At 68.5% G+C, this 96,029-nt stretch carries 95 protein-coding genes and 1 pseudogene (1 of these 96 only partly in view); 28 read left to right on the top strand and 68 right to left on the bottom strand.

Going from position 1 to position 96,029, the window contains the following annotated elements:
• Positions 1-118: the 5' portion of an MFS transporter gene (locus tag FPZ12_RS09585; protein WP_166462662.1), read on the bottom strand. The gene continues 1,220 nt to the left of window position 1, outside the view; 118 of the gene's 1,338 nt are visible here — the first part of the coding sequence; it begins with the start codon at positions 116-118; the stop codon falls past the left edge of the window.
• Positions 119-495: 377 nt separating this feature from the next.
• Between FPZ12_RS09585 and FPZ12_RS09590 the strand changes: the two genes are divergently transcribed.
• Both FPZ12_RS09590 and FPZ12_RS09595 read left to right on the top strand, forming a co-directional pair.
• Complete coding sequence (locus FPZ12_RS09590; protein ID WP_144750805.1) at positions 496-1,407, top strand: LLM class flavin-dependent oxidoreductase; 912 nt, start codon at positions 496-498, stop codon at positions 1,405-1,407.
• Between the two features lie 25 nt (positions 1,408-1,432).
• Positions 1,433-2,209, top strand: a complete 777-nt coding sequence (locus tag FPZ12_RS09595; protein ID WP_243769764.1) for an SDR family oxidoreductase — start codon at positions 1,433-1,435, stop codon at positions 2,207-2,209.
• Positions 2,210-2,519: 310 nt separating this feature from the next.
• Here the strand turns inward: FPZ12_RS09595 and FPZ12_RS09600 are convergent, their stop codons facing one another.
• From FPZ12_RS09600 to FPZ12_RS09625, 6 genes are read right to left on the bottom strand one after another with little or no spacing between them, the layout of a single operon-like run.
• Complete coding sequence (locus tag FPZ12_RS09600; protein WP_144750801.1) at positions 2,520-3,335, bottom strand: SDR family NAD(P)-dependent oxidoreductase; 816 nt, start codon at positions 3,333-3,335, stop codon at positions 2,520-2,522.
• Positions 3,332-4,720 carry an acetate--CoA ligase family protein gene (locus tag FPZ12_RS09605; protein WP_144750799.1) on the bottom strand — a complete coding sequence of 463 codons (1,389 nt, stop codon included), beginning with the start codon at positions 4,718-4,720 and terminating at the stop codon, positions 3,332-3,334. Before FPZ12_RS09605 ends, FPZ12_RS09600 begins: the two co-directional genes overlap by 4 nt.
• Positions 4,717-5,523, bottom strand: a complete 807-nt coding sequence (locus tag FPZ12_RS09610) for an enoyl-CoA hydratase/isomerase family protein (protein WP_144750797.1) — start codon at positions 5,521-5,523, stop codon at positions 4,717-4,719. Before FPZ12_RS09610 ends, FPZ12_RS09605 begins: the two co-directional genes overlap by 4 nt.
• Before the next feature lie 26 nt (positions 5,524-5,549).
• Positions 5,550-6,284: a 3-oxoacyl-ACP reductase FabG gene (gene fabG / locus FPZ12_RS09615; RefSeq protein WP_208025811.1), complete on the bottom strand. Its 735-nt coding sequence runs from the start codon at positions 6,282-6,284 to the stop codon at positions 5,550-5,552.
• Positions 6,285-6,308: 24 nt separating this feature from the next.
• A complete protein-coding gene (locus FPZ12_RS09620) occupies positions 6,309-8,246 on the bottom strand; it encodes an AMP-binding protein (RefSeq protein ID WP_144750792.1) in 1,938 nt (645 codons plus the stop codon).
• Positions 8,247-8,272: 26 nt separating this feature from the next.
• Positions 8,273-9,178 (bottom strand): HpcH/HpaI aldolase/citrate lyase family protein, encoded by a 906-nt coding sequence (locus FPZ12_RS09625; protein WP_144750790.1) that lies wholly within the window; start codon positions 9,176-9,178, stop codon positions 8,273-8,275.
• 211 nt (positions 9,179-9,389) lie between these two features.
• Between FPZ12_RS09625 and FPZ12_RS09630 the strand changes: the two genes are divergently transcribed.
• The 4 genes from FPZ12_RS09630 (at position 9,390) to FPZ12_RS09645 (ending at position 13,695) form a co-directional block, all read left to right on the top strand.
• Entirely contained in the window at positions 9,390-10,604 is a 1,215-nt protein-coding gene (locus FPZ12_RS09630; RefSeq protein WP_144750788.1) for a CaiB/BaiF CoA transferase family protein, read from the top strand.
• Positions 10,597-12,036: an MmgE/PrpD family protein gene (locus FPZ12_RS09635; RefSeq protein WP_144750786.1), complete on the top strand. Its 1,440-nt coding sequence runs from the start codon at positions 10,597-10,599 to the stop codon at positions 12,034-12,036. The genes FPZ12_RS09630 and FPZ12_RS09635 overlap by 8 nt, the downstream gene beginning before the upstream one ends.
• 5 nt (positions 12,037-12,041) lie before the next feature.
• A complete protein-coding gene (locus FPZ12_RS09640) occupies positions 12,042-12,791 on the top strand; it encodes a GntR family transcriptional regulator (RefSeq protein WP_208025812.1) in 750 nt (249 codons plus the stop codon).
• Between the two features lie 202 nt (positions 12,792-12,993).
• Complete coding sequence (locus FPZ12_RS09645) at positions 12,994-13,695, top strand: GntR family transcriptional regulator (RefSeq protein WP_144750784.1); 702 nt, start codon at positions 12,994-12,996, stop codon at positions 13,693-13,695.
• A 4-nt stretch (positions 13,696-13,699) separates the two neighbouring features.
• On the opposite strand, the gene FPZ12_RS09650 is transcribed toward FPZ12_RS09645, so the two are convergent.
• Positions 13,700-14,488 (bottom strand): GntR family transcriptional regulator, encoded by a 789-nt coding sequence (locus FPZ12_RS09650; RefSeq protein ID WP_208025813.1) that lies wholly within the window; start codon positions 14,486-14,488, stop codon positions 13,700-13,702.
• Positions 14,489-14,553: 65 nt separating this feature from the next.
• Here FPZ12_RS09650 and FPZ12_RS09655 point away from each other — a divergent pair, with 65 nt between their 5' ends.
• Positions 14,554-15,750 carry a CoA transferase gene (locus FPZ12_RS09655; RefSeq protein ID WP_208025814.1) on the top strand — a complete coding sequence of 399 codons (1,197 nt, stop codon included), beginning with the start codon at positions 14,554-14,556 and terminating at the stop codon, positions 15,748-15,750.
• 10 nt (positions 15,751-15,760) lie between these two features.
• On the opposite strand, the gene FPZ12_RS09660 is transcribed toward FPZ12_RS09655, so the two are convergent.
• Positions 15,761-16,888 (bottom strand): NDMA-dependent alcohol dehydrogenase, encoded by a 1,128-nt coding sequence (locus FPZ12_RS09660; protein WP_144750782.1) that lies wholly within the window; start codon positions 16,886-16,888, stop codon positions 15,761-15,763.
• A 44-nt stretch (positions 16,889-16,932) separates the two neighbouring features.
• On the bottom strand, positions 16,933-18,417 hold the full coding sequence (locus tag FPZ12_RS09665) for an aldehyde dehydrogenase family protein (protein WP_144750780.1): 1,485 nt from the start codon (positions 18,415-18,417) through the stop codon (positions 16,933-16,935).
• A 63-nt stretch (positions 18,418-18,480) separates the two neighbouring features.
• Here FPZ12_RS09665 and FPZ12_RS09670 point away from each other — a divergent pair, with 63 nt between their 5' ends.
• A complete protein-coding gene (locus tag FPZ12_RS09670) occupies positions 18,481-19,272 on the top strand; it encodes an SDR family oxidoreductase (protein WP_144750778.1) in 792 nt (263 codons plus the stop codon).
• A 16-nt stretch (positions 19,273-19,288) separates the two neighbouring features.
• Here FPZ12_RS09670 and FPZ12_RS09675 read toward each other — a convergent pair whose 3' ends face one another.
• Positions 19,289-20,116 (bottom strand): thioesterase family protein, encoded by an 828-nt coding sequence (locus FPZ12_RS09675; RefSeq protein WP_166462663.1) that lies wholly within the window; start codon positions 20,114-20,116, stop codon positions 19,289-19,291.
• A 165-nt stretch (positions 20,117-20,281) separates the two neighbouring features.
• Between FPZ12_RS09675 and FPZ12_RS09680 the strand changes: the two genes are divergently transcribed.
• The 3 genes from FPZ12_RS09680 to FPZ12_RS09690 are packed head-to-tail and all read left to right on the top strand — an operon-like array spanning position 20,282 to position 23,582.
• Positions 20,282-21,658, top strand: a complete 1,377-nt coding sequence (locus tag FPZ12_RS09680; RefSeq protein ID WP_144750775.1) for an MFS transporter — start codon at positions 20,282-20,284, stop codon at positions 21,656-21,658.
• Complete coding sequence (locus FPZ12_RS09685; protein ID WP_144750773.1) at positions 21,655-23,145, top strand: aldehyde dehydrogenase; 1,491 nt, start codon at positions 21,655-21,657, stop codon at positions 23,143-23,145. The genes FPZ12_RS09680 and FPZ12_RS09685 overlap by 4 nt, the downstream gene beginning before the upstream one ends.
• Complete coding sequence (locus FPZ12_RS09690) at positions 23,121-23,582, top strand: nuclear transport factor 2 family protein (protein WP_144750771.1); 462 nt, start codon at positions 23,121-23,123, stop codon at positions 23,580-23,582. Before FPZ12_RS09685 ends, FPZ12_RS09690 begins: the two co-directional genes overlap by 25 nt.
• On the opposite strand, the gene FPZ12_RS09695 is transcribed toward FPZ12_RS09690, so the two are convergent.
• The 7 genes from FPZ12_RS09695 to FPZ12_RS09720 all read right to left on the bottom strand — a co-directional run bounded on the left by FPZ12_RS09695 (position 23,579) and on the right by FPZ12_RS09720 (position 29,833).
• A complete protein-coding gene (locus FPZ12_RS09695; RefSeq protein WP_144750769.1) occupies positions 23,579-24,796 on the bottom strand; it encodes an acetyl-CoA hydrolase/transferase family protein in 1,218 nt (405 codons plus the stop codon). The two genes, FPZ12_RS09690 and FPZ12_RS09695, sit on opposite strands and share 4 nt — an antisense overlap.
• Before the next feature lie 6 nt (positions 24,797-24,802).
• Entirely contained in the window at positions 24,803-25,606 is an 804-nt protein-coding gene (locus FPZ12_RS09700) for an SDR family NAD(P)-dependent oxidoreductase (RefSeq protein ID WP_144750767.1), read from the bottom strand.
• Between the two features lie 106 nt (positions 25,607-25,712).
• Positions 25,713-26,600: a helix-turn-helix transcriptional regulator gene (locus tag FPZ12_RS09705; protein ID WP_144750765.1), complete on the bottom strand. Its 888-nt coding sequence runs from the start codon at positions 26,598-26,600 to the stop codon at positions 25,713-25,715.
• A 62-nt stretch (positions 26,601-26,662) separates the two neighbouring features.
• Positions 26,663-27,685 carry a zinc-dependent alcohol dehydrogenase family protein gene (locus FPZ12_RS09710; RefSeq protein WP_144750763.1) on the bottom strand — a complete coding sequence of 341 codons (1,023 nt, stop codon included), beginning with the start codon at positions 27,683-27,685 and terminating at the stop codon, positions 26,663-26,665.
• A 57-nt stretch (positions 27,686-27,742) separates the two neighbouring features.
• Entirely contained in the window at positions 27,743-28,096 is a 354-nt protein-coding gene (locus tag FPZ12_RS46350) for an MFS transporter (protein ID WP_243769765.1), read from the bottom strand.
• Positions 28,093-28,881 carry an MFS transporter gene (locus tag FPZ12_RS46355; protein ID WP_243769766.1) on the bottom strand — a complete coding sequence of 263 codons (789 nt, stop codon included), beginning with the start codon at positions 28,879-28,881 and terminating at the stop codon, positions 28,093-28,095. Before FPZ12_RS46355 ends, FPZ12_RS46350 begins: the two co-directional genes overlap by 4 nt.
• Positions 28,882-28,933: 52 nt before the next feature.
• Complete coding sequence (locus tag FPZ12_RS09720) at positions 28,934-29,833, bottom strand: helix-turn-helix transcriptional regulator (RefSeq protein ID WP_144750761.1); 900 nt, start codon at positions 29,831-29,833, stop codon at positions 28,934-28,936.
• A gap of 335 nt (positions 29,834-30,168) precedes the next feature.
• Between FPZ12_RS09720 and FPZ12_RS09725 the strand changes: the two genes are divergently transcribed.
• Both FPZ12_RS09725 and FPZ12_RS09730 read left to right on the top strand, forming a co-directional pair.
• Positions 30,169-30,489 carry a carboxymuconolactone decarboxylase family protein gene (locus FPZ12_RS09725; RefSeq protein ID WP_144750759.1) on the top strand — a complete coding sequence of 107 codons (321 nt, stop codon included), beginning with the start codon at positions 30,169-30,171 and terminating at the stop codon, positions 30,487-30,489.
• Between the two features lie 25 nt (positions 30,490-30,514).
• On the top strand, positions 30,515-30,922 hold the full coding sequence (locus tag FPZ12_RS09730; RefSeq protein WP_144750757.1) for a (R)-mandelonitrile lyase: 408 nt from the start codon (positions 30,515-30,517) through the stop codon (positions 30,920-30,922).
• Positions 30,923-30,928: 6 nt separating this feature from the next.
• Here the strand turns inward: FPZ12_RS09730 and FPZ12_RS45995 are convergent.
• Positions 30,929-31,243, bottom strand: a pseudogene (locus FPZ12_RS45995) (SDR family oxidoreductase); the annotation flags it as partial.
• A 267-nt stretch (positions 31,244-31,510) separates the two neighbouring features.
• On the opposite strand from FPZ12_RS45995, the gene FPZ12_RS09740 reads away from it, so the two are divergent.
• Together FPZ12_RS09740 and FPZ12_RS09745 are read left to right on the top strand one after the other, a co-directional pair.
• Positions 31,511-32,626, top strand: a complete 1,116-nt coding sequence (locus FPZ12_RS09740; protein ID WP_150980255.1) for an NDMA-dependent alcohol dehydrogenase — start codon at positions 31,511-31,513, stop codon at positions 32,624-32,626.
• Between the two features lie 47 nt (positions 32,627-32,673).
• Positions 32,674-33,471 (top strand): IclR family transcriptional regulator, encoded by a 798-nt coding sequence (locus FPZ12_RS09745; RefSeq protein ID WP_144756228.1) that lies wholly within the window; start codon positions 32,674-32,676, stop codon positions 33,469-33,471.
• A gap of 11 nt (positions 33,472-33,482) precedes the next feature.
• Here FPZ12_RS09745 and FPZ12_RS09750 read toward each other — a convergent pair whose 3' ends face one another.
• A complete protein-coding gene (locus tag FPZ12_RS09750; protein WP_166462665.1) occupies positions 33,483-34,823 on the bottom strand; it encodes an MFS transporter in 1,341 nt (446 codons plus the stop codon).
• 202 nt (positions 34,824-35,025) lie between these two features.
• Between FPZ12_RS09750 and FPZ12_RS09755 the strand changes: the two genes are divergently transcribed.
• Genes FPZ12_RS09755 through FPZ12_RS09765 form a run of 3 tightly spaced genes read left to right on the top strand, consistent with a single transcriptional unit; the run spans position 35,026 to position 36,909 of the window.
• Positions 35,026-35,559 (top strand): cupin domain-containing protein, encoded by a 534-nt coding sequence (locus FPZ12_RS09755; protein WP_144756235.1) that lies wholly within the window; start codon positions 35,026-35,028, stop codon positions 35,557-35,559.
• A gap of 8 nt (positions 35,560-35,567) precedes the next feature.
• The gene (locus FPZ12_RS09760; RefSeq protein ID WP_144756238.1) at positions 35,568-35,945 is read left to right on the top strand and encodes a carboxymuconolactone decarboxylase family protein; all 378 of its coding nucleotides are present in this window, start codon (positions 35,568-35,570) and stop codon (positions 35,943-35,945) included.
• A gap of 37 nt (positions 35,946-35,982) precedes the next feature.
• Positions 35,983-36,909: an NAD(P)-dependent oxidoreductase gene (locus tag FPZ12_RS09765; protein WP_166462655.1), complete on the top strand. Its 927-nt coding sequence runs from the start codon at positions 35,983-35,985 to the stop codon at positions 36,907-36,909.
• A gap of 156 nt (positions 36,910-37,065) precedes the next feature.
• Here the strand turns inward: FPZ12_RS09765 and FPZ12_RS09775 are convergent, their stop codons facing one another.
• From FPZ12_RS09775 to FPZ12_RS09810, 9 genes are all read right to left on the bottom strand, one after another.
• Entirely contained in the window at positions 37,066-37,731 is a 666-nt protein-coding gene (locus FPZ12_RS09775; protein WP_144756244.1) for an SDR family NAD(P)-dependent oxidoreductase, read from the bottom strand.
• Between the two features lie 126 nt (positions 37,732-37,857).
• Positions 37,858-38,901 (bottom strand): NAD(P)-dependent alcohol dehydrogenase, encoded by a 1,044-nt coding sequence (locus FPZ12_RS09780; RefSeq protein ID WP_166462671.1) that lies wholly within the window; start codon positions 38,899-38,901, stop codon positions 37,858-37,860.
• Positions 38,902-39,329: 428 nt separating this feature from the next.
• On the bottom strand, positions 39,330-39,452 hold the full coding sequence (locus tag FPZ12_RS46840; RefSeq protein WP_279537780.1) for a hypothetical protein: 123 nt from the start codon (positions 39,450-39,452) through the stop codon (positions 39,330-39,332).
• Positions 39,418-39,849 carry an aldo/keto reductase gene (locus tag FPZ12_RS09785; protein ID WP_243769767.1) on the bottom strand — a complete coding sequence of 144 codons (432 nt, stop codon included), beginning with the start codon at positions 39,847-39,849 and terminating at the stop codon, positions 39,418-39,420. The genes FPZ12_RS46840 and FPZ12_RS09785 overlap by 35 nt, the downstream gene beginning before the upstream one ends.
• Positions 39,850-40,078: 229 nt before the next feature.
• Positions 40,079-40,975, bottom strand: a complete 897-nt coding sequence (locus tag FPZ12_RS09790; RefSeq protein WP_144756302.1) for an aldo/keto reductase — start codon at positions 40,973-40,975, stop codon at positions 40,079-40,081.
• A 317-nt stretch (positions 40,976-41,292) separates the two neighbouring features.
• On the bottom strand, positions 41,293-42,315 hold the full coding sequence (locus FPZ12_RS09795; RefSeq protein WP_144756247.1) for a zinc-dependent alcohol dehydrogenase family protein: 1,023 nt from the start codon (positions 42,313-42,315) through the stop codon (positions 41,293-41,295).
• A 14-nt stretch (positions 42,316-42,329) separates the two neighbouring features.
• Positions 42,330-42,653, bottom strand: coding sequence for a carboxymuconolactone decarboxylase family protein (locus FPZ12_RS09800; protein WP_144756250.1), 324 nt, complete (start codon positions 42,651-42,653; stop codon positions 42,330-42,332).
• A gap of 11 nt (positions 42,654-42,664) precedes the next feature.
• Positions 42,665-43,039, bottom strand: a complete 375-nt coding sequence (locus FPZ12_RS09805; protein ID WP_144756253.1) for a DUF2255 family protein — start codon at positions 43,037-43,039, stop codon at positions 42,665-42,667.
• Positions 43,036-44,361, bottom strand: a complete 1,326-nt coding sequence (locus tag FPZ12_RS09810; protein ID WP_243769768.1) for a DHA2 family efflux MFS transporter permease subunit — start codon at positions 44,359-44,361, stop codon at positions 43,036-43,038. The genes FPZ12_RS09805 and FPZ12_RS09810 overlap by 4 nt, the downstream gene beginning before the upstream one ends.
• A 229-nt stretch (positions 44,362-44,590) precedes the next feature.
• Here FPZ12_RS09810 and FPZ12_RS09815 point away from each other — a divergent pair, with 229 nt between their 5' ends.
• Positions 44,591-45,460 carry a helix-turn-helix transcriptional regulator gene (locus FPZ12_RS09815; RefSeq protein WP_144756258.1) on the top strand — a complete coding sequence of 290 codons (870 nt, stop codon included), beginning with the start codon at positions 44,591-44,593 and terminating at the stop codon, positions 45,458-45,460.
• 22 nt (positions 45,461-45,482) lie between these two features.
• Positions 45,483-45,899: a (R)-mandelonitrile lyase gene (locus tag FPZ12_RS09820; RefSeq protein ID WP_144756261.1), complete on the top strand. Its 417-nt coding sequence runs from the start codon at positions 45,483-45,485 to the stop codon at positions 45,897-45,899.
• Here FPZ12_RS09820 and fgd read toward each other — a convergent pair.
• Positions 45,884-46,891 carry a glucose-6-phosphate dehydrogenase (coenzyme-F420) gene (gene fgd / locus FPZ12_RS09825; protein ID WP_144756264.1) on the bottom strand — a complete coding sequence of 336 codons (1,008 nt, stop codon included), beginning with the start codon at positions 46,889-46,891 and terminating at the stop codon, positions 45,884-45,886. The two genes, FPZ12_RS09820 and fgd, sit on opposite strands and share 16 nt — an antisense overlap.
• Positions 46,892-47,034: 143 nt before the next feature.
• On the opposite strand from fgd, the gene FPZ12_RS09830 reads away from it, so the two are divergent.
• The gene (locus FPZ12_RS09830) at positions 47,035-47,913 is read left to right on the top strand and encodes a helix-turn-helix domain-containing protein (protein ID WP_144756268.1); all 879 of its coding nucleotides are present in this window, start codon (positions 47,035-47,037) and stop codon (positions 47,911-47,913) included.
• Here FPZ12_RS09830 and FPZ12_RS09835 read toward each other — a convergent pair.
• From FPZ12_RS09835 to FPZ12_RS09855, 5 genes are all read right to left on the bottom strand, one after another.
• Positions 47,896-48,738, bottom strand: a complete 843-nt coding sequence (locus FPZ12_RS09835) for an MmyB family transcriptional regulator (RefSeq protein ID WP_208025815.1) — start codon at positions 48,736-48,738, stop codon at positions 47,896-47,898. The genes FPZ12_RS09830 and FPZ12_RS09835 overlap by 18 nt on opposite strands.
• The gene (locus FPZ12_RS09840; protein ID WP_144756271.1) at positions 48,735-49,244 is read right to left on the bottom strand and encodes a PPOX class F420-dependent oxidoreductase; all 510 of its coding nucleotides are present in this window, start codon (positions 49,242-49,244) and stop codon (positions 48,735-48,737) included. Before FPZ12_RS09840 ends, FPZ12_RS09835 begins: the two co-directional genes overlap by 4 nt.
• Positions 49,245-49,324: 80 nt before the next feature.
• Complete coding sequence (locus FPZ12_RS09845) at positions 49,325-50,311, bottom strand: SMP-30/gluconolactonase/LRE family protein (protein WP_144756274.1); 987 nt, start codon at positions 50,309-50,311, stop codon at positions 49,325-49,327.
• On the bottom strand, positions 50,308-51,543 hold the full coding sequence (locus FPZ12_RS09850; protein ID WP_208025816.1) for an acyl-CoA dehydrogenase family protein: 1,236 nt from the start codon (positions 51,541-51,543) through the stop codon (positions 50,308-50,310). The genes FPZ12_RS09845 and FPZ12_RS09850 overlap by 4 nt, the downstream gene beginning before the upstream one ends.
• An 89-nt stretch (positions 51,544-51,632) precedes the next feature.
• Positions 51,633-52,676: an SMP-30/gluconolactonase/LRE family protein gene (locus FPZ12_RS09855; RefSeq protein ID WP_144756277.1), complete on the bottom strand. Its 1,044-nt coding sequence runs from the start codon at positions 52,674-52,676 to the stop codon at positions 51,633-51,635.
• Positions 52,677-52,982: 306 nt separating this feature from the next.
• Here FPZ12_RS09855 and FPZ12_RS09860 point away from each other — a divergent pair, with 306 nt between their 5' ends.
• Together FPZ12_RS09860 and FPZ12_RS09865 are read left to right on the top strand one after the other, a co-directional pair.
• Positions 52,983-54,305, top strand: coding sequence for an MFS transporter (locus tag FPZ12_RS09860; protein ID WP_144756281.1), 1,323 nt, complete (start codon positions 52,983-52,985; stop codon positions 54,303-54,305).
• A gap of 26 nt (positions 54,306-54,331) precedes the next feature.
• On the top strand, positions 54,332-55,375 hold the full coding sequence (locus FPZ12_RS09865) for an NAD(P)-dependent alcohol dehydrogenase (protein ID WP_144756284.1): 1,044 nt from the start codon (positions 54,332-54,334) through the stop codon (positions 55,373-55,375).
• Positions 55,376-55,440: 65 nt separating this feature from the next.
• Here the strand turns inward: FPZ12_RS09865 and FPZ12_RS09870 are convergent, their stop codons facing one another.
• The 12 genes from FPZ12_RS09870 to FPZ12_RS09925 form a co-directional block, all read right to left on the bottom strand.
• On the bottom strand, positions 55,441-56,208 hold the full coding sequence (locus tag FPZ12_RS09870) for a FadR/GntR family transcriptional regulator (protein WP_144756287.1): 768 nt from the start codon (positions 56,206-56,208) through the stop codon (positions 55,441-55,443).
• Between the two features lie 204 nt (positions 56,209-56,412).
• Positions 56,413-57,780 carry an MmgE/PrpD family protein gene (locus tag FPZ12_RS09875; protein ID WP_166462668.1) on the bottom strand — a complete coding sequence of 456 codons (1,368 nt, stop codon included), beginning with the start codon at positions 57,778-57,780 and terminating at the stop codon, positions 56,413-56,415.
• Between the two features lie 11 nt (positions 57,781-57,791).
• Positions 57,792-59,177, bottom strand: a complete 1,386-nt coding sequence (locus FPZ12_RS09880; RefSeq protein ID WP_144756293.1) for an MmgE/PrpD family protein — start codon at positions 59,175-59,177, stop codon at positions 57,792-57,794.
• A gap of 29 nt (positions 59,178-59,206) precedes the next feature.
• Positions 59,207-60,859, bottom strand: coding sequence for an AMP-binding protein (locus FPZ12_RS09885; RefSeq protein WP_150980258.1), 1,653 nt, complete (start codon positions 60,857-60,859; stop codon positions 59,207-59,209).
• Positions 60,860-60,869: 10 nt separating this feature from the next.
• On the bottom strand, positions 60,870-61,877 hold the full coding sequence (locus FPZ12_RS09890) for an acyl-CoA dehydrogenase family protein (protein ID WP_144760269.1): 1,008 nt from the start codon (positions 61,875-61,877) through the stop codon (positions 60,870-60,872).
• Entirely contained in the window at positions 61,874-62,653 is a 780-nt protein-coding gene (locus FPZ12_RS09895) for an enoyl-CoA hydratase-related protein (protein ID WP_144760266.1), read from the bottom strand. The genes FPZ12_RS09890 and FPZ12_RS09895 overlap by 4 nt, the downstream gene beginning before the upstream one ends.
• Positions 62,650-63,513: a 3-hydroxyacyl-CoA dehydrogenase family protein gene (locus FPZ12_RS09900; protein WP_144760263.1), complete on the bottom strand. Its 864-nt coding sequence runs from the start codon at positions 63,511-63,513 to the stop codon at positions 62,650-62,652. The genes FPZ12_RS09895 and FPZ12_RS09900 overlap by 4 nt, the downstream gene beginning before the upstream one ends.
• Positions 63,514-63,543: 30 nt before the next feature.
• Complete coding sequence (locus FPZ12_RS09905; RefSeq protein WP_144760260.1) at positions 63,544-64,422, bottom strand: 3-hydroxyacyl-CoA dehydrogenase family protein; 879 nt, start codon at positions 64,420-64,422, stop codon at positions 63,544-63,546.
• A 32-nt stretch (positions 64,423-64,454) separates the two neighbouring features.
• A complete protein-coding gene (locus tag FPZ12_RS09910; protein WP_144760257.1) occupies positions 64,455-65,210 on the bottom strand; it encodes an SDR family NAD(P)-dependent oxidoreductase in 756 nt (251 codons plus the stop codon).
• The gene (locus FPZ12_RS09915; RefSeq protein ID WP_144760255.1) at positions 65,207-66,439 is read right to left on the bottom strand and encodes an acyl-CoA dehydrogenase family protein; all 1,233 of its coding nucleotides are present in this window, start codon (positions 66,437-66,439) and stop codon (positions 65,207-65,209) included. The genes FPZ12_RS09910 and FPZ12_RS09915 overlap by 4 nt, the downstream gene beginning before the upstream one ends.
• Complete coding sequence (locus tag FPZ12_RS09920; protein ID WP_144760251.1) at positions 66,436-67,227, bottom strand: enoyl-CoA hydratase/isomerase family protein; 792 nt, start codon at positions 67,225-67,227, stop codon at positions 66,436-66,438. The genes FPZ12_RS09915 and FPZ12_RS09920 overlap by 4 nt, the downstream gene beginning before the upstream one ends.
• 3 nt (positions 67,228-67,230) lie before the next feature.
• Positions 67,231-68,412: a CaiB/BaiF CoA transferase family protein gene (locus FPZ12_RS09925; RefSeq protein ID WP_243769769.1), complete on the bottom strand. Its 1,182-nt coding sequence runs from the start codon at positions 68,410-68,412 to the stop codon at positions 67,231-67,233.
• A gap of 170 nt (positions 68,413-68,582) precedes the next feature.
• On the opposite strand from FPZ12_RS09925, the gene FPZ12_RS09930 reads away from it, so the two are divergent.
• Entirely contained in the window at positions 68,583-69,953 is a 1,371-nt protein-coding gene (locus FPZ12_RS09930) for an MFS transporter (RefSeq protein ID WP_144760245.1), read from the top strand.
• Positions 69,954-69,969: 16 nt separating this feature from the next.
• The gene (locus FPZ12_RS09935; RefSeq protein WP_144760242.1) at positions 69,970-71,436 is read left to right on the top strand and encodes an aldehyde dehydrogenase; all 1,467 of its coding nucleotides are present in this window, start codon (positions 69,970-69,972) and stop codon (positions 71,434-71,436) included.
• Between the two features lie 40 nt (positions 71,437-71,476).
• On the opposite strand, the gene FPZ12_RS09940 is transcribed toward FPZ12_RS09935, so the two are convergent.
• Both FPZ12_RS09940 and FPZ12_RS09945 read right to left on the bottom strand, forming a co-directional pair.
• Complete coding sequence (locus FPZ12_RS09940) at positions 71,477-72,484, bottom strand: LLM class flavin-dependent oxidoreductase (protein WP_243769770.1); 1,008 nt, start codon at positions 72,482-72,484, stop codon at positions 71,477-71,479.
• 4 nt (positions 72,485-72,488) lie between these two features.
• Positions 72,489-73,808, bottom strand: a complete 1,320-nt coding sequence (locus FPZ12_RS09945) for an MFS transporter (protein WP_144757130.1) — start codon at positions 73,806-73,808, stop codon at positions 72,489-72,491.
• A 195-nt stretch (positions 73,809-74,003) separates the two neighbouring features.
• On the opposite strand from FPZ12_RS09945, the gene FPZ12_RS09950 reads away from it, so the two are divergent.
• The 3 genes from FPZ12_RS09950 to FPZ12_RS09960 are packed head-to-tail and all read left to right on the top strand — an operon-like array spanning position 74,004 to position 77,262.
• Entirely contained in the window at positions 74,004-75,488 is a 1,485-nt protein-coding gene (locus FPZ12_RS09950) for an aldehyde dehydrogenase (protein ID WP_144757128.1), read from the top strand.
• Between the two features lie 27 nt (positions 75,489-75,515).
• Positions 75,516-76,703 (top strand): CaiB/BaiF CoA transferase family protein, encoded by a 1,188-nt coding sequence (locus tag FPZ12_RS09955; protein ID WP_144757126.1) that lies wholly within the window; start codon positions 75,516-75,518, stop codon positions 76,701-76,703.
• A gap of 28 nt (positions 76,704-76,731) precedes the next feature.
• Entirely contained in the window at positions 76,732-77,262 is a 531-nt protein-coding gene (locus tag FPZ12_RS09960; protein WP_144757124.1) for a cupin domain-containing protein, read from the top strand.
• On the opposite strand, the gene FPZ12_RS09965 is transcribed toward FPZ12_RS09960, so the two are convergent.
• The 19 genes from FPZ12_RS09965 to FPZ12_RS10055 form a co-directional block, all read right to left on the bottom strand.
• Entirely contained in the window at positions 77,237-78,187 is a 951-nt protein-coding gene (locus FPZ12_RS09965; RefSeq protein WP_144757122.1) for a hotdog domain-containing protein, read from the bottom strand. The two genes, FPZ12_RS09960 and FPZ12_RS09965, sit on opposite strands and share 26 nt — an antisense overlap.
• 79 nt (positions 78,188-78,266) lie before the next feature.
• Positions 78,267-78,725 carry a MaoC/PaaZ C-terminal domain-containing protein gene (locus FPZ12_RS09970; protein WP_144757120.1) on the bottom strand — a complete coding sequence of 153 codons (459 nt, stop codon included), beginning with the start codon at positions 78,723-78,725 and terminating at the stop codon, positions 78,267-78,269.
• A gap of 10 nt (positions 78,726-78,735) precedes the next feature.
• On the bottom strand, positions 78,736-79,203 hold the full coding sequence (locus tag FPZ12_RS09975) for a MaoC family dehydratase (RefSeq protein WP_144757118.1): 468 nt from the start codon (positions 79,201-79,203) through the stop codon (positions 78,736-78,738).
• Between the two features lie 12 nt (positions 79,204-79,215).
• Positions 79,216-80,397 carry an acyl-CoA dehydrogenase family protein gene (locus FPZ12_RS09980; protein ID WP_144757116.1) on the bottom strand — a complete coding sequence of 394 codons (1,182 nt, stop codon included), beginning with the start codon at positions 80,395-80,397 and terminating at the stop codon, positions 79,216-79,218.
• A gap of 20 nt (positions 80,398-80,417) precedes the next feature.
• Positions 80,418-81,683, bottom strand: a complete 1,266-nt coding sequence (locus tag FPZ12_RS09985; protein ID WP_166462669.1) for a CaiB/BaiF CoA transferase family protein — start codon at positions 81,681-81,683, stop codon at positions 80,418-80,420.
• A 1-nt stretch (position 81,684) separates the two neighbouring features.
• Positions 81,685-82,107: a Zn-ribbon domain-containing OB-fold protein gene (locus FPZ12_RS09990; protein WP_144757112.1), complete on the bottom strand. Its 423-nt coding sequence runs from the start codon at positions 82,105-82,107 to the stop codon at positions 81,685-81,687.
• 15 nt (positions 82,108-82,122) lie between these two features.
• The gene (locus tag FPZ12_RS09995; RefSeq protein WP_144757110.1) at positions 82,123-83,292 is read right to left on the bottom strand and encodes a thiolase family protein; all 1,170 of its coding nucleotides are present in this window, start codon (positions 83,290-83,292) and stop codon (positions 82,123-82,125) included.
• Positions 83,293-83,532: 240 nt separating this feature from the next.
• The gene (locus FPZ12_RS10000; protein WP_144757108.1) at positions 83,533-84,300 is read right to left on the bottom strand and encodes an enoyl-CoA hydratase/isomerase family protein; all 768 of its coding nucleotides are present in this window, start codon (positions 84,298-84,300) and stop codon (positions 83,533-83,535) included.
• A 16-nt stretch (positions 84,301-84,316) separates the two neighbouring features.
• Positions 84,317-85,354 (bottom strand): NAD(P)-dependent alcohol dehydrogenase, encoded by a 1,038-nt coding sequence (locus FPZ12_RS10005; protein WP_144757106.1) that lies wholly within the window; start codon positions 85,352-85,354, stop codon positions 84,317-84,319.
• 69 nt (positions 85,355-85,423) lie between these two features.
• Positions 85,424-86,749: an MFS transporter gene (locus FPZ12_RS10010; protein ID WP_144757104.1), complete on the bottom strand. Its 1,326-nt coding sequence runs from the start codon at positions 86,747-86,749 to the stop codon at positions 85,424-85,426.
• A gap of 29 nt (positions 86,750-86,778) precedes the next feature.
• Positions 86,779-87,069, bottom strand: a complete 291-nt coding sequence (locus FPZ12_RS10015) for a GntR family transcriptional regulator (protein WP_144757102.1) — start codon at positions 87,067-87,069, stop codon at positions 86,779-86,781.
• 12 nt (positions 87,070-87,081) lie between these two features.
• On the bottom strand, positions 87,082-88,455 hold the full coding sequence (locus tag FPZ12_RS10020; RefSeq protein ID WP_144757100.1) for an MmgE/PrpD family protein: 1,374 nt from the start codon (positions 88,453-88,455) through the stop codon (positions 87,082-87,084).
• 5 nt (positions 88,456-88,460) lie between these two features.
• The gene (locus tag FPZ12_RS10025) at positions 88,461-89,933 is read right to left on the bottom strand and encodes an aldehyde dehydrogenase (RefSeq protein ID WP_144757098.1); all 1,473 of its coding nucleotides are present in this window, start codon (positions 89,931-89,933) and stop codon (positions 88,461-88,463) included.
• 30 nt (positions 89,934-89,963) lie between these two features.
• Entirely contained in the window at positions 89,964-90,734 is a 771-nt protein-coding gene (locus tag FPZ12_RS10030; protein ID WP_144757096.1) for an SDR family NAD(P)-dependent oxidoreductase, read from the bottom strand.
• Between the two features lie 5 nt (positions 90,735-90,739).
• Positions 90,740-91,636: an SDR family NAD(P)-dependent oxidoreductase gene (locus FPZ12_RS10035; RefSeq protein WP_166462670.1), complete on the bottom strand. Its 897-nt coding sequence runs from the start codon at positions 91,634-91,636 to the stop codon at positions 90,740-90,742.
• A gap of 95 nt (positions 91,637-91,731) precedes the next feature.
• Positions 91,732-92,649 (bottom strand): DUF6282 family protein, encoded by a 918-nt coding sequence (locus FPZ12_RS10040; RefSeq protein WP_144757092.1) that lies wholly within the window; start codon positions 92,647-92,649, stop codon positions 91,732-91,734.
• A complete protein-coding gene (locus tag FPZ12_RS10045) occupies positions 92,649-94,067 on the bottom strand; it encodes an MFS transporter (protein WP_144757090.1) in 1,419 nt (472 codons plus the stop codon). The genes FPZ12_RS10040 and FPZ12_RS10045 overlap by 1 nt, the downstream gene beginning before the upstream one ends.
• Before the next feature lie 12 nt (positions 94,068-94,079).
• The gene (locus tag FPZ12_RS10050; RefSeq protein WP_144757088.1) at positions 94,080-95,201 is read right to left on the bottom strand and encodes an NDMA-dependent alcohol dehydrogenase; all 1,122 of its coding nucleotides are present in this window, start codon (positions 95,199-95,201) and stop codon (positions 94,080-94,082) included.
• The coding region (locus tag FPZ12_RS10055) for an LLM class flavin-dependent oxidoreductase (protein ID WP_150980261.1) at positions 95,198-96,029 on the bottom strand (832 nt) is incomplete at its 5' end. The genes FPZ12_RS10050 and FPZ12_RS10055, both read right to left, overlap by 4 nt.

The raw sequence follows: 96,029 nt of genomic DNA on the forward strand, positions 1-96,029 counted from the left end.
AGATCAGGAAATCGTAGAACTCGATCGACTGGGCCGCGACCGACGCGACCAGGATCCGGCCCCGGCGGGGCGTGGCCGTCGTAGTGGCGGCGGGTGAGATACGTCCTTGTATGCTCATCTGTTCCTCATTCACGGATGGAAGGACGACTTCGCGTCGCGGTCGGCCGCTGGACGGGAAGCCTTGTGGCGCCGGGATCACCGCTGACCGGCGATTCCCGGCACGGGATGAGCCCGTGCGGGCCGTGGCACCTTGGCTGCAGGTCGTACGATCCGCCGGGCGGAGGAGAACGACACCCGAAGAGCCCTGGCGTGGGCCGGTCCATGGCATCGCCTCGCGGCCGCTCGTCCGGCCCGTTCGCAGCTCAATATATAATGCTCGAACCACGGAAGGGAACCTCTCATGTCCCCTTTTTCTGGCATCACCGATCATATATAATGTTCTAACTTCTTTTTCCGGGGCAGCGCGCTGTCCCATCACGACACCGGAGGACCCCCATGCCCAGCTCCTCCCCTATCCCTGTCGGCGTCCGGCTCCCCTTGGCCGGCCCGGAGTTCACCCCGTCCGCACTGCTGGAGCTGAGCCGCCGGGCGCTGGAACTCGGCTACGAGACGCTGTGGGTCGGCGACCACGTGTTGTTGCCTGAGAAGAGTTCTTCGGTCTATCCGCACACTGTGGACGGAGCCCGGCCGTTCCGCGCGGACACACCGTGGCTCGACCCACTGCTGCAGCTGACCTGGCTCGCCGGCGCGCTGCCCACCGCGCGGCTGGGCACCAGCGTCCTCATCCTGACGCTGCGGAACCCGGTCCTGATCGCCAAACAGCTCGCGACGGTCTCCTGGTTGACGGGCCGCCCGGTGTCGCTCGGCGTCGGCACGGGCTGGCTACGCGAGGAGTACGACGCGATCGGTGTTCCGTTCGAACATCGCGCCACCCGGGCGAAGAAGGCCATCGCGGAGATCCGGGAACTGCTCGCCCGCGGCCGGCGCGACTACAGCGTCCGCGGCGCGGACGACGAGCCGCGCACGACGAGTTTCCTGATGGCGCCTACCGCGCCGGCGCCGGTGGAGTTCCTCTGGGGTGGCTTCAGCCCGGTCGCGCTGCGGCTGGTCGCGTCCTCCTGTGACGGCTGGCTTCCCGCCAAGCAGAGCCCCGAAGAGCTGGAGGGACATCTGCGGCGGCTCAAGGACGCCTGCGATGACGCGCACCGCGACTTCGACGAGCTGAAGCTCGTCGTCAAACCCGGGCCCGGCCCGGACCCGCGGGCAGGCGGGATCGACAAGGACTCCCTCGCTGCCTATGCCGAGCTGGGTTTCCGCGAGGCGATCCTCGAAATGCCCTACGACACCGGCGGGCTTGCCGGAGCGGTGGCGACGCTCGAACGCGTCGCGACGCGCAGCTGGCCGTGAAAACCCCGAAGAAAGGACGAGGACAGTGCTCGAGGAATTGTTCGGCGTGGCAGGCAAAGTGGTGCTGGTGACCGGCGGAAGCCGTGGTATCGGCCTGGCCATCGCCGAGGGGTTCGTGAAATGCGGTGCCCGGGTCTACCTCTGCTCACGCAACGCGGAAGCCTGCGCGCTGGCCGAGAAGGAACTCTCCCAGTACGGCGAATGCCGCGCCATTCCCGCGGACCTCGGCACCGCGGAAGGACGACGCGCCCTCACCGCCGAGCTGACAGCTCGTGAGGACCGGCTCGACGTCCTGATCAACAACGCCGGCGCGATCTGGGCCGAAACCCTCGACGACTATCCGGAATCCGGCTGGGACAAGGTGTTCGACCTCAACGTCAAGGGGTCCTTCTTCCTCGTGCAGGCGCTCGTGCCGCTCCTGCGAGAGGCCGCCACGCCGGACGCCCCTGCGCGGGTCATCAACATCGGCTCGATCGACGGCTTCCACATCCCGCACCACGAGACCTACGCCTACTCCTCGTCGAAGGCCGCGGTCCACCAGCTCAGCCGCCACCTCGCCGCCCAGCTGGCGCGCGAGTCGATCACCGTCAACGTGATCGCCCCGGGCATGTTCCCGAGCAAGATGCTCAAGGGCACGGTGGAAAAGCACGGCGAGGCCGCTGTTCTGGCGCCCGTGCCGCTCAAGCGTTTCGTGTCTCCCTCGGACATGGCGGGAGCGGCGATCTACCTCGCGTCCCACGCGGGTTCGTACGTCACCGGCGCGGTACTGCCCGTCGACGGCGGTACCGCCACCACGCTCTGAACCGGGAGGGCCGCTGGCCGCCTGGGAGGCCCTGTGACGCGGGCCGCCCTGATGACCGAGGCGGGGCCGCCGTTCGTGCCGGGAAGGGAGTTCGCCCGGCATCCGCACGGGCAACCGGCGATGGCATCGTCCACAAACCCGGATTGCCAAGCACCTGCCCATGACCGAAACCCACCGGCTCGTCGAGCGCGGTCGGCTTCGCCGGCCACGGTACTGCCCGTCGACGGCGGTACCGCCACCACGCTGTAGCCCGGAAAAGCCACCGCCCGCCCGGCGAAAGTGCCGGGCGGGCGGTGACTTTGTGCCGAGGTCACCCCGTGACGAGGTGCTGTCCGCCGTCCACCACGAGCGCGGCGCCCGTGATGAAGGAAGCCTCTTCCGAGGCCAGGAACAGCGCCGCGTTCGCGACGTCCCACGCGGTGCCCCCGCGACGCCGCAGCGGCACCCGCGCGTTCCGCCCCGCGACGATCTCGTCGCGGGTGGCGCCGCCGCGGCCCACCTTGGCCTCCACCGCCATCGGGGTCTCCATCAGGCCGGGCAGGATGGTGTTGGCCCGGACTCCGTACTCGGCGTTGCGGATGGCCAGGTGTTCGGTCAGGGACACGACGCCGGCCTTGGAGGTGCGGTAGCCGACGGTCGGGTAGTCGGTGATCGCGGCGTTCGACGCGATGTTCGTGATCACCCCTGAGCCCTGCGCGCACATCACCGGCAAGGCGTGTTTACAGGCCAGCACCATGCCTTCGAGGTTGATCGCCATGATCCTGGCGAACGCGGCCGCCTCGATCTCGGTGACCGGCGCGTCCCCGGCGGCCTTCGCCACACCGACGTTGTTGTGCAAAACGTCGACGCGGCCCCACTTTCCGATGCAGGCGCGGACCATCGCGACGAGGTCGTCTTCGCTGGTGACATCGGCGCGGACGGCGATCGCGTCGCCGCCCGCGGCCGTGATCTCCTTGACCGTGTCCTCGGCCGCGGCGAGGTCGCGGTCCGCGGCGACGACCTTCGCGCCTTCTCGCGCATACAGGACCGCCGCGGCGCGGCCATTGCCGATCGTGGCACCGGGCAGCTGACCGGCACCGACGACGATCGCCACCTTCCCGGCCAGCCGCTGCCCCGCTCCGCTCATTTCTTCTCCGCGCTGAGGCTGTAGGTCACGAGCCGGCCGAGCGATCGTACGGCGCGGCGCGGGTCGGTGAAGGTGGGGATTCCGGCCGCCAGTAGTTGCTCGCGCGGCCGTCCGCTGCCGCCTGTCCACGCGACGAAGAAGGGCTTGCCCGTTTCCGGGTACGCGGCCTTCAAGGTCGCCACGATCTCCTCCGCTCCCCGGTCCGCGTTGCCGAGCACGACCAGCACGGCGTCGGTCTCGTCGTTGTCCCGGACCACCCGCAGGGTCTTCTCCAGGATGCCGATGTCGTTGATCATCGAGCCGGTCACGTCGATCGGATTGGCCGTGGAACCGAAGTACGGCAACAACTCCCCTACCCGTTCGCGATCGGCCGGATGCCAGGGCTCGACGACCAGGCCCGCCCGTACCGCGGCGTCGGTGGCCAGGGCGCCCGCACCGCCGCTGAGGGTGACGATCGTGAGCCTGCGCCCGGCGGCGCGGCGCCCACTGGTGAAGGCCAGCGCGGCATCGGCCATCTCCTCCATGCTTTCCACCCGCACCGCGCCGTGCTCGGCGACGGCGTGTGAGAAGGCGTCGTCGTCACCGGCCGTGCTCGCGGTGTGCGCTCCGATCGCCCTGGCCCCGGCCGGGGTGAGCCCGGATTTCAGCAGCACCAGGGGTTTGTGGTGCTCTTGGGCGGCGGACAGCAGCTTCTCCAGCGCGGGAAGATCGTCCCCGTCTTCGAAGTGCCCGAGCAGGACGTCCACATCGGACAGCGCGGCCAGCTCGGTCAGCAGCTCGATGACCGTGACGTCGGGCTGGTTGCCGGTGTTGGCGAAGTAGCGCACGCCGAGCCCGAGCGCGTTCATCGTGCTGTAGGTGAACGTGCCGACGGCGCCGCTCTGCGAGACCAAGGCGACCGGCGACTCCGGGCGTTCCCCCTCGGTGTCGAACGCCGTGGAGAACGTGGCGAAAGCACCGTGCGCGGCGGAAAACGTGCCCAGGCAGTTCGGCCCGACCAGCCGCATCCCGCCGCGGCGTGCCAGGTCCAGCAGACGCTGCTGCGCGGGCTGTCCGGCCTCGCCGATCTCCGAGAACCCCGAAGCGAAGATGATCGCCGCGCCGACCCCGGCCTCGGCACACCGCTGGACGGCCGTTTCCACCGAAGCCGCGGGCACCACGATGATGGCGAGATCGACCGGGCCGGGGACGTCCGCGATGTCGCTGTAGGCGGGTACGCCCTGTACTTCACGGTGCCGCGGGTTGATCGCGTAGATCCTGCCGCGATAGCCGTACTTCTTCAAATAGTCCAGTGGACGGCCGGAAAGCTTGTCCGGATCCGACGAAGCGCCGTACACCAGCACGCTTTCCGGCCGGAACAGCAACTCCGCGACGGGACGGCTCATGAGTGCACTTCACCCTTGAACACCGGCGCGCGGCGTTCCCGGTGCGAGGCGACACCTTCGACCACGTCGGGCCCGCCGAACCCGAGAAACTCCAGGCCCAGCGACGCGTCGAACAACGGACCCGCCTGGCGGTACCACTGGTTGAGCGAGTACTTCGTCCAGCGGATCGCCTCCTGCGCCCCGCTGCTGAGCTTTTCGGCGATCCCCCGCGCGGTGTCGAGCAGTTCGCTCTCGTCGACCGTCAAGGAAACCAATCCCGCCCGCTCGGCCTCCTCACCCGAGATCTTCTCGCACGTCAGCAGGAGGTACTTCGCCTTGGCCATCCCGCACAGCAACGGCCACACCATCGAAGCGTGGTCCCCGGCCGCGACACCGAGCCGGGTGTGCCCGTCGATGATCCGCGCGGTGCGCGCCGCGATCGAGATGTCGGCCATCAGCGCCACGACCAGTCCCGCGCCGACGGCGGGCCCATGAATCGCCGAGATGATCGGCTTGTTGCAGTTCAGGAGGTTGTAGAACAGGTCCCGCGACTCGCGCATCACGCGCATCCGCACGCCGTAGTCGGCGATCTGTGCTTCGATCAGATCGAAGCTGCCGCCCGCCGAAAACGCCTTGCCGGCGCCGCGGACCACGACGGCGCGCACCGCGGGGTCGGCGTCGATCACGGGCCAGATCTTCGCGATCTGGGTGTGCACGGTCTCGTCGACCGCGTTGAGATTGGGGCCGTCGAACACCACCTCGAGCACGCCGGGCTGAGTGTTCTCGAACGTGAGGCCCGAAAACTCCTTGTACTTGCCGAGCATCCGCTCCTGCCTTCCTTCTCGGGTGGTCAAATTCCCCGGCCGCCGGTGACTTCCAGGACGGCACCGTTCACATAGGACGCGAGCGGAGAGGCGAGGAACACCGCGGCGCCCGCGACCTCACTCGGTTCTCCCGCGCGGCCCAGCGGCACTTCCGCCTCCTTGGCGGCGAAGATCTCCGGTTTCATCGCCAGCGTCATGGCGGTGCGCACCAGACCCGGCTGCACCGCGTTCACGCGCACTCCGGAGGGGCCGAGCTCCTTGGCCGCGGCTTTGGTCAGGCCGACCAGGCCGGCTTTCGCCGCGCTGTAGTTGGTCTGGCCCGGGTTGCCGATCTTGCCCGACAACGAGGACATGTTGATCACACAGCCGCTCTTCTGCTTGCGGAACAGCGGCGCGACCGCCCGCGTCCCCAGCCACGCGCCCTTGAGGCTCACCCCGAGCACGAGGTCGAAGTCGGTTCCGGCGAGTTTGGCCAGGTATCCGTCGCGGGTCACGCCCGCGTTGTTGACCAGGACGTCCAGGCGGCCGAACCGGTCCAGGCACGCCTGGACCAGCTCCGCCTGATCCTGTTCGGACATCACGTCACACTGGCGGCCTTCGGCATCGCCGTTCAGCGAACCGGCCGCCGCCTTCGCCTTGTCACCGTCCACGTCGGCGATCAGTACACGCGCGCCTTCCGCGCTGAACGCCTCCGCGATGGCCAGGCCGATGCCCTGCCCGCCACCGGTCACGATGGCGACCTGGTCCTGCAGCAGTCCCACGATGTTCCTTCCGTTCGAAGATCTCTACGCGTTCGCGGCGGGGATGGCGTCCAGCGGGGTGGCCGGGTCGAGCGAGGACAGGTCGCCCACCGGTTCGCCGAGATGGCGCGCGCGGATCGCGCGGCGCATGATCTTCCCGTTCTTGGTCTTGGGCAACGTCTTCACGACGTGCAGTGAGGGGGCGAAAGCCTTACCCACGTTGGCCAGCGCGGTCGCGACGAGGTCGTCATTCCCCGCCTCGCCTCGCGGGACCACGAACGCCACCACGCGTTGACCGCGCTGGGCGTCCGGCACGCCGATCACCGCGGCTTCGGCTATGCGCCGGTCCTTGAGCAGCGCGGCCTCGATCTCGGCCGGGCCGACCCGCCTGCCGGAAACCTTGATCGTGTCGTCGGACCGGCCGTGGATCCGCCAGGTGCCGGACTCGTCGACGCTCGTGAGGTCGCCGTGCAGCCAGACCCCGTCCCATTTGCTCCAGTAGGTTTCGAGGTAACGCTCGCGGTCCTGCCAGAACGCGTGCGTCATCCCGGGCCACGTATTGTGCACGGTCAGTTCGCCGACCTGGCCGGTCACCGGTTTCCCGGCGGCGTCGAGCACCGCCACGTCCATGCCGGGCAGCGGCCCGTTGAACGACGCCGGTTCCGCGGGCAGGAACGGGTAGGCCACGAGGATGCCACCGCCGGTTTCGGTACCCCCGCTGTAGTTCACGATCGGCCGCCGGGAGCCGCCGACCTGATCGAACAGCCAGTGCCAGGTCGGGGAGTCCCAGGCCTCGCCGGTGGAGGCGAACGCCCGCAACCGGCTCAGGTCGCCGAAATCCTGGTCGCCGCGGGCCATCAGGGCGCGGGCGGCGGTGGGCGCGATGCCCTGGAAGGTCACGCCGTTCCGTTCGGCGATCTCCCAGAGACGGCCCGGCCCGGGGTAGTCGGGCACACCTTCGGTGAGCACGATCGTCGCGCCGAGCTGCAGCCCGCCCAGGATCATCAGCGGGCCGAGCATCCAGCCGAGGTCGGCGATCCAGGCGATCACGTCGTCGGCGTGGATGTCGAAACCGTACGCGAAATCGGTCGCCGCCTTCACGGTGAATCCCGCGTGCGAGTGCAGGATGCCCTTCGGCTTCCCGGTCGTCCCGGAGGTGTAGATGATCGTCAGCGGGTCGTTCGATTCGGTGTCGGCGACCGGCACGGGCGGCGGGTCCACCGGGAGCTCGTCCCAGTAGACGTCGCGGCCCGCGGTCATCGGCACCCCGTCCGCAAGGTGCCGCACCACGATCGCGTGCCGCACCGTGGGAGACTCCGCCAGGGCCTGGTCCGCGATGTCCTTCAGCGCGACCCGCTTGCCCCGGCGCGTGGTGCCGTCGGCGGTCACCAGCGCCACCGCGCCGGAGTCGCGAAGGCGTGCCGCCAGCGCATCCGGGCCGTAGCCGGTGAAGGCCGGTACCGAGATCGCGCCGAGCATCGCGCAGCCGAGGAAGGCCACGACCGCCTCGGGCACGACGGGCAGGAACAACACCACCCGGTCACCACGGCCGACCCCGAGCTGGGCGAGGTTCGCGGCGAACCGCCGGACCTGAGCGCTCAGCTCCCCGAAGGTCAGCGTCCGCCGTTGACCGCCGTCTCCTTCGTAGACCACGGCTTCCTTGGCCGCCAGGTCACTCTCGCCGTGCCGGTGTGCGCACAGAGTCGCCGCGTTGATCCGGCCCCCGGGAAACCATTGGGGGAACAGTCTTCCCGCGCTCTCGTCGACGACGCGCTCGAACGGCGTGGTGAACGTGATGTCCAGGTCCTCCACCACCGACCGCCAGAACCATTCCGGATCGGCGACCGACGCCTCGTGCAGTTCCTGGAGCCCGTCGAAACCCCAGCTCTTCATCGCCCGCAGCAACCGGCTGCGGGCACGGACGGTCTCATCCGGTACCCATGCCGGATGGGCGGCTGCCGCGGACGGCCCCGGTCCTCGCATCATCGGCTCCTCGTCACTTCCGGTGGTCACTTCGCCGCGGCGCCGGCCGCGTCGAGCTGACGGGCGTACTGGAGCACCTCGCGTGCTGTCTTGATGTGCGCGTAGTCGATGTGCATGTCCTCATAGCGCACGGCCGCGGCGCCTTCGGCCTCCGCCTTCTCGAAGGCGGCGATCATGCCCTCGTAGAACTCGATCTCGAACCGCGAGGGGCTGAACACCTCGTTCGCCACGGCGATGTGCGAGGGATGGATCAACACCTGGCCGCGGAACCCGAGTTCCCGGTTCTGGCGCGAGAAGTTCCGTGCGCCTTCGGTGTCGGTCAGGTCCTGCCAGACGCCGACGATCGGGAATTCCAATCCCGCCGCACGCGCCGCGAGCAACGCTTTGCTGCGCAGGTACATCGTTTCGGCGCCGGCGGGGGTGAACTGGAACCCGATCGACCGCGACACGTCCGCGTCCCTGGCCGTTCCGGCGAACAGTGTCGCCACCCGGGGCGAAGCGGTGGCGATCCGATCGCAGTTCGCATATGCCTCAGCGGTTTCCAGCGAGCACAGGAACTCCAGCTTCCCCGGCTCGACCCCGTTGCGGCGTTCGAAGTGCGTCACCAGTGCGTCGAAGCCGACGATGTCGTCCGGCCCGTAGGTCTTCGGGAGCACGAACCCGTCCAGGCCGGGGATCGCGACCGCCTCGATGTCGTCCCCGGACATGCCGGTGTCCAGCGAGTTCAGCCGCACATAGAGCGCGACGTCCGAGCCGGCCTTCCGCAGCCGGGTGATCGTGGCGGCCACTTCGGCACGGCCCTGGGCCTTGAGGTCGAGCGGAACCGAGTCCTCCAGATCGAGGATCAGCCCGTCCGCGCCGGCGGCCACCCCCTTCTCGGCCCAGTTCCCCCGGTGGCCCGGCACGAACAACAGTGAACGCAGTGGCCTCACGATACCTCCTCGTCGCGGCAGATGGCTGCAACAGTACACAATATATGATGCTGGAACAAGAACGGCAGGTGCGGAGATCGCTTCTAGCTGCATGTTTGGCGATTCAGCTAAATATATGATGCTTGCCAGAGGGTTCACATCGGCACAGCGACGTGATAGGAACTGAAAGCACGTGCACGACGATGGTGCGCCGAGGCGAAGAGGTGAGCAGGTGCGGCGAAAGCCCCTTCAGAACATCCGTGTCCTCGAGTTCGGGGGCTACATCTCCGCCCCCTACGCGAGCTCACTGCTCGCGGCGCTCGGAGCGGACGTCGTGAAAGTCGAGCGGCCGGGAACCGGTGAGGACTTCCGCCGCGCGCAGGACGACCGCAGCCCGTACTTCCGGCAGTACAACGCCGGGAAGCGCAGTTTCGCCGTCGATCTCAAGGATCCGCGCGGAGTGGAACTGGTCAAGGAGGTCCTGCCGCGGTTCGACGTGCTGCTGGAGAACCTGCGGCCGGGCAAGCTCGCCGCGCTCGGTCTCGGCCCGGACGTCTGCCGGGAACTGCGCCCGGATCTCGTGTACACCTCCGTCACCGGGTTCGGCGACGGAGGGCCGCTGCGCGCCCGCGCCGCCTACGATTCCATCGGCCAGGCCGTCGGCGGCATCTACTCGATCCTCAGCGACGCGGGTTCCGCCCAGATCTCCGGCACCTGCCTCGCCGATCTGGTGACCGGCCTGTCCACGGCCACCGGAATCCTCGCCGCGCTGGTCGGCCGGGCGGACTCCGGTCTCGGGGAACATCTCCAGACCTCGATGATGGAAGCGGTCAGCACCGTCACGATCGACGCCATCACCCAGTTCTTCGACGACGGGCACACCGACCCGGCCCGGCAAAGCCGCCACCCCCAGGCGCAGAACTTCTGCCTCAAGACCGCCTCCGGCGAGGACATCACCCTGCACCTGTCGTCGTCCCAGAAGTTCTGGCTGGCGTTGCTGGAAGCGATGGGCCGCCACGACCTCGCCGATGACCCGCGCTTCGTCACCTACGCGCGGCGCTGGGACAACTACTTCGAACTCGCCGAAATCGTGCAGGCCGAGTTCCTCCGGAAACCCGCCCGTGAATGGGAAAAACTGCTCAGCGAGGCCGATGTCCCGTTCGCCCCCGTACTGGGGATGGGCGGCTACCTGTCGCACCCGCAGACCGAATGGCTCGAAGTCACCGAACCCGAGACCGACGGCCTGGCGCTCGTGCGCCCGCCGTGGCGGTTTTCCGGCGCACGCCCGGAACGCGGCCGCGTCACACCGCGCGTCGGCCAGCACAGCCGGGAAATCGCGGCCGAGGTCTGCGGCGAGTCCCGTGTGGACGCACTCGTCGCCGCCGGCGTCCTGTTCACCGCAGACACCTCCGAAACCTCCGCAGCGGAAAGGGAAACCCATGCCTGACACACTCGCCGAACAGCTCGCCCGGTTCAGCGCCGCGACCGAAACCCCGAATCTCCCGGACGCGGTCGTAGCAGAGAGCAAGCGGCTCGTGCTGGACTCGATCGGCTGCGCGCTCGCCGCCACCGGAGAACCGCGCGGGCGCATCGGCATCGAGTACGGCCTGATGACCGGGGGTACGGGCGGGGACGCCACGATCCTCGGCACCGGTGACCGTACTTCGGTGTTCGGCGCCGCCTTCGCCAACGGTGAACTGATGAACGCGCTCGACTTCGACGCCGTCCTGCCGCCGGGGCACGTCTCGCCCTACGTCCTGCCCGGCGCGCTCGCGTTCGGGGAAAGCCTGGGGATCTCCGGCAGCGAACTGATCGCGGCCGTCGCGCTCTCCCACGAGATGAGCTACCGGTTCGGCAAGGCCATGGATTACCTGCGCGACACCAAGAACGGTGAAGTCGCGCTCTCCCCGGTGCTCGGGTTCAGCAGCACGGTGTTCGGCGCGACCGCCGCGATCGGCAAGGTCAAGGGCTACGACGCCGCCACGCTGGCGAACGCGCTGGCGATCGCGGCCAACATCTCGCCCGTCAACTCCCACCGTTCCTGGCTGGCCCACTCCCCCAGCTCCACGATCAAGTACCTGAACGCGGGCGTGCTCGTGCAGGCGGCATTGACCGCCGCGCATTTCGCCGAACTGGGCCACCGCGGCGACCTGCAGGTCCTGGACGACGCGGAGCACGGCTACCGGCGGTTCATCGGCACCGGCCGCTGGGTGCCCGAAACGCTCACCGACGGACTGGGCACCGAGTGGCGTTTCCCCGCCGAATCGACTCTCAAGCCTTACCCGCACTGCCGGATCCTGCACGCCCCGCTGGACGCTCTCACCGAGATCGTCGAGACCAACGACATCAAACCGGACGAGATCGACGCGATCCGCGCCTGGGGCGAGGCCTGGGTGCTGCACCCGGTGTGGCTCAACCGCGAGATCTCCCACGTGCACGACGCGCAGTTCTCCATCGCACACGGGCTCGCCGTCGGCGCGCACCGTGTCACCCCCAGCAAGGCCTGGCAGGACCCGGATCTGGTGTTCGGCAGCTCGGTGCGCGAGGTGATGGACAAGACCACCTTCCAGCCGCACCCCGACTGGGGCACCGAAATCGAGAAGCACCCGTCCAGCAGGCCCACCCGCATCGAGGTCGACGCGCGTGGCACGACGTTCAGCGCCGAACGCCGGTTCCCGAAGGGCAGCCCGTCCCCGGACCCCTCGACCCTGCTCACCACCGACGAGCTGGTCGCCAAGTTCCGCGTCAATGCCACAGGCGTCCTCACGGAGTCCGAAGTAGACAGTGTGCTCGGCTCACTGCTGGAACTGGAAAAGGTCGACGACATCAGCGGTCTCCTGCGCTCGCTCGGCGGCACGGCGGCCGCCCGGACCGCCTGATCGGCGTGTCCATTTCGGATCGCCGCCCGTCGCGCGGGCAGGCCGTGAACGCGGACCGGCCCGCGCGGTGGACGGGGGCGGGCTGCCTCATCCCGGCGGAAACGCGCACGCACCGGAAGCAGCTCCCCGAGGAGGCCGCCTCCTACGCCCGCGAGCTGATCATCTCGGGAGCGGTCCGCCCCGGTGAATTCCTGCGGCTGGAAAGCATCGCGCAGGCGGTCGGCATCAGCAACACCCCTGTCCGGGAAGGCCTGCTTACCCTGCGCAGCGAGGGTTTCGTCCAGCTCGTCCCGCGGCGCGGTTTCGTGGTCGCGCCCTTCACTCCCCAGGACGTGCGCGACCTGTTCTGGGCACAGGCCCGCCTCGCCGGGGAGCTGGCGGCGCGCGCGGCCCAGAGCATCACGGGAGAACAGCTCGCCAGGCTGGAGGCGAACCTCGAGGAGTACGAACGGGCGAGCGCGGCGGGAGACGGGGGCAGGCTGGCCGCGCTGGGGCACCAGTTCCACCGCGAGGTCAACCTCGCCGCCGGCTCACACCGCCTCACCCTGGTGCTGGGCTCGATCGTCAAACAGCTGCCGAACCGGTTCTATGCCGGGATCGAAGGCCAGGTCGACGCCACGCGCGACGAGCACCCACTCGTACTGGACGCCCTGCGCCGGCGGCAGCCCCGGCTGGCACGCGGGATCATGGAAGAACACATCGCCGAGCGCGCCGAAAGCCTCACCAAGCTCCTGGCCGGCCGCGGCCTGTGGTGACACGCCCGTTCGTTGCCGATCCGGCCACAGCCAAGGCGGAAAAGGGTGCTATGAGCAGGTCCGCCGGCGGTTGGTGTCCGCCTGCTTCCGGTCGGATCGGTAACACGCCGCGCCTGAGTACACCCGGCTCCCGCACGGCAGGTCCCGGTTTCCGTATGATGGGCCGAACATATCCCGTATCACATTAAGTATAGAGAGAACGATGGTCGACGCGAGCACAGTCCGCGGGCGCGGGTCACGACGGCAGCAGCTTCCCGAAGAGGTGGCCTCCTACGTCCGTGAGCTCATCATCTCCGGCGAGGTGCGGCCAGGAGAGTTCCTCCGGATGGAGCCGATCGCCGAAGCCGTCGGCGTGAGCAACACGCCGGTCCGTGAAGGCCTGCTTTCCCTGCGCAGTGAAGGTTTCGTCGAACTGGTGCCCCGCCGCGGGTTCGTCGTCGCGTCCTTCACCCGCCAAGACGTGCGCGACCTGTTCTGGGCACAGGCGCAGCTCGCGGGCGAGCTGGGCGCGCGCGCGGCCAAGACCATCACCTCCGACCAGCTGGCGGTGCTCGAAACCAACGTCGCGGACTACGAGCGGGCCTTCGACGCGGGTGACCAGGCCCAGCTCGCCGAGCTCGGGCACCAGTTCCACCGGCAGATCAACCTCGCGGCGAACTCGCACCGGCTGGCGCTGCTGCTCGGCACTGTCGTCAGCCAGCTGCCCAACCGCTTCTACGCCCAGATCGAAGGGCACGTCGGCGGCACGAGGGAAGCGCACCCGCGGATCCTCGACGCGATCCGCAAGCGGGCGTCCCGCCAGGTGCGCTCGCTTATTTCCGAGCACATTCTCGAAGGCGGCGAACAGCTCGTCGGCATGCTCGAAGAGCGTGGCATGTGGGCGGACTCGCCCAGCACCTCCTGACGGCTCACCGGTTCCAGACGCCGCGCCGCTCCAAGCTCTCGATCAGCTGATCCGCCCCTTCGAGCAGGTGCTCGGTCATCAGCTTCCGCGCCTTCTGGGGCTGCCTGCTCCGCAGCGCCCTCAGCAGCAGCGGGTGTGCCTCCCTGGTGCCCTCGACATGGCCCGTGATGGCTGTGTAGAAGCGGTTGGGCAGTTGCTTCACGATCGAACCTAGGAGCAGTGTCAGCCGGCGTGAATCCGCCGCGAGGTTGACCTCACGATGGAACAGGTGCCCCAGGTGGGAGAGCGCCTCGCCGTCGGCGGACGCATAGGCTTTTTCGTATTGTCCGAGATTGGCCTCGAGCCGGGCGAGCTGCTCCGGAGTGATCCGTTTCGCCGCCCGCGCGGCCAGCTCGCCGGCCAGCTGGGACTGCGCCCAGAACAGGTCCCGCAGGTCTTCCCGGGTGAACGACTCCACGACGAACCCGCGGCGCGGGACGAGGCGCACGAAGCCTTCGCTCTGCAGGATGAACAAGCCCTCGCGAACCGGCGTGTTGCTCACCCCGAGCGCGTCACGGAGCGCGTCCACGCGAAGGTAGTCCCCGGGCCGGACTTCGCCCGAGACAATCATTTCCCGGGCGTGAGCGGCCACCTCCTCAGGAAGCTGTGTCCGCCCGTTCGCCGCCCCTTTGGCGTACGCCGGGTCGTAGCTCATCAGGTGTCCCCCCTGCGCGAACGCCACGGTCACGCCGCGTACCGGTCCGGTCATCGCATCATGTATATCGGGTGCGCGCAGTGGACGGAACAGCGCCACCTCGCCGGGGTCCTCTGTTGCGATCGCCACGCTACGAGCGAGCGATTCCGCGTTATAAATATATAGTGCGTGATCTTGCAGAACCTTACGGACTACCGCTGGCCGGCCTGCGCATCGTGGAAATCTCCGGCTACGTCGCCACGCCCCTGTGCGGGATGACGCTTTCCCAGCTCGGCGCCGACGTCATCCGGGTCGAGCCCGTCGGCGGAGCACCCGACCGCGCCCGGCTTCCCCGCGCCGGCGGCGGGACCAGCCTCTACTGGACGGGACTGAACAAGGGAAAGCGCTCCGTCGAGGTCGATCTCTCCACCACCGCGGGGCGGGACCTCGTCACCGATCTGGTCGCCGGACGCGGCATCGTGCTGACCAACTCGGACCGGATCCTGCCCTTCGATTCCTTGCGCCGGGCCCGCCCGGACGTCGTGCGCGCGGTCCTGACCGGCGGCCGCGACGGCTCACCGGCCGTCGACTACACCGTCAACGCGGCGACCGGATTTCCTTACCTCACCGGCCCCGCCGAGGCCGGGCCGGTCAACCACGTAGTACCGGTCTGGGACCTCACAGCAGGTCTGTACCTCGCCGTCGGGTTGCTGGCTGCCGACCGCCGCAGGCAGCTGACCGGGGAACCACAACAGATCCGCGTCGCGCTGGAGGACATCGCCGTGGCCACGGCGGGCAATCTGGGCTACCTGGCCGACGTCCAGCTCGGCGGGCAGGAACGCACCGCCGACGGCAACCACGTCTACGGCACTTTCGGCCGTGACTTCCAGACCTCCGACGGCAAGCGCGTCATGGTCGTCGCCCTGACGAAGCGGCACTGGCACGATCTCGTCGAGGTGACCGGCACCGGCGCCGTGGTCACCGCCCTCGCCGAAAGCCTCCCCGCGGACTTCGGGGACGAAGCGGATCGCTACCGGCACCGACGCCTGCTCGGCAGCGTCTTCGAAGGCTGGTTCGAAACACGCACCGCCGCCGAGATCGCCACGGCACTGGACAAGACCAGGGTCCTGTGGTCGTCGTACCGGTCCTTCGCGGAGCTGGCCCTGCACGAAAACCCGTTGCTGCACCGGCTCGATCAGCCCGGCGTCGGGGAACACCTGGCGCCGGGCTCGCCGATCGCCGTGGACGGGCATCAGGCGCCGGCACGGCCCGCCCCCGGCGTCGGCCAGCACACCGCGGAAGTCCTCCGTGACGAGCTGGGGATGTCCGAGTCCGAGATGGCGAAACTCGCCGGCGCGGGGGTGATCGGACCACAGGCCTGACGGGCGGCGGTCAGCCCTCGTGGTCGTGTTCGACGAGGGCCCGGATCACCTTTCCGTCGCGCACATCGGCATAAGCCCGGGCGATTCCGTCCACTGTGTACCGTTGGGTGATCAGCTCGTCGAGCTTGAGCCTGCCCTCCTCGTAGAGCCGGGCAAGCCGCGGAATGTCGTAATGCGCGTTGCACCCACCGAGCAGCGCGCCGCGCACGCTGACGTCGAAGAAGGTCACGCGGTTGCCCGGCAATCGCAGGTTGACATCCGACGCCTCGTCGGCGGTCGCGGTGAGCACGAGGCGAGCGCCCTTGCCGGTGGCTTCCAGCGCCCCCAAGGTGATCTCGGGCCGAAGGACCCCGACGGTCACGATGACGACGTCGGCACCCGAACCGCGCGAGAGATGCCTGCCCAGTTCTCCCGCCTCTTCGAGGTTCGCCGCGGTATGCGTGGCGCCGACAGAGCGGGCGAACTCGCGCTTCCACTCGACGGGGTCCACGGCCACGACATGGCTCGCCCCCTTGAAGGCCGCCCCCTGCACGGCGTTGATCCCCACGCCGCCGATCCCCGCGACGATCACCGTGTCGCCCGCCTGCACCTCACCGACGTACTCGGCCGAACCCCATCCCGTGGGCACGCCACAACTGAGCAGCGCCGCGACGTCCATCGGGAACCACTCGGGGATCTTGACGCACGACGCCTGCGAGACGACGACGTGGTCGGCGAAGGTCCCGAGCATGCAGAACCCGCCCAGCGGTTCCCCGTCGAGCGAGGCCCGGAAGGTCCCGTCCGGCATCGCCCCGGTCGGGACGTGCGCCGTGTAGTCGCACATCCGCGACCGGCCCGAGGTGCAATACCGGCACACGCCGCACTGCGGCAGCACGGAAAGGATCACGTGATCGCCCGGGGCGAACCGGGTGACGCCCGGCCCGACGGCCTCGACGACCCCCGAACCCTCGTGCCCGCCGATCAACGGGTACCGGCCTCCGGTCCCCGTTCCGCCATGCCGCCGGTGTTCGTCCGAACGGCACAGCCCCGCGTACCGCACCCGGACGAGCACCTCCTCGGCACGGGGTGCCTCGACCTCCAGGGTCGCGGTCGTCCAGTCGGCCAGTGGCGCCGTGAGCACCGATGCCTGGACCTTCATGTCACCAACCTCTCCGGAAACCCTGAGTCACCACCGGTGGCGGCTCAGGTGTAGGGCAGCGCGCGCTCGGTCGTGAGGTCCCAGACCACGGACTTGTGGCGGGTGAATTCCCGGACCGCCGCGATGCCGAACTCACGGCCGAAGCCGCTGCGTTTCATCCCGCCGGAAGGCACCGTGGGATGCAGGGCGCGGTGGGCGTTCACCCAGACCGTGCCCGCCACCAGATGCCCGGCAAGGTAGTGGATCGTCCGGGCGTCATTGCCCCAGATCTGCGAGCTCAGCCCGAAACTCGTGGCGTTGGCCCGCGCGAGCGCCTCGTCGATGTCCGAGTACGACAGCACGCTTGCCATCGGCCCGAATGCCTCGGTGGTGGCGGCGGGGTTGTCGTCGGTGACATCGGCCAGCACCGTGGGCTGGTAGAAGGAGCCCGCGGCGAGCGGGCCGTCTTCTGCCGGTGCACCGCCGGTCATCACCGTGGCCCCCGCGGCGACAGCCCGCCCGACGAGCCCGTGGACGTGGTCGCGTTGCCGCCTGCTGATCAGCGTGCCCATCTCGGACCGCTTGTCGGCGGGCAGCCCCACCCGTACCGCGGCGGCCCGCTTGGCCAGCTCCTGTGTCACCTCGGCATACCGGGATTCGTGCACCAGGATCCGCGATCCGGCGATGCAACTCTGGCCGCTTTTGACGAAGTTCGAATGCAGCACCGAAGGCAGCGCGAGCTCGAGATCCGCGTCCGGCAGGAGGATTGCGGGACTCTTGCCGCCGAGTTCCAGCACCACCGGCGCGATGGTGGACGCCGACTGCCGGATCACCGCCTGGCCGGCACCGGGACTGCCGGTGAACGACACCATCCCGATGGCCGGATGCTCGCACAGCAGCGGGCCTGCCGTCTCGCCACGACCGGTCACCACGCTCACGACCCCGGGCGGTATTCCCGCCTCGAGGGCGAGTTCGGCCATCCGGAAGGTCGAGCCCGGTGCCTGCTCGGCGGCCTTGTACACGATGCAGTTGCCCGCGACCAGCGCCGGCCCGCCCTTGACCGCCACGAACACGATATTGGCGTTGTAGGCGTTGATTCCCGCGACGACGCCGAACGGCTCGTCCATCCCGTAGGCCACCCGGCCCGGGTACCGCGAGAACGTGGTGCCTTCCAGCTTGTCCGCCAGTCCCGCGTAGTAAGTGAGCACCCGCACGGCGGTGTCGATGTCGCCCAGCACCTCCTTGCGGACGTGCCCGACCTCGGCGAGTTCGAGTGCCGCGAGCTCCTCACGGTGCGCGGTGATCCGATCGGCCCACGACCGCAGCAGCGCGCCACGGACGTCCGGCGCGGTATCCCGCCAGGTTCCAGTGAAAGCCCGCTCCGCCTGCGCGACGACCATGTCCACTTCGGACGAACGGATCTCGTGCGCCTGGCCGATCACCGCACCGGTGGCCGGGTTCTCGACGTCGAAGTCTTGAGCGTCGGCCGGCAGCACGTGGCCGTCCGCGCCGAGGTATCCGGTCCGCGTGCCGATTGTCACGTTTGTCACGCACAATATATTAAACGTGAAACGGCGTAAGGTCCATCCCCGGACCGGAGAAAGGGGATTCGGATGGCAGCGAACGGCTCGTACATCGAGGAATTGTTCGGCGTCCAGGGAAAGCGTGTCGTCGTGACCGGAGGTGTCCGCGGGATAGGCCGCGCCATCGCGCAAGGTTTCGTGGACGGCGGGGCGGACGTCATCGTCACTTCGCGCGGCGCGGAGGATTGCGTCAAGGCCGAAGCGGAGCTCGGCAAGACGGGCCGCTGCCGCGCCCTGCGGGCGAATCTGTCCACAGTGGAGGGTTGCCGGACGTTCGCCGCTGAGATCGGGTCGCTGCTGCCCGCACTGGACGTGCTGGTCAACAACGCGGGCGCGCAGCACGAACAGCCACTGCCCGAGTTCACCGAGGAAGGCTGGGACCAGGTACACGACGTCAACGTCAAGGCGCCGTTCTTCCTTGTCCAGGCCCTGCTTCCGCTACTGGAAGCGGCGGGCTCCGCCGAGGCGCCCGCGCGGGTGATCACCGTCGGCTCCGTCAATGCCCTGCGCGCGGCGAAACGGGACGTGTACGCGTACTCGTCGTCGAAGGCGGCCGTACATCACCTGAGCACACATCTGGCGGCCCGGCTCGCACCGGATATCACGGTCAACGTACTGGCGCCCGGGATGTTCGTGACCGGAATACGCCGGGAGGGCAAGGATTATCCCCGGGATCCGTCCGTGCTGGCCGAAGTGCCCTTGGGCCGGTTCGTCGGTCCGTCCGACGTCGCCGGAGCCGCGCTCTACCTCGCGTCAGCGGCCGGATCCGGGCTCACCGGGGTGATGCTGCCAGTCGACTGCGGGCTGGCCACCACCCGCTGAGCGGTCCCGCGTGGCGCTATCGGCGTACTCCGATCAGCCGGGGATCGATAGCGCCACCGGGACTCGCCACCGCGGACACCGTCACCGCGCCGAACGCCCCCGCGCGGTCGAACACCACCGCCGTGCCGGTCGCGATCCCGTCCTCGGCGAACCGGTGCTCGGCGGCCAGCCCGATGCCCTCCCCGGGCGCCGGCAGCCTGCTGACGACGAGACTGGCGTCGGCGTTGATGAACTCCACGCCGAACTCGCCCCAGTTGGCCACCATGTTCACCACGTCCGTGGCCATCGCGGTGAGCTGGAAAGGGCTCGGTTCCTCAGCTGCCACGAGCCGGACCGGTGCGAGCCAGACCTGCTTGCGGCGCTCGTTCTGGTGCGGGTCGGGCAGCGGCGTCCACCCCACACCTTCGCTGTAGTACAGCCGTTCCTCAGAGCTTCCCGGCCGCATTCCGGGCGGCGGCGGCACGAAATCCAGCCGCGGCGAAAAGACCTTGCCCTGCGGGGCTGTCGTCTCCGTGAGGAAAAGCGCGCCGGCGCGGGCGACCTCACGGCCATCCTGGCGCAGCACCGCATCGATCAAACACACCTGCCTGCCCGCTCGGACGATGGTCGCCTCCGCCGTGCACGGCGCCATCGCTGCCGGGCGGAACAAGTCGACGCGCCAGCGGACAGGCCGTCGCGCCACCCCGCCCGGACCCGGCGGCACCACCTGTTCGACCGCGCGGGCCAATGCTCCGCTGACCGCGCTTCCCCGCATCTGCCCGCCGTCGCCCCACAGGCTGTCGGCCGATGAACACGGAACCAGCGTGTCCCCGGTCCCCGTAACCTCGAAGTAAGCCTGGCTCATGCTCGCGACGCTATCACCCTGATCACGCTTAATATACGATCGCCATCCGCCGTCACCGCCTGCATCCGGCACGGCCGGGAACGCGGGACCCCCTTGACCTCTCATACACGCATTATATATTAAGTTTGCCTTGTCCATGTCTCCGCACAGACAGGAACCCCGGCCATGCCGATCAGTGAAGATCGCGCCCCTGCCCCGTCCGAACCGGATACGACCTCAGCCGACCGCCGTGACTTCCGGCGGATCGCGATCGCCAGCCTCGTCGGCACGCTGATCGAGGGTTACGACTTCGTCCTCTACAGCCTGGCCGCGGCGCTCGTCTTCCCGAAGGTGTTCTTCCCTTCGCTGGGCCCGGCGGCGGGCACGATCGCTTCGCTCGCCACACTCGGCGTCGCGTTCGCCGGCAGGCCGATCGGCGCGATCCTGTTCGGGCACTTCGGTGACCGGCTCGGCCGCAAACGCACCCTGATCGCCACGGTCACGGGCATGGGCCTGGGCACCACGCTGATGGGTCTGATCCCGTCCGCGGACACCATCGGGATCGCGGCGCCGATCCTCATCGTCGTGCTACGCGCCATCCAGGGCATCGCGATCGGTGGTGAATGGGCCGGGGCCGTGCTCTTCGTGACGGAACACGCGCCCAAGGAGCGCCGCGGGCTGTACGCGATGTTCCCCCAGCTCGGGCATTCGATGCCGAACGCGCTTTCCGCGGGCACCTTCCTGCTGGTCGGCCTGCTGGTGAGCCCCGAGACCTTCCTTGCGTGGGGCTGGCGGGTGCCGTTCATCGCGAGCGTCCTGCTGCTCGCCTTCAGCCTCTACATCCGGCTCAGGGTGGAAGAAACCCCGGTCTTCAAGAACCAGCAGAAGCGTGGCGGCACGTCTGGAGTTCCGTTGTTCGCCGCCTTCCGCAGGCAGCCGGGCACGATCCTGCGCACGGCAGGGGTTTCGCTCACCGCGCTGACCTTCGTGTACGTCGGCAACGCCTTCGTCGCCAACTACGGGGTTGGTTCGCTCGGCCTCTCCCGCAACGCCGTCCTGGCGATGGGCGCCGCGTCCGGACTGGCGTTCGCGATGTTCACGATGCTGAGCGCGGTCCTGTCCGACCGGTTCGGCCGTCGCCCGGTCATCGGCGGCTCACAGATTCTCGGCGTGGTGTGGGGCCTGGTGCTCTTCCCGTTGCTCGACACCGGTTCGGTCGCCGCCTACGGGCTCGCCATGTGCCTCACGATGGCCATCGCCGGACTCGGGTACGGCGCCATCGGCGCCTTCGTGCCCGAACAGTTCCCGACCGCCTATCGCTACACGGCCGCCGGTATCGCCTACCAGATCACCGGCGTGATCGGCGGCGGCGTCGCGCCCCTGCTGGCCCCGGTGATCATCTCCGCGCAGGGCACCACCGTCTTCGGCATCGTGCTCGCGGCTATCTCCGCCGTAGCCGCGGTCTGCACCTTTTCCTTACGTGAGACCGGAAAAGACGACCTCGACGGGCAGCACGCGGACGAGCAGGCCGGCCACACCCTGGCACAGCAAGGAGAACGATGAAGACCCACACGACCCTGTTCCTCGACGGCGAGTGGGTTCCGTCCCAGGGCTCCGGGCGGATCGACGTGATTTCGCCGTGGACCGAGGAAATCACTGGAACGGTCCCTGCCGCGACGACCGGCGACGTGGACCGCGCGGTGGCCGCGGCACGCCGGGCGTTCGACGACGGCCGGTGGGCCCGCACGGAACTCGCGGAGCGGATCGCCGTCCTCCGGCGAGTCCGCGAGGCCCTCGTCGCGCGACGGCAGGAGTTCGCCGCTCTCATCACCGACGAGATGGGCTCCCCCATCGCGCAGTCCAGCGCGATCCAGATCGGTGCTCCCCTCGCGCTCCTCGACACCTACACCGAACTGGCCGCGAGCTACCCGTTCGAGGAGATCCGGTCCGCGGCGTCGGGAAGCGCGCTCGTCACTCGCGAGCCCGTCGGCGTGGTCGCGGCGGTGGTGCCGTGGAACGTCCCGCTCACCGTCACCGTCCAGAAACTGGCCCCGGCACTGCTGACCGGCTGCACGGTCGTGCTCAAGCCCGCGCCCGAAACACCGCTCAGCGTTTACGCCCTCACCGAGCTCTTCCGGCAAGCCGGGCTGCCGGCCGGGGTGCTCAACGTGGTTCCAGCCGGCCGGGAGGTGAGCGAGTACCTCGTGGGGCATCCCGGGGTCGACAAGGTGACCTTCACGGGATCGACCGTGGCAGGCAGGCGGATCGCCTCCGTCTGCGGCGAGCACCTCAAGCGGGTCACCCTGGAACTGGGAGGCAAGTCCGCGGCCGTGGTGCTCGACGACGCCGACCTCGACAGCACCGTCGAGGCTTTGCGCCTGGGTTCACTGCGCAACAGCGGGCAGATCTGCACGCTCAAGACCCGGCTGCTCGTGTCGCACCGCCGCCACGACGAGTTCGTGGATCGTCTTCGTGGTCTGCTCGCCTCGATGCCGGTCGGCGATCCGCACGATCCGGCGACGCAGATCGGCCCGATGGTGACCGCGCGGCAACGTGACCGCGTCGCCGGATACATCCGCATCGGTCGTGAGGAGGGCGCCACCGTGGTGGCCGGTGGCGGTGAGCCCACGCAACCGCGGGGCTGGTTCGTCGACCCGACGATCTTCACCGGCGTACGGCCGGACATGCGGATCGCGCAGGAGGAGATCTTCGGCCCGGTCCTCGCGGTGATCTCCTATGCCGACGAGGAAGAAGCCATCGCCATCGCGAACAACTCCTCCTACGGGCTCAATGGCGCGGTGTTCACCCAGGACCCCGGGCACGGGCTGGCCGTCGCGCGGCGGATCCGCACCGGGACCGTGGAACTCAACGGCAATCCGGCCGGGTTCCACGCCCCGTTCGGCGGGTTCAAGGCCAGCGGGATCGGCCGGGAAGCCGGCCGTGAAGGATTCGAGTCCTATGTGGAACCGAAATCGTACGGACTGCCGCCGGAATTCGCGGCTTCGCTGAACCAGGAAGGGAAATCGTGGACGACCTCCAGCGTCTCGTGATCGAGCAGGCGTGCCGGCAGCTGATGGCGCGCTATTGCCTGCACCTCGACCACCTGGAACTCGACGAGTTCGCGGGTCTCTGGGCCCCGGACGGGGTCTACAAACCCGCAGCGTCACCGGAGCGGATCGTGGGGAGGCCGGCGATTCTCGAGTGGGCGCACGCTTACCCGAAGAACCGTTTCGGCCGGCACTTGTCCGCCAACGAGGTGGTCGACGTCGTCGACGCCGAGCACGCGACGGGATCGTCCTACGCGGTCGTGTTCCGCGAGCCGGACCCGCGTCCGGGAATCCTCTCCTCACGGGTGACCCCGCGCAGCGTGGCCGAATACCGCGACGAATTCCGGCTCACCGAAGGAGGCTGGCGGTTCGCCTCGCGCGTCTACCGGATCAACTTCCTGGAAGCCGGCGAGCCGAACAGGCCGGCGCCTAGCTTTTAGCTGCCCCGCAAGGCTTCTCGATGCTCGGGCGCGGCGATCGCGACGAGCCGCCGGGCCCGCTCGGCGGCCGTCGTGGCGCGCAGATCCGCCAGACCGTACTCGGTGGCGACGATATCGATGTCGCTTTGCGGCGAGGTCGTCGGCCCGTCGAGCTGCGGCACGATCGAGCTCCTGGTACCGGACGGGTCGGTGGACGGCAACGCGACCACAGCCAGCCCGGAGCGGGCGAGGCGGGCCGCACGGAACAGATCGACCTGCCCGCCGACCGCACCGAGATAGCGGCCACCGAGCGCCTCGGCGTTGACCTGTCCATAAAGGTCAACCTGCAGCGCGGAGTTGACCACGACGAACGGGTCACAGGACGCGAGCGCGGCCGGGTCCAGGAGTTCGCCCGGGGCAACGAATTCGACACCCGCGTTGTGGTCGACGAAGTCGTACAAGCGGCGGCTGCCCAGGGCCATACCGGTCAAACACGCTCCGGCGGCTCCCACGTCGACCGCTCCATTGTCGACGAGTTCCAGGAGCCAGTCCCCGATCAGCGCCGACCGCACCCGCAACCCGGACCGCTCCCGCAACGCCCCGGCGATCTCTCCCGGCACCGCGCCGATACCGAGCTGAAGGCTCGCCCCGTCGGGAACGAGATCCGCCACGATCGCGCCGATCGCCTTCTCGGCGGGCCCTGCCGCCCTGGACGGTGAAGTCGGCAACGGCGACTCCGACCGGATCGCCGCAGTGATCCGGTCGCGGTGGATACGCGGTGAGCTGGTGGTTTTCGGCGCGTTCGGATTGATCTCGGCCAGGATCACCCGTGCCTTTCGCATCGCGTCGGCGAGATAACCGATGGACGGGCCGAGGCTGTGGTACCCGTCCTCGTCGGCCGGAGGCAGCTGGACCAGGACCACGTCGACGGGCAGGGTTCCGTTCCGGATGTAGCGGGCGAGGCTCGACAGGTGGCAGGGCAGGATCTCCAGTGCACCGGCGGCCGCGAGTTTCCGCAGAGATCCGTGCGCCGCATAGGATTTGACCGCCGGTCGTCCTGGTTGGACGGTCTGCCACGCTTCGTTCAGGCTGTAGCCGCATAAAACCGTGAGCGGATCGAGCTTCCCGGCGGCCGCCAGGAGATGCCCCACCAGCTCCCGTGGTTCGGCGGCGGCCTCGGCGACGGCGACGTGATCGCCGGGACGGATGTGATCGAGGATCGAGAATCCGGGCATCCCGCCTCACCAGCCGCCGAAGGACAGGCCGCCGTTGACGCTCAGGGTCTGCCCGGTGACCTGGCCCGCCGCGCCCGACGCCAGGAAGGCGACCGCGTCGGCGACATCCCCGGCGTCCGGCGGAGCACCCCACGGGAACCGCGCCACCGCTTTCTCGAACAGCCGCCGCTGGAAGCTCTCCGTGGCGAAAATGCGGTCCCAGGAAGGGGTTCCGGCGGTGATCGTCATCGCGACGCTGTTGACCCGGATCTTCCACCTGGCCAGTTCCTTGGCGAGGGTCTTCGTCATCGAGATGACTCCGGCCCCCGCGGCGCCCATGATCGACTCGCCGCCGGTCGCCGTGCGCGCCGCGTCCGTCGTGAGCATTACGACGGCTCCTCCGCGCACCCGCAAACCCGGCAATGCCGCGTGTACCGGAAAAACGCGCGGGAAGAAACGGCTCGCGAAGGCCTGCGAAAGCTGCTCGCCGGTCATCTCGGCGAACGGTGTCGGCCCTTGTCCCCCCGGCGCGCCCGCGCTGATCAGCAGATCGATCGCACCGTGCTCGTCGACCACACGGGACGCGACCCCCGCGATGCTGTCGTAGTCAGCGCAGTCACCCGCGACGAACTCGGCACGGTCAGTCACTTCGCCCAGCCGGCGCAGGGCTTCCGCCCCACGTTCGGCCGAACGGCCGTTCACCACCACCGTGGCTCCACGCTCCGCAAGGCGCAGCGCGCTCACCAGCCCGACTCCGCTCGTCGCGCCGGTGATCAGCGCGACCTTCCCAGTCAGCTCGGTCGTTCCGGCCTTTGCTTCGTTGTCCGCCACCAACGCGCCTCCCAATCCGTATCGGACGGACGCGCGCGGGTTTCGCCGCCGCGCGACCGTCCTCACTCGGGAGCATAATATATTATGTTCATCTGATGGAGGAAGCCTACTCCGAGCGCTCCCCCGCCGGATTTTTCACGGAGGCGGCATCCCGGGAGCCCGCCCATGCCGGCAACAGCGCGAGCGCGTCGGCCGAAGGGCTGCCGGGCTCGGCGCTGTAGGTGACGATCGACAAGCCGGCCTCGCCGGGCAGTTCGAACACGTCGAAGGACACTTCGACCAACCCGACGCCCGGGTGCCGGAACGACTTCACTCCGGTTCGGTGGATGTGCACGTTGTGTCGCGCCCAGTCCTTTTTGAATGACGCGCTGCAGGCCGAGAGTTCGCCGATCAACGCGGTGAGCTTCTCGTCCAGCGGGTTGCGCCCGGCTTCCATCCGCAGGATCGCCGACGTCGTGCGGCGCGCGAGCGGCCAGTCCACGTAGTAGTCCTGGGCGCGCGGGTCGAGGAAGATGAACCGCGCGATGTTCGGCGGCCGCTCGGTGTCGAAAAGCGGGGCGTACAGCGCCCGCCCGAGTGAGTTCGCGGCCACGAGGTCCTGGCGGGCGTTGTTCACGATCGCCGGGACGTCCATCGCGTCCAGCACCCGCTGCACCGAGGACCGCACCCCGGCCGGGCTGCCCGCCGCGCGACGGCGGCGGGCGCCCGTCGCGGAGACCGCCCTGGCCAGGTCGAAGAGGTGGGCGCGCTCGGCGTCGTTGAGCAGGAGCGCTTGGGCGACGGCGTCGAGCACGCTCTCCGAAGCGCCGGCGATGTTGCCGCGCTCGAGCTTGGTGTAGTAATCGATGCTGACACCGGCCAGCATCGCCACCTCCTCGCGGCGCAGGCCGGGCACCCGCCTGTCCCGGTCGTACTGCGGCAGGCCCACCTGCTCGGGCGTCACCTGAGCACGCCGGGTGACCAGGAAGTCACGGACGTCTTTCCTTCTGTCCATACCACCAGGCTAAACAGGCCGCGCCGGTGCTGGGAGGTTCTGCCAGGACCCCGAACCGGTGATCAGAGAGTGAGCAGGGCCTTGATGGCCCGGCGCTCGTCCATGGCCCGGTACGCCTCGGCCGCCTCGTCCAGGGGCAGGGTCAGGTCGAACACCTTGCCCGGATCGATGCGACGCTGCCAGATCTTCTCGATCAGCTCGGGCAGGAACCGGCGCACCGGCGCCGGGCCACCGTGCAGGTGCACCCCGGAGAAGAACAGCTCCAGGCCGGGCAGCTCCACATCGTGCGAAACACCGACATACCCGACATGACCGCCGGGCCTCGTCGACCGGATCGCCTGCATCATCGACTCCTGCGTGCCGACCGCCTCGATCACGCTGTGCGCGCCGAGCCCGCCGGTCAGCTCCTTGATCCGCTCGACGCCTTCGTCACCACGCTGCTCCACGATGTCGGTGGCACCGAACTCGCGCGCCAGCTTCTGCCGGTCGGCGTGGCGGCTCATCGCGATGATCCGCTCCGCGCCGAGTTCCTTCGCCGCCAGTACACCCAGCAGCCCGACCGCGCCGTCACCGACGACGGCGACCGTCTTTCCGGGCCCGGCCTCCGCGGCCACCGCGCCGAACCAGCCCGTGCCGAGGACGTCGGACGCCGCGAGCAGGCTGGGAATCAAGTCCTCCGGCGGCGTTCCCGGCGTCGCGACCAGGGTGCCGTCGGCCAGCGGGACGCGTAGTTTCTCGGTCTGCGAACCGATCCCGCCCATCGGCACCGCGTGCACGCACCGGCTCTGGTACCCGGCCCGGCAGATCTCGCAGGTGTTGTCGGAGGCGAAGAACGAACCGACCACGAACTGGCCGGGCTCGACGTTGCGGACCTCGCTGCCGACCTCTTCGACGACACCGACGTACTCGTGGCCCATCGGGGCCGGGCCGGACACGTCTTCGATGCCGCGGTAGGGCCACAGATCGGACCCGCAGACGCAGGCCGCGGCGACGCGGATGACCGCGTCCGTCGGCTGCTCGATCCTGGGATCCCGGCGCTCCTCGACCCGGACGTCGCCGGGCGCGTGCAGAATCACGCCACGCATTTCACCACTCCTTGTCAGTCGTTTGTGGACAGTCGAGAAACGAGCCGCGACTACCCGTCACGCTAGGCGGTCACACAGCTCGTTGGGAGGTTCTGCCGGAGCCTCCCCTGGTTCACTCGCCGGACACCACCCGGCCGGGCCGCTCTCGCCCAGCGAAGAAGCCAGCGCGAAACCCGCCAGCCAGGAACCGATCGCGGTCCCGAAGTTGAACGCCGCCGTGCTCAATCCCGACGCGAGGGTGGGTGCGTCCCGGCCGAACCGCACGGCGAGCGAGATCAGCACCGGATTCGCGGTCATCCCGGTGAACCCGAGCACAGCAACGAGAATCACGGCGAACAACGGTCGTCCGGAAAGGACACACAGCGCGACCAGCACGACCGCGGTCGTGATCGCCGCCACGATGGTCGTCACCGGCCAGCGCACCCACCGCGAACCCGGCCAGTACCAGCGGCACGAACCCGTCCGCGATCCCGGCTCGTTCGGTGAGCAACGGCGAGATGAAGCTGTAGGTCGCCAGAACGCTCCCCGTGGTGGTCGCACATGCCGCCAACGCCAGCCACAACCGGCCCGAGCCGACCGCCGCGAACTCCGATTCGACCGACGAGGCCTGAAGATCCGGGCCGTCGTGCGGAACAGCGCGCCGCACCAGCGGCACGGCCAGCATCGCGAGCACGGCTAAGGCCCAGAACGGGCCACGCCAGCCCACCAACTGCCCGGCGAAGGGCACCCAGGGGAACACCGACGACATTCGCCAGCATGCCACCCCCGAGTACCACGCCCAGCGCCCGTGAACCGGCGGCGGGCCCGACAGCGCGCGTGGCCACCACAGCGGCCACCGCCCAGAAAGCCCCCGTGGCCAAGGCACTCAGGAACCGGGCGACCAGCAACACGGTGAAGCTCGAACCGAGCGCCACGACCACGTGCGTGGCGGCGAACGCCAGCAGGGCCAGCACCAGCGTCCGCCGATGAGGCAGCCGCCGCGTCGCGACCGCCATCGTGGGCGGGCCGACGATCATGCCCAACGCGAACGCCGTGATCAGCAGCCCCGCGTGCGCGACGCTCACGCCGAGGTCGTGGGCCAGCTCCGGCAGCAGACCCGCGATGACGAACTCGGTGGTCCCCATGAGGAACGTCCCAGCACCGAGAACGTAAGTCAGCCAGGGTAACCGGACCGTCTTCTGGTCGAAAGTAGTCACGGAACCGAAGCCAGGAGCCGCATCGTCCACTTGGGAGGGCTCGGCTCGCCCCTCAGTCCCGGGCGGAGACCAGCCCTTCGGTCGCCGCCCAGGTGGACAGCAGCTGGAGTCGCTCGGCCGACGGTGTATCCGGGGCGGCGGCGTACGCGGTGAGAGTGAGCCCGGCATCCGCCGTGAGGTCCATCGCTTCGAAGTTCAGGGTCAGCTCGCCGACGACGGGATGGCGGAAGGATTTCGTTCCGGTGCGGTGCAGGCGGACGTCGTGCGCGGCCCATCGGACCCGGAAGTCCTCGCTGCGCGTGCACAGTTCCCCGACGAGGTCGGTCAGGTCCCGGTTGTGCGGGTCTCGGCCGGCTTCGGTGCGCAGGATCGCCACCGAGGTGTGACAGGACTTGTCGTAGTCGGGAAAGTAGTCGTGCGCGGCCGGGTCCAGGAAACCGAACCGGGCCAGGTTCGGCGGGGTGGCGCCGCTGGGCCGGGTCGGGCTGTCGAACACGGGTGAATACAGCGCGCGGCCGAGCAGGTTGGTAGCGAGGATGTCCAAGCGGCCGTTGCGGATGAACGCGGCCGTGGTGGTCATGCTGTCCAGGATCTGGTGCACCACCGGGCGCACGCGCTGCGGCGGCCGACGCCGCTGGCCGGAGGCGTTTTGCGGGCGGCCTGTCGCGTTCGCGGCGCGGGCGAGGTCGAACAGGTAGACCCGCTCTGCCTCGTCGAGCTGCAGGGCGCCGGCGATGGCGTCGAGCACGCTGTCGGAGACGCCGGCCAGATTGCCCTTCTCCACCCGCGTGTAGTAATCGGCCGAAACACCGGCCAGCATCGCGACTTCTTCACGCCTTAAGCCGGGGACACGGCGATTGCCGCCGTAATGGCTCAGCCCGGCCTGCTCGGGCGTGATCTTGGCCCGCCGGGTGACCAGGAAGTCACGGACCTCGGAATTCTTCGCGCTCACACCGTCCACGGTACGACGGCCCCAGCGGGCGAGAGGGGTTCTGTCGTGACCCGGATAGACGCGACCTCCCGCGCGGGCGCGAACGGAGGTTTCCTCGTGACGTGACCACATCCGACACCACCGCAGCCTCGATCGCGCGCGGGCTCGCCAGCGCATCGGGCTCCTCGTGGCATTCCGGTTCGCGCAAGGTTCGGCCGCCGCAGTGGTGATGCCCTCGTCGATGGCGCTGGTCGCGTAGGCGTAGTCGGCGCGATCGAAGCCGGAGCGATCGGCTTCGGAGTGGCGGGGCTGGGTACCCGCCACTAGAAAACAATGCAAGGAGAAGGGGATCTCCCATGAGTGACAAGGAACCGTCCGGCGCCGAAAAGCTGTTCGGCGATTTCGCGCCCGCGCTGGTGCATTTCACCGACGACGTTCTCTTCGGCGAGGTGTGGACGCGCACCGAACTCACACCGAAGGAACGCAGTCTCGTCACGGTCACCGCGTTGGCCACCAACGGCAACACCGAGCAGCTCGACTTCCACCTCCGCCTCGCCAAGGAGAACGGCAACACCGAGACCGAGCTGATCGAGGCACTGACACACCTGGCCTTCTACGCGGGCTGGCCGCAAGCGATGTCCGCGATGGCCGTCGCCAAAAAAGTCTTTCGCAGCTGACTTCACAGAGACAGGAGAATCCACAATGGACATCACCCCCGTGGCCGACACCGCGAAAGCACCGGCCGCCAACTTCACCGGCGACGTCTACGTCACGGCGATCAAGAAACCCGAGCCGCCGTCACGTCTGGTGGCGTCGCTGGTCCGGTTCACCCCGGGCGCGCGTACCAACTGGCACTCCCACGTCAACGGCCAGACGCTGCACGTCACCGAAGGCGCCGGGCTCGTCGCCAGCCGGGACGGCACCGTCATCCGCATGCGCGCCGGCGACACCGTGTGGACCCCACCCGGCGAAGAACACTGGCACGGCGGCACCGGCAGCACCTGTATGAGCCACATCGCCATGCTCGAAGGCCCCGAGGAAGGTGGCGATGGCACCACGTGGCTCGAACCCGTCACCGACGAGCAATACACCGCCGCGAACGCCTCCTGAACACCTTCAGCGAGCGACGTAACCGCCGTCGACAGGCAGCGCGACGCCAACGACGAAACCGGCTCCGGGAGTGTCGATCGTGCCGAGGCAGACGGCGTTGCCGCGGATGCCGCGCGGCGCGTATTCGAGCGCGGTGCTGGTGGTCAGGCCGATCACACCGTGCTTCGAGGCCTGGTAGGAGGCGCGGCCCGGGATGCCGACGAGCCCGCCGAGTGAAGAGTAGTTGACGATCGCTCCGCTGGCTTGGGGCCACATGTGCCGCAGTTCGTGCTTCCTGCAGGCCCAGACGCCACGGAGGTCGATCGCGTTGACGCGGTCGAACCGCTCGGCCGGCCATCCGCGGCGTCGCTGGGCGGGATCTGGATTCCCGCGTTGTTATAGGCCGCGTCGAGCCCGGTCGAAGCTCTCGACCGTGCGATCGACCGCCGCGGCGACCTGGTCCACTGTCGACCGACCACGAGCGGCCGCCACCATCGCTCATCCTCCTCAGAGCATAGAAAATATTAGCGATGATGCATAATCTTTCCTCAACCAGCTATGGTGTGCCGGGCGATGCAGCTCACCACTGCCGAGAGAGGAGTCCACGCGATGAGGTCCAGTGCCGCGGTGCTCATGGAGGTCCCCGGTAAGTGGGAGGTCACCGACGTCGAGGTCGACGACCCAATGGCCGGTGAAGTCCTCCTCCGCCACGTGGCGGCGGGGTTGTGCCACTCCGACGAACACCACGCCACCGGGGACGTCGGCGAGGATCACCTTCCCTACTGCGGCGGCCACGAGGGTGGCTCGGTGGTCGAGGCAGTCGGGCCCGGCGTCACCCTGGTCCGGCCCGGCGACCATGTGGTCACAACGTTCATCCCCGGGTGCGGCCGGTGCCGGCCCTGCGCGGTGGGCAGGCAGAACCTGTGTGACAACGGTGCATTCATGGCCGCGGGCGCCATGCTGGACGGCACCTACCGCATGCACCGGCAAGGGCGCGATGTCGCGCAAGCCTGCTTCCTCGGCACCTTCTCGCAGTACAGCGTTGTGCCGGAACGCTGCTGCATCCGGATCGACCCGGACATCCCGCTGCAGGCGGCCGCCCTGCTCGGCTGCGGGGTGCCGACCGGCTGGGGTTCGGCCGTCAACGCGGGCGGGGTGTCGCCAGGGGACGTCGTGATCGTCATGGGCATCGGCGGTATCGGCATGAGTGCCGTCCAAGGCGCCCGGCACGCCGGAGCGTCCCGGATCATCGGCGTGGACCCCCTGCCCTTCCGGCGCACGAGCGCACCGGGGTTCGGGGCGACCGACGCCGTCGAGACGATGGCGGAGGCCACCGACCTCGCCCGGTCGCTGACCAACGGCCAGGGCGCGGACGTCGCGATCGTCACCACGAGCGTCCTGCGGCCGGAGTACCTCGCGCAGGCTCTCGACGCCGTACGGAAGGCAGGCACCGTCGTGGCGACCGCGGTGCCGCCCAAAAACCCCGGCCCCACCCCGCTGGCGCTGACCGGATTCCCCTACTTCCAGAAGCGCGTCCAAGGGTGTCTCTATGGCGCCATGTCGCCCGCCGAGGCCGTTCCTCTGCTCCTGGACCTCTACCGCTCGGGCCGGCTCAAGCTGGAGGAAATGGTCACCCGGACCTTCAGCCTGGACGAGATCAACGATGGCTGGGCGGCGATGTATGAGGGGACGACCATTCGCGGGGTCGTGCTGCACGACACCTGACCGCCCTTGCCGGATCGGAGGCGATGGTGGCCCCTCGCGGAGAGTCGATGATCGAGCGGGTGACACGCGTGCTCGAGGTGTTCAAATCCGGCGCGGGTCCGCTCACCGCTTCGGAGATCGCCCGCCAGGCCGGCATCCCCGGCCCGTCCGCGCACCGGATCGTCGCCGAGTTGACGCAGACAGGTGTGCTGGACCGGGACTCCGATCGCCGGGTGCGGATCGGCATGAAGCTGTGGGAGATCGTCGCCCGCTCGTCGGGTGTGTTCACGCTGCGCGAGGCCGCGGTGCCCTACATGGAAGACCTGCGCTCGGTGGTGGACGCGCCGACGCTGCTCTGCGTCCTCGACCATGACGACGTGCTCAACGTGGCGACGCTTCCCGCACGCCGCCCGGTCGCGACCAATGTGACCCAGCCTGGAATCCGGCTGCCCGTGCTGGCCTCCTCCCCCGGCATTGTCCTGACCGCCTTCTCCACGCCGGAAGTGCGGGACCGCATCCTCGCCACGGCCCGGATCACCCGCTTCACGGCGGAGACCGTCGTAGAGCGGCGGGACCTCGTCCGCATCGTGCAGGAGGTCCGGCGGACCGGCCATGTCATCGCGCGGTCCTGGATGTCGCCGGACGCCGTGGGCATGGCCGTACCGGTGCTCGCCGGGGACGGCACGGCGCTGGCCGCGCTATCGGTGACCACTCCGTCGAACACACGCACGCAGTCGAGCCTGCTCCCGGCGTTGTACACCACCGCGCGCGGGATCGGGCGCGCGTTCCTGGCCGGGAGCGCACCCGCCGATCCGCAGTTGACGATCCTGTTGCACCGCATACGGATCGCCACCGACAAGCCCTGAAACCCCAGCGGTCAGACATGCTCGCGGACCGGGTGCCCGGCACCAGCCGGTGCTTCCGCGATCGCCCGCGTCCGGGACCACAGTGTGAAGCCCGCGACAGCGGACACCAGTACGACAGCGGCGGCCATCCAGTACATCGTCTGCGCGGAGAGCGCCGCCATCACCGCGCCAACCACGACCGGGACGAGGATGGTGCCGACGCGGCTGACGCCCATCAGCGCGCCTTGGGCACGGGTCCGGATTACCGTCGGATACAGGCGCGCGCAGGAGGCCACGTACGCGGACAGCGCGGCCTGCATGGTGACGCCGATCGCCGCGGCGGCGACAACCGCGCCGCCGCCGGTGATCGTCAGCGCGAATCCCCCCGCGGCCACCGCTCCCACACCCGTGCAGGCCCAGACGACGGCCGTACTGCTTACGCGGGTGGAGAGCAGGACGAAGACGAAGCCGCCGCCGAGGGAACCCATGCTCAGCACTGTCCCCATCAATGTGCCGCGCTCCGCGCTGCCGCTGACCGTCGAGACGAGCTGCGGGGTCCAACTGGTCGTGAAGTACCAGGCCGCGGCGGCCGTGCTGTAGCCCAGCCACAACAACAGCGTCCGGCCCCGGAAGCTCTTGGAAAGCACCCCGACCTTCGCATCGGTGGCGACGGGTTCGGCAAGCGGCCGCTCCGCCAGGTCGACACCCGCCAGCCCGAGCCGGGACACGACGTTGCCGAGGCGCCGCCTGGCTTCGGTGGTTTCACGGATCACGAGGTAGGCCGGGCTTTCCGGCAGGGCCGATGCGAGGACGAGCACCGCGGCGCTGATCAGCGCACCGCCCCAGAACAACGCCTGCCACGCGCCGCCGAACGTGGTGATGATGAACAGGCCTATGAGCCCGCCAATCGTGGAACCGATCGCGAAGCCGATCGCGACGAGTCCGACACACAGCCCCCGGCGTTCGGCCGAGGAGAACTCGTCGCCCAGGGTCAGTGCGACCGGTGTCAGGGTGCCGGCACCCGCGCCGGCGAGGAGCCGGGCGATCAACATCCACTCCACCGACGGCGAGAGGGCGGTGGCGGCGAGCGCGAGGACCGAGAGCAGCAGGCCGCACATGACCATCCGTTTCCGTCCGATGCGGTCGGCCAACGGCGCGAGCAGCGTCGCACCGAGCCCCATCCCCAGGAAGCCGAAGCTGATCAGCAAGCCCTTCTGCGTGCCTGTCGCGAACCCCGGCGGGAGATGCGGCAGCGCGTAGGACATGAGCATCAGGTCGAGGCCGTCGATGGTGTTGCACAGGACGCACAGGGCGACCGCGCACCATCGGGCCAGGCCCATCCGTGAGCTTCTCAGTGCGGTGATGACGTCCACGACGTGTCCTCTCGACCTTGAGAGTGGGAACGCACCGGGAACCGGCGCCAGAGCAGAAAATATATGCAGCATCAAACTTAATGAGCAATGCACTTCGGGCGATTCGGTTCTCGCCTACCGAGAAAGACCCTTTCCGATGGCGGCCGCGGCGGGCGAACCTCGTTCCGTTGCCGACCTTCTTCAGCAAAGGAGCTGACCAGACGTGACCGGACGACATCTCGACGCCCAGGCGCGCCGCATCGTCACCGGCGTCAACGCCGAGGGGCGTTCCTACGTCGAGAGCGACGAACTCACCCCGCATCGCCTTCCGAATCCGGGTAACACCAAATGCGACATCTGGCGGGTGCACGGCATTCCGGTGAAACTCACCGACGGCGACGGCATGACGGACGGCAAAGTCGTCACGGAACCCCCGTTCGGCGGCCTGATCTACCGCGTCGTCACCTTTCCCCCGGACTCCGAATGGGACCGTTCCCTCGGCTACGCGGACGCGACCGGACGGCTGCCCACCGGCAACCCTGGATTCGACGACGAGGGAATCCCCGGCCTCCACGTCACCGACACCGTCGACTTCCTCACCGTGATTTCCGGTGAGCTGTGGTGTGAACTGCAGGAGGGCGAGGTGCACCTGCGTCCCGGCGACACGATCGTCCAGCGGGGGACGAGACACTCATGGAGCAACCGCACCGACAAGACGACGACGATCGTTTCGGTGATGATGACCGGGCGGCGGTGACGAGCGACGTGAGCACCGAAATGTTCGAACGCGGCAAGCGTATCCGCGGCGAAGTCGTCGGCAGGGACGTCGTCGGGAAATCGCTTGAGGCCGCTGACGACTTCACCCGCCCGATCCAGGAACTGGTCACCGAATACTGCTGGGGCGCACTCTGGGGTAGGACCGAACTGGACCGGCGCAGCCGCAGCATCCTCAACATCGGCATGCTCGCCGTGTTGAACAAACCGGACGAACTGGCCGGGCACATCCGCGGGGCGATCGCCAATGGCCTCACCAAGGTCGAGATCCGCGAATGCCTGCTGCAGGTTGCGGTGTACGCGGGAATGCCGGCGGGCTTGTCGGCCACCAGGATCGCGCAGAAGGTGCTCGCCGAGTTCGACGACTGACCCGCCACTGCCCCGTCGCGGGAGAAAAGGAGTACACGTGACTGTCGGATTCGTCGGCCTTGGCCGGATGGGGCGTGGAATGGCGTCCCGGCTCGCCGCGGGCCAGGAAGACCTCGTCGTGTACGACCTGGCCCCGGATGCGACCGCGCCGTTGCGCGAGCGCGGAGCGCGGGTAGCCGCGAACGTCGGCGAGCTGACCCGGCACAGCGACGTCCTGTTCGCCTCGCTGCCCGGCCCGCCGGAGGTTGCGGCCTGCGTCTTCGGCGAGGACGGCGTGCTGGCCAACCTGCGGCCCGGCCAGGTCCTGTTCGACCTGTCCACCAGCTCGATCGCGCTCACCCGCCGGATCGACGCCGCGTTCGCCGAGCATGGGGCGGCCGTGATGGACGCTCCGGTCAGTGGCGGGCCCACGGGAGCCGCGTCCGGTGACCTCGTCACCTGGGTCGGCGGGCCGCGGGAAGTCTTCGACGCGCACCGGAAAACCCTGGAGCTGTTCTCGACACCGCACTACGTCGGTGGCCTGACCACCGGCACCGTCACCAAACTCGCCCACAACATGACCGGCTATCTGTTCCTGCTGTCGCTGGCGGAAACGTTCTCGCTGGGCGTGAAGGCAGGCGCCGATCCACTCGAGCTGTGGAAGGCCCTGCGGCTCGGGGTGGTGGGCAAGCAGCCCGCGACCAACATGCTGGTCAAGCAGTTCTTGCCCGGCGAGTACGAAACGCCCGCGTTCCTGATGAAGCTGGCGCACAAGGACGTCTCACTCGCTACCCAGCTCGGTCGCGAGCTCGGGGTGCCCATGCGGCTGTCGAACCTGACCCTGGAAGAGATGACCGAGGCGCTGGCGCGCGGGTTCGGTGACCAGGACTCGCGGTCCTATCTCAAACTCCAGCTGGAACGGGCAGGCGTCGAGATCGCGGTCGATCCCGACGAACTCGCCCGTGCCATCAAGGAAAGGCCGTGAGGAAGTCGGAAGATGGGAAAGATGGATGGCAAGGTCGCCCTCATCACCTGTGGAGCACGCGGGCAGGGAAGTGCGCATGCGCTCCTGCTGGCGGAAGTCGTATGTGGGCTTCATGGTCTCCCATTTTCGGGCTCGGAAAAGTGCTGGTGAGCCCGCTCAATCCGGCATCGGTTCGGCGTAGTGGCGGAAACCGTCTCGCTTCCGATGGATGTCCAGCAGGCGTCCCGCAAGGACGTCCGGGCTGCTGTGCTCGGCCTCGGGCCTGATCGCTCCGGGCACGATCAACTGGGCGACGTGGATGTTCTCCGGAGCGAGCGCGTCGTGGAGCATGCGTGCGTAAGCGCTCTCCGCCGCGAACGCGACGGAAGTCCCGGCGCGATCAGGATTCGGGCGGACGGCGCTGGCCCCGTTGACGAACAACACCGTGCCACGCCCCACCTCTCGCATGCCCGGCAGCACGGCGCTGACGCACGTGACTGGTCCTTTCACGGAAAAGCCCAACGGCGCATCGAGGTCGCCGGCGGTCGTGTCGACGACCGGCTTCATGAAATCCGCGCGAGGAACCGGGCTGTACTGGAGAATCTCGACAGGCCCGGCAACTTCAGCGGCCGCCTCGAGCGCCGCAGTGAGCGAGGCGGGCTCGAGCACGTCCGCGGGAAAGCCGTGCGCCTCGACACCGTCGCCGGTGAGCGCGGTCGTCAGCTCGTCCAGGTGCTGGGCGCTGCGGGAAATCAGGGCGACGGAGTGGCCGGCGGCACCGAAGCGCCTCGCGGTGGCGAGCCCCAGACCGGGACCGGCCCCGATGAGTGCGAAAGTCGACATGGTTCTCAGCGAACCACAGCATCCCGGGGTCTGACAGGTCCTGCGAAAACCCCCACCGGCCGCTCTTCGCACGGGAGACCATGGGTGATCCCACCCACTGGGGGGCGGGATCACCCGGGGCGACGTTTAGTCCAAAGTAGACGTGTCGATGACGAAGCGGTACCGCACGTCTGAGGCGAGGACACGCTCGTACGCCTCGTTGATCCGGTCCGCGGAGATGATCTCGATCTCAGCTCCCAGCCCGTGCTCCGCGCAGAAGTCGAGCATCTCCTGTGTCTGTCCGATACCGCCGATCATCGAACCCGACAGGGACCTGCGGTTGGTCAGCAGCGGGAAGACGCCGAACCCAAGTGACTCCGCCGGGGCACCGACGAACGCCAGTGTGCCGCCCACCGCGAGTAGCGACAGGTACCGGTCGATGTCGAGCACCGCGCTGACGGTGTTGAGCACCAGGTCGAACGAGCCGGCCAGTGTCTCGAAGGTCGACTCGTCGCTGGTCGCGTAGTAGTGGTCGGCGCCGAGGCGCAGGCCGTCCTCACGCTTCTTCAGCGATTGCGACAGGACAGTCACTTCGGCGCCCATCGCATGGGCGATCTGGACCGCCATGTGCCCCAGGCCACCGAGCCCGACCACGGCGACCCGCTTGCCCGGTCCGGCGCCGTGCCGCCGCAACGGCGTGTAGGTGGTGATACCCGCGCACAGCAACGGCGCGGCAACCGCGAGGTCGAGCCCATCGGGGATCTTGAGCACGAAGTCCTCGGCGACGACGACGTGCGTCGAGTAGCCGCCCTGCGTGACGGTGCCGTCCCGGTCGATGCCGTCGTAGGTGGCCACCATGCCTTCGAGGCAGTACTGCTCTTCGCCGTTGCGGCAGCTGACGCACTTCCCGCACGAGTCGACCATGCAGCCGACGCCGACCCGGTCGCCCACCCGGTGCTTGGTGACCGCCGAACCGGTTTCCACGACCACCCCGGCGATCTCGTGCCCGGGGGCCAGCGGGTAATGCGCTTCACCCCACTCGCTGCGCACAGTGTGGATGTCGGAATGGCAGATGCCCGCGTACTCGATCTTGATCAGCACGTCGTGCGGCCCGACGTCCCGGCGCGTAATGGTCGTCTTGGCCAACGGCTCCGTCGCGGACGGGGCTGCGTAAGCATGGACAGTGAGCAAAACAACTCCACAGTGGATAGTCCGGTCGTCCGGCGAGACCTCTCGCCGCCACCGTCCAGTGGACATCCGGACCGGGGTGTCCTGGGAGGGTCTGTCAGTACTTGGCAGATCCACGAACAGCCCGACGACGGGTTGTCCCACCGCGGAGGCGAGGTACAAAGCCGTGACCAGCCAAGCGATTTCCGCCGCGCAGGCACCGAGCGACTGTCCGATCGGAACGAGCGCGACCGAAATCAGCGTCGCGTTGATGGGCTGGAGAACGGCGCTGGCGACCAGCGAAGTGATCAAACGCCCGCCGAGCCGGGCGCCCGGCGGGGCAACTACCTGCGACACCGTGGTCGTCACACTCCGCTGTGCCAATGGGCCCTTGGCTATCGTCGGCGCGCGGATGCAAGGTCGACGCGTCGGCGAGCACACGGAGCAGGGTGTCAGAGACCGACCATGGACATGCCCGCGTCGTTGCAACGGTTGCCGTGCACTCCGAGCGAACTCGCGAGAGTGTCGAGTTCGGCCAGTTCATCTGTGGACAGCGCGAGAGCGGTCGCGGCCACGTTCTCCTCCACGCGCTCGATGCGGCGGGTGCGGGGAATCGGGGCGATCCAGGGGTGTGGACATGTCCGCAGTGCCGGTGAGGAATCCCTTGCCCAGCGGGCGGAACGGAACGAATCCGATCCGCAGTTCCGCCAGGGCGGGCAGCACTTCCGGCTCGGGATCCCGGATCCACAGCGAGTACTCGCTCTGCACCGCGGTCACCGGGAAAGTGCCATGGCCCCGGCGAATCGTGTCCGCATCGGCCTCGGAGAGACCGAAATGGCACACCTTGCGTTCGGTGACGAACTCACCGACGGTGCCCACGACCTCCTCGATCGGCACGGCCGGGTCCACGCGGTGCTGGTAGAAGAGGCCGATGTGATCGGTGCGCAACCGGCGCAGCGAGGCCTCGGCCACTCGCCGGATCTGCTCCGGCCGGCTGTTCTCTCCCCGACCATGCGACCGTCCTGGATGTCCCAGCCGAACTTGGTGGCCAGGACGACCTGATCGCGGACGGGCTCGAGGGCTTCACCGACCAGGTCTTCGTTGGTGTAGGACACCGATCATGGCCTCGCGGTCACCGGAGGCCCTGGCCGAGAGTCCGGGTGTGCATTTGTGACCTCCTGATGTGATCAGCTGCGGGCGGTCAGGCTTCGGGAATGGTGATGTCCCGGGTGGACGGATCGATGGCGTCGGGATCCGGTCCGCCACGCCTTCCGGTGTCGAGGGCATCGAGGCGGCTCAGCTCGTCCGCGCTGAGGCTGAAGTCGAAGACCGCGAAGTTCTCCGCGATCCGCGACGGCTTGATGGACTTCGGGATCGCCGAGCGGCCCTGCTGCAGGTGCCAGCGCAGCATGACCTGCGCCGGGCTCTTGCCGTGAGCGGCGGCGATCTCGCCGATGGTGGGATCCTTCAACGCGCTGGTGCGGTCGTCGCCCCAGCCGGGGTAGAAGGTGATGCCGCCGATCGGCGACCACGCCTGGGTCAGGACGCCGTGCCCGTCGTTGGCGGCCTGTACCTCGGGCTGGGTGAAATACGGGTGCAGCTCGACCTGGTTGACCGCCGGCACCACCTCGACTCGCTCCACGAGCGCGGACAGGTGGTGGGGCATGAAATTGCTGACCCCGATGGCACGGACCCGGCCGTCGGCAAGCAGCTGTTCCAAGGCCCGGTAGGCGTCGACGGTGCGCCCGAAGTGCTGCGGCATCGGCTGATGAAGGATCAGCAGGTCGATCTGCTCGACACCGAGTTTGGTGGCGCTTTTGTCGAAGGCGTGCAACGTCTGGTCGTAGCCATAGTCGCTGACCCAGATCTTGGTTTCGACGAACACCTCGGAGCGGTCGAGCCCGGATCCGCGGATGCCCTCCCCGACCTGTCGCTCATTGCCGTACGCGGCAGCCGTGTCTATGTGCCGGTAGCCGGTAGCGAGTGCGGCCTCGACGGCGGTAGCCGTGTCCGCGGGTGCGCTCTGGAAGACGCCGAGGCCGAGCGCGGGGATCGTGACGCCGTTGTTGAGGGTGATCGTGGGTGCTTGCGTGGTCATGAAGTGCGTTGTCCTTTCATCGCAAGGGAAATACCGGTCGGCCGCGATCCAGGTGCCGAACCGGGTGATGCCCAGCCAGCCCACGCTGGAGGGGTCGCGGTGGTCGAAGGCGGAGGTCGCGCCGCCTATCCCGGCCTGACCATGCTCGTCCGCAGCGCGGAACCGCATTCCGCGAGAGGCGAAGCGTTGCAGCTTCTCGGGAGCTGGACCGCGCCGACCGCCGACCACACCACCGGCTGAATGGGATTCCCAGCTGTCAAGCCCAGCATTGGACTTCGGCCAGTCGGAGGGCATGTGTGCCTTCCGGCCGAAACGGATCAGGGACGAAGCAGCGTCTTGATGGCGCGGCGTTCGTCCATGGCCGCGTAGCCTTCCGCCACTTCACTGAGCGGCAGATCGAGGTCGAAAACCTTGCCGGGGTTGATTTCGCCGTTCAGGATCAGCTCGACGAGTTCGGGCAGGAAGCGGCGGACGGGCGCGGGACCGCCCTGGACGCGGACGTGGGAGTAGAACAGTTGCTCCCCGTCGATGGAGACGCCGTGCGGCACGCCGACGATGCCGACCCCGCCACCGGGGCGGGTGGAGCGCAAGGCTTGCTGCATCGACTCCGGGGTGCCGACGCACTCCAGGACAGCGTCGGCACCGACCCCACGGGTGAGGTCCATGATCCGGGCGACGCCCTCGTCACCGCGTTCGGTCACGATGTCGCTCGCACCGAACTCGCGAGCCAGCCGCTGGCGGGGTTCGTGGCGGCTCATCGCGATGATGCGTTCGGCGCCGAGTTGTTTCGCGGCCAGGACACCGAGCAGGCCGACGGCACCGTCGCCGACGACGGCCACGGTGGAGCCGGGCTGGACCCCGGCGGCGACGGCGGCGTACCAGCCGGTGCCGAGCACGTCGGAGGCGGCGAGGAGGCTGGGCAGGAGCTCGTCGCTAGGGATTTCCGGGGTGGCAACGAGGGTGCCGTCAGCGAGCGGAACACGCAAGGCTTCGGCCTGTGCACCGCCCGCGCCGACGAATTCCCTGTGCTGGCAAGAGGTTTGATATCCAGCCTGGCAATGCGGGCAGGTGCCGTCAGAGGCGAAAAAGCTGCCGATGACGAACTGGCCAGGCCGGATCGTGGTGACCTCCGAGCCGACGGCCTCGACGACGCCGACATACTCGTGCCCGATCGGGGCCGGTTCGCTCACCGGGTTGATGCCACGGTAGTCCCACAGGTCAGACCCGCAGACGCAGGTCGCGGACATGCGGATGATCGCATCCGTGTTGTCGATGATCTCCGGGTCGTCGCGGGTTTCGAAGCGGACGTCGCCCGGAGCGTGCAGAATCGCGCCACGCATAGTGGTTCTTCCTTTCAGATGGTGGTGAAGATTTCCTTGGCCACGGCCATCGCGGACATCGCCTTGGGCCAGCCCGCGTAGAACGCCAGGTGGGTGATTTCCTCTATCAGCTCGTCCTGGGTGGCGCCGTTGTCCTTGGCCAGGCCGAGGTGGTAACGCAGTTGCTCGGTGTTGCCGCCCGTGACGAGCGCGGCGACGGTGATGAGGCTGCGTTCTTTGGGGGTCAACGTCTCTCGCGGCCACACGCGTCCAAAAAGAACATCGTCGGTGAGGTCGACGAAGGTGGGCGCGAAGTCTCCGAACGCCTTACGAGCACCGGAGGGTTCGTTGTCGGACATGGCAATCCCTTTCAGCGGGGTGTCAGCCGCAGCGTGGCGTCGACCGCCTGGGCTGCGAGCATGGGTTTGAGGAAGGTAGCTCCATAGCGGGCGTATTTCTCGCGATAAGCGGCGTCGACCGCAGCGCGAGTGTCGCCACCCGGTTGCTCGGCAGTGACCTCAAGTTCGAGACCGGCTGCGCGGATCCGGGCGCTGCCCTCGGCGCTCGCCCGGCGGTACCAGCCGCCGCCGGCGCCGCGGTACGAGCGGACGTAGAACTCGTCGCCGACGCGCACGCCCCAGATCGGCACCCAGGGCCGCGGGCTGCCGTCCGCGCGGGGCGTGGTGATCTCCAGTTCCTCGGCGTCGCCGAAACGGTCGAGGTCTCCGGCGGTCCATTTCGTCATCGAGACTCCTTCGCAAGTTCGGGTCGTAGCCGCAGCGCGGCCACGGTGGTGAGCATCAGCACTGCCGCGGCGAGCAGCAGACTGGCGTGGACGCCACGGGTGAGCGTGGCGGGATTTGCCAGCAGCGCACCGAAAACAGCGACTGCCAGCGCGCCGCCGAGCTGACGGCTGGTGTTGAACACCCCGGACGCGACACCCGTCAGCGAACCGGGGACTGCGTCGAGCAAGAGCGCGGTCGCCGGCGGCGCCACCAGCGGGCCACCGAGCCCGACCAGAACCATCAGCACCGACAGCAGCCACACCGGCGCCGACGCCGGTAGCACCCCCAACGCGACCAGGCCAAGGGTCATGGCCCCGAGCCCGGCCACGATCAAGCTACGGCGGCCGAGCCGTTCGGCGAGGCGTGCCGAGAACGGTGTCAGCGCGGCCCCGATCAGCATCATCGGCAGGAACGCGACTCCGGTGGCGAGCGCGGACAGGCCGCGGTTCTGCTGCAGGTACAAGCTGAGCACGAAGGGCAGTCCGTAGTAGCCGACCATGAACGCGAACCCGGTCACCACCGTGATCACGACCGTGCGGGACCGGAACAGTGCCGGCGGCACCATCGGATGCGCCGTGCGTTTCTGCACCAGAACGAACACGGCGAGTCCCAGCACGGCGACCACGAACGCGGCCAACACCCGCGACGAGGCCAGCCCGGCGGAACCGGCCTCGATCGCGCCGTAGGTGAGCCCGCCCATCGCCACGATCCCGGCGGCCTGCCCGGCATAGTCGAACGGCACCAGCCGCCGCGGCGAGGGCGCGACGCGGGCGAGCAGGACCAGCGCCACCACCCCCACCGGCAGGTTGACGAAGAAGATCCACCGCCAGTCCAGCAGGTTCAGCACACCGCCGAGCACCGGCCCGGCGGACGACGCGACCGCGCCGCCCATGGCCCACACCGCCACCGCGCGGCCACGCGCCACCGGTTCGGGAAACGCCTGCCGGATCAGTGCCATCGAGGACGGCATCATCACGGCCGCGGCCACGCCCTGCACAAACCGCGCGCCGACGAGGAAACCGGCAGTCGGGGCGAAGCCACAGGCGGCGGAAGCCAGGACGAACAGTGTCACCCCGCCGCCGAACGCGCGCCGCGCGCCGACCCGATCGGTCAGCGAGCCCGCGGTCAGCAGCAGGGCCGCGAACATCAGGGTGTAGCCGTCGACCAGCCACTGCAACCCGCTGACCCCGCCACCCAGATCCGCCCGGATCGAGGGCAGCGTGACGTTGACGATGACCGCGTCCAACGTGACGACGAAGAACCCGAGGACCGCCGCGGCCAAAGCCGAAATGGCGTGACGGGCTCCCTCGCTGGCTCCACGGGGGCTACTGTCAGTGATAGGAATGGTCATCGCAACCGGAGTTCTCCCCATCTGGTGATTGTTGCCTGGCCGACCCGTAGTCGCTGGTCACTTACGAGGTAACCCTTGTTCCGGCGCTGGTGGGAGGGCGCGTCATAGGGGGTAGTAACTCTCCCTCCCTCACGTCCGTGATCGACGTAAAGTGAGGTCCATGGACCAGCGAGCCGAGATCCGGGACTTCCTCGCCACCCGGCGCGCGCACCTCACCCCCGAGCAGGTGGGCCTCCCCCGTGGAGGCGGCACCAGGAGGGTGCCAGGGCTGCGGCGCGAAGAGGTCGCCGTCCTGGCCGGGGTCAGCACCGACTGGTACATCCGGCTCGAACGGGGCCACATCGCCGACGTCTCCGACGACGTACTCGACGCCGTCGCCCGTGCGCTGCAACTGGACGAGGCCGAACACACCCACCTGTTCAACCTCGCGCGCGCCGCCAAGCCCGCCGCGCGAAAACCCCGGCGCCGCAGCACATCGCAGCTACGGCCGAGCGTGCAACGGATTCTCGACTCGATGACCACCACCGCGGCGTTCGTCCGCAATGGACGGCTCGACATCCTCGCCGCCAACCCGCTCGGCCGTGCGATCTATTCCGGGGTCTTCGACGAACCCGCGCACCGCAACAACATCGCGCGCTTCAACTTTCTCGATCCTCGAGCCGAAACCTTCCACCCCGACTGGGATGCCGCCCGCGACACCACCGTCGCGCTACTACGCACCGAAGCCGGACGCGACCCACACAACCGCGAGCTGACCGACCTCGTCGGCGAGCTCGCCACCCGCAGCGACGCCTTCCGCACCCGCTGGGGTGCGCATAACGTGCGCCTGCACCGCGCCGGGCTCAAATCCTTCCGCCACCCCGCCGTCGGCCGCCTCGATCTCGACTTCGACGCCATGGACCTGCCCAGCGACAACGCCGAAAAACTCACTCTGACCGCCTACACGGCCGAACCCGGCACCCCAGCCGCCGACGCACTCAGCCTGCTTGCCAGCTGGGCCGCCACCCATATCACCAGCGGCACGAAGTAGACCGCGCTTTCAGGAGTCCACAATGGAACGTAAACCCGTCACGCCCACCGCCAAGGCACCCGCCTCCAACTTCACCGGCGATGTCTATGTCAACCCCGTCTACCGCGGCGAGGCCCCTTCCCGCATGATCGTGAGCCTGGTGCGCTTCACCCCCAGCGCCCACACCAACTGGCACTCCCACGCCGTCGGGCAGACGCTCCACGTCACCGACGGCATCGGCCTCGTCGTCACCCGCGACGGCACCGTCATCCGCATGCGCCCCGGCGACACCGTGTACACGCCGCCGGGCGAGGAACACTGGCACGGCGCCACCGAAGAGAACTTCATGTGCCACCTGGCCATGCTCGAAGGCACCGCGGACGGCGACGGCACCACCTGGCTCGAACCGGTCACCGACGAGGAGTACCGGAAGGCCAACCAGAGTCAGTCCCCGAGCTGACGCAGCCGGGGCGCGACATCCGTGCCGAAACGCTTCAGGAACGCGCCCTGATCGTGGGCCGGCGAATGGAACACGAGGTGCGTGAAACCCGCGTCGACGTAGGGCTGGACCTGCTCGACCACATCGTCGGGATCGGACGCGACGATCCACCTCGACGCGACCTGATCGATCGACAGCGCGTCGCCGGCGGCCTCCATTTCGACGGGATCGTGCAGACTGTGCTTTTGGTCCGCGGACAGCGCCAACGGCGCCCAGAACCGGGTGTCTTCCAGCGCTCGCCCCGGTACCGGATCGTAGGACAGCTTGATCTCGATCATCCTGTCGAGCTCCCCTGGCGCACGCCCGGCATCCCGCATCCCTTCGGCCACCGCGGGCAGCAGTTTCCCCGTGTAGAGGTCCATCCCCTTACCGCTGGTGCAGATGAACCCGTCCCCCGCCCGGCCGGCGTACTTCGCCACCACCGGGCCGCCCGCGGCGACGTACACCGGGATCCCGCCCGCCGGGCGGTCGTACACGGTCGCGTTGGTGGTCTGGTAGTACTCGCCGTCGAACGTGACCCGCTCGCCCGCCCACAGTTCACGCATCAGCGAGACCGCTTCCCGCAACCGCGCGAACCTCTCGCGGAACTCCGGCCAGTCCAGCTTCGCCACCGCGACTTCGTTGAGCGCCTCGCCGGTGCCGATGCCGAGCACGACGCGCCCTGGGAAAAGACAGCCCAGCGTGCCGAAGGCCTGCGCCACGACTGCCGGGTTATAGCGGAAGGTCGCCGTCAGCACGCTCGTGCCGAGGACGACCCGGCTGGTCCGCTCCCCGGCCGCGGCGAGCCACGACAGGGAGAACGGCGCATGACCGCCCTCATGCCGCCATGGCTGGAAATGGTCACTGATCAACACACTGTCGAGCCCGGCCGACTCCGCGCGAACGGCCAGTTCGACGAGGTCCCTCGGGCCGAACTGCTCGGCGGAAGCCTTGTATCCCAGGCGGAGGGTCATCTTCACATCCATCCTCTCGGCATTCTATTGTCGGAGTTTAATATATTCATCATGCGAGAGAGGATCGGCACCAGGACGAAACCGAGTCCGACTTGCCCGGTTCCCCAGGCGCCGCCGGGCCCGGCTCTGACTAGGCTGGGCCGGTGAGCTCGGACAACAGCGTCCGCCGCGACATCGGTCAGTTCCTCACGACCCGGCGGGCCAGGATCACCCCCAGCGAGGCAGGCCTGCCGAGTTTCCGTGGTAAGCGACGCGTGCCGGGCCTGCGACGCGAGGAAGTGGCGCTGCTGGCCGGGATCAGCATCGAGTACTACACGCGCCTGGAGCGCGGGCACGCCCGCGGCGTCTCGGACGAAGTGATCGAAAACGTCGCGGCCGCGCTGCAACTCAACGACATCGAGCGCGCGCACTTCGTAGAACTGGTGCGCATCGCCAACGCCGTGCCAGGGACGCGCCGGGCGACCACTCCGCTCAGGATCCGGCGGACCGTGCGCGATCTCCTCGAAGCGATGACCGGGTCGGCCGTTTTCGTCCGCAACGCGCGCATGGACGTGCTGGCCACGAGCCGGCTCGGCCGCGCCCTTTACTACCAGTTGTACGAAGAGCCGGCCAACCGCGGCAATCTCGCCCGGTTCGTCTTCCTCGATCACCGGGGGCGGGAGTTCTACCGGAACTGGAACAGGATCGCACAGGAGGCCGTCGGCAGCTTGCGGATCGCCGCGGTCCACGATCCGGACGACCAGGAACTGTCCGACCTGATCGGTGAACTTTCGGTCGGGAGTGAGCAGTTCCGGGTCCGCTGGGCCGCGCACGAGGTCAGGTACTACCGCACCGGCACGAACTCCTTCCGGCACCCGGCCGCCGGCGATTTCGATCTGGACTACACCGCGCTGGAGCTGGCCGCAGATCCGGGACTCACCATGATCGCGTACACGGCGGGTTCCCGCCCCAAGTCGAAAAACGCCCTCGAGCTCCTCAGGAAGTGGGGGCCGGGGCGAGACCCGTCAGCGGCCGGGGTGTGACTGGCAGGCAAGCGATCTCAACGCGGCGCCGGAAGGCGAGCCGGGAGCCGCGGTGAAGACGAGCAGCGACAAACCGGGTTCGGCGGCCAGGTCGAACACATCCCGGGTCAGTTCGAGATCCCCGGCCGCCGGGTGGTGGAACCGCCGGAGCTCACCCCGGCCCGGCTGGGCGCGTGCCGCCCAGCGGACGCGGAACTCGTCGCTGCGGGTGCACAGCTCCCCGACGAGTTCGGTCAGCCCTGGCTCGTAGGGGTACCGGTCGGCCTCCCCACGCAGGAGCATGATCGCGTCGTCGGCGACGTGCGCCCAGTCGGGCAGGAAAATCTTGGCGCGGGGGTCCAGGAAGACGTACCGGCCGTAGTTCGAAGGGAGCTCGTCTTCGAACAGGTGCCGGAAAAGCATTCGTCCCTGGTCGTTCCCGCCCAGGATGTCGAGCCGCGTGTTGCGGACCAGCGCGGGGCCGGACGTGATCCCGTCGAGCACCTGACGCAGGCGCTCCCGCAGTCCGGCCTCCGGCGTGCGGCGCCGCGCGCTCGCCGCCCCCAGACCGCGGGCGAGGTCGAACAGGTGCCGCCGGTCGTCCTTGTCCAGCCGCAGGGCGCTGGCCACCGCGTGCAGCACGCTCGCGGGCACAGCGGTGAGATCGCCGCGTTCGACGAGCGCGCACGCCTCACTGTCGATCCCGGCCAGCAGGGCCAGCTCGTCCCTGCGAAGGCCGGGTACGCGCCGCCGGGGCCCCACCGGGAGCCCCACCTGGACGGGGTCGATACTGCCCCGGCGCACGGCCAGGAATTCCCTTGCCGCACGCCGGATGTCCGTGCTCACGAACGCGGGAGCCCGGGCGGGAACCCACCTTCGGCGACCGGGCCCCAGCATTCGATTTCGATCCGGATCAGGGACCTCTGCCCGTCCCGCCCGGGGCGCTCCCCCGGCAGACGGCTGAAGAAGTCCTCGAGATCGTCCAGTGCCGCCGGTGTGTCCACGACATCGGCGAGGCCGTCGACCTGCACGTGCGGTCCGGTCCAGTCGTCGGACAGCACACAGATCGATACCTGCGGATCCCGGCGCGAGTTACGGGTCTTGGCTCGGTCCGGATAGCTCGCGACCACGATCCACCCCTGGCGGTCGAGGCCACAGGTGACCGGTGATATCTGCACACCGCCGTCAGCGCGTGTCGTCACGAGCAAGGCACGGTGGCGCGGCCGGATGAAGTCGAGCAACGCGGCCCGGTCGACGCGTTCCGCGGTGGCGGTCCGTCCGGCGTGACGCGCCTCGGAGTGTCCATTGTGGAATGCGCTACGCGCGTCGGCGTATCCAGGAAAGTGGGGCATCGTTCTCCGTCCTCCACGGTGAAAACGGACCCGGGACCGAACCCGGTTCTGGTGGCAGGAGCCATGAAACCCCGCCGCCGTCACATGTGGGAGGAACTGACGATAGGGGCACTGCCAGTACACCCCCCGGACGGGGGACTCGGCCGGCCGGTGCTGTGCGAGTAGAGCTGCAGGCCTGGGGCCAGTGCGGTGAATTCGAACAGCATCGTGCGTTCCGGGCCGGCCGCGACGAGATAGCCTTCGCACGTTCCGGGGCGGATCACCACGTGCGTCGTGTTGGGGTAAGAGCGTTCCCCGTCATCCGGCACGAGCGTGGCCACCGGGGCACCGACGGGGTCGTGGACGTCGACCCGGCCCGCTTTGTACATGGCCGCGTAGACATTCCCGGCGGCGTCCGTCGTGAGGGAGTCGACCTCACCGCCGCTCAGATGCGCGAAAACCGTGATGCCGCCACCAGGGAAATAGCCGTCGTCGATCCGGCCGTCCTCGTCCAGATCCAGTACGAGCAGCCGGTTCCCGTTGTGCTCGCTTACCCACAGGTGCCGCCACGAAGGATCGAAGGCGATGCCGTTCGGGGACGCGATGCCATCGGACACCAGGTTCACCGTGCCGTCCGGTGTGCGCTGGAGGATCTTACCCGTGGGGCGCATGACGTTGCCCTGCATGTCGTTGAAGAACAGGGCGCCCCGCCGGTCGAATACGAGATCATCCGGGTAGAACGGCTCACCTTGGCAGGAACTCACCAGCGTTTCGGCTCCGGTGCCGTCCGGCCGCATCCGCACGATGCGGCCGGCTGCGCGCGCCAAGCCCAGATCGGCGAGATACAGGCTGCCGTCGGCGTGGATGGCGATCCCGGCGAAACTGCTGTCCTCATCGGCGTAGACCGGCGTGACGGTCCGGGACCGCAAATCCGCCTTGAAGACCCGGTTGCCTTCGGCGTCGCCGTGCACCGAGGTGAAGTACAAGACTCCCGACCGGTCGAAGGCCGGGCCTTCCACGATCGGCATCGGAGCGCCCGGGACAACCTCGTGCAACTCCAGGTACGGACGCGCGATCAGCGTGTTCACGAGCCCACGCGGTCCTTGACTTCGTCGGCCACGTCGTTGACCCGCGGGTTGCGGAAGCCGGTCTTCCCATGATGCCGGTCGGCGGACTTGTATCCGAGCGAATCGTTCGCGATCAGCAGTTTCTGGATGTTCGCGGAACCCTCGCCGTTGACGAACAAACTCGCGTAGGCGCTCAGCCAGGAGATCTTGTACTCCGTCGCCAGCCCGTACCCACCGAAGATCTGCTGGGCCTTCTCCGCACAGAACTTCGCGGTCTGCGCGGCCTGGTACTTCGCGATGGAAGCGATGCGGTTGAACGGCGCTCCGTGGTCCATCGCGTACGCGGCCTTGTACACGAGCGCCCTGCTGGCCTCGATCGCCGCGGTCATCTCCGCGATGTCGGACTGGATCATCTGGAACTTCCCGATCGGCTGCCCGCTGATGGTGCGTTCGTTCGCATAGCGGACGGCTTCGTCCAGGCAGGCCTGCGCGGTGCCGAGCGCCTTGGCCGCGATGGTGACCCGCCCGGACTGCAGCGCATACATCACGATCTTGAACCCCTGCCCCTCGGCGCCGAGCAGGTTTTCGGCAGGCACGACGAAGTCGTCGAGGAAGACCAGGTTGGTGCGCATCGCCTTCGACAGGATGGTGTCGATGGGTTGCGCGGTGAACCCCGGGTATTTCTTGGGCTCGACGATGAACGCCGAGATCCCGCGGATACCCGCCTCCGCGTTCGTGCGCGCGATGAGCACGCCCACGTCGGTCTGGTTGGCCATCGAGGCCCACATCTTCTGGCCGTTGATCCGGTAGACATCGCCGTCACGCCTGGCCGTTGTCTTCATCGCGCCGGCGGCGTCGGATCCGCTCCCCGGTTCGCTCAGCGACATCATGCCGATGGTCTGGCCCGCCACGAGCCCGGGAACGTATTTCATCACCTGCTCAGGTGTTCCCGCCGCGTAGATACAGGTGGGGCAGGTGGAGCCCTGCTGGTTGTTGCACGCGGCGAACCGGACGTCGATGCGCGACATCTCCTCCTGGATCACCGTGGCGGCGACGTAGCCGACATCCGTCCCGCCGACCGACTCCGGGAACGCCGCACCATAGAGCCCGACCGCGCCCGCCCTGGCCACCAGGTCGCGCGGGAACTCGTGGCGTTCCTCGAAACCGTCCATGACGGGTGCCACTTCGGTGCGCATGAACCGGTTGACGGTCTCCCGGATTGCCTCGATCTCTTCGGTGAGCACCGGATCCACGGCGCGCCTCCCTGAACCTTAACGTCTGACAGTTGACTGATCGTACATATGCAACGCCATGGGAAAACACTTGTCAAGACGGCCGGAAACTACCCGAAGGCCGCGCCACCTCCGTTGGACGGCCCGATCCCCCTCGCGAGCGCGTCGAACCGGTAGACGTATCCTCCGTTTTCCCCGCCCACAACGAGAAAGCCGTGGGTGGTGCCGGGCTGGATCGCCAGGTTCGTGGTGCCCTCCTGGGGTTTCGGCAACCCGTCCGCGAGTTCGATGGTGGCGATCTGCTCACCGTCGTGATTCCAGACCAGGACCTCGCCACCCTGATACACGCATTGATAGACGTTCCCGGCGGCGTCCACGGCGTTCGAGTCGAGACCTTGCGGGCCGTTGTTGGCGTACATGCCGATCGTGCCGCTGGAAACGGATTCGCGGTCGGCCGCGAGGACGAGGTGATCCTCACGGTTGGCTTTGTATTCGCTGACCCAGAGCCCGGTGTAGTCCGGCGTGAAGGAGATCCCGTTCGGGGTCGCGAGCCCGTTCAGCAGCACAGTCGCATGAGTGGCGTCCGCGTCGAGTCGTACGATCCGGCCCGTGGGATTCCACGGCGTACCGGTCATGTCCGTGATGAACATGGCGCCATCCGGATCGAAGGCGAGGTCGTCGGGCTTGAGCACTCGCCCGTCGACGGGCCCGGCGAACACCGTGGTGAAGCCGGTTCCGTCGGGGTTCATCCGGTCCACCACACCGGAAGCGAGGTCCGTGAGGTAGATCTTGCCGTCGCGCGGACTGAACTGCAGCGACGAGAACTCGCTGCGGTCGTCGGTATAAAGAGAACCAACCTCCTTCGTGCCCGTGTCGAGCCGCAGCACCTTCGGCTGCCCGGCGGACGCGTTGAGACTGACGAGGTACAGCGCACCATCCGGACCGAACGCGGGGCCCTCCAGCAGGCTGATGTCGCCGAAGTCCGAGCCCGGGTACGTCGGCGCCACCTTGGCGAAAATGCTCGCCTGAATCACCCGCGGACTCAAGGGCCGCGGGTCGGCCGCGCCGGCTCGCAGCGCCGAGCCGGCCAGTACCAGCACCGCGAGCAGGACCGCGGGCAGCACCCACTTCCGCGCGGAAGACGAATTCGACATCTGATTCCCATCCCCCGCTGCGCCGCGGGCAAGGTCGGAACTACCGGGAAGACCGCAAGAAAAGCGATCCGGAGCCGGTCCACTGTGGCCACCGGCAAGCGCAGAATGCGAAGGTAGCGACCCGGTCCGCACTTGGCAATAGCGCGTTAATGTTCGACATTAAACAGTCTTGACACTTAAAGTAATGTCGTACAAACTGCAGAAGTCGCGCCGCCCATCGGCGCTGTTCCAGCGCGGTTCCGCCCCGAGGATGTCGCGCGGGCAGAGGGTGAGTCACCGCCGCCTACCCCGAGGAGATCAGGACCCATGTCGAGTTCCAGTGCTCGCCGCCGCATAGTCGGCGCCGCGATCGGCAACGTCGCGGAACTGTACGACTTCTTTCTGTACGGCCTTTCCGCCCCCGTGCTGGCGGTACATTTCTTCCCGAAGAGCAATCCCACTGCCGCGCTCCTGGGCACCTTCGCGGTGTACGCGGTCGCATTCCTCGTGCGCCCGCTCGGTGGTCTCCTGTTCGGCCACCTGACCGACCGGCGCGGCAGGATCCGGGTGCTCGTGCTGACGGTGTTGCTGATGGGCGCCGGCACCATGATCACCGGCCTGCTGCCGGCCTACACCACCATCGGCATCGCGGCGCCGATCCTGCTGGTGTTGTGCCGACTCGCGCAGGGCCTCTCGCTCGGCGGGGAGGCCAGCGGCAGCTACAGCTTCACGATCGAATCGGCGCCGGACGGCAAACGCGCGCGATCAGTCAACCTCGTCGCCTGCTTCGCCTTCCTTCCCGCCGCGCTGGCGGGTCTCTTCATCCTGGTGCTGCAACTGCTGATGGGCAAAGCCGCCTACATCGACTGGGGCTGGCGAATCCCGTTCATCGTCGGCGGCCTCATCGCCGTGGCAGGCGTCTGGCTCCGGCGGCGCCTCGACGACCCCGAGGAGTACACCGAGGCCGCCCGCGAGGCCAAAGTGGGCAACCCACTGGCCCAGGCCGTGCGCACGCACCTCAAGTCGATCGTCATCGTCACCCTGCTGATCGCGATCCAGGCCGTAAGCGCCTACGTAATTCTCGGCTACATGTACACGTTCCTGGTCAACACAGCAAAGCTCAGCAACACCTCGGCTCTGCTGACCAACGCCGCGGCCATCGTCACGCTCGCGGTGCTGCTGCCCATCTTCTCCATCGCGGTGGACCGCATCGGCCGCAAACCGATGTTGTTCGCCGGCGCGGTGTGGCTGGTGCTCGCCGCGTATCCCGCTTTCAAGCTGGCCGCTTCCGGGTCGTTCGCGGGCGCGTACTTCGGGCAGCTGCTCATCGCGATCGGCTCGGCGCTCACCGCGTCCGCGTGTTTCGTCACCGTGCTGGAGCTGTTCCCCACTGCCGTTCGCGGCGCGGGCCACGCCATCTCCTACAACCTCGGCAACGCCCTCTTCGGCGGCACAGCCCCGTTGATCGCCGAAGCGCTGATCAGCGGCTTCGGCTCGCCGATCGCACCCGCGTTCTACGTGCTGCTCATCGCCGCGCTGGGCATCGTCGTCATCGCGTTCACGCCGGAGACCAAGAACGTGCGACTGCGCGATTCGGTGGGTGGCAAGGACGAATCCGCCACGCCCGCGCCCGAGCCCCTCACAAACTGAGCCCACGGCAGACCGCAAGGAGGACCATGATCACTGTCAAGGCACGCGCGACGAGCGGCCCCGGCGAACCATTCCGCCCGGCCACCATCGAACGCCGCGATCTCGGGCCGCACGATGTCCTCATCGACATCGTCTACTCCGGGATCTGCCATTCCGACATCCACAAAGCCCAGAACACGGCGACGGTGTTCCCGCTGATCCCCGGGCACGAAATCGCGGGTGTCGTATCGGCGGTAGGACCCGAAGTCACGAAATTCGGCGTCGGGGATCGCGCGGGGGTCGGCTGCATGGTCGACTCCTGCCGGGAGTGCGACAACTGCCGGGCCGGCCTGGAGCAGTTCTGCCGCAAGGGCTTCACCCCTACCTACAACGCGATTCAGGCGGACGGCTCACCCACCCAGGGCGGGTACAGCGAAAAGATCGTGGTGGACGAGGATTTCGCGGTCAGGATCCCGGAGAGCATCCCGCTGCCGAACGCGGCCCCGCTGCTGTGCGCCGGAATCACCCTGTACTCGCCGCTGAAGGCCTGGGGAGCGGGCCCCGGCAAACGCGTGGCCATTCTCGGCTTCGGCGGGCTCGGTCACGTCGGCGTGCAACTGTCGAAGGCACTCGGCGCGCACACCACGGTCTTGGATCTGTCGCTGGACAAAAGGGAAGACGGCCTGCGCCTCGGCGCGGACGAGTACCGTGCGACAACGGACCCGGAAACCTTGAAGGAACTGGCCGACTCGTTCGACCTGATCGTCTCGACGGTCCCCGCCAATTTCGACCTCGACGCCTACGTGGGCCTGCTGGGCGTGGGCGGGGTCCTGGTGAACATCGGCGCCGCCGACAAGCCGCTGGCCGTCTCGACCTACGCGCTCCGGCGCAATCGGAGGTCGGTGGCCGGCAGCCTCATCGGAGGAATTCCCGAGACGCAGGAGATGATGGACTTCTGCGGAGAACACGGAGTGGGCGCCGTGGTGGAGGTGGTCCGCGCCGACCAGATCGACGAGGCGTACGACCGGGTTCGCGCGGGTGACGTGCGGTTCCGGTTCGTGATCGACGTCAGCACGATGAACGATAACTGACCGACGAGCTCCGGGCCGTGCCCCACCATCCGGTGGAGCACGGCCCGGCCGCTGTCCGGCGGGAGTCAGTCCTTGAGGGCCTTCTCGGTGGCGGCCTTGATGTGCTGGCGCAGGTACTTCAGGTGCTCGGTGATGGCCGCCTCCGCGGCGGCCTCGTCCTGATCCGCGATCGCCTTCACGATCCGCTGGTGCTGAGAAACGGTCTTGCGCCCCACCGTCGGCGACAGTTCCAAATACGACACCGGCTCCGACTCACGATGCAGCGCGTACACCAGCGACGCCAGCGCCCGGTTCCCCGACATCCGGGCGATCGCCGTGTGGAACTGCGCGTCCAGCTCCGGCACGACGGGGTCGTCCACGGACGCGGCCTTCTGCTGCTGCACGATCTCGCGCAGCTCCGCGAGGTCCTCCTCGGAACGGTTCGCCGCGGCCAGCACCACCGACGGTACTTCGAGGTACTGACGCACCATCGCCACTTCCGCGAAGTTCAGGCTCCCCAGCTGCAGCAGGTTGTGCATCGACTCCTGCACGACCTTGCCCAGCGAATGGTGATCCACGGCCTGGACGAACGAACCGCCCCGCGCCCCGGGGACCCGCCGGATCAGCCCCTGCGACTGCAACGCCGACAACGCCTCGCGGATCGTCGCCCTGGACACGCTGAACTGCCGCGCCAGCTCGGCCTCGGCAGGCAACTGATCGCCTGTCTTCAGCGTTCCGCCCAGGACCGCACCCCGCAGGGCGTCCTCCACCTGTTGCCGCGGCCGCAGCACCCGCTGTCCGAGAACCGGCACGCCACCAGGCCCCTGCTCCCCATTGCCAAGCCCAGCCGACATGCCCACCCTCCAGCGGATGATTACCCGATCGAAAGATATGTACCTATTGACAATTGTAGGACACCGACCTGCGGGAGCCGCGGATGACCGCGCGCCACGCCGATACGAACACGCCGCCCACGCCTTCCTGCTGGACAGGGCGTGGACGGCGGCTCCGGATCCGGTGCCCGGCCAGCCCGTGTCACGGTGGCCGGGCACCATTGATCACCTTTTGTCGAACGCGCGCAGCAAGCGTGCGATCGGCTCCAAGCTCTCAGCCTCGTCGAGCGCGGACAGCCGGTCCCCGAGTTCGGCACCGCGCTCCGGCGGCAGCGCACGGCAGACCAGGCCGTCGAACTTCTCCCGCACCTCGACGTCGGTCATCGGGTTGGCCGGATGACCGCGGGGAACGTCACAGACCTCGTTGACCTGCCGCCCGTCGGCGAGTACCAAGGTGACGTCGGTGGGACAGCGGTCGCGGTCCGAGCGGGCGGTGAGCTCCGCGTCCTCCACGACCCGGACCCGCCCCACGACCGCCGCGAGGGCGGGATCGGCGCGGCGTTCATCGGAGAACGAGTCGTCGGTGACCTTCCCGTCCACCAGCGCGGCGGCCAGCATGTACGGCAGGCTGTGGTCCGCGCTCTCCCGCGTGCGCGGATGCCACTTCGCGTCCGCGTCACCGCATCCGCCGGCAGTCACCCACCAGGAGGAGTGGCAGGTGGCCACGTCGATCCGCTCGACCTGAGCGACATCGACCCGCGGGCGCAACGCGAGCATCGCGTCGATCCCGGTCTGGCCCCAGTAGCAGGCCGGATACCGCTTGAGTGTCGCGCGCTCGATCCCGCTCGGCCCCTCGCCACCAAGCTCGACCTGGAACGGCGGCAGGGCCCGCTCGAACAGCCCGTCCTTGCCCTCGAACGGCTCCGCCGGCCCGGTCATACCCCGCTCCGCGAGCCGGACGGCGAACGACGCCGTCATGATCGCGTGCGCGGTGGCCGACCCCTTCCATTCAGACAGTTCCCCGGAACGGGTCGCGCGCAGCGGAACCGAAGGCACGATCGCCAGTGCCAGCGCGTTCGCGACTTGCTCGCGATCGAGGCCACGCAGTTTCGCCATGCCCGCCGCAGCGCCCAGCGAACAGTAAAGTCCTTGGTCCCACCCGCTTTCCGAGAGCGGCGACGCTTCCGCGAGCGCGGTCGCGATCTCGTAGGCCAGATAGACGGCGCACACGAGGTCGGCGCCCGTGGCACAGCTGGCCTCGGCCATCGCGAACAAGCCGCCGATCATGTCGCTGGGGTGTCCGGACAGCCCGAAGTCGTTGAAGTCCAGGTTCCGGTTGGCGGAGATGTTGGCGAAGGCCGCGACATCGACGAGGACCCTGTTCGGACTGCCGTAGAGCGAGGCTTGCACCGGGCCCGACACGCCAGTCGCCATGCCGCGCGCGATCTCCACCGGCCGGCTGTGAAAACCACCGGCACCGCAGCCGATCGTGTCGAGCGTGTGCCGCACCGCGCGGCTCACCGCTCCGGAGCCGAGTGTCTTGTGATCGACCTCGCAGACGAAGTCGACGAGGGAACCGAGCAGCTGATCCACCGCGTGCCCCCTCAGCCGAACAGCGCCGGCAGGGCGGACACGTCGGATACCTGCTCGAGGACGCGCGTCTGCTCGATGAGCTTCTCGCGCGCCCCTGGCTTCAGCTCCCGCCCGGCGTACCCGCAACAGTCATCGAATTTCGCGACCAGGTCGTCCCAGCTCAGCGGATTGCTCGTGCTGCCAGGGGTTTCGTCGTGACTGGTTTCGGTGAACAGCGTCTCGCCCCCGCGCAACGTGACACGTACGGCACCGGTGGGAAGGCTGGACGTCCAGTTGTACTTCGGGTCGTCGACGAACTCGATCTTGTCGGCGATGGCGCCCACCGCGGGGTCCGTCCTGCTCGCCTCGTCGAAATCACCGAGGCTGACGGTGCCACGGGCCAGGGCCAGCGCGATCGTGTAAGGGATGCTGAACTTGGCGTCCAGCACCGTGGCCGGGTGACGGCGGCGTTCGGCGGGCTCGGACAGCCGCTTGGCGAAGTCACCGCCGAAGACCTCGATTTTCTCGATGTGGTCCACCGAGCCGATCTTCGGTGCCAGTCCCAGCACCGTGTGCACGTAGGGATGGCTCGCGCCGCAGCTCGGCCACGGCTTGTACACGATGGTCGAGCCACGGAAGTCCTCGCCGAGCCCGGCGAGCATCCCGGCGCGGTCCCATTTGCCGCCGAAATAGACGTTCATGAAGCCGGCACTGCCTTCGAACGAGGTCTTGATGCCGCTGACCCCGGTTTCCGCGAGCAGCGCGGAGAACAGGCCGGCCTTGGCCGAGAAACCCGCGTACATACCGCGCAGGTCGTGGCCGACGCCGTAGGCCAGCTCGAAGGTCCCACCCAGCTGGCTGAACGCGATACCGAGGGCGTCGACGGTCTGTTCTTCGTCCAGCCCCAGGAGTTTCGCGCAGGCGGCCGCGGTCGTGTATGTGGCGATCACGGGAGTGAGGTGCCAGTCCTGTTTGGTTTCGATGTTGGTCCGGATGCGGGCGAAGATGTCCTGGCCGAGAGCCAGGGCGGTCAGGAAGTCCTTGCCGCTGGCGCCGCCGAGCCGTTCGGACAGCGCGAGTAGTGCCGGCACCGTGGCGCTGCTGGGGTGGTGGCCTTCGGGCAGGTGGTCGTCGTAGTCGAGGCCGTGCGCCATCGCGCCGTTGACGAAGGCGGCATCGACGCAGGGCACCTTGCCACCGAACCCGAGTATCGTGCTCTCCGGCTTTCCGGACCAGTCCTTCACCAGGTCCACGACTCCGGGGATGGCCGCCATCTGGCCACCGCCGCCGAGGATCACACCGATCGTGTCCAGCGTGCTCTGTTTGGCCGCGGTGACCGATTCCGGCGTCAGATCGTCGAAGCCGGCCGACACGACGTGGCGCGCGAGCACACGGCTGAAGTCTTCCTCGATGGACATGGAAACTCCCTTCCTTTCCGCGACCGGGCTCAGGCGACGAGCTCGCGCAGTTTGAACTTCTGGATCTTGCCGCTCTGCGTCATCGGCAGTTCGTCGAGCACCACGAGGCGCTCGGGCAGGTAGTGCCGGGAAAGACCTTGCGCGACAAGGAATTCGCAGAGCCCGGAGAGATCGAGTGTCACGCCCGGCTTGGTGACCACGACCGCGCAGGCGCGCTCGCCGAGCCGCTCGTCGGGGGTACCGATGACCGCGGCGTTGAGGATGCCGGGGTGGTCGAACAGGACGGTTTCGATCTCGGTCACCGGGATGTTCTCGCCGCCCCGGATGACGATGTCCTTCACCCTGCCCCGTAAGGAGATCCAGCCGTGCTCGTCCATGCTCGCGGTGTCACCGGTGCGGAACCACCCGCCAGGCAGGAAAGCGGCGTCCGTGGCGTCCGGGCGCTCGTAGTAGCCCAGGAACAGCGACGGCCCCCGGACGAGCAGCTCGCCGATCTGCCCGGCGGGCAGATCGGCACCCGCTCCGTCGGCCACTTTCGCTTCCGAGCCCACGAAAACCGAGCCGTCCGTGGTCTGGATCGGATCGGGCTCCGCCGGGGTGCTGGAGATGATGATGCTGCATTCGGTCATGCCCCAGGCCGGCGCGATGTAGGCGCCGAGCGCACGGGAAGCTTGAGCGGGCAGGTTGCGTGGCACCGAGGAGCCCGCGAGCACGATGCACCGGAACGGGCAGTCCGGGTCTTCCGCCAGGTCGGTGCGCATCATGTCCTGCAGGAAGGTCGGCGCTCCGAAGAACGCGGTGACCTTCTCGGCGCGGATGATCTCGACGCCCCACTTCGGGTCCCAGCGGTCGACGTGCACCCCCGTACCCGCGACGTACACGGTGAACAGCACACCCCACACGAACCCCGTGTGGTGCCCCGTCGGGGAGGCGACCAGCTGGATCATCGGGTCACCGAAGGTCGCGGGGCCGACGTGCTCGGCGAGCTGGGCGGCGCTGTAGATCAAGGTTTCGTGCGTGTGCATCGCCCCTTTCGGCTCCCCGGTCGTGCCCGAAGTGAAGCCGAGGTAGCAGATCGCGTCCGGATCGCCGGCCCCGGATTCGCGACCGGGCACGGAGTCCAAGGAGGACCACAAGATTTCGCCGTCGCCCAGATCCGAATCGTCGGAATCCACGACGACGACATGCTCCAGCGAGGGCAGCCCGCCACGTAGGCGCCGAACGAGCTCGAGGTGCTCCACACTGCGCCAGCGTCGGGGAATCACGACGGCCTTGGCCTTGCTTCGCCGGAGGATCGCTTCTACCTGACGCTCGCCGTAGGCGACGGGGATGCCGACATAGATGCCGCCGATCTCGTTGATGCCGAAGAGCAGGGCCCCATAGGAGATCCAGTTCGGGAGCATCACGGCGACCGTGTCGCCCGCGCCCACCCCCAGGTGAGCGAGCGCGGACGCGGCGTGCGTGGCCGCGGCATCGAATTCACGGTAGGTCTGCCGCTCGATGGTGCCATCCGACCGATAGCCGACGAGCGCTTCCCGCTCGGGGTGTTCGGCGGCGACCGCAGTGAGGACTGACCGAATGGTGCGGCCCTGCCAGTGGCCCTCCGCGCGAAACCGTGCGACGTCCGCCTCGGTGATCGGGGTGCCACCGGTCCGCATGAGGCCGGAAAGTGACAGTGTCATGGGAATTTCCTTATCTGTGCGCCAGAAGGACTTCGGTGTCCGCTCCGGCCGCCGCGGCACGGGCACTGTGCGTGGCATCGGTGGCCGCGCGGAGCGAGACGGCGTCACGCAGAAGACGCTCCACGCCGTATTCCGCCAGGTAGCCGTAGCCGCCGTGGGATTGCAGCGCGGCCGCAGCGACGGAGATCGCACGTTCGCAGTTCCGGGCGAGCACCGCGGCCGCCCGGTGCGGTGTTTCGGGCGCGGCCAGGGCTTCCGTGAACGCCTCTGCCGCTGTGGCGGACTGCTCGAAGAGCGACTGGCGGACCGTGGGCAACGCGGTGAGCGGAGCCCCGAATTGGACTCGCTCGCGCGAATAGGCGAGGGCGCGCTCCGCCGCCTCAGCGGCTATCCCGGCCGCGATCGCGCCACCCGCGAGCTGCAGGCGTGCGCGTACCCCGGGGGTCATGGGAAATCCGTTCACCGGTGCGTCGACGGTCGCCGAGATGGTCATCGCGCCCGCAAGACCGGTTCGGCGCAGCACATCCCCGTAGCCGAGCGAACCCGGCTCGATCAGCCAGGCGGTATCACCGCCGAGCACCAGCACGTGCGGTGACCGTCCCGCGGGGTCCAAACGCGACAGACGCCCACGCAGACGAGCTTCGTCCTGGTTCAGCTCGCTTCGCGGCGAATCGGCGTCCACTACGCACACCAGGTCTCGTGCCGCGTGCACGGATTCCAGCACCCGTCCGTCGAGAACCTCCGCCGCCGCGTGGGCTTGTGCCGACGACCAGGCCAACGCCGGCCAATATCGTCCCAACGCGGCCAGCGCGGTCAGGCGGAGCACCAGCGGCGCTCCCCCGCCGCCCCGCTCTTCGCCGGCGCCCAGCGTCCAGAGCCCGGCGTCGGCCAGGGCGTGCCGCGCTTCCCCGATCTTGTCCGGGGCGTCGTCGCCGGGCGCTTCGCCGTATTTCGCGACCACGGCGTCGACGAGATCGATCACGTCCCGCTGATCCTGGGACAGTGGGATCCCGCTCACTGCCAGAACCTTTCGGGGTCCGGCGCCCTGCGCTCGGCGAACGCATTGCTCATCTCGTGCGCCTCACCGGTCGTGAGGTAGAGGGACAACTGTTGATCGTGGGCCATCCGCGCCTGGCCGGAAACTCCGTTGTGGCGGGCGGAGAAGGCCGCCTTCATCCCGCCGATGGCCAGTGGGCTCCGCGAGGAGATCTCCCTCGCGACCGAACGGGCGCGCGCCAGCAGGTCCGCGGCGGGGACGACGTCGTTGACCAGGCCGCGCGCGAATGCTTCCTGGGCGGAGTACTTCCGGTTGAGGTACCACATCTCCTTCGCCCGCTTGCGGCCGATCGAGTCCTCCAGGTACCAGCTGCCGTATCCGGCGTCGAAGCTGCCGACGAGCGGGCCGACCTGGCGGAACACCGCGTTCTCCGAAGCGACGGTGAGGTCGCAGACGTTGGCGAGCACGTTGCCGCCACCGACCGCGAACCCGTTGACCGCGGCGATGACCGGCTTCGGAATGGTGTCGATCGCCTGGTACACATCGATGATCGGCAGGACCTGTGACTGGTCCAGTGACGTGGTCTCGTCGTGCTCGCCGCCGATGCAGAAGAACTTCTCGCCCGAGCCCGTCAGCACGGCCGCACGCAGCCTCGGGTCCAGCCGAAACCGCTGCAGCACGTCGAACAGCTCCAGGCAGGTCTGGTGCCGGAACTTGTTCGCCGCTTTCTCCCGGTTGATCGTGATGGTCAGCACCGGCTCGTCGCGCTCGACGAGGATGTCTTCGTAGTCGGTCATTTCCCGGCCTCTCGCGTGCGGAATCCCTTGCCGTTCTTGGTGCCCAGCCGCCCGGCCGCGACCATCGCCCGTAGCAGGGGCGGTGGCGCGAAGGCCGGGTCGAGCGTCGCGTCGTAAGCGCTGCGGGTCGCGTGCTCGTGCACGTCGAGCCCGATCATGTCCAGGAGTTCCAGCGGCCCCTGCCGGTAGCCGAGGCCGAGTTTCAGCGCGATGTCGAGGTCTTCGGCAGACGCGAGATCGTCGTCGAAGGCCTGGACGACGTCGTTGAGGTAGGGCATCAGCAGCCGGTTGACCAGGAACCCTGGCCGGTCCTTGACCACGACCGGTTCCTTGCCCACGGCCTGGACGAAAGCCTTGAGCCGGTCGAGCACCGCGGGTGCGGTCTGCAGTGCCCGTACGATTTCGATGATCTTCATGAGCGGGGCGGGATTGAAGAAGTGCAGTCCAGCGAAGCGTTCCGGGTGCGACACCGCGGTCGCGAGCTCCGACACCGACAGCGCCGACGTGTTGGTGGCGATCACACTGTCGGGCGCCACGACTTCGGAGACCTTGGCCAGCAACACTTTTTTGACGTCGGCCCGTTCGGTGACGGCTTCGATCACGAGCCGGGCGTCAGCGAGGTCGGCGAGCGTGGTCGTCGCGCGGACCCGGCCCAGGATCGTGACGCGCTCGTCGGCGGTGATCTTGCCGCGGTCGACGCCGCCCTGCAGGAACTCGCCCAGCCGCCGCATGCCATCGTCCCCACGCGACTGATCAGCCTCCAGCACGGTGACCTGCGCGCCACCGGCAGCCGCGACCTGGGCGATGCCCGCGCCCATCGTGCCGAAGCCGAGGACCGCGACCCTTTCGAACTCAAGCATTGATGCTCCTCGCTTGTCGGTGCCCGGCGGTCACGAGCCGAACAACCGGGTGTCGTCGTAGGTGTAGAAACCGCGGCCGGTCTTGCGCCCCAGATCCCCGGCGGCGACCATCCGCCCGACCATCGGCGGCGGGAAGAACCGCGGCTCCCGGAGCTGTTCGTACAACCGCGTCGCGACCTGCTGGTGGATGTCGAGGCCGACGATGTCGAGCAGCCGGAACGGGCCCATCGGGTGGCCCAGCGCGCCGGTGACCGCGGTGTCGATGGACTCCTTGGTGCCGAGCCCTGTCTCCAGTGCGGTGATGCAGCTGTTCTCCCACGGGATCAGGAAGCGGTTGACGATGAACCCCGGCCTGTCCTTCGTGACGACGATCGTCTTGCCGACCGACTCCAGGTATTCGGCCGTGACGCGGTGTGCCCAGCCGGCGGTGTGCCGCCCGTTCGCCACCTCGACCAGCTTCATCAGCGGCGCCGGGTTGCAGTAGTGCGTGCCGACGACCCGCTCGGGCCGTTTCGAGCCCGACGCGATCGCCGTCACCGACAGCGTGGACGTGTTGGTGTGGAAGACGGTTTCGTCCGAGACGATGCCGTCGAGCTCACCGAAGAGTTCCTTTTTGACTTCGAGGTCTTCGAACACGGCTTCGACGACCACGTCGCAGTCGGCGAGGTCCTTGAGATCCGTGGTACCGGTGATCCCGGCCGACCCGGCGGCACCCCGCTCGGCCGTCAGCCTGCCGAGCTTCACGCTCTTGTCCAGGAATCCGCGCACGGTCGTCAGCCCGCGTTCGACTCGGTCGTCGGTCAGGTCGTACAGCAGGGTCCGGTGCCCCGCGCGCGTCGCGACCGTCGCGATGCCCGAGCCCATGGTGCCCGCGCCGAGCACGGCCACGGTCTTGGTTGCGTTTGTCACCGTTCTTCAGCTCCTCCTCTGGTGAAAGCGGCTCAGTGCGCGGCCTGGCCGCCGTCGATGACGATGGTTTCGCCGGTCATGAAGTCGGATTCGCGGCCGGCCAGCAGGCGCACCCACGGGCCCAGCTCGGCGGGTTCGCCCATCCGCCTGGCCGGAATCGCGCGCACGACTTTCTCCGTCGTGGCGGCGTCCGCGCGCATTTCGGCGTTCAGCTCGGTGGCGAAGTAGCCGGGCGCGATGGCGTTGACCTGGATGTTGTGTCTCGCCCATTCGATGGCCATCGAGCGGGTGAAAGCGATGAGGGCGGCTTTCGACACCGAGTAGGCGGCGTGGTTGGCGACACCCATGAGCCCGAAATTGGAGGCGACGGTGATGACCTTGCCGGAGCGCTGCTTCACCAGGTGCGCGCCGGCCGCCCTGGTCAGCAGGTAGGCGCCGCCGAGGTTGGTGGCCAGCACCCGGTTCCACTCCTCGGGGTCCTGCTCCAGCAACGGGGTGCTGGCGAGGATTCCGGAGTTGTTGACGACGATGTCGACCCGGCCGAACGCTTCCACGGTCCGGTCCACGAGGTTCCGCACCGCCTTGCCGTCGGTGACATCGGTGGGTACCGCGAGCGCTTCCCGGCCTGCCGCCTGTGTTTCCTTGACGAACGTGTCCAAATCGGACGATGTGCGCGCGGCCACGGTGACGGCGGCACCGGCCTCGCGCAGTGTGGTGGCGATCGCCCGGCCGAGGCCCCGGCTGGCACCGGTGACGATGGCGACCTTGCCTTCGAGTGATCCGGTCATACCAGCTCCTCGACCTTGCGTGCGGTGTCGCGCCCGATCAGCAGGCGCTGGACTTCGTTGGTCCCGTCATAGATCTGGGTGACCTTCGCGTCGCGCAGGCCACGCTCGACGCCGAGATCCGCCAGGTCGCCGTGGGGGCCGAGGATTCGCGCGGCCTCGACCGCCGCGCGGAAGCCGAGGTCGGTGCAGCTCTGCTTCATGATCCCGATCTGCCCCGGCGACGGGGATTCCTCGCGGTCGACTTCGCGCGCGATCGCCAGCAGCAGCAGCCGTCCTCGCAGGATTTCGCCGCGCAGATCGGCGAGCGCGAACGTGGCCTCGTCCGGGAATCGCTTGCCATGGATACACCGCAATGCGGTCAGAGTCCGCCCGTAGACCGAACGCGCGATCCCCACGCCCTGCGCGGCCGCGCTGATCCGGGACTTGATGACCGACGTCAGCACGATCGGCCAGCCATCCCCCTCCGCGCCGAGCCGGTTGCCCGCCGGAACTTCCACGCCGGAGAGGAACAGTTCCGCAGTGGAGGACCCGTGCATGCCCATCTTGACGAACGGCTGTCCGCGGGTGAGCCCTGCGCTGTCTCCGTCGACGACCAGCGCGGTGATCCCCTTGCGGCGCATGGCCGGATCGACTGTCGCGAAGCAGACGACGACGTCGGCGCGATCCCCGGTGGTGATGAACGTCTTGGATCCGATCACGGTGTAGCCGACGACCTGACCGTGTTCGGTCCTCGGCACCGCACGGGTTTTCAGGCTCGCCGCGTCGCTTCCCGCGTCCGGCTCGGTGATTCCGAGTGAGCCGTAGCGCGTTCCGTCGAGCAGACCGGGGATGTAGCGGGACGCGAGTTCTTCGGTCCCGGCCTTCCAGATCGGGTAGGCCGCGTGCATCTGCGTCATGTAGACGAGACTCGTGGCCGCGCACCCCGCGGCGATCTCCTCCATCGCGACGGCGTACGCCACGTTGGTGTCTTCGGTGCCGCCCCAGCGTTTCGGAAAGATGAGCCCGGCCAGGCCCGCGGCGGCGAGCGCTTGGTAGCTGTCGTGGGCGAAGGTGTGGGTGCGGTCCAGTTCCTCCGCACGCGGCGCGACTTCGGCGGCCACGACGTCCCGGACGCGGGCTCGCACGGCGAGTTCGCGGTCGTCGAGCAACCGGTCGCTGGCCGACTCGTCGAGCGCGTTCTGCACGGCGACGTAGCGGTCGGCATCGTAGACGCCGGATAGCGCTGTCATCGGTTCTCCCGTGTCACGGAGGGAAACTCGGGCGCACGACGTTGTTTGAAAGCCTCGATACCTTCGGCCGCTTCGGCGCCGCCGGTTGCGATGGCGGCCAGCGAGGTTTCGTAGGCCAGCTCCGCTTCTGTCGGTGCGCCGACGCGGAGCGCGCGCAGGATCGCCACGTGCGCGCGCGGGCCCCGGGCCGCGATGTCCCCGGCCAGCTTCACCGCCGTGGGAAGCAGTTCCCCAGGCTCGACCGGTTCCAGCGGGCTCAGGCCCAGTTCGTAGGCCCGCTGCGCCGAAAGCCGGTTGCCGGAGAGCATCACGTGCGCTGCCACCGGCGTCCCGACCACTCGCCGAAGCCGCTGCGTGCCGCCATAGCCGGGAATGAGCCCGAGGCCGGACTCCGGCAGGCCGAAGGAGGCACGCTGGGACAGCACGGAAAAGGTACTCGCGAGCACGAGTTCGAAACCGCCACCCAGGGCCAGGCCGTTCACCGCAGCGATGACCGGCACCGGGCTGTGCTCGATCGCGGCCAGGATGCGCTGGCCCTCGCCGAGGATTTCTTGCGCGCGATGCGCGTCGAGGCCGGCCAGCTCGTCCAGGTCCGCGCCCGCGCTGAACGCCTTCTCCCCGGCCCCTGTGAGGACGATCGCACCTGCACCGGAGGCGGTCAGCCGCCTGATTTCCTCCGCCAGACCGCGCAGGGTCGCGGAGTTCAGTGCATTGTGGACCTTCGGGCGGTCGAGCGTGATCGTCGCGACCGGTCCGTCGTGCGCCACGAGCAGTTCGTTGCCGGACATGCGTCAGTTCTCCTCGTTCCCGAACACGACCGCCCCGGCCTCGGCCAGTTCCGTGATCCGCTGGTGGGGCACACCCATCTCTTCGAGCACCTCGCGGGTGTGCGCGCCGAGCGCCGGGAAGCAGGTGTTGCGGATCTCGGGCACCGAGCCGAGCCGAAACGGGCTGCGGACGCCGTAGAGACCTTCGCGCTCGGGCACCGGCAGTAGACTCTGGCGCGCCTTGAGCTGGGGATCCGCCACGACCTCGGACAACGTCTGTACCAGCGACGCGGGCACGTCGGCTTCGGCGAACACCTTCAGCCACTCGGCCGCCGTGCGCTCGCGGAGCCGTTCGCCGATCACCTCGGTCAGGTGGGAGCGGTGCGCCCGGCGGCCGGCGTTGTCGCGAAGGGCCGGGTCCGCGGCGAGTTCTTCGAGTTTGATCGCGGCGCAGAAGCGTTGCCACATCAGGTCGTTGCCGATCGCGATCACGATGTCGCGGTCGGCCGTGGGGAACGGCTGGTAGACCGCGAGCACGGAGTCCGTCCCGCCGCTGGGCGCGGGCTCCGGCTCGCCGGCGAGGTAGGCCGCGATCCGGGGTGCCATCAGGGCGAGGTCGGTGTCCAGCAAGGAAACGTCGATGAGGTCGCCGTCGCCGGACGTGCGCTGGCGGACCAGCGCGGCGTTGATCGCCAGCGCCGCGCTCATCCCGGTGACGATGTCCGACAGCGCGGTCGAGACTCGCTGCGGCGAGCCGCCTTTCGCCCCGGTCACCGACATCAGGCCCGATCGCGCTTGCGCCGCCAGGTCGTAGCCGGGGAGCCGGTGGTCCGGGCCGTCGAGGCCGTAACCCGACATCGCGCAGTAGACGATCCGGGGACAGCGTGCCCGGACCGTCTCCGGGTCGAGCCCGAGGCGAACCAGCTTGGACGGGTTCATGTTCTCCATGAACACGTCCGCGCTTCCGATCAGCGAGTGCACCAGCTCCAGCCCCTCGGCCGTGCGGAGGTTGACCACCATCGACCGCTTGTTGCGGTTCGCCGAGGCGAACCACGCGGACGTGCCGTCGGCGAAGGGCGGGCCCCAGCCGCGGCAGTCGTCGCCCACGTCCGGTCGTTCGACCTTGATCACGTCGGCGCCGAGGTCGGCCAGGTACATCGAAGCGGTCGGGCCGGCGTAAGAGGTCGTGAGATCGAGGACCCTCACGCCGGCGAGTGGTCCGGCCACTCCGCTCCGGCGGGAAGACGCGTGCGAATGCATGACCCGATACTGTCCGACATTAAAAGCATGTGTCAATAGGCGCCGAACTGCTTACTACTTGACGATACCTCGGCTGGTGCCCAAGATGTCCCCATGTCCACTGCTTTCCGGCAGCCATGACGACCCAGCGCGCGGCGGAGCGGACCCCGTTCGGTTTCCGGGTCGTAACGCCGCTCATCGCCAGCGCGGTCCTGAATCCGGTCAACTCGACGCTGATCACCGTGGCATTGGTGCCGATCGGTCAGTCCTTCGGTGCCGGGCCCGCCCGGACGGCCTGGCTCATCAGCTCCCTCTACCTGGCCACTGCGGTCGCCCAGCCCGTCGTCGGCCTGTTTGTGGACCGGTTCGGCGCCCGGCGCGTCCTGCTGACCGGCGCCGCGGTGGTGATCGCCGCAGGTCTCGGCGGTCTGCTCGCGCTCTCGTTGCCCTGGCTGGTCGGGGTGCGGGTGGTGCTGGGAATCGGTACCTGCGCGGGGTTCCCCGCCGCGATGGCGGTGGTGCGGACGCGGGCGGACGCCGCCGGTTCCGGGGTGCCCAGCCGGGTGCTGTCGGTGCTGGGCATGTCTTCCCAGACCGTCATGGCGATCGGGCCCGCGCTGGCGGGCGCGCTGATCGGCTTGTTCGGCTGGCCCGCCATCTTCGCGGTCAACATCCCGCTCGGGATGGTCGCGCTAGTGTCCGCCCTGCTGTGGGTGCCGCGGGACGAGCGCCCGGCACGGACCGGTGTGCCCGTCGACATCGCGGGGATCGTGTTGTTCGCCGCGACGCTGGTCGTCTTGCTGTTCTTCGTCATGGCCCCGTCGGTGCACGAGTTGTACCTGGTCGCCGTGACGGCGGTCCTGGCCGTCGCGTTCGCCTGGCGGGAACTGCGCGCCGGCGAGCCGTTCATCGACCTGCGCGTGCTCGCCGGCAACAGCGCCCTGCTGCTGACCTACCTGCGGCAGGCGCTCGGGCTGTTGATCGTGTACTCGATGATGTACGGCTACGCGCAATGGCTCGAAGCGGCGCACGGGTTCAGCGAATCGAAGGCCGGCCTGGTGATGGTGCCGATGTCGGTGATCGCCATGCTCGCGTCCGCCGCCTCCGGGCGCGCGACGGGCGTCCGGATCCGCCTGGTACTGGCGGCATCCGCGTTGTGCGGTGGCTCGGGGTTGCTGTTCTCGATCTCTTCGGCCACCCCGTTCGCCGCGCTGGCAGGGCTCGCCGCCCTCTTCGGGCTCGGCCAGGGGCTGATCGGCGTGACGAACCAGACAGCGTTGTACGGCCAGGTTTCCGCGGACGCGGTCGGCACGGCCAGCGGGCTGTTCCGAACGGCCCAGTACCTCGGCGCCATCGCCGCGTCGACGCTCATCGCGCTGTGCTTCGGCAGCCATGTCACGTCGGCCGGCCTGCACCGGCTCGCCTGGTCGCTGGCCGGGGTGGGCGTCGTGCTGCTGGCCGTGACCGTCACCGACCGAGGACTGGGCGCGCCCGCCGGGGCGCGCTGACGAAGATGGGAGATCAATGGTCTGGCAGGGCAACTACGGCAAGCTGTTCGTCGGCGGCCGGTGGGCCGATCCGGCGTCGGACGACAAGCTCCGGGTGATCTCGCCGTTCACCGAAGAGGTGATCGCGGAGGTTCCGGCCGCGACGAAATCCGATGTGGACAGTGCGGTCACGGCGGCACGAATCGCGTTCGACCACGGGCCATGGCCACGCCTGCCACTGGAAGAACGGTTGGAGGTCGTCCGCCGGCTGCACGCACGGCTCACCGAAGACCAGGACGTCGTCGCCGCGTTGATCACCGAGGAGATGGGCTGCCCCATCACGCTGGCCAAGAAGATCCAGGCGACCGCGCCCCGGGCCGCCGCCGCGGCCTTCCTCGAACTCGCCCCGTCCTACCCATTCCGTTCCGTGCGGACGTCGGACTCCGGCAACGCGTTGGTGCTGCGGGAACCCGTCGGTGTGGTCGCCGCGATCGTGCCCTGGAACGTGCCGATGGCGATCTCCGTGATGAAGCTCGCGCCCGCGCTCATCGCCGGCTGCACGGCGGTTCTCAAGCCGTCGCCGGAAACACCGCTGGACGCCTACCTGCTCGCCGAAATGCTCGAATCCGCGGGCCTGCCGCCCGGGGTGGTGAACGTCGTCCCAGCGGAGCGGGAGGTCAGTGAACACCTCGTCACGCACCCTGGCGTGGACAAGGTGACGTTCACCGGCTCCACGGCCGCGGGCAGGCGGATCGCTTCCCTGTGCGGGCAGGACATCCGCCGCGTAACGCTGGAGCTGGGCGGCAAGTCGGCCGCGATCGTGCTGGAGGATGCCGATCTCGATGCCACGGTCGAATCCCTGCGGCTGGGCTCCCTGCGCAACAACGGCCAGGTGTGCAGCCTCAAGACCCGCATCGTGGTGCCACGCTCGCGGGAGACGGAGTTCGTCGACCGGCTGACCGGGATGGTCGCGTCGATGCCGGTCGGAGATCCTGCGGACCCGGAGACCCAGATCGGCCCGCTCGTGAGCGCGCGCCAGCGGGAACGCGTCGAGTCCTATGTCGAGATCGGCCGCGCGGAGGGCGCGAAGCTGGCGCTCGGCGGCGGGCGTCCCACGGGCCTGGACCGGGGATGGTTCGTGGAGCCCACCGTGTTCACCGGCGTGGAGCCCGGAATGCGGATCGCCCAGGACGAGATCTTCGGGCCGGTGCTCGCGGTGCTGACCTACGAGGACGAGGACGAGGCGGTCGCGATCGCCAACGACTCCGCCTACGGGCTCAACGGCGCGGTGTTCACCGCGGACCTCACCCACGGGCTCGACATAGCCGCGCGCATCCGCACCGGAACCGTCGAGCTGAACGGGAATCCGGTGGGCAGGCACGCCCCGACCGGCGGGTTCAAGACAAGCGGGATCGGCCGCGAAATGGGCCCCGAGGGATTCGACGCGTACGTGGAGCTCAAGACCGTCGGCTTGCCCGCGGAGTTCGCGGCGAGCCTGACCTGACCGGGATGGCCGGCCGGTGACACCCGGCCGGCCATCCCGGTCATGCGCTGAGCGCGGGCAGGACTTCTTCGCCGATCAGCCGGACCGATTCCGCGGCCGGCTCGACAGGCATACCCGCCCAGTGCGTACGCAGGACGAAGTGGTCGATGCCCAATTCGTCCCGCCACGGCAGCAGGGCACGGACACAGTCTTCGGGCGAGCCCACGATGAAGCGCTGGTCGGCCAGTTCGTCGTAGGGGATGTCGAAGGACTCCTTGTCCGGCATCACCTTGTCCTGCCCCCATTTCGCGTACATCCGGTACTTGTCGGCGAGGTACTTCGACGCGAGTTCGGCGGCGGTGGCTCGGTCCTTCGCGCAGAAGATCTCGCGCATCGCGGGGAGTTCCACCGGCGCGGCCAGCCCTGTCGCGTCACGCTCGGAGTGGAACAGCTTCAGCTGACGACGCACGGTGTCGATCGTCGCGTGAGGGTTGATCATCCACGCGTCCGCGAGCCGAGCGGCCCGGCGCACCGCGGGGTCGCTGTTGGCGGCCATCCAGACCGGGGGCCGCGGCTGCTGCAGCGGCCTGAGCGCGAGCCGCGCCCCGTCCAGCCTGCACCAGGGCAGGTCGGCGTCGACCGTCTCACCGGCCCACAGCCGGGTCACCACGTCGAGATTGGCCTCGAAGCGGGCCGCGCTCCCGGTCATCGGGACGCCGAGCGCATCGTATTCGGGTTGGCGGTAGCCGAGCCCGACCCCGAAGGTCAGCCGCCCGCCCGAGATCACGTCGAGCGCGGCGAAATGCTCCGCCACTTCGACCGGGTTGTGCAACGCGAGCAGGAGAATGCCGACGCCCACCCGCATATCGCCCGCGTCCGCCGCGAGCCGGGCCAGGAACGGCACCGGCTGCATGTCGGTGACCTCGCCACTGAGGAAGTGCTGGCCGGTGAACACCGCGTGCCACCCGGAATCCCGGGCCACCCGCAGCAACCGCAGCTGTTCGTCCAGCGCCTCCCTCTGGTCGGTGCCGAGCGGTTGCTGATTGGCCAGCATCAAGCCGAATTCCACTGTTTCACCCTTCTGCCTGGAGCACTTTCCGCTCCTCGTCGCGGCGCGCGGAGGCGTCGCGGAGCCGGTACCGCCTGGTCTCGGGCAAGACCAGCACGACCAGGAACGCGAACACACCGATCGCCACGCCGTAGAAGGCGGGCGCCAGCGGTGACCCGAAGCCAGTGACGAGTGCCGCCGCGATCAGCGGCGCGGTACCGCCGAAGATGGCGTTGCCCAGGTTGCTGGATATCGCGTGCCCGGTGCAGCGGACCGCGGTCGGGAACAGCTCGAGCTGCGCCACGAACCCGGCGGCGACGCAGGGCGCGGCCGCGAGCACCAGCAGCACCTGGCCCAGACACGCACCCGCGACGGTGCCGGACGAGGCCAGCTTGAACGCCGGGTACGCGACGACGGCGAGCAGCGCGGTTCCGCTGAGCAGCAACGGTTTGCGGCCGACGCGGTCCGCCAGCGCACCGAAGACCGGAAACAGCAGGGCAAGGACCGCGACCGCCCCGGCGTTGGACAGCAGTGCCGCCGTGTGCCCGAGACCCGCGACCTGGACCAGGAACGTGTACATGAACCCGAGCAGCAGGTACGACACGACGGCGTGCGCGGAGCCCAGCAGGGTGACCAGCAGCATCGACTTGATCCTCGGTCGCGCCGCTGTCCGAAGTGGATCGTCCGCCGCCTTCTCGATCGCGGCTTCGGTGAACTCTTCGGGGTCGTCGAGTCGTTTGCGCAGCCAGAAACCGGCCGCGCCCAGCACTCCGCCGATGAGGAACGGGATCCGCCAGCCCCAGCCGACGTACGCGGCCTCCCCCATCCCGGACCGCACTGCCAAAACGAGAATCCCGACGAGCGCGGCGGGCAGGAACGCGGTGCAGGCGGCGAAGCCGACCCAGCGGGCGCGCCGCCCCTCGGGGGCGGACTCGATCACGTACGCGTAGCTTCCGCTGGATTCCCCGCCCAGTGACAGGCCCTGGCCGAGCCTGCACACCACCAGCAGGACCGGCGCGAGCACGCCCACGCTTTCGAAGGTGGGCAACAGCCCGGCTGCCGTCGTACAGGCACCCATCAGCAGCACGGTCGTGGTGAGGACGTTGATCCGTCCTTTCCGGTCTCCCAGGAAACCGAAGAGGAGGCCGCCGAGCGGGCGGGCGAAGAACGCCAGCGCGTAGACGGCGAAGGTGCCCAGCATCGCGGCCGTGGGGTTCGACTTCGGGAAGAAGTGGACGGCTAGCACGGGTGCCGAGAAGCCGAACAGGAAGAAGTCGTACAGCTCCCCCAGATTGCCGATCGAAGCGCCGGCGATGCGGCGGCGCGCGGTCACGGGCGACGTCATTGTCGTCCTCCTTCGGTGGATTCAGGGATCGCGCGCACCGTCGGCAAGTCTCCGACCAGGCAAAACCGTGCGCAATATCACCAGAATGTCTGACTTTACTGATAGTGTCAAGACACTTGATGCCGCTAGTTGACGCATTATCTAATGTCCGACAGTATCGGACTTGCCGAAGCCGATTCCTGGGAGAGATACCGAATGTCTGCCGAAACTCACGCGATGGTGATCGACGGCCAGTGGCGCGCCGCCGCCGGGGGCGCGACGCTCGCGTCGGTCAACCCGTTCGACGGCACAGCGTGGGCCACCGTCCCCTCAGCTACCGCACAGGACATCGATGACGCGGTACAGGCCGCCCGGCGCGCCTTCGACGACGGCCCGTGGGCGCGGTCCACCCCGCTGCACCGTGCCGCCCTGCTGCGCAGGCTCGGTGACCTGATCAAGGAAAACGCCGACGAGCTCGCCCGGATCCAGGTGCGCGAGAACGGCAAGCTGATCCGGGAGATGGCCGGGCAGACGACCGCGCTCGCCAACCACTGCTACTTCTTCGCCGGCGTCGCCGAGCAGCCCTCCGGCGAAACCCTCTCGTCGAGCGTGCCGGACATGCAGGTGTTCACGGTCCGCGAGCCGGTCGGCGTGGTCGCCGCGATCACCCCATGGAACAGCCCGGTCTCCTTGCTGCTGTGGAAACTCTGCCCCGCGCTCGCCGTCGGCTGCACGGTCGTGGTCAAACCCTCGGAGATCACGCCGGTCTCCACGCTCTTCCTCGCGCGCCTGATCCAGGAAGCCGGCTTCCCGGACGGTGTGGTCAACGTCGTCACCGGCGCGGGCGAAGCAGGTGCGGCGCTGGCCGCACACCCCGGCGTGGACAAGATCGCCTTCACCGGGTCTACCGCGGTGGGTAAGAAAATCGCGGTGACCGCGGCCGAGCGGCTGGCGCGAGTATCCCTGGAGCTGGGCGGGAAATCTCCTAACATCGTCTTCCCGGACGCGGACCTGGCCAACACCGTCAACGGTGTGATGGCCGGCATCTTCGCCGCGACGGGCCAGACGTGCATGGCAGGTTCGCGGGTCCTGGTGCATGAGGACATCTACGACCGGTTCAGCAAACAGCTCACCGAAAGGGCCCGGCAGATCAAGCTCGGCGATCCCCTCGATCCCGGATCCGAAATGGGCACGGTCGCGTGCAAGGCTCAATACGACAAAGTCCTGAACTACATCGAGATCGCCAAGGCCGAAGGCGCGCACCTGGCCGCCGGCGGGAAACACCCCGAGGACCCCGCGTTGCGCCAGGGCCTGTTCGTCGAACCCACCGTGTTCACCGGTGTCACGAACGACATGCGGATCGCGCGCGAAGAGGTCTTCGGGCCGGTCGCGGTGGTCATCAAGTTCTCGGGCGAGGACGACGCCGTGCGCATCGCGAACGACACGTCCTTCGGGCTCGCGGCCGGTGTCTGGACCCGGGATGTCGCGCGCGCACACCGGATGATCAAGCGGCTGCGGGCGGGCAGCGTCTGGATCAACAACTACCGCAAGACCAACCACGTCGCGCCGTTCGGCGGGTTCAAGGAAAGCGGGATCGGCCGCGAGAACGGGGTCCACGCCACCGACGAGTACACCGAGGTCAAGACGGCGTGGATCGATACCGGCAGCACCATCGCCGACCCGTTCAACCCCCGGGCCTGACCGCCACCGCCGAGAGAAGGGATTCCTTTGGCACATCCCACGAAACCCCTGGACGGCATCCGCGTACTGGACTTCACCCAGTCGCTGCTGGGCCCTTCCGCGACCCAGGTCCTCGGTGACTACGGCGCGGACGTCATCAAGGTCGAGCGCGCCGCCGGTGACCTGATGCGGTCGGTCATCCCGGACCGCAGCGGCCCGGACAACCCGGTGTTCCTCAGCCTCAACCGCAACAAGCGCAGCATCGTACTCAACACCAAGACCGCGGAGGGACGCGGCATCGTGCACGACCTCGCCGCCCGTGCCGACGTCGTGGTCAGCAACTTCCGGCCGGGCGTCATGGAGAAGATGGGCTTCGGGTACGACACCCTCTCCGAGCTGAACCCGCGGATCATCTGGGCGTCGGGCACCGCGTACGGGTCGAGCGGGCCCTTCCGGCACCGCGCCGGCGTCGACCAGATCGCCCAGGCGCTGACCGGCCTCATCGCGCGCCGCACCTCCGACACCGCGCCGATGACCATCTACCCCACCATGATCTGCGACTACACCACCGCGATGCACCTCGCGCAGGGCATCCTGCTCGCCCTGATCGCGCGCGGGCGCACCGGGCACGGGCAGAAGGTCGAAGTGTCGCTGTACGACTCGGCGCTGGCCCTGCAGTCGATGGAGGCCACCGTGCAGCTGACCCGCGGGGAAGAACTGAACTTCGGGCGGATGCCCCTCAACGGCGTTTTCCCCACCGCAGACGGTGAGATCATGGTGATCGGTGTCTTCCACGACAACGCCCTGCAGGACATCTCGACCGCACTGGAGTTCGACGACGATCTGTCCGAGCGCCCGGAGTTCCGGACCACCGAGCTGCAGTTCGCGAACAAGGACGCGCTGCAAGGCCTGTTCCGCGAACGCTTGCGGACCAAACCCACCGCCTACTGGCTGAAGCGGCTGGAATCGGTCGACATCATGTGCAGCCGCATCCAGACGATCGCCGAAGCCCTGCGGCACCCGCAAACGAAGGTCAACGACGTCCTGCTCGACGTGGACCATCCCGTCGAAGGCCGCTTCACGACGGTGGGCTCACCGATCCACCTTTCCGCCAGCCCGGTGGAAATCCGGTACGCGCCACCACGGCTCGGCGAGCACGGCGACGACATCCTCACCGAACTCGGCTACGACCAAGCGGCGATCGACGACCTTCGTACCAGGAAAGTCCTGGCCTGAACCCGCACAGCAGAAGAGGAAGGCAACGATGCCCGATCAGGTTCGCACGATCGTGACCCACATCAACGACGACGGTACGTCCGGGATGACCGAGCGGCTCGTCGCCCGGCGCACCTCCGTCGACGACCTCGGCCGCCCCACCTTCGGCGGCAATCTCGTCTGGGGGACCACCGACGGCACGTCGACGGTCGGTGCCGGTGAGCAGCCGGACGCGGTGACCGAACCGTTCTTCCCCGGCCCCGGCGGCCACCGGTTCGTCGTCTTCGAGTTCCTGCCCGAACCGGGCGCCGCCCCGCGAATCGTGGTGCGGCAAGGAGATCCGATGCCCGGGCTGCTGGACGCGTTCGACAAGGACCGGCCGGGGATGCACCGCACCGACACGATCGACTACACCTACGTCATCTCGGGCGAGATGACACTGGAACTCGACGACGGCGAAGTGCCGGTGCGTGCCGGGGACTGCGTCGTCCAGCAGGGCACCTGGCACGCCTGGCGCAACCGCGCGGCCGAGCCGTGCGTCGTCGCCGCCGTGCTCATCGGGGCCGACCGGAAGCCGTGAACAAAGCTTCGCCGCGGACCAGGCATTCGCCGCTGTCATCGAAAACCTCGCCACTGACGCAGGCCAGCCGCCGGCCGGTGAAGACCGTCGACGCCTTCGCGGCAAGCGCGGAACCGGACAACATCCCGGGCCGCAGGAACGTACTTTGCAGTGATACCAGCGAAAGTTCCGGATCGCTCGTGCGCGCGGCATGCGCGCAGGCTTCGCCGAGCAGGCCCGTCAGGATGCCGCCCTGCACGTTCCCGTTGCGGTTGGCCAGGTGCGGGCCGACCGGCTGCCGGGCCTCCGCACGGCCGTCCGAGCCAGCGACGTCGATCCGGTGGATCTGCCGGTGAACCCCGCTGGTGGTGGTCCACCGCTCGATGTCGGCGAGCAGGAACGACCGGATCTCCCGCTCAAGCGGGCTCAGGTCCCCGAAGTCGAGCACGCGCGGCGGGTCGCTTTCCCAGGGATACAACGGAAACCCCGTGCCCGGTTTCGGACGCAGCAGCAGGAAACGCCCGGTGGCCAGCGCGACGAGCCGTCCGTCCTCTGTTTCCAGCCGGGCGTCCGCGGCCGCGAGGTCGCCGATCCGGTGCGCGGTAGCCGCTCGGCACACCAGCTTCTCGGCACGCACGGGATGCCTCAGGTATTCGATCTTCAGCGACACGGTCGGAAAACGGCGTTCCTTGCCGACGACCGAACGCACCGCCGCCGCGAGTGCCAGATCGAACATCATCGCCACGATTCCTTCGGCGAACTCGCCGTCCTCCGTCAGCGCCTGAGGAGAGGCGGCCACCAACACGGCGCTTCGGCCGTCGCCGATCTCGTCATAGCTGAGCCCACCAAAGTTGGCGTAGAAATGCGACGCGCCGTTCCGCACACTGCCGAGCGCGGCACGGATCGCAGTGTCCAGGCCCGCGACCGCACCCGCGAGGTCACGCATGGAAGGAACTCCTCTCACTACGGGCACAGGTGTACCGCGGGACCCGCGCCAGGTCCCGCGGCACACGGATCGAGCCGGGTCAGGCGGCGGGCCTGCACTTGGCCAGCAGCGGGAGGACTCCCCGCTGCACGGCTTCGCCGCGTTGGTTGACGATGGTGTATTCACGGGTGAGCACCCCGCGCCGACCGTCGCTCGTCAGCCGTTTCTCCTTGATCAGTACCTCCGCGTGCACGGTGTCGCCGGAGAACACCGGCCCGAGGAAACGCCAGTCCTCGATACCCAGCAGGGCGATCGTGCAGGCTTCGAAGATGCCCAGCCGGTTGGCCAGCCCGGTGGTCACGCTCAGCGTGAGCAGCCCGTGCCCGATGCGCTGTTTGAAGGCGCTTTCCTGCGCGAAGGTATCGTCGGTGTGGATCGGGTTGAAGTCCCCGGACAGCCCCGCGAACTGGCCGATCTCGTAGTCGGTGACGGTGCGGGCCGGGGTGATGAACTTGTCCCCTACCTCGAAGTCCTCGAAGTAGTACTGCGGCTTCTCCACGGGGATTCCCTTACGCCTTGGTCTCTTCGCTGAACGCCTTGCCCCGGATCATGCGCACGGCCTGGTACTCGACGGCGGTCTTGCCGCTGGTGGTGAGCACCGAGTTGTCCGTGGTCACCACGCCGCGATCACCGCGGGAGGTGAGGTGCAGCCCGGTCACGACGCTGGAGGTGTAGATCGTGTCGCCGACGAGAACCGGCTTGCGGAACTTCGGGGTCACCTCCATCAGCGCGAGGCCACGGTCCTCCATGATCCCGGATCCGATGACGAGGCCCTCCGCGAGCGTGAGCACCAGCATCCCGGGCACGAGCCGCCCGCCGTAGTAGGCATCCTTGGCCGCGTACTCGAGGTCGTACCACATCGGCCCGCGGTAGCCCGCCAGCCCGATGTAGGTGGACACGTCGTAGTCGGTCACCGTTCGCCTGCCGGTCTCGGAGACCATGCCCATTTCGTACTCTTCGAAGAACAACGACTTCATGGCTCAGCCCTTTCAGTAGGAGCGCGGGAGGCCGAGCACGTGCTGGCCGAGGAAGTTGAGGATCATGTTGGTCGACACGGGCGCGACCTGGAAAATCCGGTTTTCCCGGAACTTCCGTTCGATGTCGTACTCCGAGGCCATGCTGTAGCCGCCGTGGGTCTGCATCGCCACATTGGCCAGGCTCCAGGAAGCCTCCGAGGCCAGCAGCTTGGCCATATTGGACTCCGCACCGCATTTCTCGCCGCGGTCGAACATCTCCGCGGCCTTCCACCGCATCAGGTCGGCGGCCTCGATGTCGGCGAACCCGCGCGCGATCGGGAACTGCACGCCCTGGTTGGCCCCGATCGGCCTGCCGAAGATGACCCGCTCGTTCGCGTAGCGCACCGATCGGTCGATGAACCACCGGCCGTCGCCGATGCATTCCGCCGCCACGACGATCCGCTCCGCGTTGAGACCGTCCATCAGGTACCGGAAGCCCTTGCCCTCCTCGCCGATCAGCGAGTCGGCCGGCACCCGGAAGTCGTCGAAGAACAGCTCGTAGGTGTGGTGGTTGAACATCACGTCGACCTTGCGCATGCTCAGGTGCTTCGGATCGACGTCACGGACGTCCACGAGAAAACACGAAATCCCGAGACCGGGCTTCTTGGGGTCGGGCGACGGGCTGGTCCGGGCCATGATCACCATCAGGTCGGTGTGAGCGGCGCGCGAGATGAAGATCTTCTGCCCGTTGAAGACCCACTCGTCACCTTCGAGCCGTGCGGTGGTCCGGATCTTCGCGGTCTCGGTTCCGGCGTCGGGCTCGGTCAGCGCGAAGGACTGCAGCCGCAACCGTCCACTCGAGACCTCGGGAAGCCAGCGCGCCTTCTGGGACTCGGTACCGTGCCGCGCGACGATGCCCATGGTGAACATCTGGGCGTGGATGCACGCTCCGGCGCCGCCGGACCGGTTGATCTCCTCGGTGATCACCGACGCCTCGCGGACGCCGAGCCCCATCCCGCCGTACTCGGTGGGCACCATGACCGCGGCGAGCCCGCTTTCCATGGCTTCGGAGATGAAGTCGTGCGGATACCCGCCGTTCTTGTCGAGCTCCCGGTAGTACTCGTCGGGATAGCGCGACGTGACCGCCCTGGCCGCGTCGCGGACGTCGTCGAGGGTGACCTCGGTGCCGGCGGCCTCGGTGGTAGTCACGGACATTTCGGCTGAACCTCTTTCTCTCAGCGCACCGCGGACGCGGTGATGGCATCGGTGGCCGGCACGGCGGGCCGGCCGAAGGCCCCTTGCGCGGCCAAGGTTTCAATCTGTTCCGGCGTCAGCCCGAGGCGGGCCAGCACGGCGTCTCGCTGCTCGCCCAGCTTCGGCACTCGTGCCTGTTCCGGAACCGCGAACCCAGTCGGGTCGGACGGCTGGCGCAACGTGCCGCCGATCCCGTCGTCCACTTCGACGAAGGTGCCGCGGCTGTGGAAATGCTCCAGTTCGAGCACCTCGGCCATCGTGAGCACCGGCGCCACCGGCACGTCGGCGTCGGTGATCGCCGCGACCACCTCGTCCCGCGGGAGCTGCTTGCTCCATTCCTCCACGAGCCCGTGGACCTCGGCCTGCCGCTTCGCGCGCTCCAGGTAGGTCGCGTAGCGCCGGTCCTCCCCCAGTTCCGGCCTGCCCATCGCCTTGGCCAGCCGGGCCCAGAAGTCGTCCCGGTTCACGCCCAGGTTGTAAAACCCGTCCCTGGCCGCGAAGGTGCCGTAGGGGACGCCGTGGAAATCGTTGGAGCCCGCCGTTTCCGCCATCGTCGAGTCCGCGGCCTGCACCCGGGCGAGCGCGACCGAGGTCAGCGGCAGCGTGCACTCGGTGAGCGCCAGGTCCACCAGTCGTCCCTCACCGGTCAGGTCCCGGTGGCGCAGCGCGAGCAGGATCCCGGCGTGCGCCGTCATCCCGGTGACGATGTCGCCGAGCGCGAACCCGCACCAGACCGGCTGCCCGGAACGGTCGCGGGTCAGGCCGTTCGTCCCGGCCAGCGCCTCGGCGACCATGGCCAGCCCGGCGCGGTTCGCGTCGGGGCCGGCGTTCTCCAGCCCGAAGCCCGTCATCGACGCGACCACCAGGGAGGAATACCGCTCCCGCAGGGTTTCCGGGTGCAGACCCAGCCGCCGCAGCGCCTGCGGCCGCATGTTCGTGATGAACACGTCCGCGCCGGCGAGCAGGTCGTGCATCAGGCCGATGCCCGCCTCGGTCTTCAGGTCGAGGACGACGCTTTCCTTGCGGCGGTTGAGCGATCCGAAGTAGCCGGACATGCTGCCCGCCTCGGTGGTGCGGATCGGCTCCCTGGTCCGGGTCAGCTCCCCCGTGGGCGGCTCGACCTTGATCACCTCGGCGCCCTCGTCCGCGAGCAGCATCCCGCAGTAGGGCCCCGCGATGAGATGGCACAGCTCGACGACCTTGAGCCCCGCCAGCACTCCCTGTCCGGTCTGCGCGGTAGCGGCCACGTCAGTTCCCTCCCTCGTCGAGCACGAAGTCGAACAGGTAAGCAGGCTCGGCTTCCCGGACTTGGACGCGGACCCGCTTGTCCGGTACGAGCTCGCCCCAGTCCGCGATCACCCGGGACAGGCAGCGGATGCCCTCGTCCAGGTCGACGAGGCACAGGATGTACGGCGCTTCGGCAGCGAACATCGACGGAGCGGCGGTCACCTCGGTGTAGCTGCGCAGCACGCCGCGCCCGCTCAGCTCGACCCACTCCACGTCCTTCGACCAGCACTCCGGGCACACCGGCTTGGGCGGGAAGGTCATATGCGAACACTGACGGCAGCGCGTGGTGCTGAACCTGCCCTCGCGCAGCCCGTCCCAGAACGTTTTGGTGAACGGGGTGATCCGGGGCGGATACGCCAGCTCCGGAATGGTTCCACTAGTCATCGCCGATCCCCCTTTCTAGGCGCCGGAGGCGTTGGTCAGAACGTGCATCATGGTCGCGTTGTAATCCCCCAGCTCCGCGGTCACGGCGCCCACGCTCGCCCCCGTGACCTGCCTCGGCCCAGCCTCACCGCGCAGTTGCTGGACCGCCTCGTACACGTTGTACAAAGGCGTGACGTGCGGCGGGTGCCCCCGGCTCGCGAGCCCGCCCGATGGCGACACGGGAATCTGGCCGCCGATGCTGGTCGCGCCCGCGGCCGCGGCCTCACCGCCGGTGCCCTTCGGGAACAGGCCCACCGCCTCGGTGAGGATCAGTTCGACGATCGAGCAGGGTGCGTACACCTCGAGGAAATCCAGATCCGCCGCGGTGATCCCGGCAGTCTGGTAAGCCTTCGAGGACGCGATCTCCGCCGACTCGAACCTGGTCAGGTCGCGCGGGCGGCTGGACACCTGGTGGATTCCCTCGTGGTAGAAACCACGACCCACGACGTCGACGTAGCGGTGGCCGAGCTTGCGCGCGACCTCCGGGGCGGCGACGACGATCGCGACGGCGCCATCCGAACGCGGCGGCACGTCGAGCAGCCCCAGCGGCCGCACGATGGGCCGTGCGTTCAGCACGTCCTCGACGCTGATTTCCTTGCGCAGCTGCGCGATCGGGTTCAGCGACGCGTGTTTCCGGTTCTTCACCGGGATCGCCGCCAGCTGCTCACGGGTCAGCCCGTAGTCGTGCATGTACCTCGTGGCGTTGAGCGCGTACCACGAGATGGGCGTGACACCGAACGGCACGTGGAAATCCACATCACCGACCGCGCGCATCGACAGGTGCATGTGCTCACCGGTGGGCACGTGCAGCTCGCGGTTCACGCCGAGCGCGACGGCGACCTTCGCCTGCCCGGACGCGACGCGGTTCACCGCGAGATCGAAGGCGAGGCCACCGGTCATCCCGTTGCCCAGCACCTCGAGCAGGATGTCGTCGATCGGGATCTCGAGGTAGCCCGCCATGAAAGTGCCGAAGTAGCGCTGTTCCGCGTAGGGCCGCGGCAACGAGAAGACCAGCGCGTCGATGTCGCGTTTGGTCAGTCCGGCGTCGGCAACGGCCTCGACCAGAGCCTCGAGCACCATCTCATGTTCCAGGACATCGACGTACTTGCCGACCGGCAGCGCCCCGATGCCGACGACGGACGCCATCGTCTCCATTGTCACTCACGTCCATTCCGCCATATGGCTAATAGCCTGACATTAAGCTACCTGCATATTGCTAGCCGAGCTAACGACTTGTCAAGACACCAGGGCGCCCGCGCCGGGAGGTGAGCGCCACGTCCGCGGACCGGGCATGGTGGGTATGGACGTCAGAGGTTGATCGAGTCGAACGACGTGACTCGCGCCGCGGCACCAGATCCTGCCCGGCTCTCGTCCTTAGGGAGACCGCTACTTCGAGGTACGCCAGTTCTCGTGGATCTGCTTCGTGACACTGCTCTGCTTGAGCGCGAAGGACCGGAACCGGTCCGCCAGCGCGGCACCCTCGGTGCTCATGTCCCACCCTGACACGAGCGATTCCTTCGCCAGCGCAAGGCTTTCCGCGGGCATCTTCGCCAATGTCGCGACCACATCGCCGACGCGATCGCGCAGCGCGGCCGCGTCCGGCTCGACCCCCTGCGCGAAGCCCCAGTCGAACGCCTGCCTGCCGGACATGGCGGCGCCCAGCAGCATCATCTCCATCGCCCGCCCCTGGCCGATGTGCCGGGCGAGCCGGACCGTGGTGCCGTAGGGCGGAATCAGCCCGAGGCCGACCTGGGGCAGCTTGAAGGAAGCACTTTCCGAGGCATAGACCAGATCCGAGAAGAGCGCCAGCTGCAGTCCGCCGCCGAGGGCCCAGCCGTTGACCTCGCTGACGATGATCTGCGGGCAGCGCGCCATCCGGTCGAAGATGCCGGGCTGCTCACGCAGGAACTCGGGCAGGCCGGAGTAGTCGTGCGTATCCGGCTCCTTGAGGTCCGCGCCGGCGCAGAACGCCTTCTCCCCGGCGGCGGACAGCCGCACGATCCGCACGTCCCGGTCTTCGGCGAGGTCACGGAAAGCCTTGCGCAGCGCTGCCATCAGCGGACGGTTCAACGTGTTGAGCCGATGCGGGCGGTTGATCGTCAGGTGTGCGATCCCGTCGCTGTACTCGGTCAGCAGGACCGGCTGCTCATCCATGCGGGGTCTCCTCCTGTCAGGCAAGGGTTTCGATGTCGAGGACGAAACGGAACCGGACGTCGCCGGCGATCACGCGGTTGTACGCCTCGTCGATGCCGCCGGCCTCGATCACTTCGACCTCGGCGCCGATCCGGTGCCGTGCGCAGAAATCGATCATCTCTTGTGTCTCCGCGATCCCGCCGAGCCTCGTTCCGGCGATCGAGCGCCGGTTGAGCCGCAGCGAAGCACTGGAAACGCTCAGCGGGGCGGGCGCGGCACCGAGGTGGACCAGCGTGCCGTCCAGGGCGAGCAGGTCGAGGAAGGGATTGAAGTCGACGCTCGCCGGGACCGTGGACAGCAGCAGGTCGAACGCCTCGTCCAGTTCCTTGAACGTGGCCGCCTGGGTGGTCGGGTAGAACTCGTCGGCCCCGAGCCGCAGGCCGTCCTCGCGTTTGCCGGGAGCCAGGTCCAGGACCGTGGTGTGGGCGCCGAGCGCCTTGGCGATGCGCACACCGACATGGCCGAGACCGCCGAGGCCGAGGATCCCGACGCGGGTTCCTGGCCCGGCTTTCCAGTGCCGCAGCGGCGAATACATCGTGATCCCCGCGCAGAACAACGGTGCCGCCTCCGCCAAGGGCAGGCCGGGCGGGATCCTCAGCACGAACGCCTCGTCCACGACGATCTTCTCGCAGTAGCCGCCCTGCGTGGGCACGCCGTCCGGCCCCGGTGAACCGTAGGTGCGCACGTACCCCTGGCGGCAGAACTGCTCCAGCCCCGCCCGGCATTTGTCGCAGTCGCGGCAGGATCCGATCATGCACCCGACCCCGGCCTGATCACCGACCGCGAAGCGCGTCACCTCCCCGCCGACGGCGACGACCGTGCCGGCGATCTCGTGGCCCGGCACCACCGGGTAACGAGATGCGGGACTGCTCGCGTAGTGGACGTCGGTGTGGCAGATACCCGTGTAGGCGATGTCGATCAGCACGTCACGCGGGCCGACATCCCGCCGTTCGATGGTGACCGGTCGGAACGGCTCACCGGGTCCCGTGGTCGCACGGGCGTTGACCGTGATCATGGTTCTCCTCGCCTAGCTGTTTTGTTTCCCCTACCCGCACCGCCACGCAAACCACACTCGAAACACTCCCTAGACGTGGTCCAGGTCCGTGTTCCTGGTCTCGGGCAACGCGAACGTGCACGCCGTGGCCACGACGCACAGCAGCGCCACGAAACAGCCCATCGCGAACGAACCGAGACCACCGATGATCACCGGGGCGAGGAGTGGCACCAGCGTGCCGCCGACCAGGCTGGACAGCGCGTAGGCGATACCGGAGGCCGTGTACCGGTAGCGCGTCCGGAAGAGCTCGGGGATGAACGCCCCGAGCGGCGCGTAGTGCACGCCCGCGATCACCGCCATCACGCAGAACGCGATGGTCAAGGCGAGTTTCGGTTCCAGTTCCAGCAGCGGGAACAGCACGAACCCGAACACCGCGCCCGCAACGTTCGCCCAGCCGACCACGGTCCGGCGCCCCACCCGGTCGGCGAGCATCCCACTGAACACCGTGACCAGCACGAGCAGCGCACCGGCGGCGAGCCCCAGCTCCAGGACGAAGATCCGCGTCAGGTGCAGCGTGTTCACCGCATATCCGGCCAGGTACACGGTCCAGAGGTAGTAGTAGACGAAGATCGTCAGGGAGGCGCCCGTCGCCAGGAACAGGGCGCGCGGTTGCTGTTTGAGCACCTCCGAGAACGGAAGCTTCGCCTCGCCCTTTTGCTCGATTTCCTTGGTGAAGACGGGCGTTTCCTCGAGCTTCATCCGTACCCACAGCCCGACGCCGACCAGCACCGCGCTGGCGAGGAACGGGATCCGCCACCCCCAGCTGAGGAAGGTCGCGTTGCTCATACTCACCGCGGTGAGCAGGAACGTCGCGTTGACCAGCAGAATCGCGCTGTTCCCGCCCAGTTGCGGGAACATCCCCCAGAACCCGCGCTTCTCCTTGGGCGCGGACTCCCCCGCGAACAGGGCCGCTCCCGCCCACTCGCCACCTGCGGCGAGCCCCTGGACCACCCGCAACAGAGTGACCAGGATCGGCGCGGCGACACCGACCTGCGCGGCCGTCGGGACCAGGCCGACCACCACCGTCGATCCGCCCATGAGCAGCAAGGTCGAAACCAGCGTGCGTTTCCGGCCGATCCGGTCGCCGAAGTGTCCGAAAAGGACGCTGCCGATGGGTCGCGCGACGAACGCGACGCCGAAGGTCGCGATCGACGCGAGCGTGCCCGCCGCAGTGCCGAGGGCCGGGAACAGCACGTGCGGGAAGACGAGCGCGGCAGCGGTGCCGTAGATCTGGAAGTCGTAGAACTCGATCAGGGTGCCGCTGAAGCTCGCCACCGCGATCCGCCGACGGTCACGTTTGGACAGGTTCGGGGCCGGCGTGGCCGCGGGTTCGGTCGTGGCATCTCGTTGGTCCATCGTCGTTCCTCTTCGTCGAGCGACAGTGCTCACCTCTCGGGGAGCGGTGGCCGCACGAACCAGCCACCACGGGCCCCGGGAACCTTGCGAATCAACCCCTGTGTTTCCAGCGCCGACAAGGCCTGCCGGATCGTCGGCCGCGAAACGCTGAACTGGCGCGCCAGCTCGGCCTCAGCCGGCAGCCGCTCCCCCGCAGCCAGCCGTCCATTCAGGACGGAGGCCCGCAGTGTGTCCTCCACCTGCTCCCGCGGCCGCACGACCCGGCGCCCCAGCACCGGTTTACCGTCATCACGCCGCGCTCTGGCGCCTTCGAAGGACATACCTGCCTCCGGTTACCGGACCGGTCGATGCAGCAGGCGGAGTATCCGCGAGACCGGTTCGTCCTCGGCCAGGCCATGTACGGCGGCCCACAGCTCGTCCACACCGACCTGCGACCGCCCGTGCCGCAGACAGTCCGCTGCCTTGGATTTCAGCTGCTCCGCGGTAAGCCGGGCCTCCGGGCTGCCGGAGACGGTCTTCCCGAGGTATTCCACCTGACGGCCGTCGTCGAGGTCGAGTTGTGCGGTGACCGGCGCCATCGCGAGGTGCGGAACCGCCTCGGTCGGCTCGATCACGACACGCCGCGCGGCGAAGCCCCCGACCTCCGGGTCGCGGATGCTCGCGGGACTGAAATCGTCGATGAGCACCGCACCGCGGTGCAGCCCGACCGCGGCTGTGTACGCGATGCTGAACTGGGCGTCGACGACACCGGCGGTGGCCGGGTCGAACGCGCGTCCGACCATGTTCATCGCCTGCCCGCTCACCAGGAACCTGATCCGCGCGATCCGGCGGGGATCGATGCCGTCGCGGTGGATCCGCAGCGCGACGTCGATGGCGGCGTGGGTGAACCGGCACGAGGGATACGGTTTCAGGCTCAGATCGTCCACAAGGGACGCCCGGGCGGCGCCGTCGAGCAGCACGTCCCGGTCGTAGGAGCCGTCCTGGTACAGCGTGAAGAAGCCCGCCTTGCCCTCGAAGACATTGCGGGGACCGTCGATTCCGGCCTCCGCGAGCGCGGCACCGGTCAGCACGTCCTTCGCCACCATCGCGGGCTGGAACCGTTTGGCCAGGCTGCCGTCGATGATCGACTGCAGGCTGCCCGCGGTCTGGGCGAGCTGGTGCCCCAGCGCGCTGACGGTGGTCGCGACGTCCCAGCGGCGCAGCCGGGCGAGCGCCAGCACGGCGCCCATGCCCCCGCTGACCACGCTGTAGTTCCAGCCCCGGCTGCCCCTCGGCCCGCCGGCTCTGCCGACCCGCATGGCGGCGTCGATCCCTGCGCTCAGCGCGGTCAGGAACTCCCGCCCGCCACAGTCCGGAGCGTTCTCCAGCACGTCCGCGAGCAGCACCGGCAACACGACACTGTTGGCGTGCAAGGGAACGCCGTCGTCGGTGTCGTCGTAGTCCAAGGCGTGCAAGGACCCGGCGTTCAGGAGCGCGGCGAACGGTGCCGGCATGGTCAGGGAAGTCCCCCACACCGGCACGGTGCCGCCCGCCCAGGGGGCGAACGCCTGGCGCGCGGCGGGAACACCGGGCGCGTCCACGCCCGCGAGCGCGACCGCGAGCGAGTCAAACAACGCGTCGGTCGTGGCCGACACGGTCGTTCCTGCCAGGTTGTCGAAGGTCTGAGCCGTAGCATGCCCGGCGAGCACTTCGGCGATGTCCGTCATGTCGACTACTTCCCGGTGCGCATCATGAAGGGATCACGGGCACCATCGGAGATGTCGAGCATCAGGTTCTTCGTCGCGGTGTACTCCGCCAAAACGTCGGTGCCGCGCTCGCGCCCGTAACCACTGCGGTTGAACCCTCCGAACGGGGCGGTGGCACTGATGGTCCGGTACGTGTTGATCCACACGGTGCCCGCGATCAGCTCCCTGGCCACCCGGTGAGCCCTGGCGAAGTCGGTGGTCCAGATCCCCGCCGCCAAGCCGTATTCGGTGCCGTTCGCGATGTCGATCGCTTCCTCGTCCGAGGAAAACTTCAGCACCGCCAGGACCGGGCCGAACACCTCCCGCTGGGCGAGTCGCATGTCCGGTGTGACGTCGGCGAACAACGTGGGGGCGGCGAACAGCGTGCCGTCCAGGCCCTCCGGGTTCCCGCCGCCGATCACGAGGCGGGCGCCGTCCTCGACCGCCTCGCCGATCGCCTGCTGGATGCGCTGGAAATGCGCCTCGTGCGCGACCGGGCCGACCTGGGTGGCCGGGTCCAGCGGGTTGCCGAAGCTGATCTTGCCCGCCATGTCGACAATGCCATCGATGACCTCGTCGTAGACGCTCTCGTGCACCAGAAGCCGCGACCCGGCCACGCAACTCTGGCCCGCCGCGGCGAAGATCCCGGCAACCGCCCCGGGTACGGCCCGGCCGAGGTCAGCGTCCGCGAACACGATGCTCGCGGACTTTCCGCCCAGTTCGTACAGCCCCGGCACCATGTTCCGGGCCGTGTTGCCCGCGATCCGGCGGGCGGCCTCGATTCCGCCGGTGAACGCGACCTTGTTGATCCCCGGATGCGCGGTCAGTGCCTGGCCGGTTTCGGCCGCGCCGGTGATGATGTTGACGACCCCGGGCGGGAATCCCGCCTCTACGACGAGCTTTCCCAAGGCCAGCGCGCTCACGCTGGTGAACTCCGAAGGCTTGAGCACGACGCAGTTCCCGGCGGCCACCGCGGGGGCGACCTTGTTCACCGCGTTCTGCAGCGGCCCGTTCCAGGCACTGATGGCGGCCACGACCCCGAGCGGTTCCCGGACCGTGAAATCGATCAGATCGTAGGTGTCCTGCGGTTTCGTCTCACCGAGCACCTTGTCCGCCGCGCCCGCGATGAACCGGATGTTGCGCGCCGCGAACAGGTTCTGGCCGCGTTGTTCTTTGAAGATCTTGCCGTTGTCGCGGGTGTCGTACTCCGCCAGCTCGTCCGCGTCCCGCTCGATCAGATCGGCCAGCCGGAACAGCAGCTTGGCCCGTTCGTAGGCGGGCATACGACGCCAAGCCGGCCAGGCGGCGCGAGCGGCGGTGACCGCTCCGTCCACATCGGACTCCGAGGCCGCGGTCAACCGCGCCCACGGCTTGCGCAGGTAAGGATCGACGGACTCGAACTCGCCACCGGATCCCTTGCGCCATGCGCCGTTCACCAGGTGATCGGTGAAATCCTCCATCGTGCTCCTCCTCGTTGTCGGGTGCGGGTGTCACCAGCCGCCAAAGGACAGGCCGCCGTTCACGCTCACGGTCTGGCCGCTGATCTGCGAGGCCACCGCACTGGCCAGGAAGACGATCGCGTCGGCGACCTCCTCGGCCTCGGGTGGGCGTCCAAAGGGGAACCGCTCAATCGCCCTGGCGAACAGCTTCCGGCCGAACTCGTGACCGAACGCGTGCTCCCAGCCCGGGGTGCCGGAGGTGATGGTGAGTGCGATCGAGTTGACCCGGATCCGGTCACGGGCCAGCTCCCTGGCGAGCGCCTTGGTCATCAGGATCACCGCGGCACCGGCGGCACCCACGAGGGATTCCCCTCTGGTCGCGTGCCGCGCCGCGTCGCTGCCGATCAGCACCATCGAACCGCCGCCACTGTCCCGCAGGTACGGCACGGCGGCATGCAACGGGAACAGCCGCGGGTAGATCAAGCTGTCGAAGGTGCCCCTGATCTGCGCCGGTGTCATCTCCGCGAACGTGGTCAACGTGGCGTGGTTCTCCGCACCGGCGCTGACCACGACGTCGATCCCGTCCATCACCTCCGCGGCGGCAGAGACGACGGTCGCCGCCTCGTCCGCGTCGCCCGAATCGCCCTGCTGAAAGAAACCCCGGTCTCCCAGGTCTTCCAGCGCGCTCTTCCCGCGCTCGGCCGAACGCCCGGTCACCGTCACCGTCGCGCCCCGGCGGGCGAAATGCTTCGCCGCGGCGAAACCGATCCCCGCCGTTCCGCCGGAGACCAGCACCTTCCGGCCCAGGAAGTCCTGTTCCATCGCCGTCACGCCCCGGGGGCCACACCGGCCAGCGGCGGGAGCAGCTTGGCCAGCTCGTCGTGGGTCCAGCGGCCGTCCTTGCGGATCATGCGGCTGCCACCCAGGTCGAGCTGGTTACCGTAGAGAATCACGTCACCGCCGGAGGCGTAGACGATCCGGCCGCTGATATCGGCCGCCGCGTCACTGCACAGGAACGCCACCGCCGGGGCGACATCGCCGGGATCGAGGGATTGCGACGCCGGTACGCCGCCCACCATCCGCGCCTTGGTTTCCGGGAACAGCTGGGTGCTGGCGCTCGGCAGCAACGCGTTGACGGTGATGCCGGTTTCCCACAATTCGACCGCGAGCGTGGTCGTGAGCCCGAGAATGCCCGCCTTGGCCGCGCTGTAGGCGGTACTCGGCGGTTTACGGAGGTCCTTGGAGTCCTGCTTGCTCGCAGGCACCTGGAAGAAGGCACCCCGGGAGCTGACCGTGACGATCCGGCCGCTGTCCTGCTCGATCATGTGCGGCAGCGCCATCTTGCAACTGAGGAAATGCCCCTTCAGGTGCAGGCTCATCAGGGAATCCCACTGCTGCTCGGTCAGTTCCTGCAGCGGGCCGCGCACGTTGTTCCCCGCACAGGTAACGAGGATGTCCAGCCTGCCGAACTTGTCGACGGTCGTGCCGACCATCCGCTCGGCGCCTTCGGTGGTGGTCACGTCCTCGGTCAGCGCCAGCGCGGTGCCGCCTGCTTCTTCGATCTCTCGCACCGCGGACTCCGCCGCACCGGTGCCGGACTCGTCGCGGTAGACATCGTCGATCGCGACCGCGGCTCCCTGCGCGGCCAGCTCCAGCGCCACACTCCGGCCGAGACCGCGCCCGCCGCCGGTCACGAGTGCCACCTGGTTTTCGAGAAAGGCCACCATGCCCTCCCTTTCCGTACTCGGTGCGAAAACATGCGGTCCTAAAATCTACCGTCGAAAGTATGTCAGACATTAGATAGACCGGCAATGACCTGTCAGGCGATTGATTCGGCCTGTCCCAGGCCGAGCAACCGGCGCGGGGTGCCGGCCAGCATCGTGCGCAGCTCCGCCTGGGACAGGCCCAGCATCCGCAACTGTCCCGTGAAGCACCGCAACATCTCGGCGTGCGAGGGCATCCAGTCGAAGAACACGTCCGAACTCAGCACGACGTTCCCGGCACCGAGTTCGCGAATGGCTTCATACACCTGGACCGGCGTCACCGGGCTCGTCGGCAGGAACGCGTGGACAGCGGTCATCTCGACCGCGCCGCCAAGACCGACGACCGTCTTCATCGCGCCGAGGTCGGCATCGACGGAAGAGGAGAACGGATGGCAGAAGACCAGCCCGCGGAACCCGATTTCGGCGGAGTACTCGGCGAGCGCCACGCTCTCCGCGACGCCGAGGTGCCCAGTGGACACGACCATGCCCTGTTCTTGGGCGATCGATACGATTTCGCGCGCCTCCCCGCGCAACCGGCCGCTGCCGTCGAGAACGGTGATCGCCGAATCCGCCAGGTCGGCGCTCAGCCTCGGGAACCACCGGTCGACGATCTTCTCGCGGACGAAACCGCGGTGCCGCGCGTCGTTGGCAGACCCCCAGGTCGGCATGAAGACCACCTTCGCGCCGTGCCCGGCGGCGGCCTCGACCGTGGCGGGCTGCAGGCCACCGATGAGCGGGTTCAGGGTGATCGAACCGAAGACGGTGAACCCGGGGTCCGCCAGGGTTTCGGTGAGGCGGCGGGCCCGGTCCATGGTCGGCCAGAAATGCGACTTCAGCACCAGCCCGCGCATCCCGCAGTCCCGCGCGGCCGATACGAGGGTCTCGTCGTCGGTGCGCATCGGCCACTGCGGCGAGGCGTCGGGGTAGCCGTGGACGTGCATGTCCACGGCCCCGCGGAGAACGTCGTCCACCATCAGGGCTCCCGCACGACCTGCTCCGCCGGTTCACCGGCCGGAGCCCCGGACACCGTGTTCAGCGCGATGCCCGTGGTGCGCAGCCCGCCGATCACGATGGCCGCGGCGGCGACGGCGGTGATCCCGGCCATCAGCCCGTAGGTCCCGCTGCTCCCCCACGCCGACAACGCGGACAGCGTGATCACCGGCGCGATCGCGCCGCCGATGTGGCCGATCCCCACCCCGATCGAGTTCGCCGACGCGCGCACGCTCGTCGGGAAGATCTCGGATGTGTAGGTGTACGCGGAACCGGAACCACCGCCGATTCCCATGGACACGAGGAAAGTGCCGATGATGATCGTGGCCGGGTGATGTGAAACCGCCTGCAGCAGCATCCCCAGGACGAACACGCCGAGGAACCCGGTGATCACCCACTTGCGGTGGAACCGTTCGATCACCTGGGCCGCCGCGAGGCTGCCCAGGGGGTACCCGATGCTCCCGATCCCGGAGAACAGCAGAGTCGTCGCGGCGGACAGCCCAAGGCTGTGGAGCAGGGTCGGCGCGAACCCGAGCACCGCGTAGTTCGAGATGTACCAGGCGATCCAGAACACCAGCACGATCAGCATCCGCTGGACGTACGGCTTGCGCAGCAGGGCGAGCGTCGGGAACCGGCCGGTGCGGACCTCGGCCCTGCCCGGTCCTGGCGGAGGCAGCGGGCGGCCGGTCCGCTGTTCGGCGAACCTCTCCATCTCCGAGACGACCCGGTCCGCCTCGGCCTCCCGTCCGTGCAGCACCAGCCAGCGCGGCGATTCGGGCAGCCAGCGGGCGAACACGGCGACCAGCCCGGCGATCCCGCCGAAACCGAGCAGCAGGCGCCAGCCGACTGCGGGCGCCCCGATGAACGCGAGCCCGATCCAGGGCGTGCTGGCCAGGCCGATGTTGCCGTAGAAGGCGTTGATCATCGTGAACCGGCCGCGGGCGTTCGCGGGCGTGGTTTCGCTGACATAGGTGGAAAGCAGCGCGATCAGCGCACCGACGGCGATGCCCACGACGAAGCGATAGGCCGACAATGTGGTGATTCCCGTGGCGAACCCGCACAGCAAACCGCCCACGGTCAGCAGCCCGAGTGCGCCGATCATGGCGCGGCGGCGGCCAAGGTAGTCCGCGATCGAGCCGAACACGTAGGCACCCACGATGTAGCCGATGAGGTTCAGCGTGGCCGGCAGCGCGGCCTGCGCCGTCGTCAGGCCGAATTCGCGGACCACCGACGGCAGCGCCACCGACATCGAACTCACGTCGTAGAAGGCGAAGAAGTAGAGGACCACGAGGAAAACCCGCGCCTGCGCCCGGAAAGGCGCGACGGGCAGGCGTTCGATCCGGGCCCCGATTCCAGCACTACGCGCGACGATGCCGCCCGCGCCCTGGTTCGTCGTTGTCATGTCTGCTCCGGTTCAGTCGAAGAGGATCACGCCGCGCAGGTTCAGGCCGTCGTGCAGATCGCGGTACCCCGCGCGCAGTTCGTCGAGCCCGTACGTGCGGGTGATCAGGTCATCCAGGTTCAGTGCGCCCGAGCGGTACATCCCGATCTGCCGCGGAATGTCGGCCATGGGGTTGCAGTGTCCGAAAAGCGAGCCCTGGAGCCGCTTCTGCAGCAGGGTGAGCTCGCGTGTGCTGACCGGGATGCCGCCGGCGTCGTCCGATGGCGCCATGCCGGTCACCACCACGGTGCCCGCCTTCCGGATGGAGCCGAACGCCTGCGCCACGTGTTCGCCCCGCACCACGCCGACCGTGACGATCGCTTGATCGGCTCCCTGCCCGTTGGTCAGCGACCGGGCGAAATCGGCGGCGTCTGCCATGTCGGCGAAGGCGACGGTCGCTCCCAGCCTGATCGCCGTCTCCCGCTTGAACTCCACGGGATCCACGGCGATGACCGCTTCCGCGCCGGCGTGCGCGGCCCCCTGCACGGCGTTGATGCCGACGCCTCCGGCGCCCTGCACGATCGTCACGTCGCCGGGACGCACCTCGGCGGCGTAGACCGCGGAGCCCCAGCCGGTGCCCACCGCACAGCCGAGCAGGCAGATCTTGTCCAGCGGAAGGTCGTCGGCGACCTTGATCGCCGAATCGACCGACACGACGGTGCGCTCCGCGAAGGAACCGACTCCGCATAACTGCCCGACAGCCGCACCGTCCAGCGCGAACCGGTAACTGCCCGGATCGTCGTAACGGGAGCCGGTCAGGGAAAAACGGCCGAGATCGCACAGGTTCGTCCGGCCCTCCGCACACCAGCGGCAGCGCCCGCAGGACGCCACGAACGAGAACACGACGTGGTCGCCCACACTCCAGCCGGGCGTGCTCGGCCCGACCTGCTCGACCACACCGGCGCCCTCGTGCCCGCCGATGATCGGGTAGTGGCCGGTGATCGTGTCACCGGTCTGCAAGTGGTCGTCGGAATGGCACAGGCCACTCGCGGCCATCTTGACCTGGATCTCGCCCTGGCGCGGCGCGTCCAGCTCGACCTCGGCGACCTCGAACGGTTTTCCCGCCGCCCGGACCAGGGCGGCACGCGTCCTCATCGTGCGACCTCGTGCCGCGCCGGCAGGGGCAGCACGCCGTTGTCCAGAGCTTCGCGGCATTCCCGCACCTGGCGCGCGGTTTCGGCGCTCCCGTCGTCGAGGCCGCTCATCACGACCACGCGATCGAGGCCGAGTTTCTCCAACCGCGCGAGGCGTTCGGCGCAGTAGCCGGGAGAACCGACGATGGCGAAGCGGTTCATGAAGTCCAGGTCCACGGCCCCGTTGTGGCCGGCGTCGAGTTCACCGTGGTGGCGGACGTCGTAGGCAGCCGAGAGTTTCTCGAGCGACGCCGCCGCGGCCGCCCCGACGCCCGCCTGCGCCTTGCCGTACATCGCCGAAAACCGGGAGAAGATGCTCACCCCGCTCGCGGCGACGCGGCGCGCGACCTCGATGTCGTCGTGGCAGACGACGTTGACATACGCGCCGAACGACAGCTCGTCCGGGTTCAGGCCGGCTGTTTCCCTTGCCGCACGGGCGGTTTCGATCGCTTTCCGGATGCGCTCCTCGTCGGCCCCCACGGTGAAACTGACGTGCCGGGACCGCCGGGCCCCGATGCCGATGACCTTGGGCCCCGTCGCGGCCACATCCACCGGGACCACCGGCACCGAGTCGTCGAGCCGCTGGAGCGTGCTGCCCTCGGGAACCTCCGCGACCCCCATGTCGGACACCGGCCGGTACCCGTCCGCAGCGAGTTCACCGAGCGGCACGGACACGCCGGTCAGGTACTTGGCGAGGTGGTCGAGGAACCGGTCGAACGGCCCCAGGGGCGCGGGAGCGAGTCCGAGCTGGGCAAGGCACGCGTCGCCCCGCCCTACCCCGATGACGACC

This window comes from Amycolatopsis acidicola (assembly GCF_007713735.2).
GTDB classification, from domain to species: Bacteria; Actinomycetota; Actinomycetes; order Mycobacteriales; family Pseudonocardiaceae; genus Amycolatopsis_E; species Amycolatopsis_E acidicola.

Coding starts and splice junctions, on each gene's coding strand:
- FPZ12_RS09590 (WP_144750805.1), top strand. CDS start 496: ATGCCCAGCTCCTCCCCTATCCCTGTCGGCGTCCGGCTCCCCTTGGCC.
- FPZ12_RS09600 (WP_144750801.1), bottom strand. CDS start 3,335: ATGAGCGGAGCGGGGCAGCGGCTGGCCGGGAAGGTGGCGATCGTCGTC.
- FPZ12_RS09605 (WP_144750799.1), bottom strand. CDS start 4,720: ATGAGCCGTCCCGTCGCGGAGTTGCTGTTCCGGCCGGAAAGCGTGCTG.
- FPZ12_RS09610 (WP_144750797.1), bottom strand. CDS start 5,523: ATGCTCGGCAAGTACAAGGAGTTTTCGGGCCTCACGTTCGAGAACACT.
- FPZ12_RS09620 (WP_144750792.1), bottom strand. CDS start 8,246: ATGCGAGGACCGGGGCCGTCCGCGGCAGCCGCCCATCCGGCATGGGTA.
- FPZ12_RS09635 (WP_144750786.1), top strand. CDS start 10,597: ATGCCTGACACACTCGCCGAACAGCTCGCCCGGTTCAGCGCCGCGACC.
- FPZ12_RS09645 (WP_144750784.1), top strand. CDS start 12,994: ATGGTCGACGCGAGCACAGTCCGCGGGCGCGGGTCACGACGGCAGCAG.
- FPZ12_RS09660 (WP_144750782.1), bottom strand. CDS start 16,888: ATGAAGGTCCAGGCATCGGTGCTCACGGCGCCACTGGCCGACTGGACG.
- FPZ12_RS09670 (WP_144750778.1), top strand. CDS start 18,481: ATGGCAGCGAACGGCTCGTACATCGAGGAATTGTTCGGCGTCCAGGGA.
- FPZ12_RS09675 (WP_166462663.1), bottom strand. CDS start 20,116: ATGAGCCAGGCTTACTTCGAGGTTACGGGGACCGGGGACACGCTGGTT.
- FPZ12_RS09680 (WP_144750775.1), top strand. CDS start 20,282: ATGCCGATCAGTGAAGATCGCGCCCCTGCCCCGTCCGAACCGGATACG.
- FPZ12_RS09685 (WP_144750773.1), top strand. CDS start 21,655: ATGAAGACCCACACGACCCTGTTCCTCGACGGCGAGTGGGTTCCGTCC.
- FPZ12_RS09695 (WP_144750769.1), bottom strand. CDS start 24,796: ATGCCCGGATTCTCGATCCTCGATCACATCCGTCCCGGCGATCACGTC.
- FPZ12_RS09705 (WP_144750765.1), bottom strand. CDS start 26,600: ATGGACAGAAGGAAAGACGTCCGTGACTTCCTGGTCACCCGGCGTGCT.
- FPZ12_RS09710 (WP_144750763.1), bottom strand. CDS start 27,685: ATGCGTGGCGTGATTCTGCACGCGCCCGGCGACGTCCGGGTCGAGGAG.
- FPZ12_RS09725 (WP_144750759.1), top strand. CDS start 30,169: ATGAGTGACAAGGAACCGTCCGGCGCCGAAAAGCTGTTCGGCGATTTC.
- FPZ12_RS09730 (WP_144750757.1), top strand. CDS start 30,515: ATGGACATCACCCCCGTGGCCGACACCGCGAAAGCACCGGCCGCCAAC.
- FPZ12_RS09740 (WP_150980255.1), top strand. CDS start 31,511: ATGAGGTCCAGTGCCGCGGTGCTCATGGAGGTCCCCGGTAAGTGGGAG.
- FPZ12_RS09745 (WP_144756228.1), top strand. CDS start 32,674: ATGATCGAGCGGGTGACACGCGTGCTCGAGGTGTTCAAATCCGGCGCG.
- FPZ12_RS09775 (WP_144756244.1), bottom strand. CDS start 37,731: ATGTCGACTTTCGCACTCATCGGGGCCGGTCCCGGTCTGGGGCTCGCC.
- FPZ12_RS09790 (WP_144756302.1), bottom strand. CDS start 40,975: ATGACCACGCAAGCACCCACGATCACCCTCAACAACGGCGTCACGATC.
- FPZ12_RS09795 (WP_144756247.1), bottom strand. CDS start 42,315: ATGCGTGGCGCGATTCTGCACGCTCCGGGCGACGTCCGCTTCGAAACC.
- FPZ12_RS09800 (WP_144756250.1), bottom strand. CDS start 42,653: ATGTCCGACAACGAACCCTCCGGTGCTCGTAAGGCGTTCGGAGACTTC.
- FPZ12_RS09805 (WP_144756253.1), bottom strand. CDS start 43,039: ATGACGAAATGGACCGCCGGAGACCTCGACCGTTTCGGCGACGCCGAG.
- FPZ12_RS09815 (WP_144756258.1), top strand. CDS start 44,591: ATGGACCAGCGAGCCGAGATCCGGGACTTCCTCGCCACCCGGCGCGCG.
- FPZ12_RS09820 (WP_144756261.1), top strand. CDS start 45,483: ATGGAACGTAAACCCGTCACGCCCACCGCCAAGGCACCCGCCTCCAAC.
- fgd (WP_144756264.1), bottom strand. CDS start 46,891: ATGACCCTCCGCCTGGGATACAAGGCTTCCGCCGAGCAGTTCGGCCCG.
- FPZ12_RS09840 (WP_144756271.1), bottom strand. CDS start 49,244: ATGCCCCACTTTCCTGGATACGCCGACGCGCGTAGCGCATTCCACAAT.
- FPZ12_RS09855 (WP_144756277.1), bottom strand. CDS start 52,676: ATGTCGAATTCGTCTTCCGCGCGGAAGTGGGTGCTGCCCGCGGTCCTG.
- FPZ12_RS09860 (WP_144756281.1), top strand. CDS start 52,983: ATGTCGAGTTCCAGTGCTCGCCGCCGCATAGTCGGCGCCGCGATCGGC.
- FPZ12_RS09865 (WP_144756284.1), top strand. CDS start 54,332: ATGATCACTGTCAAGGCACGCGCGACGAGCGGCCCCGGCGAACCATTC.
- FPZ12_RS09870 (WP_144756287.1), bottom strand. CDS start 56,208: ATGTCGGCTGGGCTTGGCAATGGGGAGCAGGGGCCTGGTGGCGTGCCG.
- FPZ12_RS09880 (WP_144756293.1), bottom strand. CDS start 59,177: ATGTCCATCGAGGAAGACTTCAGCCGTGTGCTCGCGCGCCACGTCGTG.
- FPZ12_RS09885 (WP_150980258.1), bottom strand. CDS start 60,859: ATGACACTGTCACTTTCCGGCCTCATGCGGACCGGTGGCACCCCGATC.
- FPZ12_RS09895 (WP_144760266.1), bottom strand. CDS start 62,653: ATGACCGACTACGAAGACATCCTCGTCGAGCGCGACGAGCCGGTGCTG.
- FPZ12_RS09900 (WP_144760263.1), bottom strand. CDS start 63,513: ATGCTTGAGTTCGAAAGGGTCGCGGTCCTCGGCTTCGGCACGATGGGC.
- FPZ12_RS09910 (WP_144760257.1), bottom strand. CDS start 65,210: ATGACCGGATCACTCGAAGGCAAGGTCGCCATCGTCACCGGTGCCAGC.
- FPZ12_RS09915 (WP_144760255.1), bottom strand. CDS start 66,439: ATGACAGCGCTATCCGGCGTCTACGATGCCGACCGCTACGTCGCCGTG.
- FPZ12_RS09920 (WP_144760251.1), bottom strand. CDS start 67,227: ATGTCCGGCAACGAACTGCTCGTGGCGCACGACGGACCGGTCGCGACG.
- FPZ12_RS09930 (WP_144760245.1), top strand. CDS start 68,583: ATGACGACCCAGCGCGCGGCGGAGCGGACCCCGTTCGGTTTCCGGGTC.
- FPZ12_RS09935 (WP_144760242.1), top strand. CDS start 69,970: ATGGTCTGGCAGGGCAACTACGGCAAGCTGTTCGTCGGCGGCCGGTGG.
- FPZ12_RS09945 (WP_144757130.1), bottom strand. CDS start 73,808: ATGACGTCGCCCGTGACCGCGCGCCGCCGCATCGCCGGCGCTTCGATC.
- FPZ12_RS09950 (WP_144757128.1), top strand. CDS start 74,004: ATGTCTGCCGAAACTCACGCGATGGTGATCGACGGCCAGTGGCGCGCC.
- FPZ12_RS09960 (WP_144757124.1), top strand. CDS start 76,732: ATGCCCGATCAGGTTCGCACGATCGTGACCCACATCAACGACGACGGT.
- FPZ12_RS09965 (WP_144757122.1), bottom strand. CDS start 78,187: ATGCGTGACCTCGCGGGTGCGGTCGCGGGCCTGGACACTGCGATCCGT.
- FPZ12_RS09975 (WP_144757118.1), bottom strand. CDS start 79,203: ATGAAGTCGTTGTTCTTCGAAGAGTACGAAATGGGCATGGTCTCCGAG.
- FPZ12_RS09980 (WP_144757116.1), bottom strand. CDS start 80,397: ATGTCCGTGACTACCACCGAGGCCGCCGGCACCGAGGTCACCCTCGAC.
- FPZ12_RS09990 (WP_144757112.1), bottom strand. CDS start 82,107: ATGACTAGTGGAACCATTCCGGAGCTGGCGTATCCGCCCCGGATCACC.
- FPZ12_RS09995 (WP_144757110.1), bottom strand. CDS start 83,292: ATGGCGTCCGTCGTCGGCATCGGGGCGCTGCCGGTCGGCAAGTACGTC.
- FPZ12_RS10000 (WP_144757108.1), bottom strand. CDS start 84,300: ATGGATGAGCAGCCGGTCCTGCTGACCGAGTACAGCGACGGGATCGCA.
- FPZ12_RS10005 (WP_144757106.1), bottom strand. CDS start 85,354: ATGATCACGGTCAACGCCCGTGCGACCACGGGACCCGGTGAGCCGTTC.
- FPZ12_RS10010 (WP_144757104.1), bottom strand. CDS start 86,749: ATGGACCAACGAGATGCCACGACCGAACCCGCGGCCACGCCGGCCCCG.
- FPZ12_RS10015 (WP_144757102.1), bottom strand. CDS start 87,069: ATGTCCTTCGAAGGCGCCAGAGCGCGGCGTGATGACGGTAAACCGGTG.
- FPZ12_RS10020 (WP_144757100.1), bottom strand. CDS start 88,455: ATGACGGACATCGCCGAAGTGCTCGCCGGGCATGCTACGGCTCAGACC.
- FPZ12_RS10025 (WP_144757098.1), bottom strand. CDS start 89,933: ATGGAGGATTTCACCGATCACCTGGTGAACGGCGCATGGCGCAAGGGA.
- FPZ12_RS10030 (WP_144757096.1), bottom strand. CDS start 90,734: ATGGAACAGGACTTCCTGGGCCGGAAGGTGCTGGTCTCCGGCGGAACG.
- FPZ12_RS10040 (WP_144757092.1), bottom strand. CDS start 92,649: ATGGTGGACGACGTTCTCCGCGGGGCCGTGGACATGCACGTCCACGGC.
- FPZ12_RS10045 (WP_144757090.1), bottom strand. CDS start 94,067: ATGACAACGACGAACCAGGGCGCGGGCGGCATCGTCGCGCGTAGTGCT.
- FPZ12_RS10050 (WP_144757088.1), bottom strand. CDS start 95,201: ATGAGGACGCGTGCCGCCCTGGTCCGGGCGGCGGGAAAACCGTTCGAG.